Source organism: Streptomyces sp. NRRL F-525, assembly GCF_000716605.1.
Taxonomy (GTDB): domain Bacteria; phylum Actinomycetota; class Actinomycetes; order Streptomycetales; family Streptomycetaceae; genus Streptomyces.
This window is the reverse complement of the sequence record NZ_JNXE01000001.1, coordinates 456,679-570,733: the sequence shown is the minus strand read 5'-3', so window position 1 is coordinate 570,733 and position 114,055 is coordinate 456,679. Positions and strand designations below refer to the sequence as shown.

Here is a 114,055-nt window from a genome sequence, read left to right as displayed (position 1 = left end):
TCAGGGAGAGGCTGGAGCCGTCCGGGGCGGCGATCGCGCCTCCGTCGGCGATCGACAGCTCGCTCACGCGGGTGGTCGCGGAGACCGTGTACGTCTCACCGGATGCGACCGAGATCCGCGTGCCCGAAGTCTTCGTGGCCTTCGGGGACTTGAGGGCCGTCGGCGCGGCGGTGGCGGAGACCGCCGGCACCAGTACGGCTCCGGCCGTGGCGGTACCGGCGATCAGGACCGAGCGTCGGGTGATCAGCGTCATTGCTTGCCTTCCCAGGGATCGATGCGCCGTCGCGCAGTGTGACCGGCCGGCCGTCGAACGCGGGATGCGGACGGCCCGGCGGAGGCACCGAAGGTGCGCACGAGGGAGTGAAGCAGCCACGAGAACCAGGGAATAGGCAGGCGGCACACACATATGAGAGCCCGATGCCTCGGATCAGGCGGACCATTTCATGGCGGTCACACAGAGTCGTCATAGCGGGTGTGTCCCCCTACGCACGACGGCGAGGCGGGCGGCTCGTCAGCCGTCCACCTCGCCGTTCTCCGCACCCCGTTCGGCTACGACGGGGCGATCATCCCGGCCGACAGGTCGATGTCGGCCCCGCACAGGCCGGGCATCGCGAGCATCGCCACGAGCGCCTGAGCGACTTCGTGTTCCTCGACGAGCCGGCCGAGGGCGGCCCGGGAGGCGAAGTCGCGCTCGGCCTCGGCGACCGTGCAGCCGGTCAGCTCGGCGGTGAGCCGGAAGTTGCGGTCCATGCGCGGGCCCCGAACCGGGCCAGGGGAAAGGGAGTTGACCGCGATCCCCTGCGGGCCGACCTCCCCTGCAAGGGTCCGGGTCAGGCCGAGCAGCGCCATCTTGGAGGCGGTGTACGGGGTCCGGTTGAGCAGCGGGCGCTTGCCGCTGACCGAGGCGACGTTGACGATGTCACCGCGCCCGGCCGCGAGCATCGGCGGCAGAAAGGCGCGGCACATCAGATAGACGCCCCGGACGTTGGCGGCGAACACGTCGTCCCACTCGTCCGGCTCGATGTCGACCAACGGCCGTACGGGACCGCCGACTCCGGCGTTGTTGACGAGCAACGACACGTCCTCGTCGGCGAGTTGGTCGGCCAGGGCACTGACCGCCCGCGGGTCGGAGACATCGCAGGAGGCCGTACGAGCCTCTCCGCCGTCCTTCTCCACCAGTGCGGCCGCCTCCGCGAGCGCCGTCTCGTTACGCCCGACCAGGATCACCCGGACACCGGCGTCCGCGAGGGCGAGCGCGAAGGCGCGGCCCAGCGGTCCCCCGCCCCCGGTGACGAGTGCCGTACGGCCGTCCAGGGTCACGCGGTGTTCCAGGGCAGCTCGTCGCCCGCGGCCTTCGCCGCCCGTACGTCACCGGAACGCGCATGCCCCTCGAACAACTCCACGCGTGCCGCCCGCCCGCACAACCGGCCGAGCAGCACCTGGGAGTCGGTGTCGGTGACCTCCTGGTAGGTGACCGTCTTGAGGTACTTCCCCACCCACAAGCCGCCGGTATAGCGCGCGGCACCACGTGTGGGCAGCACATGGTTCGTGCCGATGACCTTGTCGCCGAACGACACACAGGTGCCCTCGCCGAGGAACAGGGCGCCGTACTGGGTCATCCGCTCCAGTGCGAGGCGCGGTTCGGCGGTCAGTACCTCGACGTGCTCGAAGGCGAACTCGTCGGCGAGGGCGTACAGCTCGTCGAGGGTGTCGACGACATGGACCTGGCCGTGGTCGCGCCAGGCGGGCGCGGCGAAGTCGCGGGTGGGCATGCCGGGCAGGAGGCGTTCCACCTCGTCGATCGTCTTCTCGGCGACCTCGCGGGAGGTGGTGATGAGGACGGCCGGGGAGTCGGGCCCGTGCTCGGCCTGCGAGAGCAGGTCTACGGCGCACACGAACGGGTCGGCCTCGTCGTCGGCCAGGACCAGGATCTCGGTCGGCCCGGCGAACAGGTCGATCCCGATCTCCCCGAACAACTGCCGCTTGGCCTCGGCGACATAGGCGTTGCCGGGCCCGGCGATCAGGTTGACGGGCCGCATCGTGTCGGTGCCGACGGACATGGCGGCCACCGCCTGCACCCCGCCGAGCAGCCAGATCTCGTCGGCGCCGGCGAGATGCATCGCGGCGACGGTGGCGGCCGGGATCTCCCCATGGATGGGCGGCGTACAGGCGACGACCCGGGGGACGCCCGCGACCTTGGCGGTGACGATGGTCATGTGGGCCGAGGCGGTGAGCGGGTAACGCCCGCCGGGAATGTACGCGCCCGCCGCCTGCACCGGGATGTGCTTCTGCCCGAGCCGCACACCCGGCAGGGTCTCCACCTCGAACTCCCGCAAGGAGTCCAGCTGGTGACGGGCGAAGGTGCGCACCTGGTCCTGGACGAAGCGGATGTCGTCGATGACCTGCTGCGGCACCGACGCGACGATCTTCTCGACCTCCTCGTCCGTCAGCCGGAAGGAGTCGGGGCTCCACTTGTCGAACTTCTCGGAGTAGGCGCGCACCGCCTCGTCACCGCGCGCACGGATGTCCGCGATGACGCCGGTCACGGTCTCGCGCACCTGGGCGAGCGAGGCGGTCACCTCCGACTTGGGCACGGCGTGCTTCAGGATCGTTGCCACAACTGCGGCCTCTCTCATGCGGGTTGGGTGTTCTGCTCAGACCGGCGGTGCTTCGAAGAGCACGTCGGGGTCGTTGAACTGCTCCTTGGCGACCGTCTCGCTCATCGGGTCGGCGGTACCCCACTGGTCCTGGGTGATCGGGTCGTCGACGTCATGGCGGCCCGGGTGCCACAAGTCCTCTTCGAGTACGGCGAGTTCGGTCGTGTACTCGACGGTGTTGCCGTGCGGGTCGTGGAAGTAAGAGAAGGTGTTGTCACCGGCGAGATGCCGTCCGGGCCCCCAGGTGAGCCGGGTCCCGGCACGCAACGCCCGCCCGGTGCCGCGCATGTACTCCTCCACCCCGCGCATCTCGAACGAGGCGTGGTGCAGGGAGACATGGGGGCCGCGCGCGATCGCGAAGGAGTGGTGGAGCGGGCTGCACCGCAGGAAGTACATGAGGTCGCCCATGTGCGCCGAGTACAGCGTGTCGGTGAGCTGGAACCCGAGGTGCTGGACGTAGAAGTCCCGCAGCCCTTCCGGGTCCTGGGAGTTGACCACGCAGTGCGAGAGCCGGACCGGGATCGCCTCACGTTCCTCGATCTTCCGGTGGGCGCGGGTCTCGACGTCCGCTGAGACCTCGACGACCCGCCCGTCCGGGTCGAAGAACCGGAAGCCGTAGCCACCGCCGGGGGTGTCCAACACGCCGGGCTCACCGATGAGTTGGATGCCGGCCCGCCCCAGCCGTCCGTGCAACTCGTCGACGGCGGCCGGTGATTCGGCGCCAAAGGCAACAAGGTCCATCCGCTTCCGCTCGTCCTCGCGGATGCGGACGATGTACTGCTCGGGGCTGCCCTCGGCGGCGAAGAAGGCGACACCGCTGTCGTTGGCCACCTCGGTCAGGCCCCACGTCGTGCCGTAGAAGGCGCGCTGGCGGGCGAAGTCCGGTACGGCCAGGTCGACATGGCGCAGATGGGTGATGGGCTGGAAGCTCATGCGTGGCTCCTGACGGTGTTGCGCTGGTGGCCCAGGCCGGTGATCTCGGACTCGACGACGTCGCCGGGCTTCAGGAAGACGCCCCAGTGCGCGCCGTTGCCGGCCGGGGAACCGGTGAGCAGCAGGTCGCCGGGGCGCAGGGTGGTGGTCGTGGAGATGTACGCGATGAGCCGGGGGATGTCGAAGATCATGTCCTTCGTCGACTCGTCCTGGCGGACAACTCCGTTGTGGCGCAGGGTGATCCGCAGGTCACCGGGGTCTCCGACGAAGGCGGCCGGTACCAGGAAGGGCCCGGTCGGCAGGAAGGTGTCCGCGTTCTTGGCGGTGAACCAGTCGGTACCGATCGCCTTGAGGTCGGGCCGGTAGAGCCGGTCGCGGGTGGTGAGGTCATTCGAGATCGTGTACCCGGCGACGTACTCCATCGCGTCCTCGGCCGCAATGTTCTTGCCCGACTTCCCGATGACCAGAGCGAGTTCGAGTTCCCAGTCGTGCTGTTCGCCGAGCGCGGGGAGCACGATGTCGTCGTAGGGACCGGAGAGGGCGCGCGGGGAGCCGAGGAAGACGTACGGCACTCCGTTGCGGGCGCGCTCGTCCATCATCGACTCGGCGTCGGCACGGGCCTCTTCGGGGGTGGCGCCGTGGACGCTCTCCTTCTCGGCGGCGACCAGATCGACCACGTGCTTGCGGTAGTTGGCGCCACTCTGGAGGATCTGGCCGGGCTCGATCGGGGTCAGGACGCGCAGCGCGGCCAGTTCGTGCCAGGTCCCCTCGGTGGACCGGGCCAGTTCGCCGAGCCGGGGCAGCCAGCTGTCCCACTCCTCGACGAGCGCCCGTATCGACGGCACGAGGTCGGAGAGGTCGCGCACGCGGTCGCCGGTGACCAGGCCGGGGAAGTCCGCCGCACCGGAGGCGAACGTGCCGAGCGCGAACGGTCCGGCGTGGGTGGGCAGTTGATCGGGCACGGCGCTCTCCTCGTACGGGTGGGGGCTCGCCGTCGACGCTAGGCAGCCTCGGGGCGCGGCGGAAATGGCGATCCGCGATGCCTGCCATCACCGGCCCGCCGGGCACGCGACCGCTCGTCCACCGGCGGCCCGCCGGACGGCTGAACTGCTGGTCCATCGCCGTACGGGATGCATGACGTCCCCCTTGCCGATGCCTCGATCCGTTGACCCCCGCGTCGGGCGCCACGCAGGCTCGGAGCACCCCACCACCCGAGGAGCGCACCGTGGTCGTCGAGCATGCCGAGCTGACCGTAGAGGCGGGCCGCGAGCGGGAGTTCGCGGAGGTGTTCGACAAGGCCCGCGAGGTGCTCGCCGAGGCCGACGGCTTCCGCTGGGCCGAGCTGCTGCGCGGTGCGGAGCGCCCGACGACCTTCCTGCTGCTGGTCGGCTGGGAGTCGGTCGAGGCGCACACGGTCGGCTTCCGGGAGTCCGAGGCCTTCGGGCGCTGGCGGGCGCTGGTCGGGCCGTTCTTCGCCGGGCCGCCGGCCGTCGAGCACTTCCACGAACTCGGCGCCCGCTTCCCGGGATGACCCCCACTCCTCTGTCTACGTTCGCAAGGATCGCCCATGCCCGTACAAAAGGTGCTCGTCGTCGGCGGCGGCATCACCGGAAGCGTGCTGTGTCTCGCGCTCGCCCAGCGGGGCGCCGAGGTGGAGCTCGCCGAGATCTCTCCGCAGTGGTTCGGTGTGGGCCATGGCATCACCCTTCAGGGCAACGCGCTCAAGGCGCTGCGTTCCGTGGGTGTCCTGGACCGGGTGCTGGCCCGGGCGGTGCCGTTCGACATCATGCGGCTGCGCCGCGCCGACGGCGGGCTGATCATCGAGTTGGACACCCCGCACACCGGCGGTCCCGAACTGCCGTCCACAGCAGGCGCGTTGCGCTCGGATCTGCAGGACGCCCTGTGCGACGCGGTCCGCGCGCACGGGGTGCGGGTCCGCCTCGGGCTGAGCGTGGACCGGCTCGACCAGACACCCGACCACGTGGACGTCACCTTCACGGACGGTACGACCGGCCGCTACGACCTCGTCGTGGGCGCCGACGGCATCAACTCGGCGATGCGCGCGCTGATCGGCATCGACGCCAAGCCCCGCCCCGTAGGTATGTCGATCTTCCGGGTCGTCGCCGACCGCCCGGCCGAGATGGACTGCGCCGAGGTGTACTACGGCGGCCCGCGCTTCAAGGCCGGCTACAGCCCGATCTCCCCCGACCAGTGCTACGCCTACCTCCTCGACGAGAACCTCGACACCACCCTGATCGGCCCCCGCGCGCCCCTCGCCCTGCTGCGCGAACGCGGCGCCGGGTACGGGGGCACCTGGGGCGGGATCCTCGCCTCGCTGCCCGACGACACGGCGGTCGACTACCGCTGGATCGAGGCGATCCTCGTCGACGAACCCTGGCACCGGGGCCGCGCACTGGTCATCGGCGACGCGGCGCACGCCTGTCCGCCGCTGATCGCGCAGGGCGCCGCGATGTGCATGGAAGACGCCGTGCTGCTCGCCGAGTTGGTGACGGGCGATGAGCCGACCGAGAAGGCCCTGGAGCAGTTCATGGCCCGGCGCCTCCCCCGCGTCCGGATGGTCCTGGAGAACTCCCTCCAGCTCGCCGACTGGGAGATCCACCCGGACACCCCCGGCGCCGACCCGGCCCGCATCATGTCGGAGACCCTGGGCAACCTGACGGCGGCGGCGTGACCGGCTCACCCGTCGTCGACTTCCACGGCCACCTCGCCGTCCCCGCCGCCGACGCCCTGGTCGCGGGCACCCCGGGTCTCGCCGCCGAACTCGCGGCCGAGCAGCGCGCCCACTCCCCCGCGTCCCTGGCCGCCAACCGCGCCCAACTCCAGCGCCTGGGGCCCAAGTTGACGGACGTCAGCACGCGCCTCGCGGACCTCGACGCGATGGGCGTCGACATCCAGGTGGTCGGCCCGATGCCGATGCACCACTACTGGGCGGACCCCGACCTCGCGATCCATCTCGCCCGCACGGTCAACGCGGCCGTGGCCGCCCACTGCGCGACCGCACCCGACCGCCTGTACGGCCTGGGCACCGTCCCGCTCCAACACCCGGACCTCGCGGTCGCGTTGCTCGACCAGGCGGTCAACGACCATGGCCTGTACGGCATCAGCGTGTCCACGACGGTCGACGGCCGCGAACTGGCCGACCATGCGCACGACGTGGTGTGGCAGCGGGCGGAGGAGCTGGGCGCGGTCGTCTTCGTGCACCCCTGGGGCTGCTCCCTCGGTGCACGCCTGGCCACCAACTACCTGGGAAACACGGTCGGTCAGCCGGTGGAGACGACGGTCGCGCTCTCGCATCTCATCTTCACCGGTGTCCTCGACCGCTTCACCCGCCTCAAGTTGGTGGCGGCGCACGGCGGCGGCTATCTGCCGACGTACATCGGCCGCTCCGACCACGCCTGGCAAGTGCGGGAAGACGCGCGCGGTTGCTTGGAGCCGCCGAGCGCCTATCTGCGCCGGATGTGGTTCGACGCCCTCGTCTACACCCCGGGAGCGCTGCGTCACCTCGTCGAGGCGGTGGGTGCGGACCGGGTCGTCCTCGGTACGGACCACCCCTTCGACATGGGCGTCGACGACCCGGTGGCCCGCCTGGACGCGGCCGGGCTCGCTCCGGCCGACCGGGCCGCCGTCGCCGGGGGCAACGCCCTCGACCTGCTGCTGAAAGGACGTACGCGATGACCGCCGGTGCCCTCGGTCCGATCGAGGAAGAACTCGCCAAGGCCCGTGCCGCCTACCGCAATTGGGGCCGCTGGGGTGAGGACGACGTGCTCGGCACGCTGAACTTCATCGACGACGCGATCCGCGCCCACGCGGTGGGCCTGGTGCGTCGCGGGCGGTCCTTCTCGCTCGCCCAGGAGTTCAACGAGTCGGGCCCGCAGCGCGGTTTCCGCGGCCGGATCAACCCGCTCCACTACATGCGGGACACCGGCTCAGACGCGGCGGCCGGCACCCAGGGTTTCCCGCACGGTTTCGGCGGCGCCGACGACCACGTCCTGATGCCTTTGCAGGCCTCCACGCAGTGGGACGGCCTGGGCCACATCTACGACAACAAGCAGGCGTGGAACGGCCGTCCGTGCACCATCGTCAACGGCGACGGCGACTCGGTCACCGGCATCGAGCACATGAAGGAGGCCTTCACCAGCCGTGGGGTCCTCCTGGACGTGGGCCGTGCGGTCGGCGACGAGCACGGTGAACTCCCGGACGGATTCCCCATCTTGGAGGAGCATCTGCGGTCCACGGTCGAGGCACAGGGCGCGACCAGTTCCGTACGGCGCGGAGACCTGGTCCTGATCCGCACCGGCCAACTCGGCCGCGTACGGCGGCTCGGCGCCTGGGGCGGTTACGCCGCCGGTGACGCGCCCGGCCTCTCCTTCACCACCCTCGGCTGGCTGCACCGTACGGAGATCGCGGCGATCGCCTCCGACACCTGGGGACTTGAGGTACGGCCCTACGAGTTCCCGCAGCCCGCGATGTCCCCGCTGCACCAGATAGCGATCCCCAACATGGGCCTCCCGCTGGGCGAGATGTGGGACCTGGAGGCACTGGCCGAGGACTGCGCGGCCGACGGCGTCTTCGAGTTCCTGCTGGTCGCCGCGCCGCTGCCGGTGACCGGCGCGGTGGGTGCCCCCGTCAACCCGATCGCGATCAAGTGAGCCCGCCTGTGAACCTGAACCGCTTCTCCGGCACCCTCCACCTCCCCGACGACGAGGACTTCGAGACGGCGTGCTTCGGCCGGGTCTTCAACGCCCGCCGTCCGACCGACCGTTCACCAGCCGCCGTGCTGATGGCCGAGTCCGAACAGGACGTGGTGGAGGGAGTACGGCTCGCCCTCGAACGCGGCTGGCAGGTCGCCGTCCGTTCCGGCGGGCACAGTTGGGCCGCCTGGTCGGTGCGTCAGGACGCGCTGCTGATCGACCTCGGGGGCTTCCGCGAGATGGCGTACGACCCGGGGACCGGGATCGTGACGGCGACCCCCAGCGTGAAGGGCGGCGACGAACTCAACCCGTATCTCGGCGAGTTCGGGCGCTTCTTCAACGGCGGACACTGCCCCTCCGTAGGCATCGGCGGGTTTCTGCTCCAGGGCGGGCAGGGCTGGAACGCGCGCGGCTGGGGCTGGGCGGCGGAGAACATCGTGGCGATCGATGTCGTCACCGCCGAGGGCGAGTTGGTGCGGGCCGACGAGACCCGGCACAGCGATCTGTTCTGGGCGGCACGCGGCGCGGGCCCGGGTTTCTTCGGCATCGTCACCCGCTTCCATCTGCGCACGCGCCCACTGCCGACATACCTGGGCCACACCGTGCACGCCTACCCACTCGCCCTGTTCGACGAGGTCATGACCTGGCTGCACGGCATGCACCACACCGTCTCCGACCTGGTGGAGATCGTCGCGCTCACCCAGACCCCGCCCGACCTGGACGAACCGGTGCTGCTGGTCACAGGCGTGTCGATGACCAACACCGCGGACGAAGCCGTCGAGGCGCTGGCACCGCTGCACGCCAACCCGTACGCGGACCGGGCACTGTTCCGCGTGGAGGCCCAACAGACCACGTTCGCCGAGCAGTTGGCGGGTCAGCGCATCGCCAACCCCGAGGGCCACCGCTACCTGGTCGACAACGCCTGGCTGACCGGCCCCGCCGACGAGGTCGTCCCGGCGATCCGCAAGGCCTTCACCGAGCAGCCCACCCGGCAGACCTTCACCATCTGGTTCTCCATGGCCCCGCTGCGCCAACTCCCCGACATGGCCTTCTCGTTGCAGTCGGAGATCTACTGCGCCACGTACGTCATCCACGACGATCCGGCACGGGACGCGGAGTTGCGGACCTGGCTGGACGGGGCGATGGCGGACATGGAGCCGGTGACCGTCGGCCAGTACCTCGGCGACTCCGACTTCACCGTGCGGCAGTTGAGGTTCATGGGCGACGAACAGTGGCGGCGGCTGCGGGAGATCCGGGCCGCGTACGACCCCAAGGGTCTCTTCGCCGGCCACCTCAGCACGGGGACCGTCACCAACACCAACCACTGGGAGCAGTGAGCGATGCGTTTCGCGACATACGAGTACGAGGGCGGGGAGCGCGCCGGGGTCGTCCGGGACGGGTCGATCCATCCGCTGCCCGAGGGGATCACCGTACTGACCCTGCTGGAACAGGACGTGCTGCACGCGGCCGGTACCGAAGCACTGCGCACACCAAGCGACTTGACGGTGGATCAGGTGCGGCTGCTGCCTCCCCTCAAGCCGCCGTCCATCCGGGACTTCGTCGGGTTCGAGGCGCACATCGAGGGGGTCTCGAAGTCCCTCGACGGGCTGGAGCACGTGCCCGAGGAGTGGTACCGGGCGCCCAACTTCTACTTCACCAACCCCCATGCGGCGTACGGCGCGCACGACGACGTGCCGGTCCCGGCGGGGTGTTCGGTGCTGGACTTCGAGTTGGAGGTCGGTGTCGTCATCGGCCGCAGCGGGCGTGACCTCACGCCGGAGCAGGCGCGCGAGCACATCGTCGGCTATCTGGTCTTCAACGACTGGTCGGCGCGCGATCTGCAGAAGCCGGAGAAGAACCTCGGGCTCGGCTTCTCCAAGGGCAAGGACTTCGCGAACACACTCGGCCCCTGCCTGGTCACCGCCGACGAGGTCGAGGACCGACGCGACCCGGACGGCTTCCTGGACCTGGAGATGACGGCCACCCTCAACGGTGAGCTGATCGGCCGCGACACCCTCGCCAACGTGTCCTGGACCTTCGAGGAGATGATCGCCTACGCCTCCCGGGACGCCTGGGTGCGCCCCGGGGACATCCTCGGCTCGGGCACCTGCGGCTGGGGCGCGCTGGCGGAGTTCTGGGGCCGGGTCGGCGAGCGCACCCCGCCGCCGCTCCGGCCCGGGGACGAGGTGACACTCTCCGTGGAGCGCCTCGGCACCCTCTCCAACCGTGTCGTGCCCGGCCGTACGGACGTGTACCTGCCGCGCGCCCGCAAGCGCGGCCGGACCCCACGGCCGTAGAAGCGCCGGAAAACCCCACGACCTGCAGACATCCAGGGATCCGATGGCAGCTATCGGATCCCTGTGACTTGTCCCCCGGCCCCTTCCTCGGCGGGAGACCGCTCGTTACGCTCCGGTTCCACCGAGCTTCAACGACGCGGCCGGAAGGACACACGCATGGGTCTGGGAGCAATCGACCTGAATCTTCTGGTGGCGCTGGAAGCCCTCCTGGAGGAGAAGAACGTCACCCACGCGGGGGTGCGGCTGTCCACCAGCCAGTCCGCGATGAGCGGCTCCCTGGCCCGGTTGCGGCGGCACTTCAACGACGAGTTGCTGGTGCGGGTGGGCCGCGAGTACGAACTGACCCCGCTCGCGGAGCGGCTGCTTCCGGTCGTCCAGTCCTCGCTGCACAAGGCGGAGGAGGCGCTGTCGCTGACCAGGCACTTCGATCCGTCGCGCAGTCGGCAGCGGTTCTCGGTCGTGATGTCGGACTACGTCATGACGGTGTTCATGGAACCGCTGCTGCGGGCCCTGGCGCAGGAGGCCCCGGGCATCCGGATCGACTTCCACCCCATCGTCATCGGGCAGTTGGAGACGGAGACGCATCTCCGCTGCCACGACCTGATGATCGTGCCGCTCGGCTATCAGCTGCCGGGCGTCAGCGAGACCGTGATGCACGACCGGTTCGTGTGCATCGTCGACCCGGACAACCCTCGGCTGGTGGACGGGCGGCTCTCGCTGCGCGACCTCGCGGAGATGCCCCACGCGGCGTGCGTCATCGGCAAACTCACGCCCGCCGACCGGCAGTTGGAGACCCTCGGCATCACACCCCGGGTGCAGGTCAGCACGCCCGGCTTCAACGTGCTGCCGTTCCTGGTGGGCGGCACCGACCTGGTCGCCGTGGTCCCCGAGCGGCTCGCCCGGCGCTACGAGGGCTTCGCGCGCTGTGCCGTCGTACCGACGCCCTTCCCGGACGTACCGCTGGTGGAGGCCATGTACTGGCACCACAACCGGCACGCGGACCCGGCGCACCGATGGCTGCGGGAGACGGTCCGCGAGGTGGCCGCGTCGCTGGACGACCCGGTCGTGCGCGAGATCGCCGGCGTGGATGCCACCCATGCCGATCGTGCGTTTCCGGAGCTGACCCCGGCTTCCTAGCGTGGACGGGACACAGCCCGCACCCCCTGGAGGAACCGTGAGCCGCACGCGTCTGGCCGGTCGTACCGTCGTCGTCACCGGGGCCGCGCAGGGCCAGGGAGCCGCCGAGGTCGCGGCCACCGCCCGGGAGGGCGCGACGGTGATCGCGACCGACGTCCTGGACGAGGCGGGCGAGAAGCTCGCCGCGTCCCTGCGCGCAGACGGCCTGGACGTGCGCTACCGGCACCTGGACGTGTCGTCTCCGGACGACTGGGCGGGGCTGGCGGCTTCACTCACCGAGGTGCACGGGCTCGTCAACAACGCCGGCATCGCCGTGCGTGCCCGCCTCGGATCGGTCGAACTCGCCGACTGGAACCGGGCGTTCGCGGTCAACACGACCGGCGCGCTGCTCGGCATCCAAACCCTCACCCCGCTCATGTCTGCCGGTTCGTCCATCGTGAACGTCGGCTCGGTCGCGGGCCTCACCGCGCATCACGCGGTCGCGTACACGGCCAGCAAGTGGGCGCTGCGCGGGCTGTCGAAGGTGGCCGCGCTGGAGCTGGCGCCGCGCGGCATCCGCACGAACGTGATCCACCCCGGCTACATCGAGACCCCGCTGATGGCCTCCGCCAACCCGGTCTTCGTCCAGGCCCATCTCTCGCTGACCCCGCAGGGCCGGGCGGGCACGGTCGACGAGGTGGCGCCGCTGGTCGTCTATCTGCTGTCCGACGAGGCGTCGTACGTCAACGGCGCGGAGATCACCGTCGACGGCGGGTACGCGGCGCACGGCGGGGTGAAGGCGATCACGAACGCCCTCGACGCCACGTGACGGCCGGCGCCCTGGGCGGCACCGGCCGTCGTGGGTGAGGAGCGAGGGGCTACTGATCGGTGCGGTCGGTGCGAAAGTTGGCGGTCAGCCGGTTGATGCTCTTGACCGCGAGTTCGGCGAAGTTCGAGCGGGCGACGATGGCGGTCGTCTCGCCGTGCCGTCGGACGCTGCGCAGGTCGCGCTGGACCTGGCGCGAGAGCTGGTGGAGTTCGCGCTGGGCGGTGGCGAGCCGCTGCTCGGCGGCGCTCCGGGCCTGCCGGTGCTCCCGTCGGGTGCGGGGAGTGCCGGTGCTGTCGGAGGAAGTCTCTGTGGGCATGTCGGTGCTCGCTTCCGTGGTGGGGGGTCGCGTCGCCGCGAGGGGGCGGACGCCGACGGTGTCCAAATAGGCTTCTACGGCGGGGAGTTCGGCGGTGTCGACCACGGCCGCGACGTATCCGTCCGGGCGGACGAGCACCCACTGCTCGGCGGACAGTCCGTAGGCGTTCTGGACGCGGTCGCCGCTGTCGATGATGTCGCCCCGGGTGCCGATGGTGTGGATGTGCAGGCCGGGGCGCGGTGTTGGGGCCGAGGCCTCGTCGACGTCGTGGCCGAGGAGGGTCCAGTGCGGCCCTTGGAACAGGCTGAACAGGCGGGTGGGGAGGCCGCCCGCGCCGGTCACGGGCGAGTCGGGCGCGCGGTCGCCGGCCAGTACGCCCTTGTCGCGCGCCGAAGTGTGCAGCGACAGGGGCGAGTTCAGGTAGCCGAGGTCGAGCTGGCTGACCTCGCGGCCCCGGTGGATGTCACGGTTCTTGGCCGCTTCGAGCAGCTTCTCGGACAGACCGAGGACGGCTTCGGCGATGGGCCGGCGTTCCTGCTCGTACGTCTCCAGCAAGGAATCCGGGGCGCCGCCGAGCACGGCGGCGAGCTTCCAGCCCAGGTTGTAGGCGTCCTGGACACTGGTGTTGAGGCCCTGTCCACCGGTCGGCGGGTGGCAGTGCGCCGCGTCCCCGGTCAGGAACACGCGCCCCTGCCGGTAGGTGTCGGCGAGCCGGGCGTTCATCTGGAACGCGGACGCCCAGGACACGGAGCGGATCACGACGTCGTCGCGGCCGGTGCGTTCACGGAAGAATGCGGTGAGCCCCTCGGCCGAGAGGTCCAGGTCGACGTCGAAGGGTACGGGGGCCTGGAGTTGGAACATGTCGGTGCCGTACAGCGGGCACATCGACACCTGTCCGGCGGTGTCCTCGCCCCAGCGGTGCCAGGCGTCCGTCGAGACGCCGTCCACGTACACGTCGGCCACGATCGCCCGCACGCCGAGGGTCTTGCCGGGGAAGCCGATCCCGAGCGCCTTGCGGACGAAGCTCGATCCGCCGTCGGCACCGATCAAGTACCTTGCGCGTACGGCCTGTTCGCCGTCCGGGGTGGCGATGCGCGCGGTCACGCCGTCGCCGTCCTGGTCGAAGCCGACGAGTTCGTGGCCGTAGTGCGGGGCGTGACCCAGCTCGGCGAGGCGTTCGCGCAGCCGGCGCTCGGTGAGGAACTGCGGGACGAGCAGGGGTATTTGGTACGGCTCCTCGGGCGTCGGCTCCGACATCTCCACGCCGACCTGGTCGATGGGCCCGTCGGCGGTGTAGACGCGCTGGACGGGATACTCACCGCCGGAGGCGACGATCCGGTCGATCACCCCAAGGTCCTCGAACACCTCTTGGCTGCGGGGCTGGATGCCCTTGCCGCGCGAACCGACGAACGACTGCGGCGCCTTGTCGATCAGCAGGAAGGCGATGTTCCTGCGGGCGAGGTCGAGGGCGAGGGTCAGACCGGCGGCGCCGGTGCCGCAGATGATGACGTCGGTGTCTGTGGTGGGGGACATGGATTCGAGCTCCTTGGATAATTCCCGGACGAACTGCACGACGGTCGGGGCGAGTTCAGGACACGAGGACGGTGCGTACGCCCGGGACCTCGGGCGCGTTCCAGGCGCCCTCGACCTCGGAGAGGGGTACCGCCTGCGCGGTGACCGCGATGCCGCCGCTCTCGATCTCCTCGACCAGGGACGGGAGTTCCTCCAGGTACGTCCTGGTCGAGACGGCACCCTGGCCGTTGCCCTGGAGGCGGAAGTTCGCCGAACGCAGTGCCACTGACGGGAGTTCGATGGTCGGGCCCGCCATGGCGCCGATCTGGATCCAGTTCAGGGCGCGGCTCCGGTCGGCGCGGGCCCGCAGCAGCGCCATGATCGCGTCACCGGCCGGCTTGCCCCACAAGTAGTCGATGACCAGGTCGACTTCGGCGGCCTCCTTGGCCAGCTCTGTCGCGGTGGCCTCGGCGTCGTCGGTGAGCGCGACGGTCGCGTCCGCGCCGAGCCCCGCGAGGGTGGCCAGCCGGGCCTGGTCGCGTCCGGCACCGACGACCCGCCCGGCGCCGAGCCGCTTGGCGACCTGCACGGCCATCTGTCCGGCGTTGCCGGTGGCGCCGAGGATCAGCACCGACTGCCCGGCCTCGATGGGGACGCGGCGGCGCAGCGCGACCCAGGACGACATGGCCGGGTTCATCGCGGCGGCGATCTTCACGACGTCCGCGCCGTCGGGGAGCGGGATGCTGTGCCGGCTGTCGATGACGGTGCGGGTGGCCATCGGGCCGACCAGTTCGTCGTCGGCGACGAAGTACACCAGGCGCCCGTCCGCACGGCGGCCGACCCCGTCGACGCCTGGGACCAGCGGCAGCTTGCCGGTGCTGGTGTAGTGGTTGCCCGACGCGCCGGTGCGGACTCGGGGGTGCAGGCCCACGGCGAGGACGTCGACGATCTCCTGGTCCTCGTCGGTCGGCGCGGGCAGGTCGAAGGGCTCGTAGCGGGGCGGGGTGCCGAACGAGCTGACGACGGCGGCGTTGATGTCCATGAAAGGACTCCTCGGATCGGATCCAGGGCACAGGGCGCGAGGGGATTAGTGGGCGCCACGAACGTTTTAGTACGTGACACCAATCAAATTAGTAGGTGCCACGTACCTTTGCAAGTAGAATCCGGGACATGACCTCAGCGCACGACACCCCGCCCCCGCCGATCGAGGACCTCGGCCTGGTCGACGCCCTCGCCCAGTTGTCGTTCCTGGTGCAGAACGCGCTGGCCGAACTCGCCGGGGAGCACGACCTCTCGGTCACCCAGACTCGGCTGCTCGGGATACTGCGGGACCGCGAACCGACGATGAACGAACTCGGCCGCCACCTCGGCCTCGACAAGTCCTCGATCACCGGCCTCGTCGACCGCGCCCAGCGCCGGGGCCTGGTCACCCGTACGCCCAGCACCGTCGACCGGCGTTCGTTCCAGGTGTCGATCACCGACACCGGGCGGCAGCTCGTGGAGCAGGTCGCCGCTCAGTTCGCCGAGCGGATCGAGCGGTGTGTCGAGCCGCTTCCCGGAACCGACCGGAAGCGGCTGTCGCGCATGGCGACGCGGATCGTGACCGCCGACGCCCACGTCCGGGGCATCGACCTGCGCACCGATCCCCGCTGACCGGACTCCGTCAGGCGGAGCCGCGCGGCACGGTCACCACGTGCTTGCCCACGACGCCGCCGCGCTCGAACGCCTGGTGCGCCGCGGCGATGTCCGCGAGCGGGTAGACACTGTCGATCACCGGGCGCAGCGCGCCCGAGGTGACACGGTCGGCCACATCGCGCAGCACGGGGGTCTCGGGGTTGGCGCTGAAGGTGCGGATGCGGCGGGAGCCGTGCACGCTCGACGCGGCGATCGCGGCGATGGCGGACGGGGACAGTCCGACGGTGACCATCCGGCCGCCCTTGGCCAACCGGCCGCGGTAGCAGTGCAGTTCGGTGCCGACGGTGTCGACGATGACGTCGAACGGCCCGATCTGGTCCGACGTGGTGGAGCCGTAGTCCAGCACCTCGTCGGCACCGAGGTCGGTGAGGATCTTGGCGTGGCGGTCGCGGGCCAGCGCGGTCACATGGCCGCCCATCGCGTGCGCCAACTGCACGGCGGCCGTGCCGACTCCGCCGGCCGCGCCCCGGACCAGGACCTTCTCGCCGCTCACCAGGCGCACGCTGTCGCGCAGCGCGATCAGCGCCGTGGACCCCGCGACGACCAGGGCGGCCGCCTCGACCGAGGAGAGGTCGGCAGGGGCGTGCGAGATCCGCTCCGCGGAGACCACGACATACTCGGCCGCCCCGGCGACGGAGTGCTTCTGCCGGGGATGGACCATGCCCCACACCCGGTCCCCGACCCGGTAACCCTCGACGCCGGCGCCGGTCGCGGCGACGACGCCGGCGAAGTCCAGCCCCACGCCGATCGGGAAGCGGCGCCCCGACACCATCTTCAACTCCCCCGACCGGACGATCACATCGTGCCCGTTCACGCTGGAGGCCTCGACCGACACCAGCACCTCACCCGAGCCAGGAGCGGGACGATCCACTTCATTGACCCGCAGAACGTCCGCAGTACCGAAACTCGTGATCTGAACGGCCTTCATGGCGCTGTCCTTCCGTGGCCCGCTGTGTGATTGATCCGATCGTGGACCCCGCACGCGACATCACGGTCGTTCTCCTTTTCCTGGGTCTGGCAGACCCACCCTCGCGCGCCGCACCGACGGCATACTGACGCCATGAGCGACGATGCCCGACGCGAACTCGCGGAGTTCCTGCGCACCCGCCGAACTCGGCTCCGACCAGAGGACGTCGGTCTGGAACCCGGCCCGCGGCGGCGCGTCGCGGGACTGCGGCGCGAGGAGCTGGCCCTGCTGGCGGGGGTGAGTTCGGACTACTACCAGCGCATGGAGCAGGGCCGCGACGTACGCCCCTCCGAACAGGTCCTGGACGCCCTCGCGCGCGCCCTCGACTTCTCCGCCGAGGAGACCCGCCACCTGCACAGCCTCGCCGCCGCCGCACGCAACCCGGTCCAGCCGCCGCGTTCGTACGAGCCGGAGGAGGTTCCGGACACCACGCTACGACTGCTGAACGGCATGACCGCGCCCGCGCTAGTCGTCGGCCGTTTCCTGGACGTGCTGGCCTGGAACCCGCTCGGCGGCGCCCTGCTGGGCGACTTCACCCGCCAGCCCCAGAAGGAACGGAACCTGCTGGCACTGTTCCTGCACCCCCAGGCCGACCGGACCTGCCCGAACCGGGCGGCCACCGTCGCGGAGCTGATCGGGATGCTGCGGACCCAGGTCGCCGCCGACCCGGGGAACCCGCGCGCCGTCGAGCTGGTCGGTGAACTCGCCGTCCGCAGCGACGAGTTCGCGGCCCTGTGGGCCCTCCACGACGTGGAGGAACCGACCCGCGGGCAGATGCGCCTCGACCACCCCCGGGTCGGCGAACTGAACCTGGACTGGGACGCCTACCCGATACCGGGCAACCCCGGCCCCGCGCTCATGGTCTGCACCGCGGCCGAGGGCAGCCTCGACGCCGAGCGACTCCAACTCCTCGCGGGTCTGCTCGACGTCCGCTGAGGCCGGCCTCCCTCAACCACGAACCCGGAGCGCCGCGAGCCAGGGCTCAGGCGTCCCGGGTTCCGGTTCCTCGGCCGCGAGCCGGGCCAGGAACTGCCGTACGCGGCGCAGGAGTACAAGGACGGTCATCGGAACCTCCGGTGCGGTGGGCTGTGTTCACCCCACCGACGAACGGCCCCTACACGGATCGACACTCCGCGAGCCGCCGCTCCAGAAATCTGCGCTCGGCCGCGTTCTCCACCCATTCCAGGGCCAGTTCGTACGCGGCGGCCGCCTCCGCCGTACGTCCGCTGCGGCGCAGCAGATCGGCTCGGGTCGCGGGCAGCAGGTGGTAGTCGGCGAGTTCACCCGACCGCTCCAACTCGGCCACCAACTCCAGCCCCGCGTCGGGGTGTTGGGCCATACCCACGGCCACCGCCCGGTTCAGGCGCACCACCGCCGACGGCACCAGGCGCTCCAACTCGCCGTACAGGCCCGCGATATCGGCCCAGTCGGTGTCCTCGGCGGTAGGCGCGGTGGTGTGGCAGGCGGCGATGGCGGCCTGGATCTGGTACGGCCCGGGGCGGCCCCGGCGCAGCGCGGTCTCCAACAAGGCGGCGCCCTCGTCGACTTCGGCCCGGTCCCACGCCGTACGGTCCTGGTCCTCCAGGGTCACCAACTCCCCCGCCGCGTCCACGCGCGTGCCGCGGCGGGCGTCGTGCAGCAGCAACAGGGCCAGCAGGCCGAGGACTTCGGGCTCGTCCGGCATCAGGCGGGCCAGCACCCGGGCCAGGCGGATCGCCTCGGCGCACAGGTTCGTCCGCACCAACTCGGCGCCGGACGTGGCCGCGTAGCCCTCGTTGAAGAGGAGATAGACGACCCCCAGGACGCCCGTCGTCCGCTCGGGCAGCAGATGCGCGGGCGGCACCCGGTACGGGATACCGGCGTTGCGGATCTTCTTCTTGGCGCGCACGAGCCGTTGCGCCATGGTCGCCTCGGGGACGAGGAAGGCACGGGCGATCTCGGCTGTGGTCAGGCCCGCGAGGGTACGCAGGGTCAGGGCGACCCGGGCCTCGATCGGCAGCGCCGGGTGGCAGCAGGTGAAGACCAGCCGCAGCCGGTCGTCCTCGACGCCGCTGTCGTCACCGTCGTACTCCGGGTCGTACGGTCCCTCGTCCCGCCCCAGCACCGCGACCTCCCGCAGTTTCGCCGCCCCGACCGCCTCCCGGCGCAGGACGTCGAGGGCGCGGTTGCGGGCGGTGGTGGTCAGCCAGGCTCCGGGGCGGCGCGGGATGCCGTCGCGCCGCCACCGGTCGAGCGCCTGGGCGAAGGCGTCCTGCGCGCACTCCTCCGCGAGGTCCCAGTCGCCGGTCACCCGGATCAGGGTGGCGACGACCTGGCCCCACTCCTCGCGGAAGGCGGCGGCGACCGCGCCCTCGACGTCCGGCACGTTCACTCCCAGACCGGCCGCACCTCGACCGAGCCGCCGCCGAGCGCGGCGGGATGCCGGGAGGCCAGCGAGATCGCCTCGTCGAGGTCGGCGACCTCGATGATGTCGATACCGGCGACGTACTCCTTGGACTCGACGAACGGCCCGTCGCTGAGCAGGACTTCATCGCCCTGGACACGCACGGTGGTGGCGTCCGTGGGCGGCCGCAGCCTCGCCCCGCCGCGCATGAGGCCACGGCCGCGGACCTCCTCGATGTACGAGGTGAAGCGGGGATCGTCGGCGATCTCCTCGGGGCTGAGTTCCTCGCCGCCGACGGGGGTGCAGATGAGCAGGGCGTACTTCATGACCCCTCCTCGTTCTTCACGGCCGCGACCGAGACGTGTTCGTGGACGATCTGCCAGCGCAGGCCGGCGTTGCGGTAGCCGGTGGTCACGCGCAGGGCGTCGTCCAGCGGCTCGCCGCCGGCAAGGGTGCCGCGCAGCCGGACGAGGGCGTTACCGAAGGCGATGGACTCGTCGACGCGGACGCGGAACTCCAGGACCTCGCGGATCACCGGTCCGGTGACGCTGGCGAACACGCCGTCCATGGCCTTGCGGAAGGCGTCGATGCCGTGCGCTTCCAGGCCGGTGGTGAAGTGGAAGGCCTCCACGTCCGGGGCGTAGCAGGCGACGACGCGGTCGACGTCCCGTGCGCGGGCGGCGTCGGTCAGTTCGGCGTCGAGCGCGCGGATCTCGGGCTCGCCCTCCTCCTCGCCGTCCATCGGCCAGAAGGGGCGGACTTCCATCGCGCCGATGGTGGCCACGGGGTGTTTGGCGGCGGCCTCGACGGCCTCCTCCAGGGTGTCGCACTCCAGGATGTCGAACCCGGCGACGTACTCCTTGGTCTCCGCGAACGGCCCGTCGGTACGCAGCACCTCGCCGCCGCGCACCCGCACGGTGACGGCGTCGGCGGGCTTCGCGAGCCGGTGCCCGTGCAGCCGTACGTTCCGGTCGCCGAGCTCCTCCACCCAGGGTTCCACGGGTGCCATCCCCGAGCCGTCGGCAGTGTCGTCGCCGCACACGAGCAGCATGTATTTCATGGGTCCTCCCGGTCCTCGATGAGCTTCCTACACCCCACCGACGAACGCGACCGAACCGGATCGACACCCCGCGAAGAAAAAACACGCATCCAAAAAACACGGAGAGGCCGGGGCGTCGGCCCCAACCTCTCCGTCCCTAACTCGCCTGTCATGCGGTGGCAGCCTGCACCGACGGCTCCCCCGCCCCCACCACCGCGCGCTCGGTGTTCTTGCGCACCAGCAGCAGGGTGACCACCGCGCCCAGCAGCGAGGCGCAGCCGCAGATCACCACGCCAATGGCCATGCCGTGGCCGAGCGCGGTCTGCGCGGCGGCCTTGGCCTGGGCGCTGCCCGCGTTCACGACGGCGAGCGGACCGGCCGCCTTCTCCATGCCCGCGTCGGCCCCGCTGAGCTTGCCGACGAGGGCGGAGGACGCGAGGCTCATCGCGATCGTGGAGATCACGGCCGGGCCGAGCCCCTGCCCGAACTCGCGGACCAGGCTGGTCGCGCCGCTGGCCATGCCGGTCATGTTGATCGGTACGGCGTTCACGGCGGCGGAGGTCAGCGAGGACACCACACAGATGAAGCCGATGCCGAGCAGCAGCACCGGGCCGATGAAGGCCGCGAGGGAGGTGGTGGTGATGGGCAGTGCGGCGATCCAGAACTGTCCGGCGGCCATGGGCAGCAACCCGCCCATCAGCAGCCAGCGGGCGTCGATCTTCGTCAGCATCCGGCTGAGCACCGGCGCGAGCAGCAGCGGGATCAACTGCAGGATCACGAACGGCATTCCGGCCCGCAGCGCGCTCAGGTGCATGACCGCGCCGAGGCGGATCGAGACGCAGTAGGCGGTGCCGATGAAGCCGAACATGCCGGCCAGGGCGACGACTGCCGCCGCCGCGAAGGACGGGATCTTCAGCAGGTCGAGGTTGAACATCGGCGAGGCCGCGCGGGTCTCCGCGACGACGAACCCGGCGAGCGCGACGGCCGCCAGGGCCAGCGAGCCGACGATCGCCGCGCTGCCCCAGCCGCGGTCGCCGCCCTCGATGATGCCCCAGAGCAGGGCGGTCAGGCCGACGGCGATGGTGATCTGCCCCGGCCAGTCGAGTGCACGTCCCTCGGGCGCCTTCGAGTCGGTGACGAGCTTCCACGAGGTGACCGCGACAACGAGACCCAGGACGACCGGCGGTACGAACGCCCAGCGGAAGTCGGCGACCGTGGCGAGGATCCCGGAGGACAGCGGGCCGAGCGCGGAGGCGAGCGAGATCGACAGGGCCCAGGTGGAGACGGCTTTCGCCCGGTCCTTGCCGTCGGGTGTGGCCGCCGCGATGACCGCGAGGGAGCTGGGGAACAGGGCGGCGGCGCCGATGCCGGCCAGGGCCTGCCCGGTCCACATCATGGTGATGTTCTGCGAGGTGGAGTTGAGGAGTTCACCGAGCGCCAGGACGAGCCCGCCGAGCACCAACAACCGCTTGCGCCCGAAGAGATCGCCGACCACACCGAAATTCAGTTCCAGAATGGCGGTGGGGAGAATGAACGCGGAGGTGACCCAGGCGACCTGGGAACCCGACGCACCGAATGCGGCCTGAATTTCTCCGTTGATGGGCGAGGGAACCGTAATGCACAACTGTGCCGCCGCGACCGCGAGACAGCACGCTATGAGCGTTCCGGGGTCCAGTCTTTTCAAGGAGGTCGAATCCGTCATCGTGCGTGCCCTCACTCTGCGTTTTTCTCTATGAGTTCGATGAGATTTCCCTCGGGGTCACTGACCCAGGCCATCCGCACTCCGGGCTCGGGGGACGGCCCGGGTGCCATGACCTCGCCCGCTCCATGGGCCACCAACGCGCCGTGGACGGGGTCGAGTTCGGGGGTGGTGACCGCGAAGTGCCCGTATCCCTCGGTGAGGGCGGCGGTCAGCGGGTCCGGCGCGCGCAGGCCGGGGGCGGAACCGGGTCTGGCGAGCAACTCGATCCGCCAGCCCCGCGGATGCTCCAGGACGACACCGCGCAGACCGGGGCCTTCGAGGCGGAACTCGAAGACGGTCTTGAGCCCGAACGCGCCCTGGTACCAGGCGACTTGGGCCGCGAGATCCCGTACGTTGACGCCCACGTGGTCGAGTCGGGTGGTCACGGCGGCTCAGCCCGCCATCGCGCTGTCGCCGCCGTCGACCATGAGGTTGGCGCCGTTGACGAAGGCCGCCTCGTCGGAACAGAGGAACGCGGCGGCCCGCGCGATGTCCTCGGGCTGCCCCACCCGCCCGACCGGGATGCGCGCCTCCAACTGCGCCTTGGGACCGGCCGGATCGTCGAGGAAGGGCGCGGTGGCGGAGGTGCGGGTCATGCCGGGCGCGATGGTGTTGACCCGGATGCGATGCGGAGCGCCGGCCGCGCACAGGTGCAGGCTCATCGCCAACACCCCTCCTTTGGCGGCCCCGTGGGGCACCATCGGCATGAACGGCGCCCCGCGTACGGCGGCCACGGACGCCACGTTGAGCACGGCCCCGCCACCCCGCGCGATCAGGTGCGGCCAGGCCGCCTGCGTGCAGAAGTAGGGGATGTCCAGCTCGTTCTTGATGGTGAAGTACCAGTCCTCGGCAGGCATCGTCCCGAACGGCCCGTTCCGCAGCGCCGAGGCGTTGTTGTAGAGGACGTCGATCCCGCCGAAGGCCGCGATCCCGGCCTCGATCCACTCTTGGGCACCGTCCTGGGTGGACAGGTCAACTGGAGCCAGGGACCGCATGGTTCCGCCGGCCTTTTCGACGAGTTCCACGGTCTCGGCCGCACCGTCCTCGTCAATGTCACAACCGAAGACTTCAGCGCCCTCCGCCGCGAATACCAGCGCCGCGGCCCGCCCAATTCCCGCCCCCGTTCCACTGATGAAAGCGATTTTCCCGGCCAGTCGACCCATGATTGCCAAGTCCCTTGTCCCGTGCCGCCGTGGTGCGGTGGTGGCAGCGTAGGTACGGCCATTGGCGAGAACAAGAAATGGGTCGATGAAGGGCCATCGGGGGTTCGTATGGCTGGTATGAGGCGCGAAGCCCGGAACTCCTCACGGCCTCACGGCAGGATGTCCCCATGAGCACCGACGACCAGACCCGCCTGATGCGCGCCAACCAGGCGAACTGGGACGCCCGCACCCCCGTCCACCTCGCCAGCCGGTTCTACGGCCTCGACGGCGACCCGGACCCGGACCGCTGGTTCGCGTCCTTCGAGTGGGACGACCTCGGCGACCTGACGGACCGGGACGTCCTGCACCTCCAGTGCCACCTCGGCACCGAGACCCTCGCGTTCGCGCAGCGCGGGGCGCGGGCCACGGGCCTCGACTTCTCCGAGGCATCGGTGACGGCAGCGAACGCCATCGCGGCGAAGGCGGGCCTCGACGTCGACTACGTACAGGCGAACGTGTACGACGCCGTGGAGGCCCTGGGGCAACGGCAGTTCGACGTCGTTTACACCGGCAAGGGCGCCCTGTGCTACCTGCCCGACCTCCCGCGCTGGGCGGACACGGTCGCCCAACTCCTGCGCCCCGGCGGCCTGTTGTACATCGTCGAGTTCCATCCCCTGCTCAACTCACTCGGCCCGAAACCGGCTCAGGGCGAGGGACCGGAACTGCTCCTGCGCCACGACTACCTGGGCGGCGGGGGCCCGGTGCACCGGGACGCGACGTTCACGTACACCGACGGACCGGCCGTGGCCGGGGCGACCGACAGCTACGAGTGGATGCACGGAATAGACGAGGCAATCAACGCGTTAACGACAGCGGGACTGAACATCCGGCGCCTTCGCGAGAGCGACGAACTGCCGTGGCCTCGCTGGCCGCAGATGGTCCGGACCGAGACCGGCTGGTGGCGCCTGCCCGAGCCCCGGATCCCCCTCCTGTACGGCCTCCTGGCGAGTCGCTGAGCCCTACGTCACACCCAGAACCGCACCGGGTGTGCTACGGTGCGGTCAGCACTTGTGCACGCCCCGTCTTGGGCGCCGGTGCCAGAAACACTTCTCTCCCGCCGAACAGCCCGTCGATTCCGACCGGCACACCGGCTTCTCCACACCACTTCGTGATCGGCGTTTTTCCGCCGCACCCGAGGTGATGTTCCCCGCCGCCCCGAGGAGCGCTTGTCCGCCCTCCACCTGCGGCTTCTCCCCCCTTCCTTCCGCATGACCCATGCATCCCGTCCTTGAAAGGACCACCCATCATGACCACCACACTCGAACCCCCAGTACAGGAACAGCCCCGCGTCCAGACCGCCACCGGTGTCCTCGACATCGACGGCAACGGGAAGGGGCACCTGCGGGCGCTGAACTGCCAGCCCACGCCCACCGACCTCCAGGTCTCCCCCGCGCTGATCCGCCGACACGGCCTGCGCAAGGGCGACCTAGTGGAAGGCGTCCGCGGCGGCCAACGCGCCCTGACCGAGGTCGCGTTCGTCAACGGGCGCACGCCCGCCGAACTGCGCGGCCGACGCCACTTCCGTGACCTCACCCCGCTGCACCCGCGTGAGCGGCTGCACCTCGAACACCCGGCGGCCGGCCTGACCGGACGCATCGCCGACCTGATCGCCCCCGTCGGCAAGGGCCAGCGCGGCCTGATCGTGGCCCCGCCGAAGACCGGCAAAACCGTACTGCTCCAGCAGATCGCGGCAGCCGTCGCCGGAAACCACCCCGAGGCCCGCCTCATGGTTGTCCTGCTCGACGAGCGGCCCGAGGAGGTCACCGACATGCGGCGCTCCGTGCGCGGCGAGGTGTACGCCTCCACCTTCGACAAGGCCCCCAAGCAGCACATCGCGCTGGCCGAGCTCGTGATCGAGCGGGCGAAGCGGCTCGTCGAGGCGGGCGAGGACGTAGTGATCCTCCTCGACTCCCTGACCCGCCTCTGCCGGGCGCACAACAACGCGGCCGCGTCCGGTGGCCGTACCCTCAGCGGCGGTGTCGACACGACCGCGCTGATCGGCCCGAAGAAGTTCTTCGGCGCCGCCCGCCTGGCCGAGGAAGGCGGCTCCCTCACCATCCTCGCCACCGCACTGGTGGAGACCGGCTCCCTCGCCGACAACGTCTACTTCGAGGAACTCAAGAGCACCGGCAACATGGAACTCCGCCTCAGCCGCGACCTGGCCTCCCGCCGCATCTTCCCGGCCATCGAGATCACCCCGTCCGGCACCCGCCGAGAGGAACTCCTCCTCACTCCGGCCGAGTTGACAGCGGTACGAGGCCTCCGCCGAGTCCTCCAGAACAGGGACGCCCAGGCCGGCCTGGAAACCCTGCTGGAGCGCATGCGAGAAACCCCGGACAACGCAACGTTCCTACGCCAGATCCAACCCACGCTGCCTTCCAACTGACCCGAGCCGCATCCCCTAGGGGCGCGGGGAACTGCGCGACCAGCCCCCACCGGCCCGCAGACGAATCACTAGCGCATCCGGGTGCTGACGAACCCCGCACGGCCCCGCCAGCACCCCCGACGACATCTCCGTTCCTACGTTTGCGGTATGACAATCGGATTCCCACCCCGGATCACCGTGTCGGCCTGCACCCTCTGCCTCGCGGGCGTCCTCGCGTTCACCCCCATCGCGGCGACCGCCAACACCGGGACGGATCCCGGCACAGCAACACCCCCACCCGCACTCCTGAACCACCCCGAAACCCAGGTCAGACCACACCCTGGCGCCCCCACCGTCCCGGACATCTCCGCCCTGTCATGGCTCGTGGCCGACGCCCACACCGGCGAAGTCCTCGCCGCCCACGACTCACACCGCAAACTCCCACCCGCCAGCACCCTGAAGACCCTGTTCGCCCTGACCGTCCTCCCCGCACTCCCCGGAGGAATCCAACACCGAGTCAGCGAACAAGACCTGGCAGGCATCGGCGAAGGCAGCAGCCTCGTCGGCGTAGAGGAGGGCCACACCTACCGCGTCGCAGACCTGTGGCGCGGAGTCTTCCTCAACTCCGGCAACGACGCCGTACACGTCCTCGCCTCCCTCAACGGCGGCTGGGAAACCACGGCCACCCGCATGCAGGCCAAGGCCCGCACCCTCGGCGCCCTCGACACCCACGTCATCTCACCGGACGGCTACGACACCGACGGCCAGGTGTCCTCCGCCTACGACCTCGCGGTGTTCGGCCGAGCCGGACTGCGCAACGCGGACTTCGCCCGCTACTGCTCCACCGCCGAGGCCCAGTTCCCGGGCGAGGGATCGTCGTACGGCATCCAGAACACCAACCGGCTACTGACCGGCAACGACGGCGTCGAGCGGTATCCGGGGATCATCGGGGTGAAGAACGGCTACACCACGCACGCCGGCAACACCCTTGTCGCCGCGGCGCGTCGGGGCGGCCGGTCGCTCGTCGTCACGGTGATGAACCCTCAGGCGGGCGGCGGTTTCACCGTGTACGAGGAGGCACGCGAGCTGCTCGACTGGGGCTTCGCGGCGGCCGGGCGGGTCGATCCGGTGGGCTCGCTGGACGCCTTGCGGGCCAGGCCGAGGCCGGGTCCCTCGGCGGTGCCGGTGGCCGCAGCGGTCGTACCCGACGAAGGACCCGGCTGGGCGGAGACCGCGACGATCGTGGCCGCGGCCCTGCTCGGCGCGGGCGCGGTGGTGGCCGCGATCCGGCTCAGGATCAGGCGGCTCCCGCCGGTCTGACCCGTCGGCAGCCACAGCAGCAGGCCGAGCGTGATCCAGGTGTACGTGTTGCTGCCGAGGAAGCCGTCGATGCCCGAGGAGTCGTCGAACCACAGCCACACGACGCTCGTGCACATCAGCGCGTAGAGGGCGCCCGCGATCCGTGGGTGCCCGGCGCGGACCAGCACGGCGAAGGCCGGCAGCAGCCACACCAGGTGGTGCACCCAGGTGATCGGGCTGATCAGACACGCGGTCAGCCCGGTCAGGGCGAACGCGGCCGTCCAGTCCCCCACGACGATCGCATGGCGCGCCCGCACCGCCCACACGGCCAGTACGAGGACGACAGCCGCCGCCCACAACGGTCGGCCCGTCTCGCCGAGCCGGGCCAGGACGCCTTGCAGGGACTGGTTGGAGACGTAGTCGAGGCGGCCCACCCTCGTCGTGTCCCACAACGCGTCGGTCCAGTAGAACTTCGACGCGCCCGGGACCACGAGGAACGCGAGCCCCGTCGCCGCGAGCGCCACCGCCGTCGCCACCGCGGCGGCTTTCCAGCGTCTGGCCAGCAGCAACAGGGCGATGAACAGCGCCGGCGTGAGCTTGATCGCCGCCGCGAGGCCGATGCCGACGCCCGCCCAGCGGCCCCGGCCGGTGGAGAGCAGCCAGCCGTCGCCGAGGACGAGGGCCAGCAGCAGGAGGTTCACCTGCCCGAAGCTGAAGGTGTCGCGCAAGGGCTCGAACAGCGCCAGCCCGCAGGCCGCCAGCGCCCACCCGAACCAGCCGTAGCGCCGCCACCCGGGCCCGGCCAGGATGCGCAGCACGACGCCGAGAGCCGTGAGGTTGAGGACGAGTGCGGCGATGATCGCGGTGCCGAGGCCGAGGTAGCCCATCGGGGCCATGCTGACGGCGGCGAACGGGGGGTAGGTGAAGCCGTAGGTCGTGCCGGGCACCTGGTAGTCGTAGATCCGGCCGCCGTGGTGGAGCCAGGTGTGGACGGTGCCGTAGTAGACGCGCAGGTCGAACCAGTCGCGGAGCAGCGGGACGGTCGCGGTGAAGACGCTGACGACGGCGGCGAGGGCCAGCACCAGGAGGACGCGGCCGCGGTCGGTGGTGGGTGTTCTCATGCCGTACGTCCCAGGGCCGGGGCCTCCGCCGCCTGGCGGGCCTGCCAGAGGACGACGATCGCGAGGACGCCGCCGGAGACGGCCAGCACGAGTTGTCCGATGTCGGCGGGGCCGCCGCTGGGCAGGACGGCGAGGGCGAGGACGCCGGTCACGGCGGCCACCCGGTGGCGTACGGACGTGCTGGGCGCGGCGGCGGCGATGAGGAACAGGCCCCACAGGGCGTACCAGGGGCGGATCGCCGGACCGAAGGCGGCGACGACCGCGAGGCTCAGGCCGAGCGCGTAGACCGGGCTGGGGCGCAGCCGGAACCATATGGCGAGGATGGCCGCGCCGGTGACCGCGAGTCCGAGGGCGTGCCAGGCCGGGACCGCGAGGGGCGCGAGGTCGCTGCCGAGGTGTTTCAGCAGGGCGCCGGTGGCGCGGCCGAGGAGGCTGGTGAGGGCCCAGTTGTGCGCCGAGACGGGGGTGTCGAGGGCGCCGATCCAGCCGTAGCCCGTGCCCGCGAAGGCCGTGGCCGCGACCGTGGTGGCCGCGGACGCGACGACGGTCGTCGTGACGGCCTTGGCCGGCCGGTGGCCCGCGCGGATCTGGAGGAGCACGACCGCGGCGAGCCCGAGCGCGGCCGGTGCCTTGACCAGGGCGGCGAGCGTGACGAGTACGGCGCCCAGGACCGGCCAGCGGCCCAGGGCGGCGACCAGGCCGACGCCGAGCAGCCCGAGCATGATCGCGTCGTTGTGGGCGCCCGCGACGAGGTGGAGCAGGACGAGCGGGTTGAGGGCGCCGAGCCAGAGCGCGGCGGCCGGGTCGGCGCCGCTGTGCCGGGCGAGCCGGGGCAGCGCGGCGGCCATCAGGCCCACCCCGAGGAGCGCGACGAGCCGCATCCCGAAGAGTCCGGCGGGCAGCTCGCCGCGGGTCAGTCCGGACAGCCACGACGCCACGGCGAGGAACACCGGGCCGTACGGCGCGCCCGTGTGCTGCCACAGCGGGGCGACCTCGTCGGCGAGGGGCCCGCCGAGCGTGGCCGGGCCGTGCGCGTAGACGTCCATGTGGGCGTCGACCATGGCGCCCTGCGCGAGATAGCTGTAGACGTCCCGGCTGAACAGCGGCGGCGCGAGCAGCAGCGGGGACGCCCACACGGCGAGGACCAGGAACAGGGAACGCGGGGTCGGCGGTTCCGCGCTGCGGATCAGCTTCCCGAGCAGCAGCCAGGCCGCTATCAGCAGCACGACACCGAAGTAGACCCCGACCAGCCCGAGCGCGGCCTGCGCGGAGGCCGGGGAGAAGAGGTCCGCGGCCGGCAGCGCCCCGGCCGTCTCGCCGCCCAGGGCGAGGACGGCGGTACCGGCCAGACCGAGTACCTGGCAGCGGCGGAGATCGACGGGAAAAGCCATGGCCAACACTCGCCAAGCGTGTCAACGCCGGATGGCGGGAAAGCGACCTGCCGCTCTCCGTGCGGCGGACTGCGCGTGACCTCCGTGTGATCCGCCCTCGGCACCGATGATTTCTCTGTCCGCGACCGGTCTCCCCTCATGACCGACTTCCGCAGAACGGACGTGACGTGATGACCGTGCCGACCAGCTCCGCCCGCACCAAGGTGAACGGCCAGGAGATGTACTACGAGATCCATGGCACCGAACGCGAGGACCGGCGCCCGTTGGTGCTGCTGCACGGCGGTGTCCAGACCGTCGGGCTGGCCTTCGGGACGCTGCTGCCCGCGCTGTCGGCCGAGCGGTACGTGATCGCCCCCGAACTCCAGGGCCACGGCCACACCCCCGACACCGACCGGCCACTGACCATCCCGGACCTGGCCTCCGACGTGGTGGCGCTGCTCGACGAACTCGGCGTCCGCCAGGCCGACTTCATCGGGTTCAGCCTCGGCGGACTGGTCGCGCTGGAGATCGCGGTCCGGCACCCGGAGCGGGTCGGACGGCTCGTGCCGGCCGCCGTCGCGTACTCCCAGGACGGCTTCCACGACGAGGTCCGCGCCCCCGACTTCAACTCGCCCCGGCTGCCCAGCCAGGCCGACTTCCAGGAGATGGCCGACGCCTACGCGGCCGTCGCACCGCACCCCGAGCACTTCCAGGACTTCTTCGCCAAGTGCTCGGCGGCGGCGAACGCCCCGCTGCACTGGACCGCCGACGACCTGCGCACGCTCAGCGCGCCCACACTCCTTGTCATCGGCGACACGGACTTCTTCCACATCGAGCACCTAGCCGAGATGCACCGGCTGATCCCCGACGCACAGCTCGCCGTACTGCCCGGCACCACGCACATGGAACTCATGCGCCGGAAGGTGCTGCTGCCCCTGCTCACCGAGTTCCTGGGCTGACGACGCTCAGAACACGGACACACCCGTCAGAGTCGTGAAGCGGTCGAGGGCGGCGACCCCGGCCACGGAGTTCCCGCGTTCGTCAAGTCCCGGGCTCCACACGGCGAGGGTGCACCGCCCCGGGACGATCGCGATGATCCCGCCGCCCACCCCGCTCTTGCCGGGCAGCCCCACCCGGTAGGCGAACTCGCCCGCCGCGTCGTACGTCCCGCACGTCAGCATCACCGCGTTGACCTGCTTGGCCTGGGTGAGGGTCAGCAGCCGGGAGCCGTCGGCGCGGCTGCCGTGCCGGGCCAGGAACCCGGCGGCAAGCGCGAGATCGGCGCAGGACGCCTCGATCGAGCACTGCCGGAAGTACTGGTCCAGGAGGACGGGCACCTCGTTGTCGATGTTGCCGTAGGACTTCATGAAGTGGGCGAGGGCCGCGTTGCGGTCGCCGTTCGCGGACTCGGAGGCGGCGACCTCCTTGTCGAAACCGAGCGAGGGGTTCCCGCTCTCCGCGCGCAGGAAGGCGAGCAGCTCCCCGGCCGCGTCTCCGGTACGGGTCTGGAGCCGGTCGGTGACGACGAGCGCGCCCGCGTTGATGAACGGGTTGCGCGGGATGCCGCTCTCGTACTCCAGCTGGACAAGGGAGTTGAAGGGGTTGCCGGAGGGCTCGCGGCCCACGTGCTCCCAGAGTTCGTCGCCCTCGCGGGCCAGGTCGAGGGCGAGGGTGAAGACCTTGGTGATGGACTGCGTGGAGAACGGCTGCCGCCAGTCCCCCACGCCGTACACCGTGCCGTCCAGCTCCGCGACGGCCATGCCGAAGCGGCGCGGGTCGCAGGCCGCGAGCGCCGGGATGTAGTCGGCGGGCCGGCCGCGGCCGGGGGTCCGCTCGATCTCACTGGCGATGCGCTCCAGGACCGGCTGGAAGGCCATCGATGGGGACATGATCACCATTGTGCCTCCGGGCGGGTCCTGGTGCGCGTGGGCATATCGGACGGCGGGGATCAGACGGCTACGGGCCCGCTGCCGGCCAGGACCTCGGGCCGCAGCAGTGCGGCGAGCGTCTCGGCGGGCAACAGCCCCTTCTCCAGGACGAGTTCGGCCACGCCCCGGCCGGTGGCGAGGGCCTCCTTGGCGATATCGGTGGCGGCCGTGTACCCGATGTGCGGGTTCAGAGCGGTGACCAGCCCGATGGAGTTCTCCACGCTCGCGCGCAGCGCCTCGGTGTTGGCGGTGATGCCGTCCACGCACCGCTCGGCGAGCGTGACGCAGGCGGCACTCAGATGCGTGATGGACTCCGACAGCGAGTGCAGGATGATCGGCTCGAACGCGTTGAGCTGAAGCTGTCCGGCCTCGGCGGCCATCGTGATGGTGACGTCGTTGCCGATCACCTCGAAGGCGACCTGGTTGACGACCTCGGGGATCACCGGGTTGACCTTGCCCGGCATGATGCTCGAACCGGCCTGCACCGGCGGCAGGTTGATCTCCCCCAGCCCCGCACGCGGCCCCGACGACAACAGCCGCAGATCGTTGCAGCTCTTGGAGAGCTTGACCGCGACGCGCTTCAGCACCCCCGACATCTGCACGAACGCCCCGCAGTCCTGCGTGGCTTCGACCAGGTTGGCCGCCGTCACCAGCGGCAGCCCGGTGATCTCCGAAAGATGCCGCCGAGCCGACTCCGCATAGCCGGCAGGCGCATTGAGCCCGGTCCCAATAGCCGTAGCGCCCAGGTTGATCTCATGGATCAACTGCACAGCCTCGTCAAGACGTTGACGGTCCTCGTCAATCATGACCGCATACGCGGAGAACTCTTGACCGAGCGTCATCGGCACAGCGTCCTGCAACTGTGTACGGCCCATCTTGAGCACATCACGGAACTCAACAGCCTTACGGGCAAAGGCGTCCTGCAGTACAGCCATCGACGTGAGCAGTCCATGCACGGCAAAGACGGTCGCTACCTTGACCGCGGTCGGATACACGTCATTGGTGGACTGCCCAAGGTTGACATCCTCGTTCGGGTGCAGGAACTGATACTCACCCTTGCCGTGTCCCAGCAACTCCAACGCCCGGTTAGCGACAACCTCGTTGGCGTTCATGTTGGTCGAGGTACCGGCCCCACCCTGCACCACGTCCACCACGAACTGGTCATGCAGCTTCCCGCCCCGGATCTCCCGACAGGCGCCGACAATGGCCCCCGTCTTCTCCGGCGAGAGCAGCCCCAACTCCTCATTGGCCAGAGCAGCGGCCTCCTTGACGGCAGCGAGCGCATTGATCAAGTGCGGATAGACGGAGATCGGCGTCCCGGTGATAGGGAAGTTCTCCGTGGCCCGCAGAGTGTGAACACCCCAATAGGCATCACCGGGTACATCCCGATCCCCGAGCAGATCATGTTCGCGACGAACAGCAACGGTCATGAGGGTCACCTTCCAAAGAGGTCAAGGGCCAACGCCCTGCTTTTCAGGGGCGCGGGGAACTGCGCGACCAGCCCCCACCGGGCCCGCAGATCCCCACAACCGATCTAGGCACACGCAGACAATGGCGGCACAGGGTCCAAGGCACGCACAGGCCGAACACAACCAACCGGCTCCCCACCACCAAGCAACGGCTCCCCCGCAAACTCGGCAAGCAGCCCCTCCTCAACCCCGGCCCGCACAAGCGCAGCCGCAGCAACAGGAACCCGCGCCCGATTAGCCCCGTCCGAGACCTTCACGGCAACAGCCCGCCCATCAGGCAACGCGGCGACCTGAACTCCCTCGAACCCGTCCTTGGCCAGAAGCCCCGGCACGGCCCGCATCAACGCAGCCACATCCCGCCCCGCCCCGGACGCCATCTCCGCAAACTCCCGCATCGCATCAGCAACCCGAGCCTCAGGCGTCCCCGGCGCAGCAGTAGTAATCCGAGCAACAGCACGGGCAAGCCCATGCAGGGAGATGGAGAACAAAGGAGCCCCACACCCGTCAACGGTCACCCGAGCGATCCGCTGCCCGGTGAGATCCTCGACGATCTCGGCGATCGCCTGCTGCAACGGATGCGCGGGATCGAGATAGTCATCGAGCGACCACCCATTGAGCTTCGACACGTACAACATCGCCGCATGCTTCCCGGAACAGTTCTGGGCAAGCCGCGACGGCGCCCGCCCCTCCCGCACCCAGACATCCCGCACAGCCGGATCGAACGGGAGATCAGGAACGTTGCGCAGATCGGACTCCGTGAGCCCGGCAAGCTCAAGGATCCGCCGCGCCCCGGCGAGGTGACGTTCCTCGCCGGAGTGACTCGCCGCGGCGAGCGAGAGCAGCTCACCGTCGAGCGGCAACCCCGCCCGCACCATGGCCACGGCCTGCACGGGTTTGATCGCCGAGCGCGGATAGAACGCCGCCTCGATGTCACCGATCTGAAGCTGGACCTGGCCATCCGCATCGAGGACGACGACGGAGCCGTAGTGGATGCCCTCGATCAGTCCGCCGCGGATCAGGTGGGCGACGGGTGCGTGGAGGGGTTCACGGATGAGGGGTGGGTCCGCGAGGGAACTGCTGAACATCACTGCCTGTCAGGGTCAGGACGACGTGGGTCTCACGCGTCGGGTGCGGTGGAGGACGTGCTGGCCACGCGGCGGCGGACGGCGAACCATCCGGCGACGAGCGCGGCGGCGATCAGCGGCAGGCACAGCACGGTGGTGCGTCCGGCGCCGCCGTCGGCGTACATGAGGACCAGGACGGAGGCGAGGAAGGCCAGCGTCACGAGTTCGGTCCAGGGGGAACCCGGCAACCGGTAGCCGGGGCGGGTCAGTTCGCCCTTCTCGGTCTTCCGCCAGAAGAGGAAGTGACAGAGCATGATCATGCCCCAGGTGGAGAGGATGCCGATCGCCGCGAAGTTGAGGACGATCTCGAACGCGTCCGCCGGGACCACGAAGTTGAGGCCGACACCGAGGACGCAGATGCCGCTGGTGAGCAGGATGCCGCCGTAGGGGACCTGGCTGCGGCTCATCACCGAGGTGAACTTGGGGGCCGAGCCGGACATCGCCATGGAGCGGAGGATGCGGCCGGTGGAGTACAGGCCGGAGTTGAGCGAGGACATGGCCGCCGTGAGGACGACGAGGTTCATGACGCCGCCCGCCGCCGGGATGCCGATGTTCGACAGCACGGTCACGAACGGGCTCTGGCCCGCGCTGTACTTGTTCCACGGCAGCAGCATCGAGAGCAGGACGACCGAGCCGACGTAGAAGAGGCCGACGCGCCACATGATCGAGTTGATCGCCTTCGGCATGATCTTCTCGGGGTTCTCGGTCTCACCGGCGGCCACGCCGACCAGTTCGACCGAGGCGTAGGCGAAGACGACGCCCTGGATGATCAGGAGCATGGGCAGCAGGCCGTTGGGGAAGACGCCGCCGTTGTCGGTGATCAGGGACGGGCCGGGGGTCGTGCCGTCGACCTGGTGCTGGGTGACCAGCAGGAAGATGCCGATCAGCATGAAGACGACGAGCGCGCTGACCTTGATGATCGCGAACCAGAACTCCAGCTCGCCGAACATCTTCACCGAGATCAGGTTCACGGTGAGGACCACGGCGAGCGCGATCAGGGCGATCACCCACTGGGGGATGTCGGAGAACATGCTCCAGTAGTGGGTGTAGACGGCCACGGCGGTGATGTCGGCGATGCCGGTGGTGGCCCAGTTCAGGAAGTACATCCAGCCCGCTACGTACGCGCCCTTCTCGCCGAGGAACTCCCGGGCGTACGACACGAAGGCGCCGGACGAGGGCCGGTACAGGACGAGTTCGCCGAGCGCGCGGACGACCAGGAAGGCGAAGAGTCCGCAGACCGCGTACGCGATGAAGAGCGAGGGGCCGGCGTCGGCGAGGCGTCCGCCGGCGCCGAGGAAGAGGCCGGTGCCGATCGCGCCGCCGATGGCGATCATGTTGACGTGCCGGGACTTCAGGGACTTGCTGTAACCGGCGTCTCCGGCGTCGACATGGCCGGATCGTTTCTGCACGCCGTCGCGCTGGGACTGTACGCCGTCGCGCCGGGACTGCTCGCTGCCGTGCAGGGACTGCTCGCTCACGCCTCGGGTCCGCCTTCCGTGGGGGTGTTCGTGCGCGCGGGGCGCACGATGTCGGTGAGGGTCGTCTCGACCCGGTCGAGGTGGTGGGACATGGCCTCGACGGCGTCCGGCTCGCTGCCGTCGATCAGCGCCTCGACGATCGCCCGGTGCTCGCGGTTGGACTGCTCGCGCCGGCCGCCGAGTTCGTTGAGGAACGCGGACTGGCGGGCCAGCGCGTCGCGGATCTCCTCGATGACCCGGCGGAACACCGGGTTCTGGGCGGCCTCCGCCACGGCGAGGTGGAAGAGCGTGTCCATCGCGACCCACGCGGTGGTGTCGGTCTCCTGTTCCATGCGGTCCAGGAGGTGGGCCAGGTGGTCCAGGTTCTCCGGGGTGCGGCGCAGCGCCGCGTACCCGGCGACCGGGATCTCGACGTGGCGGCGCACTTCCAGCAGGTCGCTGGCCGCGTAGTCGCCGAAGGTGGGGTCCTCCACGGCGTTGGCCACCACGAAGGTGCCCTTGCCGGTCTTGGAGACGGTCAGGCCCATGGTCTGCAGGGCCCGCAGGGCCTCGCGGAGCACGGGCCTGCTGATCTCCAGCGTGCGGCACAGCTCCGCCTCGGAGGGAAGCTTGTCGCCGATGGCGTAGTCGCCGCGCTCGATGGCGCCGCGGAGGTGGACAAGCACCGCTTCCATGGCGCTGACGCGCCGCGGCCCGACTCCACCTGTCTGGCTGTCTGACAGGTTCACGGACGTGATCCTGCGGGTGACGGGACAGTGCTGTCAAGCGATCGGAAAAGAAAAATTCAGCGGGCGTGAAGCCTGAAAATCCGGCTTCACGCCCGCTGTGATGATCGTCCGCCCGATGTCAGCGGCCGTCAGCTGTTGAGCACACCCGTGCCGAGCAGCCCGAACAGCAGCAGACCGATGATGATCCGGTAGATCACGAACGCGTTGAAGGAGTGCTTCGCGACGAACTTCAGCAGCCAGGCGATGGAGGCGTAGGCCACCACGAAGGACACGATCGTGCCGACGGCCAGCGGGGCGGCGCCCACGCCCGCACCGAGGGCGTCCTTCAGCTCGTAAATGCCGGCGCCGGTGAGGGCCGGGATGCCGAGGAAGAAGGAGAGCCGGGTCGCGGCGACGCGGTCCAGGTCGAGGATGAGACCGGTGGACATGGTGGCGCCGGAGCGCGAGAAGCCGGGGAAGAGCAGCGCCAGGATCTGTGAACTGCCCACCAGCATCGCGTCCTTGAAGGTGGTGTCGTCCTCACCGCGCTTGTGCCGGCCCATCTGGTCGGCGCACCACATGACACCACTGCCGACGATCAGCGAGGCGGCGACCACCCACAGCGAGCCGAGCGGCCCGTCGATGAGCGGCTTGGCGGCGAGCCCCACGATCACGATCGGGATCGTCGCGTAGATCACCCACCAGGCGAACTTGTAGTCGTGGTGATAGCGCTCCTCGCGATTGCGCAGGCCACGGCCCCACGCGGTCACGATCCGCACGATGTCCTTGAAGAAGTACAGGAGCACGGCGGCGATGGCGCCGACCTGGATGACGGCCGAGAACGCGACGACGGAATCGTCGTCCACGGGGATCTTCATCAGCCCCTCGACGATCTTCAGATGGCCGGTCGAGGAGACCGGAAGGAACTCGGTCACCCCCTCGACGACTCCGAGGACGGCGGCCTGACCGACGCTGATGACGCTCATGAGATCCAGTTCTTGGGAGTTGGTCGACAGTGCTGTAGACAATAGCGCCGGGAACGGTCCTGCCCGGGCACGGAAAGCGCCCGAACCCTTACGTCCACAGGGCCTCCGCGATCGACACCCCGACAAATGCCGCACCGAGGCCCGCCGTCACGCCGCCGACGACGTTGGCGGCAGCGTAGAGCCCCGCCCCCGTCTCGGTCAGCCGCAGTGTCTCGTACGAGAAGGTCGAGTACGTCGTCAGGGCCCCGCACAGGCCTGTCCCGACGAGGAGTTGGAGATGCGGACCCGCGGCGCCTGCGGACACCGCACCGGTCAGCACACCGAGAATCAGACAGCCGGTGACGTTCACCGCGAAGGTGCCCCAGGGGAACACCGTGTCGTGCCGGGTCTGCACCGCGCGGTCGGTGAGGTACCGGAGCGGAGCACCGACCATGGCTCCCGCGACGACCAACACCCAGTTCACAACGACTTCTTACCCTTCCGCTCCGATTCGCCGGAGCCGTCCGCGCGGCCCACGTACCGGATGACCTCGCAGTCGTCGAGGATGACGAGCCCCTCGCCGACGAGTTCGTCCAGCTCAGGCAGGAAGGCGCGTACGCGCTCTTCGGTGTCCACGATCACGATCGCCACCGGCAGGTCCTCGCTCAGCGACAGCAGCCGTGAGGTGTGGATCAGGGAGGACGCGCCGAAGCCCTCGATACCCCGGAAGACGCTGGCACCGGCGAGACCGGCCGCGTGCGCGCGGTGGACGACCTCCGAGTAGAGGGGCTTGTGGTGCCAGGTGTCGTTCTCGCCGATGAAGACGGTCACGCGCAGGGCGCTGCCGGTCAGCCTGGTCATCGCTGCCTCCACTTCAGGACGCGCCGGGCGGCCGTCACCCCGAGCCACACCGCCGCGAGGGCCGCGAGCAGGGTCGCGGCGAGATAGGCCAGCGCGGTGCGGGGATGGCCCCCGTCGACCAGTTTCTGGATGTCGACGGCGTACGTCGAGAAGGTCGTGAACCCGCCGAGCACCCCGGTGCCGAAGAACGGCCGTACCAGCCGGTGCGCGGCCCACACATCGGTGATGACCACCATGAACACGCCTATCACGGCACACCCGACGACATTGATCCCGAACGTCGTCCAGGGAAAGCCACCGCTCTCCGCAGGCCACCAGAGCGAAGCCGCGTACCGCGCCACGGCCCCGATCGCGCCGCCGAGCGCGACCACCGCGACGACGAGTCCCTGACCGCGCCAGACGGACGGTCGCGGGGCCACGGTCCGGGCACGCAGGCTCTCGGCTTCGGGAGCTGTCATGGCCGTACGTCTCCTACTCGTCGGGGGCTCCGGGCGCCTTCGCCCGAAAGCCGGAGGTTGCCCACTTCAGGCCGACGAGGAATCCGGTTTCCTGCGGAACGGTGCAGCGTCAGCCGGATCACCGCCGGGCGATCCGGCTTTTGCCGAGACGCCTGCGAGGCCGACCTCGATCAGATACAGGATCTCAGAGTTGATGGACCGCCGGTCCGCAGCCGCCTGAGCACGCACCCGGGCGTGGAGGTCGTCGGGGAACCGGACGTTGAAGTTGACCATGTAGCCACGATATAGCCATTATGTAGCCATGACGACATCACAGACAACTGGAGACGCCTGGCATGCCCGGTGGACCTTCCGGCTGCGCGTGTCGTCCACCGCCCGCACCGCACTTGAGTCCGAGTGGGCGCGATGCCGGTGGATCTGGAACGAGTGTGTGGCCAAGTCCAAGGCCGTATATGCACGCAACAAAGCGACTGGTGAAGAGGCAACCTGCGGTCCGGCCCAGCTCGACAAACTGCTGACCGCAGCCCGGAAGGCAACATCATGGCTTCGTGAAGGCAGCTCGGTGCCGCAGCAGCAAACCATCCGGGACTTCGGCAAATCCCGCGCGAAGGCGCAGAAAGACGTCAAGGACCGTGTGCCGCAGAGACGGCGGGCCGGGATGCCGAAGTACAAGAAGAAGCGAGAGTGCCTCCCGAGCCTGAATTACACCCGCCGCAGCTTTCGGTTGAAGGACGGGCGCCTGCACCTGGCGGGCGGGATCGTGCTGAGCGTGGTGTGGTCGCGGAAGCTTCCCGCTGCCCCGTCCTCGGTACGGATCTACCAGGACAGCCTCGGCCACTGGTATGCCTCCTTCGTCGTCGCTGCCCAAGCCGAACCGCTGCCCACCACTGGCGCGGTGATCGGCATCGACTGGGGCGTGAAGGAGACCGCGACCACCACGAGCGACGCCCACGACCTGCCTCTTGTCGAACACGGTAAGAAGGCCAGGGCAAAGCTGACCCGCTACGACCGGATGATGGCCCGCCGTAAGTCCGCCAAGGGGCAAGCGGCTTCGAAGGGATACCGCGAAGCGAAGAAGCTGCGGGCGAAGACACACAAGAAGGTGGCCAGGCAGCGGCAGGACATGGGTCGCAAGTGGGCCAAGCACGTCGTGACCGACCATGACGCGATCGCCGTGGAAGACTTCCGTCCCAAGTTCCTAGCCAGGACCAGCATGGCCCGCAAAGCGGCTGACGCGGCGATCGGTGCCACCAAAAAGGCCTTGCTGGAAATGGGCCGCAAGCACGCGCGGGACGTCCGTCTCGTGCACCCCGCACACACCACCATGGACTGCGCGCAGTGCGGAGCGAGAGCCAAGCACGCACTACCGCTGTCGGAACGTACCTACACCTGCACCACGTGCGGAGCCGTGTCCCCGAGGGACAAGAACTCCGCCCGCGTGATGCTGATCCGGGCTGGTCTCAACCCGGCTGGTGCCGAAGGCGCAAGACCTCCCGGAGCGCCGCTCCAGAAGGCAGCCTGAGCCAGGAATCCTCCGCCCTCACCTTCAGGCGGGAGAGGTTTCAAAAGTAGGGACCGTTGGCCGCGACCGGGGCCTGGGGTCGGTCCACGAAAGCCTCCACGGTACGGACAGGCGCGCGTACGCTTGCTGTTCTTCCCGGTCGTCACGTCGCCCGGCCACGTTTGCCGAGCGTATTGCTGGTGACCCGGATCCCGCTGCCGGTCGGCGAGAAGGGGGCCCTCATGTCACGGTCGGCCACCCGGCGTGCGGGGCGTCCGCGATGAGACGGGTGCGCGCGGTGTGGCAGGGGCTGGGGCTCGCCGAACTCAACCGGCGCGGGCGGGAGTTGGAGCTGCTGCACCGGGCGATGGGGTTCGCGACGCTCGCCCTGGTCACCCTCGCACCCCTGCTGATCGTGGTGGCCGCGGCCGATCCGCTCGGGCACGGCGGGTTCGCGCTGTGGCTGGTCGACGGCATGGACCTGTCCGGCCGCTCCGCCCGTGCGCTCACCGACGTCTTCACCCCGCCCCGCAAGGTCATCGGCGCCACGAGTGCGTGGAGCGTGGCGCTGCTCGCACTCTTCGGGCTGTCCTTCGCGTCGAGTGTGCAGAGCGGTTACGAACATGTGTGGCTCCCGACCGGCGCCCCCTGGAACCGCATCTGGCGTCAACTCATCTGGCTGGTCATGCTGATGGGCTACCTGTACGCGCAGGTGCAGACCCGCAACGTCCTGGAGGGCACGCCCCGCATCCTGCTCAGCATGGCGGCCGGTCTGCTGTTCTTCTGGTGGGGCCCGCACTTCCTGCTCAACCACCGGGTCCCCTGGCGCTATCTGCTCCCGGGCGCCCTCGCCACGATGGCGGGCCTGGTCGGCCTGCGCTGGTTCTCGTACCTGGTGTTCACCCCGCTCCTGGTCACCAACGCGGTCAGCTACGGCCCGGTCGGCACGGTCCTGGTCGTGGAGTCCTGGCTGGTCGGCGTGGGCTTCGTGCTCTACGGCGGCGCGCTGGTGGGCAGGCTGCTGTGCGAGCGGTTCGGGGACCCGGACGCGGAGTTCCGCACGGAACCGGAAGCACCGGACGCCCCGGTGTCCGCCGAGCCGGAGGAACCGCCGACGCGCTCCGAACAGGACAAGGTGTGAGCCCTGGGCTCGGCTACCAGCCCTTCTCGAACATCCGGGCCACCTCGGCGATACGGACCTCGTCGCGCCGGTAGTACGTCCGCAGCCGGATCCGCCGCACGCGCAACAGGCCCATGCCCGCGAGGAGTTCGAGGTGCGTGTCGGCGACCTGGCGGGACACGCCCAGCTTGGCCGCCACCGCCTCCGAGGTGACACCGGCCTCGGGGACGTACCGATGGTCCGGGAAGTGGGTGGCCGGATCTCTCAGCCACTCCAGGATGTCCAACCGTCGCTGACCTGTCGGAGTCCTCAGCATGGCGTGACCCTCCGTTCTGCGCGCCGCTTGCCGCGTCCTCCCACTCTCCCGCAGCACGGTCCGCCACGTCCCGGACTCGGTGACCCTTGTCCGGGACCGAACGGTCCTGTTCGAGAGGGCCGGTCGGCCCTGGGGCGTGGGACGACGGGCGGGGCGCGATCGCACCGCTGGGACGGAACACCGGCTCCCGGGAACGGTGTTGGCCGAACCACACCGCCGTAGCCGAACAGAACCGCACGCCCGGCAGCGGACAGGTCCCCTCCACCCGCGGCTCACGGCTCGCGCGGGCGGAGGGGAGTCGGCTCAGCCGTCGAGTCGTACGACCCGGACGGCTCCGGCGGGGACCGCGAGGCCGCCCGCGGCGCGCTCACCGGTCAGCAGTTCGGTGCCGTCGGTGCCGAGCGGCACCTTGACGTCCGAGGCGCTGTGGTTGATCGCGAAGAGGAAGCTCCCCAACTCCCCTTCCCTACGCACGACTTCGACGTCGTACGGCAGCTCGGCGCGCGGCGCGATCCGGGCGTCCTCGGCCGCCCAGCCGAGCAGGGCGTCCAGGCCGTGGGCGTCGAGGCGGGTCGACACGTACCAGGCGGTGCCCTCGCCGAGGCGGTACCGGGTGACGGCCGGGTGGTCGGCGGTGAGGCCCTCGGCGTACGTCCACACGGTCTCGGCGCCGTCCGGAACGACGAACTCGGTCCAGACGTCGCCGGTGAGTTCGGAGCCGTCGGGTCCGGTGATGCGCACCCGCTGATCGGCCAGGAGCGGCGAGAACTCCTCGACCGTCAGGCCGAGTACGTCCCGCAGCGCACCCGGATAGGCGCCCTCGTGGACGGCGTCGTGCTCGTCGACGATGCCGGAGAAGTAGGAGACGACAAGGGTGCCGCCGTTCTCGACGTACCGCTTCAGATTGCGCCCGGCCGCCTCCGTCATCAGATACAACGCCGGTACGACGACAAGGGGATAGGCCGACAAGTCGGCTTCCGGGTGCGCGAAGTCGACGGTCAAGTGCCGGTCGTAGAGAGCCTCGTAGAACGCGTCGGCACGCTCGCGCGCGTCGTGGTCCTCGCTGGGGCGCCACGCCAGTTTCTGCGCCCACCACGAGTGCCAGTCCCATACGACGGCCACGTCGGCCCGCGTGCGCGTGCCGCGTATCTCGCCCAACTCCTCGACGGACGCGCCCAGTTCGACGACCTCGCGCCAGACGCGAGTCTCCGTGCCGCCATGCGGGACCATCGCGGAGTGGAACTTCTCGGCGCCGCGCCGGGACTGGCGCCACTGGAAGAACATCGCGCCATCCGAGCCGCGCGCCACGTGCGAGAGGGCGTTGCGGGCCATCTGGCCGGGGGCCTTGGCGGGGTTGCGGGGCTGCCAGTTGACGCCGGAGGTGGAGTGTTCGAGGAGCAGCCAGGGGGCGCCGCCCGCGACGGAGCGGGTGAGGTCGGCGGCCATCGCGAGGTTGACGTGGGTGCGGCGGCCGTCGGTGATCAGGTAGTGGTCGTTGGTGACGAGGTCGACCTCGCGGCCCCAGGCCCAGTAGTCGACGGACTCGCACTGGCTGAGGGCGGCCATGAAGTTGGTCGTCACCGGGATGCCGGGCGAGAGGCGGTGCAGGATGTCCCGTTCGGCGACGAAGTTCTCGCGCATCGTGGCGTCGGCGAACCGCGTGTAGTCCAGCGCCTGGGCCGGGTTGACGGCGGTCGGGGTGAGCCGTGGCGGGTTGATCTGGCCGAGGTCTCCATAGCGCTGGCCCCAAAAGGCCGTCCCCCAGGCCTCGTTGACCCCGTCCACCGTCTTGTACGTCGTGGTCAGCCAACGGCGGAAGTGGGCGGCGCAGGAGTCGCAGTAACAGGCGGAGACGGGGACGCCGTACTCGTTGAAGACGTGCCACAGCGCGAGGGCCGGGTGGTCGCCGTAGCGCTCGGCGAGTTGGGTGGTGATGTTCGCGGCGGCCGCGCGGTAGTCGGCGTTGCTGTGGCAGATGGCGCCGCGTGAGCCGAACTCGTAGCGGGTGCCGTCGGCGGTGACGGGCAGGGCCTCGGGGTGGGCGCGGTAGAACCAGGCGGGCGGGGAGACGGTGGGCGTGCCGAGGTCGACGCGGATGCCGTTCTCGTGCAGCAGGCCGATGATGCGGTCCAGCCAGCCGAAGTCGTACACACCCTGCTCGGGTTCCAGCAGTGCCCAGGAGAAGATCCCGACGCTCACCATGGTGACGCCGGCCTCTCGCATCAGCCGGACGTCCTCGTCCCAGACGCTCTCCGGCCACTGCTCGGGGTTGTAGTCCCCACCGAAGGCGAGCCTGGTGAGGCCCTTGGGGGTGGTCTCCGGCATGGATCTCTCCCGTAGTCGATCATTTGGGAACGTGCACACAGCACGCCCGAGGGCGCCGCCCCAACATAACCGCACGCCTGCGACCGCTGACAAGTGTCCCTGATGTTTCTCTGCTGTGAACGCTCCCAGCGCGGCGCTTCTGGCTGCGGGCCCGGGAGCCGTAGAGTCTGACCATGAGCAATACGGGGGGTCGGCGCAGACCACCGACGATCCATGACGTGGCGCGTGAGGCCGGTGTCTCGCGGGGCACGGTGTCGCGGGTCCTCAACGGCGGGCACTATGTGAGCCCGGCCGCGCAGGAGGCCGTCACCGCGGCCATCCGCAAGACGGGTTACGTGGTGAACCGGCACGCCCGTTCGCTGATCACGGGGCGCTCGGACTCGGTCGGTTTCCTGCTGACGGAACCGCAGGAGAAGTTCTTCGAGGACCCGAACTTCAACATCCTGCTGCGCGGTTGCACCCAGGCGCTTGCCGCGCACGACATCCCGCTGCTGCTGATGCTGGCCGGCACCGAGGACGAGCGGCGGCGCATCACGCGGTACATCACCTCCGGGCACGTCGACGGGGTGCTGCTGGTCTCCAGCCACTCCGGGAACCCGGTGGCGGAGGAGCTGAGCGAGGCGGGGGTACCGCTGGTCGCGTGCGGCAAGCCGATCGGGCTCGGCTCCAAGATCAGCTATGTCGCCGCCGACGACCGGGACGGCGCCCGTGACATGACCCGGCACCTGCTCTCCCTCGGCCGCCGCCGCATCGGCACGGTCACCGGCCCGCTGGACACGCCGGGCGGTGTCGAGCGCCTCGCCGGCTACAAGGAGGTGCTCGCGGAGTCGGGCATCGAGGTGGACGACAGCCTCGTCGTCTCCGGCGACTACAGCCGGCTCAGCGGCGAGCGCGGCGCCGAGCGACTGCTGGCCCAAGTCCCGGACCTGGACGCCGTGTTCGTCGCCTCCGACCTGATGGCACGGGGCGTGCTGACGACGCTGGAGCGGGCCGGGCGACGGGTACCGGAGGACGTGGCGGTCGGCGGTTTCGACGACTCCCCCGCCGCGCTGGCGTCCAGCCCCGAACTCACCACGATGCGGCAGCCGTTCGACCGGATCAGCGCGGAGATGGTGCGGGTGCTGCTGGCGCAGATCGGGGGCGAGGACACGGCGGCGGTGATACTGCCGACGGAGCTGGTGAAGCGGGAGTCGACGTGAACGGGCGGGCTTTCGGGGCGAGTTGAGGGGGCGGACTCCAGGCTCGCCCCCTCCTCGCCACGGTCAGGCGGACGGGTTGACGATCACCTCGGCCGTGTTGTTCTCGGTGTTCGCGTCGAAGGCGAGGGGCGTGCCGTCGTAGGCCCGGGTCGTGACGTGGCCCGTCGCGTCGGGGACGACCCGGTCGATGCGGAGCTGGAACGGGAAGCTGACGTCCAGGTCGGGCTTGGCCCACGTCGGCAGGGTGCAGGCGTAGTGGCCGATGGTCGGGTCCTCGCCGGAGGTCCAGGCGTTGTGGCAGGTCTTGGGCACGGACGTGGCGGTGGTGCCCTCCGGGAGGTGGAAGTCGATCGTGGTGATCGGATCGCCGGCGCTGACGTCGCCTGCCCAGGCGGGCCCGTGGTTGGCGAAGCGGAAGCCGGAGGTGACGGTGTCACCGGCCGCGCCGCTCACCGAGGTGCCGTAGACCGCGAAGTCGGCGGTGTTGTCCGCGTCGATGTGCCAGGAACGGCTGTTGTCGGAGCTGTCGAGGTCGGCGAGATCGCCGAGGGGCTCGACGTCGTAGTCGAACCGGTCGTACAACGCGCGCTCGGTGACGGCGAGTTGCAGCGGCTCCGGCAGTTCGACAGTGGCGCCGGGGGCGATGTCGGTGTCGAAGGAGCAGGTCACCTGCGTCATGCCGCTGCCGTCGACGTCCGGCCCTGTGTAGGTGCACTGCGGGTAGCGGGTGGTGACGTCGAGGCCGTACGTCGCCCACATGCTCAGGCTGAAGCCGTGGGCGGTCTCGTTGCCGGTGTTGGTGATCGCGTACGGCACGGTGAGGCTGGTGCCGGGCGCGACGCCGGTGGTGTCCTGCGGGGTGCTGATCCCGAGGTCGACGCCGGAGCCGACGGTGACGGTCGTCTCCGCGGAGCCCTCCTGGGCGACGAGTGTGCCGTCGGGTCCGCCGGTGGCCTCCGCGGAGTACGTGACCGTGCCCTGCGCTCCGACGGCGGCGCCGGCGACGGCCCGCGTCCTCAGCCGCACCTGCGGGCTGTAGCGGGTCGGCACGTCCCCGGTGTCGCACACGGCGACGGTGCCGGCGTCGTTCGGCGTGCAGTTGTCGGGCCAGGCCACCTCGGCGACCCCGGCGAGTCCGGAGGCGTCGACGGTCACCCGACCGTCGGTCACGGTGAAGCTGTCGTTGTAGTGGTAGATGCCGAGCGACAGCGGCCGGTACTGCGCCGCACCGCCGTCGGGGGCGACGGTGACCGTCTGGTCGCCCGGCGCGTGGATCCACAGGTAGTCGGTCTGCGGCGCGTCGTCGCCGAAGGCGGCTCCACTCCCGAGCCCCGCGACGACCAACGCCCCCACGGCTCCGGCACAGGCCCCGCGACGCAGCACACGTCCGACGGAGACAGGACTCATGAAATCCCCCAGCTGGGCAGAAGAAAGCCCGGCAAGTGACGTGCACCGGGCGGGAGTTGGACGGGGTGCCGGGGTGGAAGGTTGTAGGTGGGGGGCGTGGGGCGGGTGGTTCTTACCGTTTTCTTGATCGGCATCGCCGTGCCGGCAGCCACCTACAAGGGAGGCAGGCTGCGCTTCCCCACTCTCCGTCGGCGGCGGGGAACGACAGCCACGACGACGAAGAGGGCGACGGCGACCAGGCTCACCGCCTGCAGCAGGTGCGGCAACCAGGACCACCACGGATCGGGATCCAGCAGGGAAGCCACGATCGTGGCGACTCCGACGAGGAACACCGCCACCATGCAGGTCAGGAACAGCCACGGCGCACGACGGTCGGCCATGCTCCCCCCTCGTACGCCGCGAAGTCCGGTTCTCGTCAGCACAGAGTGCCACGGCCGCACCCGGCAGGAGCAGCCGGTCAGGATTGGAGAAGCCCCCGCGCCTCCCCCGCCCTAGCCTGAATTCACCGGCGAAATCCGTCGGACCACGCTTCACGGAGGAGCTCGTCATGACCGACGGACTGAACACGATCATCTACCCCGTCAAGGACCTGGACGCCGCGAAGGCCCTGTTCGGCGCCCTGCTGGGGGTCGAGCCGTACGCGGACGAGCCGTACTACGTCGGGTACAAGGCGGCGGGGCAGGACGTCGGTCTCGACCCGAACGGGCACTCCAGGGGGATGACCGGACCGGTGCCGTACTGGACCGTGGACGACATCCGGACACGGCTCGCGGCCATGGTGGAGGCGGGGGCGGAGCTGGTCCAGGACGTCCAGGACGTGGGCGGCGGCAAGCTCATCGCGTTCGTCAAGGACGCGGACGGGAACTTCGTCGGGCTCACCCAGAATCCGGCCGCCTGACGCACGCCGAGGACGGACGGCCCATACCCGCGCCACGACACCCCAGCTACTTGCGCGTGCACTAGTTGCGCACTCAATAACTGGCCGGATCGGTGTACCGTGCGGGTATGGCAGTGAAGTCGGCCGGTGCCCGGCAGCTAGAGGACCAGTGGCGGGACATCCTGTCCGTGCACGCGCGCACGATGTGCGAGATCGACCGCGTGCTGCACCCGCACGGCCTGGGCGCGAGCGACTTCGAGGTGCTCGACATGCTCGCGTCCGAGGCGCCCCAGGAGGGCGACCAGTGCCGGGTGCAGAACCTGGTCGGACGGGTCCATCTCAGCCAGAGCGCCCTCTCCCGTCTCATCGGACGACTGGAGAAGGACGGCCTCGTGGAACGCTCCGTGTGCATCGAGGACCGACGCGGGGTGTGGGTCGCGCTCACCCGCAAGGGGCGTGACCTCCACGCGGAGGTGCTCCCGCTCCAACGGAGCGTCCTGGCGCGGATGTTGGACGGCACCGAGGGCTGACAACGCCCCCCGCTCTCTGCACTCACCTCACCCCTCTCCACTTCCTCACACCACGAACTCCGCGCCGTCCATGAGTACTTGGACCCCCGCTCCGTTCACCTGCGCCCGCGCCGCCGAACTCGCGTCCAGCAATGGGTTCGTGTTGTTCAGGTGGGTGTAGATCCGGCGGACTCCGGGGTGACGGGCGAGGGCGGCGAGGCTTCCGCCGGGGCCCGAGACGGGCAGGTGTCCCAGGCGCGGCCGACCCGTACCGACACGGGCCGCCGTGCCCGCCTCCTCGGCCGTGAAGAACGTGCCGTCCAGCACCGCGCAGTCCGCCGTCGCCAGCATCTCGTCGAGGGTCTCGGACCAGGCCGCGACACCGGGTGCGTAGACGAGCGCCCCGCCGGTCGCCAGGTCCTCGATGCGGTACGCCGTCACCCAGCGGTCGTCCGCCGGGCGCGGCGGCAGGTACACCGGGGGCTTGGTGCCCATCGGGTGGGCTGTCACCACCAGGCCTCCGGCCAGTACGAACCCGCCCTCCGCGAGGCTGTCGGACCACTCCCAGGGCGCGTAACGATCGAGGACCGCCCGGGCCGGAGTCAGCGCCGCGAGGACAGGCCTCGGGGCGTACACCTTGAGGCCCGCCGCCCCGCGGAGTTCGGCCAGGCCCGTCACATGGTGGGGCTCGGCGTCGGTGAGGAGGACGCCGCGCACCGGGGTGTCGCGCGCGCCCGGTCCCGGCCAGAGCGCCGGGGTCGCGGTGAGCTGAGTGCGGATGTCGGGTGAGGCGTTGAGCAGCCACCAGTCGCGCGCGTTGCCGGTGACTGCCACGCACTCCTGCGTACGCGAGGGCAGTTTTCCGTCACGGGCGGCGGCGCACAGCGCGCAGGCGCAGTTCCACTGCGGGAAACCGCCACCGGCCGCGGTACCGAGCAGGACGACCCTCACGACGATCGCGCCCCCTTGCCGACTCACCCAACTCGCGGACCCACCGAATCTCCCCGAGGGATCTTTCCTCCAAAACGGGCCGGACTACCCCACCACAGGGGGCAGTTCAGGCCGATCTCCGACCGGCCCTCTCCCCCTCCCCCGGTCAACGCAACAGATCCCGTACGGCCGCGAAAGCCGCCTCCACCGTCGCCGGATCCGCCCCCGGCCGGGCCAGCGCGCTCATCGGGATCGGAGTGACGGAGGGCAGCCCGTCGTAGGGAGTCAGCCCGTCCGGAGCCGAACCGACCGCCGCGAGCAGCGCGACGCCCTGCCCCGTGCGGGCGATGTCGAGGACCCCCGCGAGATACCCCGCGTCGCCGACCACCGCGGCCGGTACCCCGTGCGCGGCGAGGGTCGAGATCGCGCGGCGACGGATCGCGCACGGGTCCTCGATCGCGACCAGCGGGACGGGCGCGGGCGCGGCCGGTCGCTGCCAGCCCGGCGTCGCGTGCCAGGTGAGCGGGAGGCCGCCGACCGGTGTGCCCTCGGTCGCGGCGGCCTCGGTGACGTACACCGCGACGTCGACGCTACCCCGTTCCACGGCCTCGACCAGACGGGCTGAGCGGTCGATGCGGAAGCGGACCCGGCAGCCGGGCCGCACCTCCTGGACGGCCGCGGTCAGCCGTGGCAGGAACTGGTCGGCCGCGTGTTCGGTGGAGCCGATCGTGACGGTGTCGCCGTCCACGTCGAGCAGCGTGCGTACGGCCTCGTCGTGCACGGCGAGGATGCGGCGGGCCTGCTCCAGGAGGAGCCGCCCCTCGGGCGTGAACCGGGTGCCCCGCCCCTCGCGCTCCACGATCGGGCGGCTCAGCGTCTTCTCCAGCCTGCGCACATGCTGGCTGACCGCGGACTGGCTCAGGGCGAGGGCCCGGGCCGCGCGGTGGAAGCCGCCGCAGTCGGCGATCGCGGTCAGGCTGCGCAGGGCCACGATGTCGAGGACAGGTTGGGGCATGCCGGTGACGGTAGCCGTTTCACGTATCGATCCGTATCGATCGCGATAACTGATCGATTTCGATGCGGAATCATCGTTGGACGCGATCGGTCGCCGCCGGTCATGATGGGCGCATGCTGCACACGACCGCTTTCGCTGCCCTTCTGACGCAGCGCCGAGTCATCGACTTCGGCGTGGCGTGCAGCGCGCGCTGTCGTTGATCCACCGCCTCTCCGCGGCACCCTTCCCGAGTCACAGCTGATCACGTCTGCCCTGCGCACTGACACGTGACGGCGGCTCCGGGCTGCTCGTTTCCTCCCCCTCTCCTCAATTCCCCTCCCCTTTCCCCTCGTTGGGAGCTGTCACCCCATGCCCTCTTCCTCCGTCTCGTCCTGGGACGAACCCGAAGGCCTCGCCGCGCGCGGCACGTTGATCGTGCTGGCCGGGCGGGGCGAACACGGCGGTGTCTACGAGCGGTTCGGCCGCCGGCTCGGCTTCGACGCCTACCGCGTCCGCGCCCTCGGCGACCCGACCGCCGACCCCGCCGTCCTGGAGCAGGCCGCCAAGCTGCTCGCCGACGAGTCGCTGCCCGGCCCGAAGGTACTCATCGGCTCCGACACGGGCGCGCTCTACGCCCTTCAGCTCGCCGCCGAGCAGACCGCGGGCGTCGACGCGCTGATCCTGGCCGGGCTGCCCACCGGCGCCTGGACAGCGGGCAGTTGGGAGGAGGAGGCCGCCGCCCGCACCGCCTGCCCGACCCACCAGGGACGCCTCACCAACGACCCCGACTTCCGGCGCGGCGCCATCGACGACGCCCCCGACCTGCCCGCACCCCGCCTGGACCTGGTGCGTGTCCCGGTCCTGGCCCTGCACGGCAAGGACGACCCGATCAGCCCGCTCGACCAAGCGCTGAGCGTCTACGACGGCCACCCGGGCGTCCAGACCGTGGTCTTCCACGGCGGCCGGCACGACGCCCTCAACGACGCGCTCCACCGCACCGCCGCCGCCACGGTCGTCCTGTTCCTCGAACGGCTCCGGCTGGCCCCCGAGGCTCCGGGGACCTCCGAAGTCCGCGAACTTCCCCTGATAGCCGAGGAGTTGACATGACCGGCCGCGTGACGACCACGGTCGCCGAGCTGACCGAACTCCTCGGCTCCGAGCAGCCGCCCGTCCTGCTCGACGTCCGCTGGGCCCTCGGCGATCCGCACGGCCGGGACCACTACGCGGAGGGCCACATCCCCGGCGCGGTCTACGTCGACCTGGACACGGAGTTGGCCGCACCGGCGAGCCCCGAGGGCGGACGCCACCCGCTCCCCGACTTCACCGAACTCCAGGAATCCGCCCGCCGTTGGGGCATCGGGACCGGCCGATCCGTCGTCGCCTACGACGACCTGGGCAACACGGCCGCCGCCCGCGCCTGGTGGCTGCTGCGGTACGCGGGTGTCACCGAAGTGACCCTGCTGGACGGGGCGTTGGGCGCCTGGCGGACCGCGGGGCTGCCACTGGAGTCCGGGATCCCCGCCGATCCGGCGCCGGGCGATGTCGTACTCCGCCCGGGTGCGCTGCCGACCACCGATGCCGACGGTGCCGCCGAACTCGCCGTATCAGGACTGCTGTTGGACGCCCGCGCCGGTGAGCGTTACCGGGGTGAGGTCGAGCCGGTGGACCCGCGTGCGGGGCACATCCCGGGAGCCGTGTCCGCGCCGACCGGCGAGAACCTGGCGGCGGACGGGACCTTCCTGGCACCGGAGTTGCTGCGCAAGCGGTTCGAGGAGCGGGGGGCCGGGGACGCGGCGCGCATCGGCGTCTACTGCGGGTCCGGGGTCACCGCTGCCCATCAGATCGCGGCGCTGGAGATCGCCGGGTTCGAGGCGACGCTGTTCCCCGGTTCCTGGTCCGCCTGGTCCGCCGACCCCGCGCGCCCGGCAGCGACGGGAGACCGGCCATGACGACGAAACCGCTGGACGCGGCCGTGCTGCCGCAGCAGAAGGAAGTCGCCACCGCACCGTCCACCCGGGTCACCATCCGCGGCACGGCGAAGACTTCGCGCCGCTTCACCGTGCCCCGTTCGGTGCGCCGGGCCGCCGGACCCGTCGGCCTCGTCCTGCTCTGGTTCCTGACCTCCGCCACCGGCGTCCTCCCCGAGTCCGTACTGGCCTCCCCCGTCGACGTCCTGCGTCAGGCGGTGGACCTCACGAAGAACGGCGAACTCCCCCACGCCATCGCCGCGTCGGGCCGCCGTGCCGCCATCGGCTTCCTGATCGGCGCGACCGTCGCGCTGGTCCTGTCGTTGCTGGCCGGGCTGTTCCGGCTCGGTGAGGACGTCATCGACTCCTCGATGGGCATGTTCCGGGCGATCCCCTGGGTGGGTCTGATCCCGCTGTTCATCGTCTGGTTCGGCATCGAGGAGACCCCGAAGATCGCGCTCGTCGCGCTCGGGGTGACGTATCCGCTGTACTTCAACATCTACGGCGGTATCCGCTCCACCGACGCCCAACTCGTCGAGGCCGCACGGATGATGGGGCTCGGCCGGTTCGGGCTGATCAAGTACGTGATCCTGCCGAGCGCGCTGCCCGGGGCACTCGTGGGCCTGCGGTACGCGCTGTCCACCGCGTGGCTGGCGCTGGTCTTCGCCGAGCAGGTCAACGCGGACGCGGGGCTCGGCTATCTGATGAGCAACGCCCAGCAGTACTTCCGTACGGACGTCATCGTGCTGTGCCTCGTCGTGTACGCGCTGCTCGGTCTCGCCTGCGACTTCGCCGTACGGATCCTGTCGCGCCGGCTGCTGACCTGGCGGGCCAACTTCGAGGGTGAGGCGTAGACATGGCCAACTCCGTTGAGATTCGGGGGCTTTCGCGGGCCTTCGACGGCAACACCGTCCTGCACGACCTCGATCTGGACATCCGCGAGGGCGAGTTCGTGGCCCTGCTCGGGCACAGCGGCTGCGGCAAGTCGACGCTGCTGCGGATTCTCGCGGGGCTCGACGACGAGATCGGCGGCGAAGTGACCGTGCCCGCGCGGCGCAGCGCGGCCTTCCAATCGCCGCGGCTGCTCCCGTGGTTGAAGGTGTGGCGCAACGTCGTGCTCGGGCTGCCGGGGCGTCCGGACCGGGCTCTCGCGCTCAAGGCGCTGGACGAGGTCGGCATCGCGGAGCGCGCGACCGTCTGGCCCAAGACACTCTCCGGCGGCCAGGCCCAGCGCGTCTCGCTCGCCCGTGCTCTCGTCCGCGAGCCCGAACTCCTGCTGCTCGACGAGCCGTTCGGCGCGCTGGACGCGCTGACCCGGGGCAAGGTGCAGGCGCTGGTCGCCGAGCTGTGGCGGCTGCACGGGTGCGCGATCCTCCTGGTCACCCATGACGTGGAGGAGGCGCTGCTGCTCGCCGACCGGGTCCTGGTGATGGACGAGGGCCGTATCGCCCACGAGGTGACCGTCGACCTGCCCCGCCCCCGTGATCTGACCGCCCCCGAGTTCGTGACCCTGCGCGCCCGCCTCCTGAACTGGCTCGGCGTGACCCGTACTTTGGAAGGAACCCCCTCGTGATCCGCAGAATCGCCGCCGCCACCCTGAGCATGACCGCCCTGCTGGCGCTGAGCGCCTGCGGTGCCGACTCCTCGGCGGACACCTCCGCCGGCGGGCAGGTCACCCTCACCATCGGCGACCAGGCCAAGACGCTCCAGACGATCATCGCCGCGTCGGACGCGCTCAAGGGCGCCAAGTACAAGGTGAAGTGGGCCGAGTTCCAGGGTGCGGCCCCGCTCTACCAGGCCGTGCAGGCGGACGCCGCCGACACCGGGTACTCCGCCGACCTGCCCGCGCTCCAGGCGCTCAGCGGCGGTGTCAAGATCAAGAACGTCGCCGCCCTCAAGAACGACGGCACGCATGTCGGGATCGTCGTCCGCAAGGACTCCGGCATCGACAGCGTGAAGGACCTCAAGGGCCAGAAGGTCGTGGTGTCCTCCGCGAAGGGCAGCATCTCGGAGTATCTGCTGGCCAATGTGCTGAAGCAGAACGGGCTCAGCTACAAGGACGTCAAGGTGCAGTACCTGCTGCCGACCGACGCGCAGGCCGCCTTCGCCTCCGGGAAGGTCAAGATCTGGGCGACGTTCGGTGTCTACCAGGCCGTCGGCCTGGAGCAGGGCGGCAAGCTCCTCGTCGACGGCGCGGACGGCCGGGTCAGCGGCTACGGCTTCATCAACGCCTCCGAGAACGCACTCGCCAACTCGGCGAAGAAGACGGCCCTTTCGGACTTCCTCCAGCGTCTGAGCACGGCGCTGAAGTGGACCAGCACCCACCAGAACGCGTACGCGAAGGCCATCGAGCAGCGCAACGGCGCCGACGCCACGGTCGCCAAGACCCTCGCCTCGGCCGCCTACAGCCAGGTGCTGCCGGTCACCTCGGACGTCGACACGACCGTCCAGCAGGTCGCCGACCTCATGAACAGCATCGGGGTCCTCGACCCGAACGTCGACGTGGCCAAGTCCGCCGACACCTCACTGCTCAAGTGACCTTTCCTTCCTAGGAGTTCGCTCATGCCTGTCGAGTTCATCAGCGCCGTCCACACCGACTCCGGGGCCTCGGGTCCCGCCGCCGCGAGCCGTACCGGCTTCGACGTCGACCATCTGCGCAAGTACGCCCGCGCGTTGGACGACGGCGGCTTCGACCACACCCTGGTCGCCTATCACTCGGCGTCACCCGACGCCTTCCAGGTCGCCCAGTTCGTCGCCACCCACACCGAGCGCGTCCGCCCGATCCTCGCGCACCGGCCCGGCGTCATCTTCCCCACGCACGCGGCCCGCGCCCTGGCCACGCTGGACCAGATCAGCAACGGCCGGCTGACGCTGCACATCATCTCCGGCGGCAGCGACGAGGAGCAGCGCAGGGAGGGCGACTACCTCAACAAGGCGGAGCGGTACGAGCGTTCGGACGAGTACATCCAGATCCTGCGGAAGGTGTGGCAGGCAGAGGGGCCGGTCTCGCACGAGGGCAAGCACTTCAAGTTCGAGGGCTACTACTCCGACGTGAAGCCGGTGAACGGCCTCGTCCCGATCTCGGTGGGCGGCTCCTCGCAGGACGCGTACCGGGTGGGCGGGCAGCAGGGCGACATCTTCGGACTGTGGGGCGAGCCGCTCAAGGAGACGGCCGAGCAGATCGCCTCCGTCAACGCGGTCGCCGATGCTGCCGGGCGCCCGCATCCCCGTATCTGGGTGTCGTTCCGCCCGATCATCGCGCCCACCGAGGAACTCGCCTGGGAGAAGGCCCACCGCACCCTCGGCGTCCTCAAGGACCAGGCGAGGAACACCGAGTTGCTCCGCCACTACCGCACCACGGGCCGCCCGGCGAACGTCGGTTCGCAGCGCCTCCTCGACATCGCCGAGCGCGGCGAGGTCCAGGACCGCTGCCTGTGGACGGCGCCCGCCGTCGCCACCAACGCCGCCGGTGCGTCAACTGCCCTTGTGGGTACGCCCGAGACGGTCGCGCAGGCGCTGCTCGACTACGTCGACATCGGCTGCGACCTGCTGTCGATCCGCGGCTACGACCCGCTCAACGACGCGATCGACTACGCCCGTCACGTGCTCCCGCTGGTCCGCCAGGAACTCGCCCACCGCGCGACGACCTCACAAGCCGCCTGACCTGTCCCCCTCCCTGATTGCGAACTCCCCTATGGAGACCCCGTGTTGTTCCGCCGTTCCCTGCGCGCGTCCGCCGCCGCCGTCGCCCTGCTGCTCCCCTTCGCCGCCGCCTGCGGAGGCAGCGCGAAGGCCGAGTCCTCGTCCGACGTCTCCTCCGTCACCCTCCGGGTCGGCGACACCGGCTGGAAGGTCGGCGAGGCCGTCCTCAAGTACGCCCACCTCGACGACACGCCGTACAAGGTGAAGTGGAGCCTGTTCCAGGGCGGCGACCAGCAGCTCCAGGCCGTCCGCGCCGGAGCACTGGACCTCGCCTCCTCCAGCGAGATCCCGCCCCTCTTCTCGGCGGCCGACGGCAACCCCAACTTCAAGGTCGTGGCCGTCCAGCGCGGCACCACCCTCAACCAGGAAGTCATCGTCCCCAAGGGCTCCAAGGTCACCGACATCGCCGGCCTGAAGGGCAAGAAGGTCGGCTACGTCCAGAACACCACCGCCCACTACTTCCTCTACGAGCTGCTGAAGCGGGCCGGGTTGAAGTGGTCCGACATCGACGCCAAGCCGCTGCTCCCCAACGACGGCCTCGCGGCCCTGAACGGCGGCTCCATCGACGCCTTCGCCTCCTACGGCACGTCGATCATCACCGCCCACCAGCAGGGCGCGACCACGGTCGGCTCCGGCGCGGACATCCTCTCCGGCAACTTCCTCTGGTCCGCCCGCGACAGCGTCCTCAAGAGCCCCGCCCAACGGGCCGCCGCCGCGGACCTGATCGCCCGGATCTCCAAGGCGTACGCCTACGTCCGCGACGGCCACGAGGACGGCTTCGCGAAGGTCACCGCCGACGCCACCCACCAGCCCGTGGCGCAGGCCAAGTCGGACCTGGTCGCCGCGCAGAAGCAACGCCCCACCCAGGCAAGGACGGTGGGCGCCGACACCATCGCCTCCCAGCAGAAGGTGGCCGACGCCTTCACCGAACTCGGCGCGCTCAAGAAGCACTTGGACGTGAAGTCCTTCTGGACCACCGCACTCAACTCCGACCTGAAGAAGGCCCTGTGACCGCCCGCATCGCCGAACTGGCCGCCGGCTACGACCAGTCGGGCGCCTTCCCCGCCGACTCCCTCCGCATCGCCCACGAGGCCGGACTCCTCACCGCGACCATCGGCGAGTCCTACGGCGGCCGGGGCGCCCGGGTCGAGGAGAGCGCGCGCATCCTCCACCGGATCGGGCAGGGCGACCCGTCGGTGGCCCTGATCGCGGCGATGACCCTCAACACGCACGCCCGGCAGGCCGTACAGCCGCACTGGCCCGAGGAGTTGTACGCGCGGGTGGTCAAGGAGTCGTTCGAGCGGCCGGTGCTCGTCAACCACGCACGCGTGGAACCCGAGTTGGGCTCCCCCGCACGCGGCGGGCTCCCCTCGACGCTCGCCCGGTGCACCCCGGACGGCTGGTCGCTGAGCGGCACCAAACGCTTCGTGACCGGCGCGGAGGGCCTGGACTGGTTCCTGGTGTGGGCCACGACCGACGAACCGGAACCGCGTGTCGGGACCTTCCTCGTTCCCGGCGGCTCCCCCGGCATCGACATCGCGGGCCGGTGGGACCAGTTGGGCCTGCGGGCCAGCGGCAGCCACGACGTGACGTTCCGGGACGTGGAGATCCCGTACGAGCACGTCATCGGCATCGGCCCGTACGGCGCGTCCGCCGAACAGGACAACCGGGCGGGCGCCTCTCTCCATCTCCCCCTCGCCGCCCTCTACTTGGGGGTGGCACGGGCCGCGCAGTCCTTCTTCCACACGTTCGCCCACGCGCGCGTGCCCGCCAACCTCGGTCATCCGGTGGCCCGTACGGAACGCTTCCGCAGGACCGCCGGGGAGATCGAGGTGCTGCTCGCCGGTGCCGAGCAGTTGGTGTTCGGCGGGGCCGCCCGGGTGGATGCCGGCGACTCCACCTACGCCCCCGAACAGGCCCTGGGGGCACGGGTGTTGGCCGACCGGAACGGAGTACGGGCCGTGGAACTCGCCGTGCGACTCCTCGGCAATCCCGGGCTCGCGCGGGGCAATCCGCTGGAGCGGCACTTCCGGGACATCCAGTGCGCCCCCGTGCACGCACCACAGGAGGACATCTCCCTGCTCGCGATCGGAACGAAGGCGTTGAATCCGTGAAGGCACGCACAGTGAAGGTACGGAACCGGTGACCACAGCTCCCCCCACCACCCCCACCGCCGCCGCCCGGCTCCTCGGTCTGCTCGCCCGGGATCTGCCGCCCGACCAACTGGCCACGGACCCGCGCACGTTGGGCGGGTACACCACGGACCGTTCGGGCACCCGCCCGGACGGTGTCCCGCTCGCCGTGGTGCACGCGCGGCGCACCGAGGACGTGACCGTCACGCTCCGGCACGCGCACGCGCTCCGCGTGCCGGTGGTGCCGCGCGGTGCGGGCACCGGTCTGTCGGGCGGGGCGTCGGCCGGTGAGGGGGTGCTCGTGCTGGACCTGTCCGGGATGAACCGCATCCTCGAACTGTCGGCCGACGACCAGCTCGCGGTGGTCGAACCGGGCGTGATCACCGCCGAGTTGGACCGGGCGGCGTGTGAGCACGGCCTACGGTACGCGCCCGATCCGGCGAGTGCGGCGATCTCGACGATCGGCGGGAACATCGCGACCAACGCGGGCGGGCTGCGGTGCGCGAAGTACGGGGTCACGCGGGACAGCGTGCTCGGTCTGGAGGCCGTGCTCGCCGACGGGACGGTGGTCACGACCGGCCGCCGTACCGTGAAGGGGGTCACCGGGTACGACCTCACCGCGCTGCTGACCGGCTCCGAGGGCACCCTCGCCGTCATCACCTCGGCGACGCTGCGGCTGCGTCCGGTGCCGGTGGCGACCGCGACGCTGGCCGCCTACTTCGACTCGTTCGAGGCGGCGGCCGAGGCGTCGTACGCGATCGGGCGAGCGGGGGTCGTACCGGCGCTCGCGGAGCTGCTCGACGGGCCGGTGCTGCGGGCCGTCGATCCGGCACTGGGCGAGCGCGGGTCGGCGCTGCTGCTGGTGCAGTGCGACGGGGCGGGGGCGGCGATCGAGGCGGAGCAGGTCGCGCGGGTGCTGGCGCCGCTGGCCACGTCGGTGGAGACCACGGCGGACCCGGTCGAGGCGGAGGCCCTGCTCGCGGCCCGACGGCTCGCCCTGCCCGCGCTGGAGCGGCTGGGACGGCCGCTGATCGAGGACATCGCCGTCCCGCGCTCGCGGCTCGCGGAGGCGGTCCGCGAGATCCGCGCCATCTCGGCCCGGCACGACGTGCCGGTCTACACGCTCGCGCACGCGGCGGACGGCAACCTCCATCCGATCATCGTGGTCGATCCGACCCTGGACCGGCTGCCGGACGCGGCCTGGGAGGCGGCCGGCGAGATCTTCGCGCTGGCACTGCGGCTCGGCGGGACGCTGACCGGTGAACATGGGGTGGGCGTGCTCAAGCGGCAGTGGGTGGCGGACGAACTCGGGCCCACCGCCCACGCGTTGCAGCGACGGCTCAAGGAGGCGTTCGACCCCAGGGGCATCCTCAACCCCGGAAAGACCCTCTGAGCACGCCGGATCGGATACCGCCGAACGGGTGAGGGCGAGTGATCCGAGGGTGGTGCGGGAGCACGTGCGAATGGCATGTGCCTCGACCGCCGTCCGAAGTCATCACTCGTCGTGACCGGCAACGGGTAGCTCTACGCACGGAATGTGACGGACGCGGTCGTCCCGTCAACGGACACAACCGCCCCGTCACCCGTGCGACAGGAGAGAAGGCACCATGTGGGTCGACACCGGTACCGCGCCCGAGGCGGGCGCCGAGGAGCGGGAACAGCAGAGCCTCGGTACCGCCGCGGCACGCACTCTGGCGACCACGACCAAGTCCGAACCCCAGATGCAGGGCATCAGTTCACGCTGGCTGACCCGCATGCTGCCCTGGGTGAACGTGCCCGGCGGAACCTACCGCGTCAACCGCCGGCTGTCCTACACGCGGGGCGACGGACGGGTGACGTTCGTCCAGACCGGCGCACAAGTGCGGGTGGTCCCGGCCGAGTTGAGCGAACTCCCGCTGCTGCGCGGCTTCACGGACACCGACGCGCTCGGCGCGCTGGCCGAGCGGTTCGAGCAACGGGAGTTCACACCGGGCCAGTTGATCGTGGAGGCGGGCCGCCCCGCCGACCAGGTGTACCTGATCGCGCACGGCAAGGTGGAGCAGCTCGGCGAGGGTCCCTACGGCGACGAGGCGGTCGCCGGCCTGCTGGCCGACGGGGACACCTTCGGCGGCCAGGTGCTCGCCGACCCCGACAGCACCTGGAAGTTCACGGCCCGCGCGGCTACGGCCACCACCGTGCTGGCGCTGCCGCACTCGGCGTACCAGGCGGTCGCGGAACGGCACCCGGAGCTGAGCGCGCACGTCGAGTCGGTCGGCGCGGACGAGCACGGCCCGGTCAACCCGTTCGGCGAGGCGGCGATCGCGCTCAGCGCCGGACATGTCGGCGAGCCGGACCTCCCGGGCACGTTCGTCGACTACGACCTCGCCCCGCGCGAGTACGAACTCAGCGTCGCCCAGACCGTGTTGAAGGTGCACAGCCGCGTCACCGACCTCTACAACCAGCCGATGAACCAGACCCAGCAGCAACTCCGGCTCACCGTCGAGGCCTTGCGCGAGCGGCAGGAGAACGAGCTGGTCAACAACCGGGACTTCGGCCTCCTGCACAACGCCGACTACGACCAGCGGATCTCCACCCACTCCGGCCCGCCGACCCCCGACGACCTCGACGAACTCCTCAGCATGCGGCGCGACACCCGCTACCTGTTCGCCCATCCGCGAGCGATCGCCGCGTTCGGCCGCGAGTGCAACAAGCGGGGTGTCTACTTCAGCGGCATCGACGTCGGCGGCCACCACCTTCCCGCCTGGCGCGGCGTACCGCTGCTGCCGTGCGGCAAGATCCCGGTCAACGAGTCCCGTACGTCGTCGATCATCGCCATGCGCACCGGCGAGGACGACCAGGGCGTGATCGGCCTCTACCAGACGGGCATCCCGGACGAGCTCGAACCGGGCCTCAACGTACGGTTCATGGGCATCAACGAGCAGGCGATCATCTCCTACCTGGTGAGCACCTACTTCTCGGCGGCGGTCCTGGTGCCGGACGCGATCGGCATCCTGGAGAACGTCGAGGTCTCCCGCCGGGACGGCAACTGACCGTGAGACAGGGCTAGTTCAGGAACGCGTCCAGTCGTGCCGCGTCCGGCGCCGTAGCCGGTCCCGACACGGTGACGGCCAGGGCGGCGCCCGCGTTGGCCCGGTGAGCGGCGGCCACCGGGTCGACACCCCGAGCCAGGGCGGCCATGAACACCCCGGTGTGAGCGTCGCCGGCGCCGTTGAGATCGACGGCGTCGACGGCGAACCCGGGGACGGCGACAAGCCGTCCGCCGTGGTGCAGGAGACACCCCTCGGGCCCGGTACGGACGAGCACCGAGCCGCGCCCCAGCCGGGATTGGAGCGCGCGGGCGGCCCCGGCCGGATCATCGAGACCCGTAAGCAGCGCGGCCTCGCGGGCGTTGCAGCTCCACCAGTCCGAACGGGCGAGCAGCAACTCCACGGCCTCAGCGGGGATTTCGCGGACGAGCGGTCCCGGGTCGGTGACCAGCGTGGCCACCGGGTCGAGTCGGGGCAGGAAGTCGAGCAGGGCGGTGCGGTTGCTGTCGTAGAGCAGGCTGTATCCGGTGACGTAGACCAAGTCGCCCGCGCCCGGCCGGAGTTCGGCCAGGTCGGCGCTGGTCAGGGTGGCCTCGGCGCCGGGGCTGGTGACGAAGGTACGCTCGCCGTCCGCGTCGACCAGGCAGACCACGAAGCCGGTGTCCGGTTGCGGGCGCGGTGCGAGCAGGACGTCGATGCCTTCGGCGTGCAGTGCGGCGCGGGCCCGGTCGCCGAGGGGGCCGGTGCCGTGCGCTCCGGCGTAGGTCACCGCGAGTCCCTGGCGGGCGGCGGCTGCCATGACGTTGAAGCCGCCACCGGGGGTGTGCTCGGTGCGGGTGGCGAGGACGTCGCCGCCGCGCTCGGGAAGGGCGGGGACGTCGAGGACCAGGTCGACGACGACGTTGCCGAGGTGCCACAGCCTGGTGCTCACGTCCGGGTCCGAAGTTCGAGCAACGCGGCGGCTGTGGCGTCCAGTTGGAGCTTCGGGTTGACGCGTACGAGCGTCTCCCGCGCGTCGGCCGGGAAGGCGTCCACCCCGTGGCAGGCGCCGCCGACGGCACCCGCGATCGCGGCGATGGTGTCGCAGTCACCGCCGACGGACGCGGCCAGCAGCGCGGCCCGCCAGGGGTCGTCGGGGCAGGCGGCGAGGACGGCGAAGGCGGCGGGCACGGACTCCTGCGTGGCGAGACTCGTCCCGACCAACGCGTAGACGCGCTCGCAGACTTGGGCCTCGGTGAGACCGCGCACCAGCCCGGTCGCCCAGACGATCCGCTCGGCGACATCGGCGGCGGCCACCCAGTGTCCGCGCCCCGCCGCCAACCGGGCCGCCGACACGGCCACTTCGACCGCCTCCGGAACCGACGCCCCGTCAACTCCCGCGCTCACAGCGGCGGCCACGGCCGCGGCACCGGCGAGCGCGACCCCCGTGTTGTGGGTGAGGCTGCTCGCCTCGACCACCCGGTCCACCAACTCGGCCGGGGCGGCGACCGACACGGCGATACCCACCGGCGCGATCCGCATCGCCGCGCCATTGGTGGTGCCGTAGCGCCCCACCTCGTCGACCGGGGTGCCCGCGAGGACGAGTTCCACCGCGCGCTTGGTGGACGGTCCGAGGAGGTCGAGCGAGCCCCGGGCCCGCATGTCGTCCTCCCAGGCGACCAGGCGCCGGGCGAGTTCCGCCGGGTCGACGCGGCCCTTGCCGTCGAGGAGCAACTCGGCCAGCAGCAGGGCCTGTTCGGTGTCGTCGGTGACGGCTCCGGCCGGCATCCCGGCGGCGAGAGGGTGGTCGGGGTCGGCCGGTTGGAAGCCGGTGAGGAACGGGCCGTAGCGCGCGGTGATCTGTGGGCGAGAGAGCATCTGGGTGGGCATGCCGAGGGCGTCGCCGAGGGCGAGTCCGTGAAGGGCTCCGGTGGCGCGGCTCTGGAGGGTCATGTGCACTTTCCTTGGCCGAGGCGTGGGTCAGCCGAATTCGAGGGTCAGTTGGAAGTGGTCGGGGTCCAGGAGGCTCACGACATGTTCGACGAAGGAACCGTCGGCCGCCCGGCTGGTGCGCCGCGTGTCGAGGAACCAGTCACCCGGTTCGCGGCGCAGCAGCTCCGCCTCCCGCCCGTCGATCCGCCGCCCGCTCACCCGCTGCTCTCCGTGGTCGGCGCGCAGCCCGGCCCGCAGCATCACGTCGGTCAGCGACTCCTGCCCGAGCCCCCGGGAGGGCAGGTCCCGCACCCCGGGCACGGGTGGCAGGAAGCTGCGTTCGTACGACACGACGACCGCGTCAGCGGCCAGTTCCCGTATCCGCTCCACGCACACGAACTCGGTGGTGTTCAGGGTGAGTTGACGGGCGAGTCGCTCGTCCCTCCGGGCATCCACCGCGAGGGTCCGCACCCGGGTGTCGATGCCCTGGGTGGCCAGCGCGTGGGCCCAGCCGAGGCGGTCGTCGAGGGGGCGGCCGTCGAAGAGGACGTAGGAGCCCTTGCCGGTGCGGGTGGCGATCAGGCCGGCTTCGGAGAGTTCGGCGAGGGCCGCGCGGACGGTCGTACGGCTGACGCCGAAGCGTTGGGCCAGGGCGTGTTCGCCGGGGAGTTGTTCGCCGGCGGGGCGGTGGCCGCTGCGGATCTCCTTGGCGAGGACCTCGGTGATGCGCTGGTGTTTGAGCCGGACGGCGGTCATGACCTCTCCCCGACCGCCTCGGCGACGGTGACCACCCGGATCAGGGGTTGGTAGAGATCCATGACGTGCAACGCCTTGGCGTGGGAGTCGTCGTCCACGCCCGCGCAGGCGTCGGCGACGACCAGTACCTCGGCTCCGGCGTCGGCGGCGGCGAGTGCCGTGGACAGGACACAGCAGTCGGTGCTGACACCGGCGAGGACGAGGCGGCCGGTGGGGGCGACGCGTTCGGCGAGTTCCGGGGTCCACTTGCCGAAGGTGGGCGCGTCCACCAAGTGCCCTGCCTGGGCGGCGAATTCGTCGGTCAGTCGCCAGAGCGGGGCGTCCGGCGGCTGGAGGGCGAAGGGCCACTGGTCGTAGTAGGCGCGCCAGGCGCCCTCGGGTTTCTCGGGGGCCAGGAAGCGGGTGAAGGTGACGTGTTCGGCGAACGTAGGCAGCAGTCGTCGTACGCCTGCCGCCGCTTCGGCGAAGCGGGGGGTGGCCCAGGGGCTGTCGGGTTCGGCGAAGACGCGCTGCATGTCGATGACGGCGAGGTGGCCGGTCGTGGTGGTCATACGGCGGGCACCGCCTCCTGGCTCGGGGCCTCCGCTTCCTGCCGCTGGACGCGGGCGCGGCCCAGCGCGAGGGTGCCGAGGAAGCCGAGGGCGAGGGCGATCAGGACGCCGAGGTTGGCGTAGGCCCAGGAGCCGGACTTGCCGCCGAGGCCGAGCGGGTCGAGGAGATAGCCCTGCCAACTCAGCCAGCTGGCGGCCGTGTTGGTGACCAGGCCCCAGCCGATCGCGGTGGCGGCGAGGGTGAGGAGGAGGGGCGTGGGCTGGACGTCGCCGTAGCGGCCGTTCGGGCGGAAGAGGTCGCCCTCGTCGTAGTCGCGGCGGCGGAGGAGGAGGTCGGCGAGCATGATGCCGGACCAGGCGGCGATGGGGACGCCGAGGGTGGTGAGGAAGCCCATGAACTGGCCGAGGAAGTCGTCGGCGAAGAACACGATGTAGACGGAGCCCGCGATCATCAGGACGCCGTCGACGAGGGCGGCGAGGTAGCGCGGGATCCGGAGTCCGGCCGACAGCAGGGCCAGGCCGGAGGAGTAGATGTCGAGGACCGCGCCGCCGACCAGGCCCAGGACCGCGACCACGGCGAACGGGACCAGGAACCAGGTCGGCAGGATCGTCGTCAGCGCGCCGATCGGGTCGGCGGCGACCGCCTTGTTGAGCGTGCTGGAGGAACCGGCGAGCAGCAGGCCGAAGACCAGCAGGAGCAGCGGGGCCACGGAGGCGCCGAACGTCGTCCAGCCGATCACGCCTCTGCTGGAAGAACTCCGGGGCAGGTAACGGGAGTAGTCGGCGGCCGCGTTGACCCAGCCGAGGCCGAAGCCGGTCATCATGAACACCAGCGCGCCGATGAACTCCTGCGCGGAGCCCGCCGGTACGGCGCTGACCGTGCTCCAGTGGATGTGGTCGGCGACGAGCGCGATGTAGACGATCGTGAGCACGCCGGTGACGACGGTGATGACCGTCTGGAGCCGCATGATCAGGTCGAAGCCCATGACTCCGCCGACGACGGTGAGCGCGCCGACCAGGATCAGCGCGACCACCTTGGTCTCGGTGCCGCCGCCCCAGCCGAGTCTGCTGAAGACGGTCGCGGTGGCCATCGTCGCGAGGGCGGTGAGCACGGTCTCCCAGCCGACGGTGAGGACCCAGGAGATCACCGACGGCAGCCGGTTGCCGCGCACGCCGTAGGCGGCGCGGCTCAGCACCATCGTCGGCGCGGAGCCGCGTTTGCCGGCGACCGCGATGAATCCGCAGAGCAGGAAGGAGAAGACGATCCCGATGACGCCGGCGACGAGCGCCTGCCAGAAGGAGATCCCGAAGCCGAGCGCGAAGGCGCCGTAGCTCAGTCCGAGGATGGAGACATTCGCTCCAAACCACGGCCAGAACAAGGTACTTGGGGTGCCTTTGCGCTCGGCGTCGCCGATCACGTCGAGGCCGTGCGTCTCGACCTGGAGCTGCCGGGACTGGGATGTCTGGGAGGAGTCCGCCATCGTCGACCTACCTGTCTAGACGTGTTCAGTCGAGGCTAGGTGGGGTGACGAGGGGCGTCAAGAGCGGACCGCTCCGCGTCAGTGGCAGTCGCCGTGGCGGCCCAGGGATTCCACGGGGGTCACGCCGGGGCGGGTCCACTGCGGGACGGGACGGCTGGTCCCGCCCCAGGTGGCGTTCCCGTCGGCGTCCGAGCGCCAGTACCAGCAGGCGTCACGGCCGGGCGGGTAGCCCTCGGGGTTGTCCTGCCAGGCCTCGCCGCGGCCGTACGGCGTCATGTCGAGCAGGGCGAGGGAGCTGTTGACGGGCTCGTTGCCGCGGCCCGTGGTGGAGTAGGTGAGGAACACGCGGTCGCCGTCGCGCAGGAAGGCGAGGATGTGCCCCATCCCGCCGCCGATGGGCGCGTCCAGGCCGCGTACCGAGTACCAGGGCTCGGTGTACCCCATGAACTCGACGTAGGGAGCGACCTCGTCCCACGCACCCGTGGTCAGGACGGCGTACGAGACGCCCCGGGCGTTGAGATAGACCGCGTCCTTCATGTGCCAGGCCGTGGTGGTGCAGCCCTCGCACTGGCCCTGGTGGGGTGCGTGGTCGTGCCACATGTGCTGGTACACCACGAGTTCGTCGCGCCCCTGGAACAGGTCGAGGAACGGGACCGGTCCGTCGGCGCCGACGACCTCCACCTTCCCGTCGAGCTCGACCATCGGCAGGCGCCGCCGGGCCGCGGCGATCGCGTCTCCCTCCCGGGTGTGCGCCTTCTCCCGGAGCAGCAGTTCGTCTCGCGCCGCGTTCCAGGTGGCGATGTCTACGACGGGCGGCTTGCCGGGGAGGTCGCTGCTGCTACCGGTGCCGGGTGTGGTCGTCATGGGTCCTCCGTGGTGAGTCGGGTCGGGCGGCGGCGTAGGGCGTACTTCGTAGGGCGTACTACGGCGCTCACCGGATCAGACTCCGGGCGGGGCCGAAACTCATCGGGGTGGGCAGGGCGTCGGCCACGGTTTCCCACATGTGGCGGCACCACACATGGCGGCACCACATGTGGGTGCACCCCGCTGTTCCGCTCACCGGCACAGCACGCGACACGTCGGCGAACCGTCCGCAGGCTGTTCCCATCGGTCGGGGCGTGCCACGTACCGCACCACGGGTGCCGCGCTTCCGCGATCTCGAAGGAGGCCGCCATGGAGTCGTCCGGGACGCGTCAGGGGTACGGCGAGACCGCCCGCACTCCCCGCAAGAGCCGCGCCCGCGACACGCTGTCCTTGCTGAGCGCGGAGTTCGACGGGACGCACGACGTGTGGCGTTCGGCCATGGGCACGATGTGCGTGGCCGACCCGGAGTCCGCCCGGGCGGTGCTCGGCAACCGGGACGCGGCCGTCGTCGAGGCGTCCGACTTCTACAAGACCCGCCACGGCGACTTCGGACCCCGTGCGGCGCAGATCCGGATCGGGCGTGCGGCCCGCGCCCTGATACGCCGTCATCTGGACGCCCGGCGAGCGGAGTTGCCGGGCCTGGTCTCCGAACTCCTCGCCCCCAGCGCCGTCTGGCCCGACGCCGGCAACCTGCTCGTCCTGCGCCATCTGCGGGACGTCCTGCTGCACCGGGACGCGCCGCCCCAACTGCACGCCACCGTCGGGCAGATCGTCCGCCGGGCGGTGCTGGCGGGCGCCCGGCACCGCCACTCGCCGCCGTCCCGACTGCTCTTCCGGCGCCGCGCGCTGAACTTCCTGCACACCGAAATACGCGACCGGCAGGGGCAGTTGGATCCCACCCGCGATCCACGCGACCTGCTCGACGTCGTCGTGGACGAGAGCGAGCCCGGGGCGGACCCGAAGGATCTCGCCGAGGTGTATCTCTCGTTCCTGTTCGCCACCGTCGGCTCGGTCGGCTTCGCGCTCGGATGGTCCGTCCACCTGCTCGGCACGCACCCCGACTGCCAGGCGGCGGAGCCGAGTTGGACGGTGCGGGAGGCGCTGCGGCTCTGGCCGGTGGCGTGGTTGTTCGCACGGACCCCGAGCCATGTGCAGACGCTCGGCGGGGCGGAGGTCACCCCGCGTGACCTCCTCGCCGTCTGCACCTATCTGGTGCACCGGCATCCCGGGTACTGGGAGCGCCCGGACGAGTTTGTGCCGGAGCGCTGGGCGGGGGCGGTGCCGGACGCGGCGTATCTGCCGTTCGGGTACGGGCCGCACACCTGCGCCGGGGCGACCGTCACCATGCGGCTCCTCGAAGACCTCGTCGAACTGATCACCCGTGACTGGCGGTTGTCGGTCACCCATGACGGCGCCGGCCCCCAGGTGGGCCCGGCGCTCGCTCCACCGCGTTTCACCGCGGTGCTGAGCGCCCGCCCCGACCGTCCCGGAAGGAGGTGAACGCACATGCACGCCCTGTATCTCAAGGCGAAGTCCGTCCTCAACATCCGAGGCTCGTACGGACAGTTCTGGTACCTGTACCACCACATCTGACCGGCCCGGCGCGGGGAACCACCGAGCGGCCGGCTCCCCGCGCCCCACGAGGGGACGCTCATCATGACCACCCCGCAGCACCCCGAGGACTTCCTGCACTCCATCCGCACGCGCAGCGCCGCCGAGGACGGGATCTTCTGGGTCGACGACACCCGGCTCGGTGTGTTCGAGCCGGAGGCGGCGCGCCATGTCAGTGCCACGAACTGGCGCCGGTTCGTCCTGCACGACCGGCTGATCGACATGCTGCTGCGGCGGCGCAGCCCCGAGGTGCGGTGGAGCCGGATCCGTTCCGCGTGGCTGACCCAACTGCACACGCTGGCCACGCCGGAGCAGCACGGCGCTCTGATCGACCGTATGGAGGGGATCATCGACGAACGGCTCGGCGAGGACGTCGACCTGGTCATGCTCACCCAGGACGTGGCGCTGCGGTCGATGTTGCCGGTCGCGCTGTCCGGGCTCACCACCAGCGAGGCCGAACTGGTCCTCCGTGACCTGGAGATGAAGCTGCTGCGGCTCGTCTCGCCCGAGCCGGCCGGGCTCTGGCACCACCTGCGGTTCATCGTCGTACAGCTGCGGTCCGGGCTCGTGGTGCGCCGGGTGCTCCGGCAGCGGGCGCACGGGAAACGGAAGCGCGAACTGGATCTCGCCGATCCGTTCGTCGACCTGCTGCCCCGACTCGGCATGGACCGCGCCCTGGACGTCGTCACCACGGTCCTCACCGCGATCGGCGGGCCGCCGGGCACCGCCGCCGCGAGTCTGCTGTACGAGTTCGTCCGCAACCCCGAGTGGCAGCGACGGCTCACCGAGGAACTGTCGACCGTGGACCCGGTGGAGTTCCGTGCCGCTCCGACGCACGCGGCGCCGGTGACGCACCGGTTCGTGAAGGAGGTGCTGCGGCTGTGGAGCCCGCCGCTGCTGCTGGTGCGGCGCAACCAGTTCCCCTTCGACTTCGGCAAGACCCGGCTGGAGCCCGGTGATTGGTATCTGCTGAGCCCGCACCTGATCCACCGTGACGAGCGGGTCTGGAAGCAGCCGGACGTCTTCGACCCGGACCGTTTCCTGCCGGGCGCGCCGCACGGCCCGGCGGACCGCACCTGCTACGTGCCGTTCGGCTGGGCGCCCAAGAAATGCGTGGGCGCCAACATCGGGACCGTCCAACTGATGGGCCTGTGCCACCTGTTGTGCACCCGGTACCGGCTGACCGTCGACCACCCCGAGAAGCTCACGATGGCGCTCCGCTTCGCGCCGGTGCCGGAGGACTTCCGCGGGCGTCTCGCGCCGCGATAGCGAAACCTCTGCGGTGTCCGCTCGTTGAGCCTGCGTCTCGGAACTCCCGCGAAACTGTCCGTGATCCGTAACAGGCGGATCCTCCCCCGCCTTTACGCCGTCCTGACGAGTGCACGGAGTCGATCAAACAGGACAAGGGCAGGCTGACATGGCACGGCACGGTGGGCGGGGTTGGTACGGGCGGGTACTCGCGGCGGCGGTCGGGGTGACCGCGGTGGCGGCGGCGACCTCGGTGTGGACCGCGCAGGCCGGTGTCGTCGACGCGCCGGGCGCCGGGGGCAACGCGCGCCCCTCCGCGGCCAGTTCGGCCCCCGCCCGGGCCACCGTGTCGGAGGAGATCGTGCACGCCTCCGACCAGGGCGCCCACGGCGTCAACATCACCATCGACGACGGACCGGACCCGACCTGGACCCCGCAGGTGCTCCAACTCCTCAAGCAGTACGGGGTGAAGGCCACCTTCTGCATGATCGGCCCCGAGGCCGAGGCCCACCCCGACCTGGTCAAGGCGGTCGTCGCGGCCGGGCACCGGCTGTGCGACCACACGGTGTCGCACGACACGACGATGGACAAGAAGTCCGAGGCCTATCAGTCGCAGGAGATCCTGGACGCCGCGCGCATGATCACCAAGGCGTCCGGCGGTGTCCGCCCCCTGTACTACCGTGCGCCGGGCGGCGCCTTCACGCCGTACAGCCGGCACCTCGCCGCCTCGCAGGGGATGCGTCCGCTGGGCTGGAACGTCGACTCCAAGGACTTCGAACTCCCGGGCACGGACGCCATCATCGCCACCGTCAAGAGCGAACTCCCCAACGGGCCGACGATCCTGTTCCACGACGCCGGCGGCGACCGCTCGGAGACCGTGGCCGCGCTGCGCGAGATCCTGCCGTGGCTGAAGCAGCAGGGTTATTCCTTCGGATTCCCGGTGCGCTGAACGGTGGGGTGCCGAACAGCGCACTGAATTGGCGTCAGCCGTATTTCGGGTGACGAATATGTGTGGGAAATGTGTAACGGCCCGCGAGGTGGCGGTATTTAACCGTGTCAGTGCCGATTCGCGCTGTCGGCGGCGGACAGCGAAGGCTTGCGGCGATTTCAGGCGTGCAGTAACTACGTGACACATGAACCTGTTCAACCGCGCTGCGCCCCTCCGCCGCTCGGCACCCCCCGCCGTCCCGAAACGCCCGGCCGCCCCACCGGCCTCCACCCCCTCCGGCCTGCCCGATCCCGCCCTGGCCGCGCTGACCGGAGAGTGGATGATCGACCCCGCGCACAGCCGGATCGGCTTCTCCGTCCGGCACGCGATGGTGACGACCGTGCGCGGGTCTTTCGCCGAATACAAAAGCCGCCTCTACTTCGACGGCCGCAACCCCGCCCGTTCGCAGGCCGAGATCGTGGTGTCCACCGGCACAGTCGACACCGGAGTGGAACAACGCGACGCCCACTTGGTCGGCCGTGACTTCCTGGACACCGCCACCTTCCCGCGGATGCGGTTCGCGAGTACCGCGGTGCAAATGGCCGGCAACGATGTCTACCGCATGCTCGGCGACCTCACCATCAAGGACGTCACCCGGCCCGTCGTCCTCGAACTCACCTATATCGGCCATGTCACCGACCCGTTCGGCGTCGAGCGCGTCGGCTTCGACGGCACCACCACCATCGACCGTTCCGAGTGGGGTCTGACCTACAACTCCCGGCTGGCCGAGGGTGGTGCGATGGTGAGCGAGAAGGTGCGGCTCCAGTTCGACATCGCGGCGATCCGTACGATGCCGGCCGTCTGACGGAACGTTTGCTCGCCCGGACGCCGTGTCGCTGCGTGCCGGGCGAGTCAAGTGTTTCCCGGTGTTTCCGGTGTTTCCGCTTGTTTCCAGTCGCGCGGGCTCCCTACCGGGTGACGAGGCGGCCGCCGACGATCGTGTGGACGGGGTTCAGGTCGCGCAGGGCATCGCTCGGGCAGTCGGCGGGGTCCTGGTCCCAAACGGTGAGGTCGGCGAGGCGACCCGGTGCGAGCGTGCCGCGCAGATCCTGATCGCCGCACAGGCGGGCCGCGTTGACCGTGTGCAGGGTGAGCGCCTCGTCGTAGGTGATGGCGTGTTCCGGACCCTTGACGCCGATGACCGTCTGGCGGGTGGTCATGCCGTAGACCGAGCGCATCGCGCCGAACTGGCCGACGGGGAAGTCCGATCCGGCGCTGACCTCGGCGCCGAGGTCGATCCAACCGCGGGCGGGGAAGAGTCGGGCGACGCGTTCCGGGCCCCAGAAGCCCTCCTCCACCTCGGCGGTGTCGTGCAGCAGGGGCTGCTGGATGGTGACGGGGATGCCCAACTCGACGGCGCGGGCGCGCTGTTCGGGACCGGCGAGGCCGCCGTGCTCCATCACCAGCGTGCCGGCGGGCAGGCCGGGGTTGCGGACGAGGACGCGCTCGTAGACGTCGAGGAGGGTGCGGACCGCGCGGTCGCCGTAGGCGTGCGTGCCGACGCGCCAGCCGCGCCGGACCACCGCCTCGACGGCCTCGACCAGCGCGTCGGGCTCCCAGATCAGGGTTCCGGAGAAGGCGTGGTCACAGGCGTACGGCTCCTCGGTGGCACCGGCTTCGAGGCCGCCGTCGAGCCCGAACTTCACACCCCACACCCGCAGCCACGGGTCGGAGCCGTCACGCCAGTCCTCCATGACGTCGAGCAGGTCCTCCACCTGGGCCGCGCTGGTCATGCCGAGCGCTGAAATCAGGGCGCGGACACGGGTGTTGAGGGCGCCGGCCTCGCGGGCGGCGAGGAGGACGGCGTAGTCCTCGGGGGTGACGGCGCAGTCGCGGACGGTGCCGATGCCGGTGGCCGCGTACTGGGCGGACGCCAGGCGCAGTCCGTCGATCCGCTGGGCCCGGTCCGGGGCCGGGAGCAGACGCTCCACCAGGCCCAGCGCGTTGTCGATCAACCGCCCGTTGAGCCGGCCGTCGGCGTCGCGGCCGATGACACCGCCCGGCGGCACGGGAGTGTCCTCGGTGATGCCCGCCAGGCGCAGCGCGTAGGTGTTGACGATGTCGTTGTGGCCGCCGCGCTTGACCAGGACGGGGTGCCGGTCGGTGGCCCGGTCGAGTTCGGCGGCGGTGGGCATGCGGCGCTCGGCGAGGTTGAGTTCCTGCCAGTTGGTGGTCGTGCGGATCCACTCGCCCTCGGGGGTCACCTTCGCCCGTTGCCGGATCAGGTCGAGGAACTCGGGGATGTCGTGGGCCTGGTGCACGGGCACGTCGTGCGCGCCGAGTGCCGCGTAGATCAGGTGCGTGTGGGTGTCGTCGAACGCGGGCAGCACGGTGGCGCCGGGGAGGTCGTGGACCGTCGTGCGCTCGCTCACGAGGTGGTCGAGTCCGTTCGGGTCGGGCGAGAGGGCCGCGACGCGGTCGCCCCGCACGGCCAGCGCCCGCTGCGGCGCCTGGCCGGGCACCAGTGTGTGGATCGCGTTCGCCCGGATCACCAGGTCGGCTCCGTGATCGGTCATCGTTCTCTCCCACTTCCTCGCGACATCCGCTGACCTGGCTTTTGTACGGCTGGACAGCGGGTTCACACACATTTGGCGGTCTCAGAAGCAGGAAACACGCCAGAGAGGAGAGCTGTGATCGAGATCATGAGTCAAATGGTCGACGAGACGGACCGCCGGATCGTGGTCGCGGCCCGTTCGCCGACCGGCGACACACCGACCGTCATTGACAAGCCGATTCCGCACCGGTTGTCATGAACACATGCCGAAATATCCGGGGCTCCGCCACACCCGCCACACCTGCCTCACTCGCCGATCCGGCTGCCCCGCCCTCGGCTCCGGCTGCGTTCCGTCCCTGGACTCACCCTGGAAGTACGGTCATTGACCGGGCGCCGCGAGCTGCTCGACACGGCCCGGGCCGAGTTGACGAACCGTCATGGAGTACTCCTCTACGGCCCCGCGGGCATCGGCAAGTCCGTACTGGTCGCTGCCCTCGTGGCGACCTCGGCAGCTCAAGTCCAGCCTGCCGGAACGGTGTTGCACTGCTCCCCCGCCGAGGAGGATGCCCGGCTCCCCTTCGCCGGTCTCGTCGACCTGTTCGCACGGGTCCCGGAGAGCTGCCTGGCGGCCTTGGCCCCCGAACCCCAAGTGGCGCTGCGGGCAGCCCTGTTGCGCGGCGAGACACCGGACAGCGACCGGGACCGGCTCGCGATCCGCGTCGCCGTTCTCGACGTGCTGCGCGCCCTCGCCGCCACCGGCCCCGTGCTGCTGGTACTCGACGGCCTCCAGTGGATCGACGAGCCGACCGCCGAGGTGCTCGCCTTCGTCGTGCGCCGTGTCGAGGGCCTCGACATACGGGTGGTGGCCGCCGAGCGGGTCACCGAGGACGAGCAGCCCGAACGGCCGCACTGCTGCCCGCCCGGCATCCTCGAACTGCCCGTGCCACCCCTGACGGACGACGAGGTGACGCACCTCCTCCCCGCCGACCTGCCACCGGCGGTGCTGCGGGCCGTCCAGGACACCGCCGCCGGAAACCCTTGGTACGCGCTGGAGTTGGGCCGGGCGGCCCCGCGCGACGGAGCGGCCGTCGGTCTCGGCCGGAGCCTGCCCGTACCCCGACGCCTGCGCACCCTGCTCCTGGAACAGGTGCGCGCACTGCCCGCATCCGCGCGTCGCACCCTCCTCGTCGCCAGCGCCGCCGCCCGCCCCACGCTCACGCTGCTGCGCGCCGCCGGACTCGATGACCCCGCCGCCGACCTCGCGGAGGCGGAGCGGCTCGGTGTCGCGACGGCCGACGCCGACGGGACCGTACGCTTCCGGCATCCGCTGGTCCGGGCCGCCGTCTACGCCGATGCCGCGGAGCACGAGCGCCGACAAGCGCACGCGTTGCTGGGCCGCGCGGTCACCGAACTCGTCGAGCAGGCGCGGCACTTGGCGCTCGCCCACCCCTACGAGGACGAGGCCACGGCCCGCACGCTGATGTCCGCGGCCGAGTCCGCGCGGCGCGACGGTGCGCCCGATGCCGCCTTCGACTTGGCCGGGCTCGCGGCCCGGCGCACACCCGACGACCGTCCTGTGGAGCGCGCCGACCGGTTGTTGGCGGCGGCCGAATACGCCTGTGACGCCGGGCAGTTGGAGGAGGCGGGGCAGGCGGCCGAGACCGTGCTCGCCGGGTCGGGATCCGCGCGGCAGCGGGTGCGGGCGCGGCTGGTGCTGCTGCGTAATGCCGGGCAGGCGTTGAAGGGTGCGCATGCCCTGATCGAGGAGGGGCTCCGGGACGCGGACGGCGATCCGGAGGCCGAGGCGTGGCTGCACCACTGGGCAGCCGTACGGGGCCTGTTGTGCGGGGAGTTGGAGGACGCGGCCCGGCATGCCCGGCGCGCCGCTCGGCAGGCGGCCGTGGCCGGTGACGCGGAGACCCGGATCGGCGCGCTCGCCACGCTCGCCCGGGTGCGTTCCCTGGGCGGTGAACCGGTTGCCGCCGACGCCGCGTTGGAGGAGGCCCTCGCCCTGGCCGGGGGCGCCGGCGCCGGGCCGGAGAGCTGGGGGCTGATCCGGATGCGGGCGATCCTCGCCCTGGACTCGGACAAGGTGACGGAGGCTCAGAAGCGGGTCACCGAACTCCTCGCGGAGATCGGGGAGTTCGCCGGTGTCGAAGAGGTCATGGCGACCCTGGTGGCCCTCACCCGGATCCAAGTGCGCGCCGGGCACTGCCGGGAGGCCATGGACACCGCCGCCCGCTGCACACGTGCCGTGGCCGAGACCGGCGTACAGGCCGCTCCGGCGCTGTACGCGGCGGCGCTCGCGGCGACCGCGGGCGGGACCGCCGACGAGGCGCGGCGGCTGGCCGAGCAGGCGGTGCGGGCGTCGGAGGCGGACGGTGACCGGCTGTTCCTGCTCCGCGCGTTGGCGGTGCTGGGGCAGGCCGAGTTGCTCGCGGGTGACCCGCGTGGGGCCGCCGCCGCGGTCGAGGCGCTGCAGCGCGTCAAGGAGCTCGGCGCGGCCATGTCCGCCGCCGATCCGCCGCTGCTGCACTGGTACAGCGACCTGGCCGAGGCCCTGGTCGTGCTGGGCGAGACGGACGCGGCCGGTGCCGTGCTCGACGAGGCGCGGAAGCGGGTGTCCGTCGACGCGCCCGGCAGCGTACTGGCCGCGCTGGAGCGGGCCGAGGGGCTGCGTGAGGCCGGGCTCGGCCGGGCGAAGGAGGGGGCGGTGCGGCTGCGGACCGCCGTCGACCGGTTGCGTCAACTCCCGTTGCCCGTCGACCTGATACGCACGCTCATCGCGCTCGGCGCGGTAGAACGCCGGGCCCGGCACCGAAACGCGGCACGCACCGCTCTCGGCGAGGCATGGGAGACGGCGACGCGGATCGGCGCCGTTCCGCTGGCCGCCCGGGCCGGGGACGAACTGGCTCGGCTGGAGGCCGGCGACCGGGACGGTGAGGGGCGGCCCGAACTCACGCCCACGGAGGCGCGGGTGGCCGAGCTGGTCGGCGGCGGGGCCACCAACAGGGAGGTCGCGGCGGAGCTGTTCATCAGCGTGAAGACGGTCGAGGGCACGCTGTCGCGGGTCTACCGCAAGGTCGGGGTCCGCTCACGCACCGCGCTCGCCCACGCCATGGCGGTCGCCGTCATCGCGTCCGGCGCGGCGAGCGTGAGCGTCGGCGACGACGACCAACAGCAGCTCACCACACCGGCGGTGACGATCAGTCAGCCAGGCCGGGTCCGTAGTCAAAGGACGCTCGACAACCGCCGCTGACCTGTCATTCGCGGTTCACATGACATCCGCAGTTAACACGCGACGCAAGGGTTCCCCCGCTTATGCGGGTGGGGTCGATGTTCCTACGGTGAAGCCGTTCCGCTTCCGGGACAGCAACCCCCCACTCCTCGGAGGACCTCAGTGACGTCACGACTGAAACTGGTCGGTCTGGTCGCCGTACCGGCTCTGCTCGCCGCCGCCGTCCCCAGCGCCTACGCCGCCGCCCAGCCGCACACAACTCGCGCCGCCATCGCGGGAGATGTCCTCACGGGCCTGAACCACGACGCGGCCCGCACCGGCGCCGTCTCCGCCGCCAAGCGCATATCGGTGGCCATCAGCCTGACCCCGAGAAACAACAAGGGCCTCGACACCTTCATCGCCAACGTCAGTAATCCGCGGTCGAGTTCGTACGGCCACTATCTGACGAAGGCTCAGTTCGCGGCCCGGTTCGGCCGGACGGACGCCGAGGTGAAGCAGGTCAAGGACTTCCTGCGCGCCCAGGGTCTCACCGTCGGCAAGGTCCACTCGGGCAACCTGCTGGTCGATGCCAGTGGCACCGCCGCGCAGTTGGAGAAGGCGTTCGGCACCAAGCTGTCGACGTGGAAGGACGCCAAGTCGGGCCGCGCGTTCTACGCCAACGAGACCGCGCCGACCCTGCCGACCGGCATCGCCGGCCTGGTCAGCGACGTGACCGGCCTCAACAACCGCGCCCAGCTGCACCACCAGGCGACCAACACCGTCGCCCCGCGCAACGGTCCGGGCGGCGGCTACACCCCGGCGCAGCTCAAGGGCGGCTACAACGTCTCCGGTACGTACACCGGCAGCGGCCAGAAGATCGCGCTGCTGGAGTTCGACGGCTTCGCGCAGTCCAACATCACCAAGTACGACACCAACTACAGCCTGGGCTCGCCCACTCCGACCGTGTCGAAGGTGGACGGCGGCTCGGGTGCGCTCGGTGACGGTCAGGTCGAGGTCGAGCTGGACATCGAGGTCCTGCACGCGATCGCTCCCAAGGCGAACGTCACCGTCTTCGAGGGCCCCAACTCCGACGCGGGCGAGGTCGACACCTACCAGGCCATCGTCGACAGCGGCATCCCGACCACCTCGATCAGCTGGGGCGCCTCCGAGAGCCAGCGCACCACCTCCAACATCAACGCCGTCGACGCCGTGTTCAAGGCGGGCGCGGCCGAGGGCCTCGGCTTCTACGCGGCCTCGGGCGACGACGGTTCGGACGACGCGGGCGACGGTACGACCACGGTCGACTACCCGGCCTCCGACCCGTACGTCACGGGCGTCGGCGGCACCAAGCTGACCGTCACCTCCGCCAACGCGTTCAGCAAGGAGGTGGCCTGGTCCGGCGGTGGCGGCGGCAAGTCCTCCGTCTTCAAGATCCCGAGCTGGCAGACCGCCGTCCAGAAGACCGCCGGTGGCGGCTACCGCCAGGTCCCGGACGTCTCGGCGCACGCCAACCCGAGCCCCGGCGTCTCGATCTACTCGCAGGGCACCTGGACCTCGGTCGGCGGCACCAGCGCCGCCGCACCCGAGTGGGCCGCGTTCGGCGCGCTCTACAACCAGCAGGCCGCGGCGGCCGGCAAGGCCAACCTCGGCTTCGCCAACCCCGCGCTCTACACGGCGAGCGGCACCGGTTTCCACGACATCACCAGTGGCAGCAACGGCGCCTACTCCGCCGCCACCGGCTGGGACTTCACCACCGGCTGGGGCTCGTACAACGCCGCGACCCTGGCGACCAAGCTGCTCGGCTGACCGCCGGTAGCTGAACATCGCTGAACGAAGCGCGGGCCGGGAATCACTCCCGGCCCGCGCTTCACGTCGCCTGAATCACCCGAATCACCTGAACTTGGCTTTGCCGGGGCCCTCTTCGACGAAGCTGCGCATCCCCCGCTCACGGTCTTCCGTGGCGAACAGGCCCGCGAACCAGGTGCGTTCGACGGCGAGCCCGGTCTCGATGTCCGTCTCCAACCCGGTGTCGATCGCTTCCTTCGCCGCACGGAGCGCAATCGCCGGTCCCTGCGCGAGCTTGGCCGCCCACGCGTGCGCTTCGGTGAACACCTCGGCGGCGGGAGCGAGTCGGTCCACCAGCCCCAGCGCCAAAGCCTCATCGGCTTTGACCATCCGACCCGTGAAGATCAGATCCTTCGCCTTCGACGGACCGATCAGCCGCGCCAGCCGCTGCGTGCCGCCCGCCCCCGGAATCAACCCCAGCAGGATCTCCGGCTGACCGAGCTTCGCGTTGTCGGCGGCAATACGGAAGTCCGCACACAACGCCAACTCACAACCCCCGCCCAGCGCATAGCCCGTGATCGCCGCAACGACCGGCTTCGGAATCCGGGCCACCGCCGTGAACGACTCCTGCAACGCCCGCGACCGCACGACCATCGCCGCATGATCCATCCGCTGCATCTCCTTGATGTCCGCACCCGCCGCGAACACCTTCTCCCCGCCGTAGATCACCACGGCCCGCACATCGTCACGCCGCGAGGCCTCCTCGGCGAGTGCGCGCAGGCCGTCCTGTGTCTCCGTGTCCAGGGCGTTCATCGGCGGCCGGTCGAGGCGGATCGTGCCGACGCCCTCGGTGACCTCGAAGTGAAGTGTCATCGCCGGCTCAGCTGTCGTAGTCGACGGCGAGAGTGTCGGACACGGGGAAGGTCTGGCAGGTCAGGACGTAACCGGCGTCGACCTCGGCGGGTTCGAGGGCGTAGTTGCGCCGCATGTCCGCGGTGCCGTCGGTGACCAGCGCACGGCAGGTGCCGCAGACGCCGCCCTTGCAGGCGAAGGGCAGGTCGGGGCGGGTCTTCTGGGCGCCGTCGAGGATCGAAGTGTCCCTGGGGAGCGCGGAGTTGGTGGTGCGACCGTCGAGGGTGACGGTGACCTGGCTGACGGGGCCGTCGTAGACCTTGTCGACGTGTTCGTTGGTCCGTACGGGCTCGTCGTCGGCGTAGAACAGCTCCTGGTGGACGCGTTCGACGGGGACGCCCAGTCCGGAGAGGACCTGTTGGGCGTCGCGGACCATGCCGTGCGGGCCGCACAGCCACCAGTGGTCGGCGGTGTCCACGTCGACGAGGGCGTCCACGAGCGCGCTGAGCCGGTCGGCGTCGAGGCGGCCGGAGAGGATCTCGGCCTCGCGCGGCTCGCGGGACAGGATGTGCGCCAACTGGAAACGGCCGGGGTACAGGTCCTTCAGGTCGGCCAGGTCGTCGGCGAACATCACGGTGGCGCTGCGCCGGTTGCCGTAGAAGAGCGTGACGCGGGAGCGGGTGTCGGCGGCGAGGACTGATTCCGCGATGGACAGCATCGGGGTGATGCCGGACCCGGCGGCGATCAGGACGTGGTGGCCGGGGCTCGTCAGGTCGGGGGTGAAGGCGCCGGTGGGGGCCATCACCTCGACGGTGTCTCCGGGTCGTACGTCATTGACGAGCCAGGAGGAGAACAGGCCGCCGGGGACGACCCGTACGCCGATGCGGGGGCGAGCGCCCGCCGGAGAGCAGATGGAGTACGAGCGACGCTCGTCGCGTCCCTCCACCGCACGGCGGAGCGTGAGCGACTGACCGGGCCGGTACGCGAACTCCTCCGCGAGGTGCTCGGGAATGTCGAAGCTGATGGCGGCGGCGTCCTCGCACAGCGACTCGACGGCGGCGACCCGCAGCGCGTGGAAGGCCGGCCGGCGACGCGCCGGGCGGGCGGGGGTGGTGGGGGCCGGGGCGGTCACTGGTCCACCGTCCTTTCCGCGAGCGGGAGTTGGGGGCTCACCAGAGGTGGGAGCTGGGGGCTCGCCATCAGATCTCCTTGACGTACTCGAACGGCTCGCGGCAGGCGCGGCATCGCCACAGGGCCTTGCAGGAGGTCGCCGCGAAGTGCGAGGTCTCCTCGGTGTCCGCCGAGCCGCAGCGTGGGCAGGCAACCGTATGGCGGGTCGGCGACAGCGTGAGCTTGATCGGGCCGCGGGGTGCCGCGCCGGGCGGGGCGATGCCGTGCTCGGCGAGGCTGCGGCGGCCTTCGGGGGTGATCCAGTCGGTGGTCCACGGAGGGTCGAGGACCGTACGGATCTCCACCTTCGCGAACCCCGCCTCCCGCAGCCGTGCCGCCACTTCGGCGCGCATCTCGGCCATGGCGGGGCAGCCGGAGTAGGTGGGTGTCAGGCTCGCGACGACGCCGCCGTCCGCGTCGATCTCGACCCCGCGCAGCACGCCGAGGTCGGCGAGGGTGAGCATGGGCATCTCGGGGTCCGGGACCTGCGCGGCGATGTTCCAGGCGCGCCGTGAGTCGATCAGGGTGGTCACCATGTCGCCTCCGGGTGGGCGCGGGCCACGCTCTGGAGTTCGGCCAGCAGCGGGGCGAGGTGGTCCGTGTGGTCGCCGTCGCGGCCGTGTCCGGGGACCGGTGCCGCCTCGGGGAGCACGAGCCCGGCCGCGTCGGTGACCTGGCGGAGCACGGCCAGGACCTCGGTCTTCAACTCGCCCTCCCCCGCGAAGAGTTCGTCCACGAACGGCGCGATGGCGGTCAGCGCGTCCCGCATCCGCCGCTGTGACTCTTCCGTGCCGTCGCCCAGTCGGACGGCCCACTCAGCCGCGTACTGGCGGTGGTACGCCAGCTCCTTGACGCCCTTGGCGGCGATGGCCGCGAGCACCGGGTCCGAGGTCGTCGTGGCGAGCCGCTCGAAGAGGGCCAGTCGCCAGGAGGACAGCACCAGCAGCCGGGTGATGGAGAACGCGAAGTCCCCGTTGGGGAGTTCCGCCAGCCGTACGTTGCGGAAGGCGTCGGCGTCGCGGAAGTAGGCGTACGCGTCCTCGTCGCGGCCCGTGCCGTCGACCTGGCCGGCACGCGCGTAGAGCAGGCGGGTCTGGCCGAGGAGGTCGAGCCCGATGTTGGCCAGGGCCACCTCCTCCTCCAACTCGGGGGCGGCGGTGCACCATTGGGCCAGCCGCTGCGCACTCACGAGCGCGTCGTCGCCAAGTGCCAGGCAGAACGCGGCCAGTTGAGCGGCGTCCGTCCCCTCCGGCACGGTCTGGTCGACGCCGTAGAGCGGGTCCTCGAAGCCGGTGCCGAATGCCCAGCGGGCGTCGCTGTCGTCGTGTCCCTCGGCCAGGGACAGATAGACGTGGTCGTCACTCATTCCCTGCTCCTAGATGTGGGGGACGTCTTCGGGGATGTCGTAGAAGGTCGGGTGGCGGTAGACCTTGTCGGCGCTCGGCGCGAAGAACGGGTCCTTCTCGTCGCGGGTCGAGGCGGCGATGTGCTCGGAGCGCACGACCCAGATGGACACGCCCTCGTTGCGCCGCGTGTAGAGGTCGCGGGCGTGGGTGAGCGCCATGGCGTCGTCGGCGGCGTGCAGCGAGCCGACGTGGACGTGATTCAGGCCGCGCTTGCCGCGGACGAACACCTCGTACAGGGGCCAGTCCTGCGTCATGCCGCCGCTCCTTCGGTTTTCTGTGTACGGGCGGTTGCCTGCGTACGGGCGGCCTGCTTGGCCGCGTGGGCGGTGGCCGCCTCCCGGACCCAGGCGCCCTCCTCGTGGGCGGCCCGGCGGCGGGAGACCCGCTCGGCGTTGCGCGGTCCGTCGCCGCTGATCACGCGCTGCAACTCGGACCAGTCCGGGGTGCCGAAGTCGTGGTGACCGCGCTCCTCGTTCCAGCTCAACTCCGGGTCGGGCAGGGTGACTCCGAGCTTCTCCGCCTGCGGGACGGTCATGTCGACGAAGCGCTGACGCAGTTCGTCGTTGCTGTGCCGCTTGATCTTCCAGGCCATGGAACGCGCCGAGTTGGGCGAGTCGTCGTCGGGCGGACCGAACATCATCAGCGACGGCCACCACCAACGGTCCACCGCGTCCTGCACCATGGCCCGCTGGCCGTCCGTGCCGCGCATCATCGTGAGCAGCAACTCGTAGCCCTGGCGCTGGTGGAAGGACTCCTCCTTGCACACCCGCACCATGGCCCGCGCGTACGGCCCGTACGAACAGCGGCACAGCGGCACCTGGTTGCAGATCGCCGCGCCGTCCACGAACCAGCCGATCACTCCGACGTCGGCGAAGGTCGGCGTCGGGTAGTTGAAGATCGACGAGTACTTCTGCCGGCCCTCGATCAGCGCCTCGGTCAGCTCCGCGCGGTCCGCGCCCAGGGTCTCGGCGGCCGAGTACAGATACAGTCCGTGTCCGGCCTCGTCCTGCACCTTCGCGAAGAGGATCGCCTTGCGGCGCAGGGAGGGCGCGCGGGTGATCCAGTCGCCCTCCGGCTGCATCCCGATGATCTCGGAGTGCGCGTGCTGCGCGATCTGCCGGATCAGGGTCTTGCGATAGCCGTCGGGCATCCAGTCGCGGGGCTCGATCCGCTGGTCCTTCGCGATCGTGGCGTCGAACTGCTCGCCGAGCCGCGCTTCGTCCCAGCCGGCGGCTGACGCCTCCGTGCCTGTGCTGGTCATCGACACACCAACTTCCCTACCGACCATTCGTTCGGTACCTAGTCTGATGGGTTTCCCCCGGCGAGGCAAGACCTGCCGGGTGAATGGCTGGTCACCGGCCCTCGAACGACGGCTCGACCCGCGCCAGAAACGCCTCTACGGCCGCCCGATGGTCCCGGGTCGCCCCCAGCCGCTCCTGCGCGGCAGCCTCCCGTTCCAGCACGGTGGCAAGGCTCGCGCCGGGCGCGTCCCGCAGCAGCGCCTTGACCTCCGAGTAGGCGGCGGTGGGCCCGGCGGCCAGGCGCTTCGCAAGGGCCAGCCCCTCCGCCGTAGCACCGCCATCCGGTACGACCCGGTGCACCAGTCCCCACCGCTCCGCGTCCTCCGCCCCGAACCGGTCCCCGAGCAGCATCAGCGCGGCGGCCCGTGACGGACCCACCACCTGGGCCAGCGCACCGCTCAGCCCGCTGTCGGCGGCCAGCCCGATCCCGGTGAACGCCGTAGCAAACCGTGCGCCCTCGCCCGCGACCCGCACATCCGCGCAGAGCGCCAGCCCGAGCCCGGCCCCGACACACGCGCCCTCGACGGCGACGACCACCGGCTGGGTCAGCGCGTGCAGCGCCTCCACGAGGGGGTTGTACTCGTCCCGCACGCAGGCGAAGGCGACAGCGGGTCCGTTCTCCAGCGCGCGGGCGTGCTCCTTGAGGTCCTGCCCCACGCAGAAGTGCTTGCCGTGCCCGGTGAGCAGCACGGCACGGACCGCGTCCCCGTCGTCGTGCACCTGCCGTACGGCGGCCAACAACCCACCCCTCAGGGCGACATCGAGCGCGGGCCTGCGCAACTCGATGATGGCGACACCGGCGTCCAGGCGATAGCCGACGCCGTCCGGGGATGCGCTCACTTCCACTCGTAGAACCCCTGTCCCGTCTTTCGGCCCAGCTCACCGCGTGCGACCTTGTCGCGCAACAGCTGCGGCGGGGCGAAGCGCTCGCCGAGGGTGGAGTGCAGGTACTCGGCGATGGCCAGGCGTACGTCGAGGCCGACCAAGTCGGTCAGGCGCAGTGGCCCCATGGGGTGCTTGTAGCCGAGGCTCATCGCGTCGTCGATGGCCTCCGGCTCGGCGACTCCCTCCTCGACCATCCGGATCGCCTCCAGGCCGAGCGCCAGTCCGAGGCGGCTGCTGGCGAAGCCGGGCGAGTCCTTGACGGTGACGTCCTTCTTGCCGAGGGCGTGCGTCCAGTCGAGGGCTGCGGTGACGACGGCGGGCTCGGTGTGCGGGGCTACGACGATCTCGACCAGCGCGGAGGCGGGCACCGGGTTGAAGAAGTGCATGCCGAGGAAACGGCCGGGGCGGGTAAGCGCGGCGGCCAATTCGGTGACCGAGAGGGAACTGGTGTTGGTGGCCAGCACGGTCGTCGCGCCCACCGCCTGCTCGGCCGCGGCCAGCACGCGGGCCTTGAGCCCGGCGTCCTCGGGGACGGCCTCGACCACCAGGTCGGCGTCGGCGGGCAGGCCGTCGACCGAGTCCGCCATGGTGACGCGGGCGAGGACCTGCTCGGCGGGTTCGCTGAGCAGCCCGCGCTCGGCGCCCCGCTTGAGGCCGGTGGCGACCCGGTCGTACGCGGCGGCCGAAGCGGCCTCGCCGCTCTCCACGACGGTCACGGAGGAACCGGCGACCGCGAAGGACTGCGCGATCCCGGCGCCCATCCGGCCGCCGCCGATCACACCGACAACTGCGGGTGCGGACTGGGGTGTTGGGCTCATCCTCGGCTGCTCCTCTTCTCCAAGAATCGTGTCATGCGGTCCCTCTTGTCCTGCCCCTCGAAGAGCACGGCCTGCGCGAGGTCGTCGGCGACCGGGTGGGCGCCGGGCGAGTCGACGACGAGCTTGGTGAGCCGAAGGGCCGTAGGGGACGAACGGGCCATGCGGTCGAGCAGCGCGTGCGCCTCGTCCAGCAGCTTCTCCGCCGGTACGACGTCGATGACCAGCCCGGCGGCCAGGGCGGCGGGCGCATCGAGGTTCCGGCCGGCGAGCAGCACCTGCTTGGCGATCGACTCGCCGACCAGCTCGGGCAGCCGCCAGCACGCACCGGCCGCCGCGAGGATGCCGAGGCCGGGTTCCGGGTTGCCGAAGACTGCGTCCGGTCCGGCGATCCGGAGGTCGCAGGCGTACGACAGTTCCGCGCCACCGCCGAGCGCCCAGCCGTCCACCGCGGCGAGGGTCGGCATCGGCAGTCGGCGTACCCGCTCGAAGAGACGACTGTTGATGCCTTGCAGGGCCTCGTCCCGCCCGCGTGCCAGCAGCTCCGCGATGTCGGCGCCGCCCGCGAAGACCCCGCCGTGTCCGGTGAGGAGGAGCAGCTTGGGGTTCTGCTCCAACTGGTCGCAGACGGCGTGCAGTTCGCGGATCATCCGGCCGCTGATGGCGTTGCGGGACTCGGGTCGGTGCAGGGTGACGACGACACGGTCCTCGCGCTCCTCGACGAGGAGGGTCTCGTAGGCGCCGGTGCTCATACCCGCTCCACGAGCATCGCCACGCCCTGCCCGACCCCGACGCACAGCGTGGCCAGACCCCGGCTGCCGTTCTCGCGCTCCAGGCGGCCGAGCAGGGTGAGGAGGATACGGGCGCCGGAGCACCCGAGCGGATGGCCGAGGGCGATCGCTCCGCCGTCGGCGTTGACCTTCTCCTCGTCCAGCTTGAGGCGGCGCGTGACCGCGAGGGCCTGGGCGGCGAAGGCCTCGTTGAGTTCTACGGCGTCCAGGTCACCGGTCTCCCAACCGGCGCGGTCGAGCGCCTTCTCGGTGGCGGGGACCGGACCGAGCCCCATGATGTGCGGCTGCACCCCGGCCGAGGCCGCGGTGACGATCCGGGCCCTCGGGGTGAGCCCGTGGCGTCGGACGGCCGCCCCGCTCGCGACCACCAGGGCGGCGGCGCCGTCGGACAGCGGTGAGGAGGAACCGGCGGTGACGATGCCGCCCTCGCGGAAGATGGTGCGCAGCGAGCCGAGCTTCTCCAGCGTGGTGCCGGGGCGCGGGCCCTCGTCGCGGGTCACCTCGCCGTCCTTCACCGGTACCGGCACGATCTCCCGGTCGAAATGGCCCAACTCCTGAGCGGATACGGCCCGTTGATGGCTGCGCAGCGCGAACGCGTCGGACTCGGCACGGGTGATGCCGTCGAGCGCGGCGACCTCCTCGGCCGTCTCCCCCATCGACAGGGTCTGCTGCGCGGCGAAGCGCGGATTGGTGAAGCGCCAGCCGAGCGAGGTGTCGTGCACCTCCCCCGGCTTGGCCCACGGGGTGCCGGGCTTGGCCATCACCCAGGGGGCGCGGGTCATGGACTCCACCCCGCCCGCGACGACCAGGTCCGCCTCGCCGGAGCGGATCGCCTGGGCGGCCGAGGCCACGGCGGTCAGGCCGGAGGCGCAGAGCCGGTTGACGGTGTAGCCGGGCACGGTGTGCGGCAGCCCCGCCAGCAGTACGGCCATCCGCGCCACGTCCCGGTTGTCCTCACCAGCCTGGTTGGCGGCGCCGAGGATCACCTCGTCGACCTCGTGAGCGGGTATGCCGGCGCGGCGGACCGCCTCGCCGACCACCAGGGCGGCGAGGTCGTCCGGCCGTACGGAGGCGAGGGCACCGCCGTAGCGGCCCTGCGGGGTGCGGGCCCCGTCGATCAGATAGACCTCGTCGGAGGACAGCTCAGGCATCGGGGGTCTCCTCGGCGGGTGCGGGCCGGCGCGACTGGAGGGTCGCGAACCGGCCGGTGACGAACGCGGGGTCGGACAGGGTGGCGCTGGCGGCCGGGTTGGCGGCGCTGCCGTGGAAGTCGCTGAACGCGGCGGACTGGTTGACGAAGACACCGCCGGTGAGGTTCTCGGAGAGGTGCACGCCCGCGTCGAGGGCGGCCAACTCGGCTGCGTCCAGCACCAGTTCACTCGTGGAGTGGACGGCGGCGGTCAGCGCACCGTGCGCCCGCACGGTCTCGCGCAGGATCCGCAGGCTGTGCTCGGTGGAGTCGGTGCCGATGACGAACGACACCGGCCCGAACCATTCCCGCGTGTACGTCTCCCGGTCGTCCTCGGCATCGAGGCGGGCGATCAGGGGCGTACGTACGACGGCCTTCGGGTGCTCGGGGTGGTCGACGGGCGCGGACGCACGCACCGTACGACCGACCGTCGCGGCCTGTTCCAGGCGGTCGCGCACGCCGTCGTTGACGATCGCGCCGAGGGTGCCGGCGGCGCGGGCGGGGTCGCCGAGCAGCTTGTCCAGCGCCGTGGCCAGGTCTGCCGCGAACTCGTCGGCGCTGCGCGGGCCTTGGTCGGTGGTGATGCCGTCGCGCGGGATCAGGAGGTTCTGCGGGGTGGTGCACATCTGGCCGCTGTAGAGGGCCAGCGAGAAGGCGAGGTTGCCGAGCAGGCCGCGGTAGTCGTCGGTGGAGTCGAGGACGACGGTGTTGAGGCCGGCCTTCTCCGTGCAGACGAGGGCCTGGCGGGCGTTGGTCTCCAGCCAGTCGCCGAACTCCGTGGAGCCGGTGAAGTCGATGATCCGGACGTCCGGGTGCAGCGCGAGGACGGCGGCGCTCCGACCCCCGGGCTCCTCGGCGGCGAGGATCACGAGGTTCGGGTCGAAGCCCCCCTCGGCCAGTACCTCGCGGGCGATCCGTACGGTGACCGCGAGGGGCAGGACGGCCCCCGGGTGCGGCTTGACCACGACCGGGTTGCCGGTGACCAGGCTGGCGAACAGGCCCGGGTAGCCGTTCCAGGTCGGGAAGGTGTTGCAGGCGATCAGCAGCGACACCCCGCGGCCGACCGGGGTGAACTTCTTGTCCAGGACCTGCGGGCCGCCCTTGCGCTGCGGCTTGCTCCAGCGGGCGGTGTCCGGGTGGCGCTTCTGCTCGGCCCAGGCGTACGCGACGGCCTCCAGACCACGGTCCTGGGCGTGCGGGCCGCCCGCCTGGAACGCCATGACGAAGGCCTGCCCGGTGGTGTGCTGCACGGCGTGCGCGATCTCGAAGCTCTCCGCGTTCAGCCGGGCCAGGATCTCGGCGGCGACTCCGGCGCGGGTGTCGGGGCCCGCGTCACGCCAGGGTCCGGTGGCCGCCAGCGCGGCGGACACCGCCTCGTCCGGCGTGATGCGGGGGTAGGAGATGCCCAGCTCGAAGCCGTACGGGGAGGTCTCGGCGGCCGACACGCGCCCGTCGCCGGGATGCCCGGCCAGCTCGAAGTGACCGCCGAGCCGCTCCTCGAAGGCGGCTTCGCCGAGCTTGGCCGCGTCCTCGCCGTAGACCGACTTGCTGGGCGACTCCGGATACGGCGTCCAGTGGTCGCGGGTGGCGGTCGCGGTGACCGCCTGTTCCAGCAGGGCGCGATGGCGGGAGAAGAAGTCGGGCAGCTCGGAGCTGGTCTGGGGCATGCGTTCCACCTCTTGACAGGCAGTGGTGTTGCTGGATTACTTGGCCGTGACGCACGCTAACCGAATGTTCGGTCGGTCCACAAGGTGGTGGAAAATGACGCAGGCCGCTGACACGGCCTCCGGTCCTACGGCGAGGATGTTCGCCGCGGACGAGGCGTCCCGGGCTCTCGGAATGGAGCTCGTCGAGCACGGCGCAGGGACCGCCGTGCTCCGTATGACCGTGACCCCGGCCATGGTCAACGGACACAAGATCGCCCACGGCGGTTATCTGTTCCTCCTCGCGGACTCCGCCTTCGCCTGTGCCTGCAACAGCCACGGCCCGGTGACCGTGGCCGCCGCGGCCGACATCGACTTCGTCGCCCCGGCCCACGAGGGCGACGTCCTGGTGGCCACGGCGACGGAGCGCACCCGGTTCGGCCGGAGCGGCATCTACGACGTGAGCGTGGTGCGCGGCGACCAGGTGATCGCGGAGTTCCGCGGCCGCAGCCGCATGATCAACAGCGCGAAGACGAAGGAGTCTCCATGAGCAGCGACCTGACAGCCCCGGCGGCCCCACCGGCTTCGCCGCCCGTGAGTCCGCGCCTCGGGGAGCCGCTCCCCGACGGGTTGCTGGACGCCGCCGAGCGCCTGAGCCGCGAGGAGCTGCGCGAGCACCAACTCGGCCTGCTCCAGGCCACGTTGAGGCACGCCTACGACAACGTGGAGCTGTACCGCAGGAAGTTCGACGAGGCCGGAGTCAAACCCGACGACTGCCGCACCCTGGAAGACCTGGCCCGCTTCCCGTTCACCACCAAGGCCGACCTGCGCGACACGTACCCCTTCGGTATGTTCGCCGTCCCCATGGACCAGGTCCGCCGCGTCCACGCGTCCAGCGGCACCACCGGACGCCCCACGGTCGTCGGCTACACGGAGAACGACCTTTCCATGTGGGCCGACGTGGTGGCGCGCTCGATCCGCGCGGCCGGTGGCCGACCCGGCCACAAGATCCATGTGTCGTACGGCTATGGGTTGTTCACCGGTGGTCTGGGCGCCCACTACGGCGCCGAGCGCGCGGGCTGCACGGTGATCCCCGCCTCCGGCGGCATGACCGCCCGCCAGGTGCAGATCATCCAGGACTTCAAGCCCGAGATCATCATGGTCACCCCGTCCTACATGCTCACCCTTCTCGACGAGTTCGAGCGGCAGGGCGTAGACCCGCGCACCAGCTCCCTCAAGGTGGGCATCTTCGGCGCAGAGCCGTGGACGGAGGAGATGCGCCGCGAGATCGAGGAGCGCATGGACATCCACGCGGTCGACATCTACGGCCTGTCGGAGGTCATCGGCCCGGGTGTCGCGCAGGAGTGCGTGGAGACCAAGGACGGCCTGCACGTGTGGGAGGACCACTTCTACCCGGAGATCGTCGACCCGATCTCCGACGGGGTGCTGCCCGACGGCGACAGCGGTGAGCTGGTCTTCACCTCCCTCACCAAGGAGGCGCTGCCGATCATCCGCTACCGCACCCGCGACCTGACCCGGCTCCTCCCCGGCACGGCCCGCCCGGCCTTCCGGCGCATCGAGAAGATCACCGGCCGCTGCGACGACATGATCATCCTGCGCGGGGTGAACGTCTTCCCCAGCCAGATCGAGGAGATCCTGCTGCGCACCCCCGCCGTCGCCCCGCACTTCACGATCCAGCTCAGCAGGCGCGGCCGCATGGACCACATGACGGTCCGCGCCGAGGCCCGCCCGGGTGCCACTCCCGAGCAGCGGGACGCCGCCGCGGCGGCGATCGGCAAGGGCGTCAAGGACGGCGTGGGCGTGACCGTCGCGGTGGAGATCGTCGATCCGGAGACCCTGGAGCGCTCGGTGGGCAAGATCCGCCGGGTCAAGGATCTGCGGGACCAGTGACCTCCGAGGCCGTTCCGCCCGGCCCGGTCGCCGACCGGGTCACAATGGCCCAGTGACCAGGACACCTGTGCAGAACCCGGCCGGCCGCCACGGCCGTCCCGCCTACGACCGCGACTCCCTGCTGGAGGTCGCCGTCGTGGTCTTCAACGAACGCGGCTACGACGGCACCGGCATGGAGGAACTGGCCAGGCGCCTGGGCCTCAGCAAGTCGAGCATCTACCACCATGTGTCCGGCAAGGAGGAGCTCCTCGAACTCGCGGTCAACCGCGCCCTGGACGCCCTCTTCGCCGTACTCGACGAGGAGGAGGCCGGGGACCGGCGGGGCAAGGCCTCCGGCACGACCGCGACGGCCGGGATGAAGCGCGTCATCCACCGCAGCGTCGAGGTGCTGGCCGCCGAACTGCCCTACGTCACCTTGCTGTTGCGGCTGCACGGCAACAGCGAGGTGGAGCAGCGGGCGCTGGCCCGGCGCCGTGAATTCGACCACCGGGTCGCGGAGTTGATGACGCGGGCGGCGGCCGAGGGCGGCATACGGGCGGACATCGACCCGCACCTCGCCAGCCGCCTGCTGTTCGGCACGGTCAACTCCCTCGTGGAGTGGTACCGCCCCGACCGCGACCTGACCGTGCAGACGCTGGCCGACGCCCTGACGACCATCCTCTTCGACGGCCTGCACGGACGTACGGCGGGTTGACGGGTACGGCCGCCCCAACTCCCCTCCCCCACAAGCCACATGAAGCACCCCGAGTACGATGATCGGAAGCTCGCCCCGCCCCTCTCGCCCACCCTTCCCACCTGCCGCGATGGAGTTGCCATGACGACCGGCCCCAAGCCGTCACCGCAGATCGACACCGGCAAGGCACACCCCGCGCGGGTCTACGACTGGCTGCTGGGCGGCAAGGACAACTACCCGGTCGACGAGGCCGTGGGCGAGAAGCTGCCGCCCGAGGCGAAGGACGCGGCGCGGCAGAACCGGGAGTTCATGCACCGCGCGGCAACCTGGCTCGCCGGGCAGGGCATCGACCAGTTCCTGGACATCGGCACGGGCATCCCCACCGCGCCCAACCTGCACCAGATCGTCCAGCGGACCGTGCCGACGGCGAAGGTCGTCTACACCGACTACGACCCGATCGTCCTGCGTCACGCCGAGGCGCTGCTGGTCAGTCACCCCGACGGGGTCACCGACTACATCCAGGCCGATGTGCGCGAGCCCGGGCTCATCGTCGAACACGCCCGCCACGTCCTGGACTTCAGCCGCCCGATCGCCCTGTCGCTGATCGCGCTGATGCACTTCATCCCGGACGAGCAGGACGCCCACGGCATCGTCCGCAACCTCGTCGCGACCCTGCCGTCCGGCAGCTACCTGGTCCTGTCGCACGCCGCGTCCGACCTGTACCCCGAGCTCGCCGCGCAGGTCACCGCCGAGTACGCCAAGGGCGGCATCAAGCTCGGCTTCCGCACCCGCCCCGAGGTGGCCCGCTTCTTCGACGACCTCGAACTGGTGCCGCCCGGCCTGGTGACGGCGACGGAGTGGAATCCGCCGACGCCGGAGGAGGCGCCCGAGGGCAGCGGGATCTACGCGGCAGTGGCGCGGGTCCGCTAGCTGCGGCTCGCGTCCTGGGCCTTCACCGGTACCTGGTCCGGCCACGTGAACGCGTAGCCCGGATCGCCGCCTCGGCCGAGCCGTACGAAGCGCAGGAGTTCACGGACGATGCCCGCGTTGCCCATCCCCCAGCCCGTGAACGGCTCCAAGTCACTTGGGGTGGCCCGGTGTTCGACGTTCGACCAGCGGGCGCCGTCGCCGTCGCGGGTGGCACGGGCTGCCAGGTCCGCGACGAGGACGCGTGCGAAGTCGTACGGGTCCTGCCGTTCCCGCTGGTCGCGTTGTTCCGCGAATCGGTCGCAGGCCAGGGCCAGCACGCCCGCGGTGCCGCAGCAGCGGCCGTTGTTGTCCCAGAAGCCGGGGTACAGCCGCTGGGGCAGGCCGGAGTGGGTGACCGTGTGCCAGCAGCGGTCGGCGAGGGCGGACCGGGCGGGGTCGGCCGTGAGGTCCCGCAGGAGCCGGAAGACCTGGGCGTCGCCCGCCGGGCCGTGGCACCAGCCGTAGCTGACGGGCGGGACCACGTCGGGGCGGTACTGCGGGGTGGAGTGCCGGACCAGGAAGCCTTCCGGGCCCGCCTCGTCGCGCGACACGACGTCCGCGGCACCGGCCGGCGCGAGGTCGACCAGGTCGGCGCGGCCGGTCGCCTCGCCGACCCGGGCGAGGCCCAGGACGATGCCGAGTGTGCCGTGCGAGATGTGGTGCAGACGGGATTCGATGCCCGTGCGGTGGGGCCAGTGGACGCCCGCCGGAGTCTTTTCCGCCGTCCGCAGGTAGGGCTCCACGGCCAGGACGGCCAGTTCGGGGTCGCCGGTCAGGAGGGCGCCGAGGCCGATCCCCGCGTTGCCGCCCATCAGCTCGAACAGCGCGCCCCAGCGGGTTCCGTCGAAGCGCGACCGCACGAGGTGCAGCGCGCGGTCGGCGGCGGCACCCGCGGCCGTGTCCCCGAGTTCTTCGTGCAGGGTCCGCAGGACGAGGGCCACTCCGGTGCGGCCGAAGTAGAGGGAGTCGTCCTCGATGCCGTCGACGAGTCCGCGAGACCGAGGCCCGCCCGCAGGGCCGCGTCGGCGTAGGAGTCGTCGCCGAAGTGCCGCCATGCCTCCAGGAGTGCGGGGACGTGGCCGGCCGTGCCGCTGTAGAGCATCGGGGTGAGTTCGCCGTCCGAGGGCTTTCCCGACCAGGCGAGGCCTCCTCCGGAGGTTTCCCGTGCCGCGCCGATCAGCCAGCGCAGCCCGTCCACCGCGAGTTCCTCGACCTCGTCGACGGCCACGAGCGTGGCCTCTGGTGCCGTCATGCGCCCACCCTCGCATGATCTTCCGGACCGGCCCAGGGGGCGGCGGCGGACCGTTGGATCTTCCGCCGCCACACCACCCCGGGCCCTCAACTCGCGGTGTTGGTCTGCCAGATGACCTCGGCGTCCGTCGCGATGACCATGTTGCCGTCCTCCAGCACCTTGAGCGTGGCGCCGGTGGCCTGCGTGTTGGTGGCCCATACCGACTGGTGCTGGGCGTTGTAGATCACGAGGTTGCCGTCCTCCTGGAACACGGCCGTGTTGCCCGCGCCCTGGGTCTGGCTCGCCCAGTGGGCCGTGCCGGCCGTGTCGTAGAGCACGAGGTTGCCGTCCGTCTGCATGATCAGTTTCGAGCGCACGGTCTGGATGAACTTCCCGACCTCGAACGTGAAGGGGGACTTCACCACCACGGCGTCGGGCAACTTGGTGTCATCTGCGCCTGAGGCAGAGGAAGTTGGAGACGCCGACACTCCGCTCGCGGACGGGGAGGCCGACACCTGGGCGGCCCGGCCGACACTGGCGGACGGTGTGACGTGTCCGGACGCCGAGTCCTTGGTCTCGCCGTCGCCCTTGTCGTCGAGGGTGTTGAACAGGAACAGCCCGGACCCAGCGACGACGACCAGCGCGGCCGTGCCGATGACGGCCCACAGTCCACGGCGTCCGCGCCCGCCGCGAGGGCCACCGCCCTCCGGGTGCGGAGCCGGACCGGTTCCCGCCGGATAGGGGCCGTAGACATCTGCCACGTGAGGCTGCGTGGGGGTGTCGAGGCCCGGGTGCGGCGCGAGGAGGGTGGCGGCGTGGGTTTCCCGCGCGCCGCCGTCCAACGCCGCCGCCGTCTGCGGGGCTACGGCCGTCATCGCGTTCGAGGAGACGACCGACCCGCCGCTCCCGTTGTCGGCGACGGTCGCGGCACGCTGACGATCCGTCAACGAGCCCACGGCGAGCGCCCTTTGGTAAGCGGGATGGTGGACCAGGTCGGCCTCGGCCTTACAGAGTTCGACGATCTGATGCGGAGTGGGGCGCAGCGCGGGGTCGCTCTGCGCGCACGCCGCGATCAGCTCGGCGACGCCGGGGTCCACACCCCGCAGGTCGATCTCGCCGTGCACCGAACGGTACGACACGGCCGCGAACGGCCCGTCCCCGTAAGGCGGTCGGCCGGTGACGGCGAACGCCAGCGTGGCGCCGAGGGCGAACACGTCCGCGCCGGGACCGGTCTCGCCACCCGTGATCGTCTCCGGCGCGATGAAGCCGGGGCTGCCCATCGCCCCGCCGACCTGCGTCAGGTTGGACGTGCCGGTGGTCCTGGCGATGCCGAAGTCGATGAGTTGCGGGCCGGTGGCGGAGAGGATGACGTTGTGCGGCTTGAGGTCCCGGTGCCACACACCGCGGACGTGGATGGCGTCCAGGCCCTCGGCCAGGGCGGCCAGCATGACCCGGGCCAGGTCGGCGGGGAGCGGTCCGTTGGCCACGATCGCGGCGTGCAGCGTGGGCCCCGGCACATACTCGGTGGCCAGCCAGTACGGCGGCGTGTCCAGCTCCGCGTCGATGAGCGAGGCCGTGTACGCGCTGCGGACCGTACCCAGGGTCTCCACCTCGCGGCGGAACCGGCTGAGGGCGTGTTCGTCATGGCGCAGGTGGTCGTTGATCACCTTCACGGCGGCGGGACGGCCGCCCGGCGAACGCGCGAGGTACACCCTCCCCATCCCGCCCTCGCCGAGTCTGCCGACCAGACGGTAACGGCCTATGTGCGATGGGTCGGAACCATCGAGCGAAAGCACGGGACATGTCCTCCTTGGGTGGAACCGACAGTCACCGGATCCACCGTGAGGTCAACTCGGCTGGGCTCCAACCCCGTTGCCCAGCGGGGGTGCGGGGATGCGACACCAGTCCTCGGACGACACGCCCGGACCGGACCCCGACATAGTAGAGGGAACAGACCCCCGCGCCTCACCCGTCACCCCATTCACTGGATGTCCTCGTGCAGATGCACGACGAGCCACCGCGCTTCGGGGTGCGCACGTCGCAGCACCGCGGTGTTGCGGGCCGACTCCGGCGGGGCCGCACGGAAGTCGACCCGCAGCCAGTAGCGGGCCACGGCCAAGTCCCCGAAGACGTCCACGACTTGGCCGTACGCCGTGAGGCCGGTCTCGGCGGGACCGTCGTCCGGCGTGGGGCGGGCGTCCCGGACGCGGTTCAACTCCGCCCTGCCACAGATGAGTTCGGGGGTCGCCGAGTCCCAGATGGTGGCCTCGGGATCGAGGAAGGCGTCGATGCGGTCGCGGTCACCGGCCGTATAGCCCTCGTACATGCCCGTGATCACCGTCCACACGTCGGCCAGATCGGCGGGCTCGCCACCCGGGCGGGCACCGCGGTCGGCGGCGGGACGGGCGGAAGGGGGCGGTGGAGCGGGCATGGCGGATCCTCGGGTGAGTGACTGGCGGGAGCGGGTTCAGGGGAGGACGACCAGGTCACGGGGTGTGCGGTTGAGGCGCTCGCCGCCCTCCTCCGTGCAGATCACGATGTCCTCGATCCGGGCTCCGTACCGGCCGGGCAGGTAGATGCCGGGTTCGACGGAGAAGGCCATGCCCGGGGCGAGCGGGAGCGGATTGCCCGTGACGATGTAGGGCTCCTCGTGGCTCTCCAGGCCGATGCCGTGTCCGGTGCGGTGGATGAAGTGCGGGCCGTATCCGGCGTCGGTGATGATGTCCCGTCCCACGGCGTCGAGTTGACCGGCCGTGATGCCCGGTCGCACGGCGTCGGTCTGGGCACGTTGGGCGCCCAGCAGCACGTCGTGGACGCGGCGGAACTCGGCGGGCGGCTCGCCCACCGCGTACACCCGGGTGGAGTCGGAGCAGTAACCGTCCAGGGTCGTACCGCCGATGTCGACCACCACCGGGTCGCCGTCGAAGATCGTCCGGTCGGACAGTTCGTGGTGCGGGCTGGCGCTGTTCGGGCCGGAGCCGACGATGACGAAGTCGACCCGGATGTGCCCCTCGGCGATGATCGCGTCCGCGATGTCCCGGCCGACCTCGCGTTCGGTACGCCCGGCCCGCAGCCACTCCCCCATGCGGGCGTGCACCCGGTCGATGGCCGCACCGGCGCGACGCAGAGCGGCTTCCTCCTGCGGGGTCTTGTGCATCCGCAACTCGTTCAGCACGGCTCCGGCCAACTCCTGGCTGGCGCCCGGAAGTTGCGCACGGAAGGCGATGGTCTTCTCCGCCCACATACGGTTGTCGACACCGACACGGGCCGTCCCGGCGGGCAGCCGGGCCGCGACGAGGGCATAGGGGTCGTCGGTCTCGCCCCAGCCGGTGATCTCGATGCCCAGGTCACCGGCCGGGGACGCCTTGGCGGCGAGTTCCTCCAGGGCCGGTACGAGGAGGAAGGGGTCACCGTCGGCGGGCAGCACCAGGCAGGTCAGCCGTTCCAACGGCTTGGCGTCGTAGCCGGTCAGATAGCGGAGGTCCGCGCCGGGCGAGATCAACAGGGCGTCCAGACCGGCTCGGGCGGTGGCCTGTTGGGCACGGTGAAGGCGGTCGGCCGGGTAGAGGTTCGCGGGCGGTTCGGCGGGGTGGTTCAGGTGGTCGTCGGCGGGCATCGGGTCTCCGTGAGGTTCGGTGTGTGCTGGAGTGTGGGGCGCCGGTGAGGCGGCGGCTACGGGCACGCGGATGGCGGGCGGGGCGCCGCATTCGCGTCCCGGTGGAGTGGCCGACTCCCTGCGGAGTGGCGCCTCTTGGCAGAGCAGCGGTCTCCTCGTGGGCGACCGTCAGGGGGCAGCGCTGCGATCAAGCGATGCCCGCGTTGTGGGCGTTGCCGGGGCGGATCGGTGCCGGGTGAAAGTCGTCGCTACGGGCGCGGCGCGGTGCCACGTGCGAGCCCGCTCCAACCCGACCGGCACCAGCACCAGCACCAGCACCAGCACCAGCCCGGATCACCGCCCGCGCCGCCACCCCACCCCCGCTCACGCCGCGTACAACCGGCACGCGACACCCCCCGCGATCAACTGCGGCTCCTCCCGGTCGCAGCCGTCGAAGGCCTGCGGGCAGCGCGGGTGGAAGCGGCAGCCGCTCGGCGGGTCGGCGGGGTCGGGGACATCGCCGGGGAGTTCGGCCGGCAGCACGCCCGCCCCGTCCGGTTTCGGTACGGCGGCCAGCAGTGCCCGGGTGTAGGGGTGGCGCGGGTCCGCCCAGACCTCGGCGGTGGGGCCGGTCTCCACGATCCGGCCGAGGTACATCACGGCGATCCGGTCCGCGATCAGCCGTACGACGGACAGGTCGTGGCTGATGAACAGCAGCCCGGCACCCGACTCGACGGCCAACGACCGCATCAGTGTGGCCACTTGGAGCTGAGCGGAGGCGTCCAGCGCGGAGATCGGTTCGTCGCCGACCAGCAGCCGGGGTCGGGCGGCGAGTGCGCGGGCGATGGCGATGCGCTGGCGTTGGCCGCCGGAGAACTCCTGGGGGTAGCGATCGGCGGCGCTCGCCGGCAGGCCGACCCGGGTCAACAGGTCCTCCGGGGTGGCGAGTTCGGCCGCCGACTCGCCCCGCCCGGCCGCCGTACGGATACCGTCGGCGATCTGCGAGCCCACCCGGCGCCGGGGGTTGAGGGAGCCGTACGGGTCCTGGAAGACCATCTGGATCCCGGTCAGGGCCAGTTCACGGCGGCGCACCCGCAGCGGGCGTACCGGGGTGCCGTCGTAGGTGATCCGGCCTTCCGCGGGTGCGGTGAGGCCGCAGACCGCGCGGGCCAGTGTCGACTTGCCGCAGCCCGACTCCCCTACCAGGCCCACGACTTCACCCGCCCGCACCTGAAGGCTGACCCCGGCGACGGCCCGGGTGGGGGGTGCGCCCGGCCGGTGGTACTGGACCACGAGGTCGTCCACCGAGAGGAGAGGGGTCGTCGGGTCGGGGGTCATACGGTGCTCCTTCCGGGGAGCGCGTCCAGGAGCTGACGGGTGTACTCGTGCTGCGGCTCGGTGAGGACGCGGCCCCGTGGACCCGTCTCGACGACCAGGCCGTGGCGCATCACGCTCACCTCGTCGGCGATCGCGGACATCACGCCGAGGTCGTGGGTGACCAGCAGGACGGCGAGGCCGAGGTCGTCGCAGAGGCCGCGCAGCAGTCTCAACACACCTGCCTGCACGGTCACATCGAGCGCGGTGGTCGGCTCGTCGGCGATCAGGACCTTCGGTTCACAGGCCAGCGCGATGGCGATGGCGATCCGCTGGCGCATCCCGCCGGAGAACTGGTGCGGGTAACGGCCCAGCGCCTCACGGGGGTTGGGGATGCGGACCTGTGTCAGCAGGTCCGCGGCCCGTTCCCTCGCCGCCTTCCGGTTGAGCTTCAGGTGGTGGCGCAGGTGGTCCGTGAGCTGGTGGCCGATGCTGAGCATCGGGTGCAGGCTGGTGGACGGGTCCTGGAACACCATGCTCACCGACTGACCGCGCAGCGCGGCCAGTTGGCGGGCCGGCAGGGTCAGCAGGTCGGTGCCCTCGAACTCGATCCGCCCGCCGGTCCGCGCACCCGGCGGCAGCAGACCGAGCACGGCAAGACCGGTCATGGTCTTGCCCGAACCGCTCTCCCCCGCGAGCCCGTGGATACGCCCGGGTTGGAGTGCGAGGTCGACACCGCCAAGGATGCGAGCGCCGCCCAGGTCGAGGGTCAGACCGCTGATCTTCAGTACGTCGACCGTGTCGCCGTCGGTCATGCCACACGCTCCTTCTCCGCGCCGATCGTGCGGGCGGTACCCGGGTCGAGGGCATCCCGGAGTGTGTCGCCGAGGAAGTTGAAGGCGAGGACGACGGTGAGGATGGCCAGGCCAGGGAAGACCCCGATCCACCACTTGTCGAACTGCTGCGTGCCGTCCGCCACCATCGCGCCCCACTCGGCGGTCGGCGGCTTCGCGCCGAGCCCGAGGAAGGACAGCCCGGAGAGCAGCAGCGTCGCGGTGCCGATGTCCAGGGTGGCCAGGACGAGCAGCGGCCCGAGCACGTTGGGCAGGATGTCCACGCGCAGGGACCGCCAGGCCGAGAAGCCCAACAGCCGTCCGCTGAGCACGAATTCACGGTTCCGCAGGCCCATCACCAGACCCCGGGTGACGCGGGCGTACGACGGCCAGGAGACGACCAGGACGGCCAGTACCGCGTTCTGGAGGCTGGCGCCGAGCGCGGCGGCGACCACCATAGCCAGGATGACGGTGGGGAAGGCGAACACCAGGTCCGCGATCCGCATCACGGTCTCGTCCACCCACCGCCCGAAGAACCCGGCACAGGCCCCGAGCACCCCGCCGACCAGCAGCGACATGGCCACCAGCAGCAGGGCGAGCGGGATGGAGACCCGGGCGCCGTACAGCACCCGGCTCAGCACGTCCCGGCCCAACTCGTCCGTGCCGAACCAGTGTCCGGCGCCGGGGGCAGCCAGCCGGGGCAGGTTCTGCGCGAGGGGGTCGTGCGGGGCGAGCAGCGGGGCGGCGACCACGATCAGCAGCCAGAACACCGCGACCAGACCGCCCGTCACCGCGAGCGGGCGACGCCAGGCGGGCGGCAGCCGTCGTAGGAGACCGCGTTTCACCACGCCGTCGGGACTCCGGTCAGGACTGCGTTTCACTGGACCCTCACCCTCGGGTCGATCACGCCGTACAGGACGTCCACGGCGAGGTTGACGGTCAGGTACACCAGGCCGACGACCAGGCCGACGCCCATCACGGCGGGGAGGTCGAGGGTGGTGGCGCTGCGGTAGGCGTAGGCGCCGAGGCCCGGCCAGGCGAAGATCGACTCGACCAGGACGGTGCCGGAGAGGAGGGCGCCGAAGGCCAGTCCGGCGACCGTGATGACGGGGACGAGGGCCGCGCGGAGGATGTACTGGAAGAGGACCGTGCGGGCGGGGAGCCCCTTGGCGCGGGCGGCACGGACGTAGTCCTGGTTGAGGACCTCCAGGACGGCGGAGCGGGTGAAGCGGGTCAGGAGGCCGACGGTGTAGGCCGTCAACACCAGTGCGGGCAGGGCGAGATGGCTCACCGCGCTCCAGAACACCGGCCACTGGCCCGCGAGTGCCGCGTCGATCGTATAGAGGCCCGTGACGTGGGGTGGGGCTGTCATGCCGGGGTCGAGGCGGCCGCTGCCGGGAGCCCAGCCGAGGCGGTAGAAGAAGATGTAGAAGGCGAGCAGGGCCAGCCAGAAGGTCGGGACCGAGACGCCCAACAGGCTGACCACGCGCAGGAGTTGGTCGGTCAAGCGGTCTCGGCGCAGGGCCGCCACGACACCGAAGGCCACGCCCAGGATCAGGGAGACGACGATCGCGGCGCCGGCGAGTTCGAGGGTGGCGGGGACGGCCGTCGACAGGTCGGTGAGGACGGACTGGTGGCTCTGCTGGGACTCGCCGAGGTCGCCGTGGAGGAGGTTGCCGAGGTAGGTGACGTACTGGACCGGCAGTGGCTTGTCGAGGCCGTAGTGGTGGCGGAACTGGGCGACGATCGCCGGGTCGCCGATGGCCCGCTGGCCGAGGTTGGCCGCCGCCGGGTCGCCCGGGACCAGGTTGGTGAGGATGAACGTCACCAGGGTCACGCCGAGGGCGAGCAGGACGGCGGTGGCGGTACGGCGGAGGAGGAAACGGGCGAGGGGGTGACGGGCGAGGAGACGGCGGCGGCCGGGGAGGGGACGGCCTCCGCTCTCAACTCCCGTACTCTTCCCGCCCGTTCCCTTACTTGGCGCCCAGCGCGGCGACATCGATCGTCCACACGGGGTTGTAGGCGACGCCGGTCACGGACGCGGCGGAGACGGTGTTGCGGCTCGGCTGCATCAGCGGAATGAAGGGGCCGGAGGCGTTCATGCGGGTCTGGATCTGCTCGTACAGGGTCTTGCGGGTGTCGTCGCCGATCGTCGTCGCCGCCTTGTCGCCGAGCGCGGTGAGGGTGGGGTCGGCGCCGGCCTTCCAGCCCGCACGGAGGCCGACGAGGTCGCCGGGGAGGAAGGTCAGGTAGTCGCTGGGGTCCGGGTAGTCCGGGCCCCAGTACCAGAGGCCCAACTGCTCTTTTCCGTTGCGGTAGTTGTCGAGTTCCGTGGTGGTCGGCGCGGGGGCGAGCGTGACCGTGATGCCGACCTCCTTCAGCTGCGCCTGGACCCGTTCGGCGAGGGTCTGGAGGGACAGTCCGTCGACGGTCAGGTCACTGGCGTAGCCGAGGGTCACGGAGGGCTTGGCGATACCGCTCGCCTTGAGCGCCGCCTTCGCCCCGGCGAGGTCGCGGCCCGCGGCCTCGGAGGCGGGCAGCGCGCCGAGGAAGGTCGACGGGATGATCCCGGCGGGCTGGACGGAACCGGTACCGGCCAGCGAGAGCAGGCTCTTGTAGTCGATGCCCTTGCGCACCGCCTCCGCGAACTTCGCGTTGGCCGTCGTACTGCTGACCTTGGTGTTCCGGTTGAGCAGCAGGAAGATCACGTCCGAGGACGCCCCGCTGTCCACCTTGAGTCCGCCGCCGAGCCCGCTGACCTGGTCGGAGGTGAGGTCGAGGGCGATCTGGCTGTCGCCGCGCTGGACGTTGAGCTTCTGGGTGGGGGCCTGGACGTTGCGCAGCACGATCTTGTCGTAGGTCGGCTTGTCGGAGCCCGTGTACTTGGGGTTCTTGGTCAGGACGACCTGGGTGTTCGTGTTGAACGAGGTGAGCGTGTACGGGCCCGAGCCCGCCGACGTCGTGTTGAGGTACTTCTCCGCCGCGTCCGTCGCGGTCGCCGAGCCGCCGTGGGCCTGGACCGTCTTCGCGCTGAGGATGCCGAGCGCGGGGTTGGGGAGGATGAAGGGCAGCGCCGGGTTCGGCTTCTTCGACACCAGGGTGACGGTGGAGGCGTCGGTCTTGGTGACCGTGACGCCGTCGAGCAGGAACGACGGGTTGCCCTTGAGCGCGATCACCCGGTTCAGCGAGAAGACGACATCGTCGGCGGTGACCGCGCTGCCGTCCGCGAACTTCGCGCCCGCACGCAGGTGCAGGGTGAGCGTCCTGCCGTCCGCCGACTGCTCGTACGAGGACGCGAGGCCCGGCACCGGCTTGGTGACGTCGGAGCCCTTGAAGGACAGCAGCGTCTCGTACAGCGCCTTGTCCACGATCTGCCCGGTCGGCTCGAACTCACGGCCCGGGTCGGCGGTCTTCAGGTTGAACGACGTGTCGACGACCAGGGTCTTGCCGGCCGAGGAACCGGAGGCGCTCGTACCGCCGGAGCAGGCGCTCAGGGCGAGCGCCGCGACCGCGACGAGCGGGAGTGCCACCGGGTACGACCCGGCACTGAATCTGGGCATGCGTGCCTCCGTGGGCAAGACAGAGCGTGGCGGAGCGGAAGAAGGCCGTGCGGGACCGGGCGTGCGGGCGGATGCCGGGAGGGGACCTGGACGATTCGCCGTTAGGGTTGGCTGAAACTAACCAGGACTCTCGGCGGACGGGACCAGCGCGAGACGAAATGCAAGGGAGAGGCGCGAACATGGACGATCTGTCGACCCCGGAGACCCCGGGCTCGCGCCGCTCTGGACGGATCGGCATCGGTCTTGCCCTGGATTCGGTGCATTTCAAGATCCTCGACGTGCTCCGCACCCAGGGCCGCATCTCCGTCGCCGCCCTCGCGGAACGCGTCGGCGTCTCCCGCGCGAACGCCTACACCCGCCTCGAAGCGCTCCGCGCCGACGGCGTGATCAACGGCTTCAGCGCCCGCGTCGACCACAACCGGGTCGGGCTGGAGATCTGCGCGCTGATCTTCGTCACGGTCCGCCAGGAACTGTGGAACCAGTTCCGTACCGCGCTCGCCCAGATGCCGGAGGTGGAGTACTGCGCCGTCACCACCGGCCAGCACGACGCCATGATCCAGATCCGGGTGGCCGACGTGACCGCCGTCCACCGCCTGGTCACCGACCGCCTCTCCACCATCCCCGCGGTCCGCGCGACCGAGACCGTGATCATCCTCGACGAGGTGCTCCGCCGCCCGTACGTCCTCCCGACCACGCCCCGCTCCACCGAATCGGCGACCGGAACCCTCCAAGAGGCCCCCGGAACAAGCCAGTTCGGCATGACCCGCTTCATCCGGGCGGCCGAGGGCCGGGCCGATCTGCAACGCACGTCCGAGCCTGAGGACTGACGGGGCGGCGACCGATTCCGGCGCGGGGATGCGGGCGGCGGGGGGGGTGCGCAGGCGAGTGCCGGGGGGCACGGGTGGGCGCGGGCGAGTGCGGGCAGCGGGGGCACGGGTGGGTGCGGGCGGCCGAGGTGAGCGGGTGGGCGCGATCGCCGAGGCCGGAACCCGCCCCGCCCACCGAAGCCCCCGCCCCACCGGACACCGACGCCCGCTCTACGACCGGACAGCACAGAGCCCTATTGACATGCCCATGCCCTACTGGTGGACTAGACCAACTCTGCCGGACGGCCTGATCCCGGGCGCCGCCATCGCACCACCACCAGCCCCACCGACACCACCACCGGCACCCCATCCGATCAGGCCCTGCCCAGAGCGCTCCTGACCAGAACGCTCGAAACAGGACCGCCGGACCGCCGAGCGCGGTCCCGCGGAGGGGAGACCGCATGCGCGCAGGCGCACATCGCTACCGCTTAACCAGCATCCTGACCGTCACCCTACTCAGCGCGGCCATGTCCGTCGCCGGTTCACCGGCACACGCGGATCAGCACACCGCACGGAACCGACCCGACCGGATCGCCCAACAGATCACCGACGGGCTCCAGTTGGCACACCAGGGCGCGGCCAGCCCGGGCGGGCTGAACTTCGATCCGTCGCTGGCCCTGCTGCCGGCCGAGGCCCGGGGCAAGGTCAACTTCCTTCAGGCCGACGTGGATCGGGGAGCCCGCGGCAAACTCCGGGCCGCACGGCGGGACTTGGCCGGGCTCGCGGCCGCGACGCCGTACACCGAGAAGGAACCCGCGGGCACGCTCGGCGCCAACGACAGGGTGCCGACCGCCGAGCGCATCACGGGTTTCGGCACCGGCACCCGTCAGAACTCGGCAGTCGCCATCACCGGTGACCTCGCCGAGGACCCCAACATCGTTACCCTGCCTGCCGGTTCGGAGGACAACGGGTCCATCCCGCTGGCCATCGACACCGGTGTGGCGGGTGCGCGGCAGGCCGTCAAGACCTCCGGCGTCATCGGTGACGGGCCGCACGGCAGCGCCGGTGACGGTCACGGTGACTTCGACTTCTACAAGATCTCCGGAGTACCGAGCGGCGTGGTTCTCACGGTGGACGTGGGCGCCCAGGGCGACCTCAACGCGATCGCGCGGCTCTACGACGCGAACGGCGGCACGGTGTTCTGGGCCGACGACCCGTCGAGTGGAAACGTTTCCGTGAGCCTGGCGCTGCCCACCACCGGGGACTACTACCTGATGGTGGCGGGGTCCGGCCCGAACATCGGCTCGCCCACCAACCCGAACGACCCCGCCAGCGGCGCCGGTTCGGGCTCCGAGGGCGCGTACAGCCTGAAGCTCTCCACCGAGCAGGGCGGGGACCAGGACGTCTACGGCGTCGACCTGAAGGCGGGAGACGTCGTCGGGGCCACGGTCACCGGTAGCGGACACCATCTGTCCTTCTACGACGCCGCCGGCACCGAGCTGATGGGCTCGGCCCTCGACGCCAGCGGGAGTTACGCCCCGGCATCGCCGCTGCCCGGCGGTGGCAACGCCACCGTCGACCTCGTGGCGCCGCGCGCGGGCCGGTACTTCCTCGCCGTGAGCAACGGAGTCGGCGCCTATCAGGCCGAGTTGGAGGCATACCGGCCGGGAACCGAGGTGGAGCGCAAGGGCACGGTCCAGACGCTCTTCCTCAACTTCGACGGCGCTCGTGTCAACACGTCGATCTTCGGTTCCGGCGGTGCGCAGCACGACCTGTCACCGCTGTCCGCGTTCCTGCCCGGCTGGGGGCTCAGCCCAGCCGACGAGAACAAGGTGATCGACGCCGTCGTGGCCTCGGTGAAGGAGAACATCGCGACCGATCTCGCCAAGAAGGGCACCGACCCGCACTTCGCCGTCCGGGTCCTCAACAGCCGTGACAATCCTGACCCGTTCGGGCAGCCCGACGTCAGCCGGGTCGTCGTCGGCGGCTCCATCGCCGAGTCCGGGATCCCGACCATCGGCATCTCGTCCTCGATCGACCCCGGCAACTACGGCCACGAGGACACCGCGCTCGTCCTGCTCGACCTGCTGAGCGCGGCGGCGCCGAACCCGAACTCGCTCAACACCTATCTGGGGCCGCGGAGCGACAAGATCGGCTTCATCGGCCGGGGACTCGGCAACATCATCACGCACGAGATCGGGCACTACTCGGGCAATTGGCACACCGACCAGTTCGACGACACCGCGAACCTGATGGACCAGGGCGGCAACATCGCCCAGATGCTGGGCGTCGGGGCGGACGGCATCGGCGGTACGGCGGACGACGTGGACGTCGACTTCACCACCGACTCCTACACCCCGCAGGAGCCGTTCACCGGTTCCGAGGACACCCTGAACACGACCGCCTGGGCGTACAGCCGCGGGCTCGGCTGAGCACCCGCACGAAGGCCTCCCCGCCCGCCCTCCCGGGGGCGGGCGGGGAGGCCGCGCCGCGTCGGGCCAGGGGCATTGTCAGTGGTGGCAGGCAGGATGAGAGTCATGACAACTCCTGCAGCTGTGATCGTGGATGCCGCCGCCTACGCGCAGGCGGTCGAGGACGCGGTGAAGGCGTCGGCCGCCTATTACGCCGGTGGCACCTCCGCGCTGGACGACGACTCCTACGACCGGCTGGTGCGCGGCATCGCCGCGTGGGAGGCCGAGAATCCCGAGCAGGTGCTGCCCGACTCCCCCACCGGGAAGGTGGCCGGTGGCGCGGTCGAGGGCGATGTCCCGCACACGGTGGCGATGCTGAGCCTGGACAACGTGTTCTCGGCGGAGGAGTTCACCACCTGGACGGCCTCGCTGGCGCGAAGAATCGACCACGAGGTCACGCGGTTCAGCGTGGAGCCGAAGCTGGACGGCCTCGCGATCGCGGCCCGGTACACGCGCGGCCGCCTCACCCGGCTCATCACCCGCGGCGACGGCACGGCCGGGGAGGACGTCTCCCACGCGATCGGCACCATCGAGGGCCTGCCGCAGGAGCTGGCCGAGCCGGTCACTGTAGAGGTGCGGGGCGAAGTCCTCATGACCACCGCCCAGTTCGAGCACGGCAACGAGGTCCGCACCGCACACGGCGGCCAGCCCTTCGCCAACCCGCGCGGCGCCTCCGCGGGCACGCTGCGCGCCAAGGAGCGCGCCTATACGGTGCCGATGACGTTTTTCGGCTACGGCCTGCTGCCCCTCGCCGACACCGACGCCGACCTCGCGGCGCGGCTGGCCGAGCTCGCGCACAGCGACCTCATGACCCAGGCGGCGGCCTACGGGGTCAACACCACGGCCACCACCGACGTGCCCGGCGTCACCGCCGGCACGGTCGAGGAGGTGCTGGCCCGGGTCCAGGAGATCGCCGCGCTGCGGGCTCAACTGCCGTTCGGGATCGACGGGATCGTCATCAAGGCCGACCTAGCCGCCGACCAGCGGGCCGCAGGGTCGGGCACGCGGGCCCCGCGCTGGGCGATCGCCTACAAGCTGCCCGCCGTGGAGAAGATCACCCGGCTGCTGGAGGTCGAGTGGAACGTGGGCCGCACCGGCATCATCGCCCCGCGCGCGGTCCTGGAGCCGGTGGAGATCGACGGCGCGACCATCACCTACGCCACGCTCCACAACCCGGGCGACATCACCCGCCGCGACCTGCGCCTGGGCGACCACGTCATGGTCCATCGTGCCGGTGACGTGATCCCCCGCATCGAGGCCCCGGTCGCGCATCTGCGCACCGGTGAGGAACAGCCGATCGTGTTCCCCGAGGTGTGCCCGCGCTGCGGCTCCGCCATCGACACCAGCGAACTGCGCTGGCGCTGCGAACAGGGCCGCAACTGCCACCTGGTCGCCGCCCTCTCCTATGCCACGGGCCGCGACCAGCTCGACATCGAGGGACTGGGCCACACCCGCGTCGTCCAGCTCGTCGACGCCGGTCTGGTCGCCGATCTGGCCGACCTGTTCGCCCTCACGCGCGAGCAGCTCCTGGGCCTGGAGCGGATGGGCGAGACCAGCACCGACAACCTCCTCGCCGCGCTCACCGCGGCCAAGGGGCAGCCGCTGTCCCGGGTGCTGTGCGCGCTCGGGGTGCGCGGCACCGGCCGCTCCATGTCCCGCCGTATCGCGCGGTACTTCGCGACCATGGACGAGATCCGTGCCGCCGACGCGGAAGCGATGCAGCGGGTCGACGGCATCGGCACGGAGAAGGCCCCCTCGATCGTGGCCGAGCTGGCCGAACTCGCCCCGCTCATCGACAAACTGGTCGCCGCCGGTGTCAACATGACCGAGCCCGGCGCGACCCCGCCCGCGCCCATCACTGATGAAGCCGGCAGCGAAGAGACCACGGCCGACGACGGGCCGCTGTCCGGGATGACGGTGGTCGTCACCGGCGCGATGACCGGCCCCCTGGAGAAGCTCAGCCGCAACGAGATGAACGAACTCGTCGAGCGCGCCGGCGGCCGTTCCTCCTCCAGCGTCTCCAAGAAGACCACCCTGGTCGTGGCGGGCGAGAACGCGGGCTCGAAGCAGACCAAGGCCGAGACGCTCGGCATCCGCCTCGCCACGCCCGACGAGTTCGCGGCCCTGATCGCCGACTACCTCAACTGAGACCTGCCGCATGGGGTGTTCCGCAGCTCACAGTCGCCGACCGAACCTGAGCGGGAACAACTGAGGCAGGTGGCCCGTTCATCTATACGTGGCTGCGGAGGGGACAGTGTCCCCGGGCCTCACCTATAGCCCATGGGGACGATCGTCCGGCTGAAGCCCCATGGAGCCCCTCGCCGAGAGGCGACCGCCCTCCGCACGCCACCATGTACGGCCCCGGCTGGTCTCCCCCGTCCAGCCGGGGCCTTCTTTCACTCCGAGGAGCGACCTCGCGCACTCCGTGACCGGGGCAGAATGGACGCCACACAGCCGCTGCGGATGGGGAGTTCATGGACACGCGTACGTTCGACGCGCTGACGGAGTCGATGAAGAGCGCGTACGTCGCGGGTCTCAGCGAAGGCGCCGTGCCCCGCCCGGTCATCATGCCGCTGGTGCGCGGCGAGCTGGTCGGCCTGATCTGGCTGCGCCCGGTCAAGTCCGGCGAGGACGCGCTCACCGCGATCGCGTCGCTGTCGAACATCGCCGCGGCGGCGAACGCCGACGAGATCGTGCTCGCCTGGGAGACCCAGGACGTGGCCACCACCTGCGAACTCCCCGCCGACGGCCCGTCCCCCTGCCTCAACATGGTGCACGCCACGAAGGACGGCCACACGCTCCACCAGTTCCCGTACACCGAGGACCCGGCCTCCGCCGGACCCCAGTGGCAGCCGGCCCCGGCTCCCCAGCCCGACGCCAAACTGCTGCCTCCCGTGCAGGCAGCGGTCGGCTACGCCTTCACTCCCCTCGAACTGGACCATCCGTCCCCGTTCGGCGTCACGGTCGTCCTGATGGAAGAGGACGGCTACACCTTGCGCCTGACCGAGGCGTTCACCTTCTGAGCCACGCGCCACCCGGGACTCCAACACTCGGCTGATCACTGACTGCCGTGACAGACGCGACACACTTACCGGAACAGCGGCTCCCTACCGCCGCCCCGGGCCTACGCTGTGCCCGTGACCAGTGTTGACGTCGCCCCCGGACCCGCCGCCGAGAGCGGACCCGAGCCGCGCACCCAGTCCCTGATGCTGACCTTCTTCGGTGCTCATGTGCTGGGGCGGCCCGTCGCCGTGTCGTCGGGCAGTGTGATCGCCGCTCTCGGGAGGGTGGGGAGCACCGAGGAAGCGGTGCGGACCACCCTGAACCGGATGGTCAAGCGCGATCTGCTGGAGCGCCGCCGCCAGGGACGGAAGACGTACTTCGCGCTGACGCCGCACGCCGTGCAGGTGCTGACGGACGGCAGGGACCGCATCTGGCAGACCGGCGCGGTGAACCGCGACTGGGACGGCCGCTGGACGATGGTGGGCTTCTCGCTGCCCGAGGCGTGGAGCCGTGAACGGCACGATCTGCGCTCCCGGCTGATCTGGGCGGGCTTCGGCCCGCTGCAGAACGGCCTGTGGGTGGCCCCGGCGCCCGTCGACGTCCGCGAGATGGTGGCCGGGCTCGGCCTGGAACCGTATCTGCGTGTGTTCCGGGCCGAGGTGGAGTCCCCGACCGACGTCCGTGAGGTGCTGGAGCAGGCCTTCGACGTGCCGGCGATCGGCGCCCGGTACCGCGCGTTCCTGGACCGCTGGGACCGCACCGACCCCCTGCCCGCGGCGACCTCCGGCGACGACCTCGCCGGTCAACTCCTGCTGCACACCGACTGGTTGGATCTCGTACGACGGGATCCGCACCTGCCCGCCGAGCACCTTCCCGGAGACTGGCCCGCCGCGCAGGCGGAGACCGTCTTCCGCGGGCTGGCCAGCCGCTGGGAGCGACCGGCGGCGCGCGCGGCCGCACGTCTGCTGGACACCCTGACGCTCGACTGATCCGCGTACGGACCCCTCGCATCCACACCCGGCCCCCGTGCGCCCGCACGCGGATCCGGCCGCCTCATTATTGGTCACTCTATTGACGGCCATCAAAAAAGAGCCCTACATTCGCAGCGCTCTTCCAGTTCGTGCGACCGCCTCGCACGTCCAGCACGCTCCCCCTCGGTCCCCCCTGACTCGCGGAGCCGCCGTCATGCCCCGACCCCGTCTCTCGACCCTCGCCGCCGCCTGCGCGACCGCCCTCGCGACCGCCCTGATCGGCCCGGCGACCGGCGCCCACGCCGCGACCGCCGGTCACTACTCCGGCACGCTGGCCGACGGCGCCACCTGGATCGCGGACACGCCCGAGCAGTGGAACGGCACCCTGCTGCTGTTCAGCCACGGCTTCGGTCCGACCACCGCCGCCGACGCGCCCTCGCCCGCCGTGAGCCAGGCCCTGCTGGCCGCCGGTTACGCCCTCGCCGGGTCCTCCTACGACCCCAACGGCTCGATGTGGGCGCTCAGTTCGGCCGAGCGGGATCAGTTCGCCGCGCTCACCGCCTTCCGTACACAGGTCGGCACACCGACCCGCGTCATCTCCGTGGGCCAGTCCATGGGCGGACTCGTCAACGCCCAGATCGCCCGCGACGGCGCGGGCCGCGTCGACGGAGCGCTCGGTCTGTGCGGTCTGGTGGCGGGCGGTGTCGATCTGGACAACTACCAGCTGGACGCCGAGTACACCCTGGCCACGTTCTTCGACCCCGCCGACGCCGGTGCCCTGGTGAACCTAGACGGCCAGGCCGACGGCGCCGCCCTCGCCGCTCGGCTCACGACGGCCGTGGAGACGGCGCAGCAGACCCCGGCGGGCCGGGCCCGGATCGCTCTCGCCGCCGCCTATCTCAATCTGGCCGACTGGGCTCCCGGCCAACTGCCGCCCGCGCACGGCGACTTCGCGGGCCAGGAGCAGCAGCAGTACGCCTGGCTGGCCCAGGGCCTGCTCTCGTTCATCATCCCGGCGCGCTGGTCGGTGGAGCAGTCCGCCGGCGGCAACACCTCCTGGAACAAGGGCGTCGACTACGCCGGGCTGCTCCGCAAGTCCGCCCACGTCAAGCAGGTCGAGGCGCTCTACCGTGACGCGGGCCTCGACCTGCGCACCGACCTGAACCGGCTCACCCGCGGCGCGGACATCACCGCCGACCCGGCCGCGGTGGCCCACCTGAAACGGACCTCAACCGCCGGACAGGGACTGGCCGTTCCCCTGCTCGACCTCCACACCACCGCCGACCAACTGGTGCCCGTGGAACAGGAGTCGGCCTTCGCCGGGCGGGTGCGCGCGGCCGGAGACTCCCATCTCCTGCGACAGGCCTACGTGTCCCGCCAGAGCCACTGCAACTTCACCACCGCCGAAGTGGTCGCCGGTCTGCACGCCGTGGAACACCGGCTGGACACCCGGCACTGGGGCGACGCCACCACGGCCGCCCAACTCCAGCGCAGCGCCGACGAGTTGGGCCTCGACGGCGCCGCCTTCACCGACTACCGGCCGAGCGGCCTGACCGGTACCCGCTGATCCCAGAGCACCCCCTCCCCGATTCTCCCCGCGCGCCCCAGGAGCCCTCCGTGTCAATGACGACCGCACCCTCCACCAGGACCGCCGCCACCGGCCCCGGACTGACCACCGGCACCCTGGTCGCCGGTCTCCTCGCCGTCTGCCTCGCCCAGATCGGCCTGGCCATACCGGCCACGCTCAACGGGCTGTTCCAGTCCGACCTGCATCCGGTCGGCTCCCAACTCACCTGGATCTCCGACGCGTTCCTGCTCCCGGTCGCCGTACTGGAGCTGACCTTCGGCCTGTTGGGCGACCTCTTCGGCCGTAAGCGGCTGCTGGTCGGCGGCGCCGCCCTGCTGGCCGTGGGCGAGTTGACCAGTGCCACCGCATCCGGCGTCCACCAGCTCTGGGCCGGGCAGGCCCTCGCGGGCCTCGGCGCCGCCGCCCTGTTCCCGACCTCGCTGGCGATCCTGGCCGCCGGCACCACCTCGCCCGCACAGCGCGCCCGGGTCATCGCGATGTGGGCCGCCCTGCTCTCCACCGGCGGATTCCTCGCCCCGCTGCTCGGCGGCGTCACCGCGACCTACGGCTCCTGGCGCTGGTCGTTCGTCGTGGTCACCGCCATCGCCGCGGCGAGCGCCGCCGTCAGCGCCCTGTTCGTGGTCAACTCCAGTGCTCCGGAAGGCCGTTCACTCGACATAGCGGGCCAAGTCACCATCGGTCTGGGGCTGTTCGCTCTGCTCTACGCCATCATCCAGGGCCCGACGGACGGCTGGGCCTCGCCCTCGATCGTCATCGCCTTCGTCCTGGCGGCCGTCTTCCTCGCCGCCTTCGTCCTGGCCGAGAAGCGCGCCAAGTCCCCGCTCCTGCGCCTCGATCTGTTCAGCAACCGCGCCTTCGCGGTGGCCTCGGTCGTGGCCGTGGTGGGCATGTTCGCCTTCCTCGGCACCGCCTACTCCGTCAGCATCCGGCTCGGCCCGGTGCAGGACCAGGCCCCGATGCGGACGGGCCTGGCGTTCGTTCTGCTCAACGGCATCACGCTGGTGATGCTGCCGCTGACGGAACGGCTGCTGCGTACGGTCGCGCCGGGTCTACTCCTGGGCGCGGGGCTGCTGTTGATCGCGGCGGGCGACTACCTGGCGGCCACGCTGCCGATCACCGACACCGCCTTCACCTCGCTGATCGTGCCGCTGGGTCTGGTCGGCCTGGGCTTCTCGGTCACGGTCACCTCGATCACCGCGACGGCGGTCAACACCGTGCCGACCCATCTGGCAGGCATGGCGAGCGCCACCACCAACCTGCTCCGGGACTTCGGCTTCACCCTCGGCCCGGCCGTCATCGGCGCCGTCGCCCTCAGCCGCGCGGCCAGCAGTTTCTCCGCCTCCCTGCACGACTCCGCCCTGCCCTCGGCACTGAAGGGCGCGGGCACGGCCGTACTGGAGGAGGGCGGGCCGCTCGCGGTGAACGGTGCCTCGGCGGCCTCGCCGAAGCTGGCCGAGCTGCATCCGCTCGCCATGGACGCCCTCGGCCACGGCTACTCGATCGGCTTCGTGGTCTGCGGTACGGCCGCGCTGTGCTCGGCGCTGCTGGCTCTGGTCACGCTCCGGGGCCGTGCCACTTCGGATGGCGACGCGGCTTCACATGACGCCGCCGTACAGCCGGAGTAGTCCCGAGAGAGCCAACTCCCCACGGGTCAGCGGCTCTTGCGGACCCTCGCCGCCGCGCGGGCCTCCGCCGCCTTGCGGGCCTCGGCGGTCTTCCGGGTCTCCTTGCCGGCCCGGCCCGGGCGGGTGCCCATGCCGCGGAAGGGGGCGTTGCCGGTGCTGGTCTTCGTCTCGGTCGGCGGGCGCTTGGCGCCGGTGATGGCGGTCAACTTCTCCTCGCCGGAGCGGACCTGGGTGACGATCGGGCGGATACCGGCGTCGGACATCATCCGGTTCACGTCGCGCCGCTGGTTGGGGGTGACCAGGGTGACCACACGTCCGGACTCGCCCGCACGCGCCGTACGCCCGCTGCGGTGCAGGTAGTCCTTGGCGTCGGCGGGCGGGTCGACGTTGACGACGAGGTCGAGGGCGTCGATGTGGATGCCCCGGGCGGCGACGTTGGTGGCGACCAGCACGGTGATCTCGCCGTCCTTGAACTGGCCGAGCGTGTGCGTGCGTTGGGGCTGCGACTTGCCGCTGTGCAGGGCGGACGCGCGGACGCCGCTGGCCCGCAGATGGCGGGTGAACTGGTCCACGGTGGCCTTGGTGTCGAGGAACATCAGCACCCGGCCGTCCCGGGCGGCGATCTCGGTCGCCGTCGCGTACTTGTCGGCGGCGTGGATGTTCAGGACGTGGTGTTCCATCGTCGTGACCGAGCCCGACGCCCGGTCGACCGACGCGTGCACCGGGTCGTGGAGGTGGTCCTTGACCAGCTGGTCGACGTCACGGTCGAGCGTGGCCGAGAACAGCAGCCGCTGCCCGTCGGCCGGGATCTGCGCCAGGAGGTCCGAGACCTGCGGCAGGAACCCCAGGTCGCACATCTGGTCCGCCTCGTCCAGCACGGTGATCCGCACATGGTTCAGGAGGCAGTCCCGGCGCGACACCAGGTCGGTCAGCCGCCCCGGCGTCGCGACGACCACCTCGACGCCGGTGCGCAGCAGCGCCTGCTGCCGGTTGATCGACAGCCCGCCGACCACCGTCGCGAGCCGTACCCCCATCGTCTTCGCGTACGGCTCCAGCGCGTCGCTGACCTGCTGCGCGAGCTCCCGGGTCGGCACCAGGACCACGGCGAGCGGCCGCTTCGACTCCGCCCGCCGGCCCGCGAGCCGTACGAGCAGCGCGAGACCGAAGGCCAGTGTCTTGCCGGAACCGGTCCGCGCCCGGCCGAGCACATCGCGCCCGGCCAGCGCGTCGGGCAGGGTCGCCGCCTGGATCGGGAACGGCTCCGTCACCCCGAGGCCGGTCATCGTCCCGACCAGCTCGGGCGGCAGTCCGAGCGCGCCGAAGGAAACGGCCGGCGGCTTCGCGTTCATGGGGAACCTTCCTCAGTCCTGTGCCCGCAACGGCACCGGGGCCCGTACCCCTCGGTACGGGCCCCGGCGGCGTCGAAGCGTGCCCCCATTTTACCAGCGCGCCTCCGGCCCGCCCGCCGCCGCGAGGCATGTGCGGGATCGCGGTCGGTGACCGCCTGTCCGCCAGTAGGCTGTGACAGCTGCGCCACCCCACCAACACCCCTTCCCTCAAAGGGACATGGCCCGCAGCAGTCGAGTCGTTCCACTGCGTGAGGATGAAGCAACAGGTGCTGATAGCGGGCCGGTACCGGCTGAACACCACCATCGGACGCGGCGCGATGGGCGAGGTCTGGCAGGCGTACGACGAGATGAACGGCCGACCGGTGGCCGTCAAGCTCCTGCACTCCCAGAACTCCGAGCCCACCGCCACCGCCCGCTTCCGCCTGGAGGCCCAGACCGCGGGCCGGCTCAGCCACCCCCATGTGGTCGGCGTCCTCGACTTCGGCGAGCAGGAGGGCCGGCTCTACCTGGTGATGGAGCTGGTCGAGGGGGACAGCCTCTCCCACGTGCTCGCCCAGGCGGGTTCCCTGCCGGCCGAGCACGTGGCCCACATCGCCGCCCAGTCGGCCGCGGGGCTCAGCGCGGCGCACGACCAGGGCATCGTGCACCG

108 protein-coding genes and 1 pseudogene (2 of these 109 running past the window's edge) are annotated in these 114,055 nt (G+C 70.9%); 48 read left to right on the top strand and 61 right to left on the bottom strand.

Going from position 1 to position 114,055, the window contains the following annotated elements:
• The 5 genes from OO69_RS02555 to OO69_RS02535 form a co-directional block, all read right to left on the bottom strand.
• Positions 1–253 carry the 5' portion of a hypothetical protein gene (locus OO69_RS02555; RefSeq protein WP_033278642.1) on the bottom strand. Its footprint begins 1,676 nt before the window's first position, so 253 of the gene's 1,929 nt are visible here — the first part of the coding sequence; its start codon is at positions 251–253; its stop codon lies beyond the left edge, outside the window.
• A gap of 296 nt (positions 254–549) precedes the next feature.
• Positions 550–1,320: an SDR family NAD(P)-dependent oxidoreductase gene (locus OO69_RS02550; RefSeq protein ID WP_033278641.1), complete on the bottom strand. Its 771-nt coding sequence runs from the start codon at positions 1,318–1,320 to the stop codon at positions 550–552.
• A complete protein-coding gene (hisD, locus tag OO69_RS02545; RefSeq protein ID WP_234444311.1) occupies positions 1,317–2,636 on the bottom strand; it encodes a histidinol dehydrogenase in 1,320 nt (439 codons plus the stop codon). Before hisD ends, OO69_RS02550 begins: the two co-directional genes overlap by 4 nt.
• Before the next feature lie 18 nt (positions 2,637–2,654).
• Complete coding sequence (locus OO69_RS02540; protein WP_033278639.1) at positions 2,655–3,590, bottom strand: VOC family protein; 936 nt, start codon at positions 3,588–3,590, stop codon at positions 2,655–2,657.
• On the bottom strand, positions 3,587–4,552 hold the full coding sequence (locus OO69_RS02535; RefSeq protein WP_033278638.1) for a fumarylacetoacetate hydrolase family protein: 966 nt from the start codon (positions 4,550–4,552) through the stop codon (positions 3,587–3,589). The genes OO69_RS02540 and OO69_RS02535 overlap by 4 nt, the downstream gene beginning before the upstream one ends.
• Positions 4,553–4,815: 263 nt before the next feature.
• On the opposite strand from OO69_RS02535, the gene OO69_RS02530 reads away from it, so the two are divergent.
• The 8 genes from OO69_RS02530 to OO69_RS02495 all read left to right on the top strand — a co-directional run bounded on the left by OO69_RS02530 (position 4,816) and on the right by OO69_RS02495 (position 12,544).
• Complete coding sequence (locus OO69_RS02530) at positions 4,816–5,121, top strand: antibiotic biosynthesis monooxygenase family protein (RefSeq protein WP_033278637.1); 306 nt, start codon at positions 4,816–4,818, stop codon at positions 5,119–5,121.
• 36 nt (positions 5,122–5,157) lie between these two features.
• On the top strand, positions 5,158–6,282 hold the full coding sequence (locus tag OO69_RS02525; RefSeq protein WP_033278636.1) for an FAD-dependent monooxygenase: 1,125 nt from the start codon (positions 5,158–5,160) through the stop codon (positions 6,280–6,282).
• Positions 6,279–7,286, top strand: coding sequence for an amidohydrolase family protein (locus OO69_RS02520; RefSeq protein ID WP_033278635.1), 1,008 nt, complete (start codon positions 6,279–6,281; stop codon positions 7,284–7,286). Before OO69_RS02525 ends, OO69_RS02520 begins: the two co-directional genes overlap by 4 nt.
• A complete protein-coding gene (locus tag OO69_RS02515; protein WP_033278634.1) occupies positions 7,283–8,260 on the top strand; it encodes a cyclase family protein in 978 nt (325 codons plus the stop codon). The genes OO69_RS02520 and OO69_RS02515 overlap by 4 nt, the downstream gene beginning before the upstream one ends.
• Before the next feature lie 8 nt (positions 8,261–8,268).
• Positions 8,269–9,639, top strand: a complete 1,371-nt coding sequence (locus OO69_RS02510; protein ID WP_033278633.1) for an FAD-binding oxidoreductase — start codon at positions 8,269–8,271, stop codon at positions 9,637–9,639.
• Positions 9,640–9,642: 3 nt separating this feature from the next.
• Positions 9,643–10,599: a fumarylacetoacetate hydrolase family protein gene (locus OO69_RS02505; protein ID WP_033278632.1), complete on the top strand. Its 957-nt coding sequence runs from the start codon at positions 9,643–9,645 to the stop codon at positions 10,597–10,599.
• Positions 10,600–10,755: 156 nt separating this feature from the next.
• Positions 10,756–11,736: a LysR family transcriptional regulator gene (locus tag OO69_RS02500; protein WP_033278631.1), complete on the top strand. Its 981-nt coding sequence runs from the start codon at positions 10,756–10,758 to the stop codon at positions 11,734–11,736.
• Positions 11,737–11,773: 37 nt separating this feature from the next.
• Complete coding sequence (locus OO69_RS02495; protein WP_033278630.1) at positions 11,774–12,544, top strand: SDR family NAD(P)-dependent oxidoreductase; 771 nt, start codon at positions 11,774–11,776, stop codon at positions 12,542–12,544.
• 49 nt (positions 12,545–12,593) lie between these two features.
• Here OO69_RS02495 and OO69_RS02490 read toward each other — a convergent pair whose 3' ends face one another.
• Together OO69_RS02490 and OO69_RS02485 are read right to left on the bottom strand one after the other, a co-directional pair.
• The gene (locus OO69_RS02490; RefSeq protein WP_033278629.1) at positions 12,594–14,393 is read right to left on the bottom strand and encodes an FAD-dependent oxidoreductase; all 1,800 of its coding nucleotides are present in this window, start codon (positions 14,391–14,393) and stop codon (positions 12,594–12,596) included.
• Positions 14,394–14,448: 55 nt separating this feature from the next.
• Positions 14,449–15,414, bottom strand: a complete 966-nt coding sequence (locus tag OO69_RS02485; protein ID WP_078652263.1) for a quinone oxidoreductase family protein — start codon at positions 15,412–15,414, stop codon at positions 14,449–14,451.
• 128 nt (positions 15,415–15,542) lie between these two features.
• Between OO69_RS02485 and OO69_RS02480 the strand changes: the two genes are divergently transcribed.
• Complete coding sequence (locus OO69_RS02480; RefSeq protein WP_033278628.1) at positions 15,543–16,025, top strand: MarR family winged helix-turn-helix transcriptional regulator; 483 nt, start codon at positions 15,543–15,545, stop codon at positions 16,023–16,025.
• Positions 16,026–16,035: 10 nt separating this feature from the next.
• On the opposite strand, the gene OO69_RS02475 is transcribed toward OO69_RS02480, so the two are convergent.
• Positions 16,036–16,995 carry an NADP-dependent oxidoreductase gene (locus tag OO69_RS02475; RefSeq protein WP_033278627.1) on the bottom strand — a complete coding sequence of 320 codons (960 nt, stop codon included), beginning with the start codon at positions 16,993–16,995 and terminating at the stop codon, positions 16,036–16,038.
• 132 nt (positions 16,996–17,127) lie between these two features.
• Here OO69_RS02475 and OO69_RS02470 point away from each other — a divergent pair, with 132 nt between their 5' ends.
• Positions 17,128–17,970: a helix-turn-helix transcriptional regulator gene (locus OO69_RS02470; protein WP_033278626.1), complete on the top strand. Its 843-nt coding sequence runs from the start codon at positions 17,128–17,130 to the stop codon at positions 17,968–17,970.
• Positions 17,971–18,148: 178 nt separating this feature from the next.
• Here the strand turns inward: OO69_RS02470 and OO69_RS02465 are convergent, their stop codons facing one another.
• From OO69_RS02465 to OO69_RS02440, 6 genes are all read right to left on the bottom strand, one after another.
• Positions 18,149–19,405 (bottom strand): RNA polymerase sigma factor, encoded by a 1,257-nt coding sequence (locus tag OO69_RS02465; RefSeq protein WP_199810864.1) that lies wholly within the window; start codon positions 19,403–19,405, stop codon positions 18,149–18,151.
• The gene (locus tag OO69_RS02460) at positions 19,402–19,743 is read right to left on the bottom strand and encodes a YciI family protein (protein ID WP_033278625.1); all 342 of its coding nucleotides are present in this window, start codon (positions 19,741–19,743) and stop codon (positions 19,402–19,404) included. Before OO69_RS02460 ends, OO69_RS02465 begins: the two co-directional genes overlap by 4 nt.
• On the bottom strand, positions 19,740–20,477 hold the full coding sequence (locus tag OO69_RS02455; protein WP_033278624.1) for a nuclear transport factor 2 family protein: 738 nt from the start codon (positions 20,475–20,477) through the stop codon (positions 19,740–19,742). Before OO69_RS02455 ends, OO69_RS02460 begins: the two co-directional genes overlap by 4 nt.
• Before the next feature lie 148 nt (positions 20,478–20,625).
• The gene (locus tag OO69_RS02450) at positions 20,626–22,158 is read right to left on the bottom strand and encodes an MFS transporter (protein WP_033278623.1); all 1,533 of its coding nucleotides are present in this window, start codon (positions 22,156–22,158) and stop codon (positions 20,626–20,628) included.
• 11 nt (positions 22,159–22,169) lie between these two features.
• Positions 22,170–22,583, bottom strand: a complete 414-nt coding sequence (locus OO69_RS02445; protein ID WP_033278622.1) for a VOC family protein — start codon at positions 22,581–22,583, stop codon at positions 22,170–22,172.
• Between the two features lie 6 nt (positions 22,584–22,589).
• Positions 22,590–23,360 carry an SDR family NAD(P)-dependent oxidoreductase gene (locus OO69_RS02440; RefSeq protein WP_078652262.1) on the bottom strand — a complete coding sequence of 257 codons (771 nt, stop codon included), beginning with the start codon at positions 23,358–23,360 and terminating at the stop codon, positions 22,590–22,592.
• Positions 23,361–23,527: 167 nt separating this feature from the next.
• Here OO69_RS02440 and OO69_RS02435 point away from each other — a divergent pair, with 167 nt between their 5' ends.
• From OO69_RS02435 to OO69_RS49890, 3 genes and pseudogenes are all read left to right on the top strand, one after another.
• On the top strand, positions 23,528–24,355 hold the full coding sequence (locus OO69_RS02435; protein ID WP_033278621.1) for a class I SAM-dependent methyltransferase: 828 nt from the start codon (positions 23,528–23,530) through the stop codon (positions 24,353–24,355).
• Positions 24,356–24,645: 290 nt separating this feature from the next.
• Positions 24,646–25,785, top strand: coding sequence for a transcription termination factor Rho (gene rho / locus OO69_RS02430; RefSeq protein WP_033278620.1), 1,140 nt, complete (start codon positions 24,646–24,648; stop codon positions 25,783–25,785).
• Between the two features lie 147 nt (positions 25,786–25,932).
• A pseudogene (locus tag OO69_RS49890) lies at positions 25,933–26,748 on the top strand (D-alanyl-D-alanine carboxypeptidase family protein); the annotation flags it as partial.
• A 59-nt stretch (positions 26,749–26,807) separates the two neighbouring features.
• On the opposite strand, the gene OO69_RS53685 reads toward OO69_RS49890, so the two are convergent.
• Both OO69_RS53685 and mptB read right to left on the bottom strand, forming a co-directional pair.
• Positions 26,808–28,184: a glycosyltransferase 87 family protein gene (locus tag OO69_RS53685; RefSeq protein WP_033278618.1), complete on the bottom strand. Its 1,377-nt coding sequence runs from the start codon at positions 28,182–28,184 to the stop codon at positions 26,808–26,810.
• Positions 28,181–29,575, bottom strand: a complete 1,395-nt coding sequence (mptB, locus tag OO69_RS02415; RefSeq protein ID WP_033278617.1) for a polyprenol phosphomannose-dependent alpha 1,6 mannosyltransferase MptB — start codon at positions 29,573–29,575, stop codon at positions 28,181–28,183. Before mptB ends, OO69_RS53685 begins: the two co-directional genes overlap by 4 nt.
• A gap of 170 nt (positions 29,576–29,745) precedes the next feature.
• Here mptB and OO69_RS02410 point away from each other — a divergent pair, with 170 nt between their 5' ends.
• Entirely contained in the window at positions 29,746–30,513 is a 768-nt protein-coding gene (locus OO69_RS02410; protein ID WP_033278616.1) for an alpha/beta fold hydrolase, read from the top strand.
• 6 nt (positions 30,514–30,519) lie between these two features.
• Here OO69_RS02410 and OO69_RS02405 read toward each other — a convergent pair whose 3' ends face one another.
• The 10 genes from OO69_RS02405 to OO69_RS53680 all read right to left on the bottom strand — a co-directional run bounded on the left by OO69_RS02405 (position 30,520) and on the right by OO69_RS53680 (position 38,817).
• Positions 30,520–31,452: a glutaminase gene (locus OO69_RS02405; RefSeq protein ID WP_033278615.1), complete on the bottom strand. Its 933-nt coding sequence runs from the start codon at positions 31,450–31,452 to the stop codon at positions 30,520–30,522.
• Positions 31,453–31,502: 50 nt separating this feature from the next.
• Positions 31,503–32,912: an aspartate ammonia-lyase gene (gene aspA / locus OO69_RS02400; protein ID WP_033278614.1), complete on the bottom strand. Its 1,410-nt coding sequence runs from the start codon at positions 32,910–32,912 to the stop codon at positions 31,503–31,505.
• 104 nt (positions 32,913–33,016) lie between these two features.
• Positions 33,017–34,036, bottom strand: a complete 1,020-nt coding sequence (locus OO69_RS02395; RefSeq protein WP_033278613.1) for an asparaginase — start codon at positions 34,034–34,036, stop codon at positions 33,017–33,019.
• Between the two features lie 32 nt (positions 34,037–34,068).
• A complete protein-coding gene (locus OO69_RS02390) occupies positions 34,069–35,553 on the bottom strand; it encodes an amino acid permease (protein ID WP_420707844.1) in 1,485 nt (494 codons plus the stop codon).
• A complete protein-coding gene (locus OO69_RS02385) occupies positions 35,550–36,227 on the bottom strand; it encodes a FadR/GntR family transcriptional regulator (protein WP_033278612.1) in 678 nt (225 codons plus the stop codon). The genes OO69_RS02390 and OO69_RS02385 overlap by 4 nt, the downstream gene beginning before the upstream one ends.
• Before the next feature lie 182 nt (positions 36,228–36,409).
• Complete coding sequence (locus OO69_RS02380) at positions 36,410–37,246, bottom strand: undecaprenyl-diphosphate phosphatase (RefSeq protein ID WP_033278611.1); 837 nt, start codon at positions 37,244–37,246, stop codon at positions 36,410–36,412.
• 88 nt (positions 37,247–37,334) lie between these two features.
• Positions 37,335–37,709, bottom strand: coding sequence for a fluoride efflux transporter CrcB (gene crcB / locus OO69_RS02375; RefSeq protein ID WP_033278610.1), 375 nt, complete (start codon positions 37,707–37,709; stop codon positions 37,335–37,337).
• Positions 37,706–38,086 carry a DUF190 domain-containing protein gene (locus tag OO69_RS02370; protein WP_033278609.1) on the bottom strand — a complete coding sequence of 127 codons (381 nt, stop codon included), beginning with the start codon at positions 38,084–38,086 and terminating at the stop codon, positions 37,706–37,708. The genes crcB (OO69_RS02375) and OO69_RS02370 overlap by 4 nt, the downstream gene beginning before the upstream one ends.
• Positions 38,083–38,544: a fluoride efflux transporter CrcB gene (gene crcB, locus OO69_RS02365; RefSeq protein WP_033278608.1), complete on the bottom strand. Its 462-nt coding sequence runs from the start codon at positions 38,542–38,544 to the stop codon at positions 38,083–38,085. Before crcB (OO69_RS02365) ends, OO69_RS02370 begins: the two co-directional genes overlap by 4 nt.
• A 66-nt stretch (positions 38,545–38,610) precedes the next feature.
• Positions 38,611–38,817, bottom strand: coding sequence for a TA system antitoxin ParD family protein (locus OO69_RS53680; RefSeq protein WP_078652260.1), 207 nt, complete (start codon positions 38,815–38,817; stop codon positions 38,611–38,613).
• Positions 38,818–38,845: 28 nt separating this feature from the next.
• On the opposite strand from OO69_RS53680, the gene OO69_RS02355 reads away from it, so the two are divergent.
• Positions 38,846–40,066, top strand: a complete 1,221-nt coding sequence (locus OO69_RS02355) for an RNA-guided endonuclease InsQ/TnpB family protein (protein WP_033278607.1) — start codon at positions 38,846–38,848, stop codon at positions 40,064–40,066.
• Positions 40,067–40,325: 259 nt separating this feature from the next.
• Positions 40,326–41,186 carry a ribonuclease BN gene (locus OO69_RS02350; RefSeq protein ID WP_051800721.1) on the top strand — a complete coding sequence of 287 codons (861 nt, stop codon included), beginning with the start codon at positions 40,326–40,328 and terminating at the stop codon, positions 41,184–41,186.
• A 13-nt stretch (positions 41,187–41,199) separates the two neighbouring features.
• On the opposite strand, the gene OO69_RS02345 is transcribed toward OO69_RS02350, so the two are convergent.
• Together OO69_RS02345 and OO69_RS02340 are read right to left on the bottom strand one after the other, a co-directional pair.
• Complete coding sequence (locus OO69_RS02345) at positions 41,200–41,481, bottom strand: helix-turn-helix domain-containing protein (RefSeq protein WP_033278606.1); 282 nt, start codon at positions 41,479–41,481, stop codon at positions 41,200–41,202.
• 303 nt (positions 41,482–41,784) lie between these two features.
• Positions 41,785–43,806: a beta-galactosidase gene (locus OO69_RS02340; protein WP_033278605.1), complete on the bottom strand. Its 2,022-nt coding sequence runs from the start codon at positions 43,804–43,806 to the stop codon at positions 41,785–41,787.
• A 167-nt stretch (positions 43,807–43,973) separates the two neighbouring features.
• Here OO69_RS02340 and OO69_RS02335 point away from each other — a divergent pair, with 167 nt between their 5' ends.
• Entirely contained in the window at positions 43,974–45,005 is a 1,032-nt protein-coding gene (locus tag OO69_RS02335; RefSeq protein WP_033278604.1) for a LacI family DNA-binding transcriptional regulator, read from the top strand.
• Positions 45,006–45,068: 63 nt separating this feature from the next.
• Here OO69_RS02335 and OO69_RS02330 read toward each other — a convergent pair whose 3' ends face one another.
• Positions 45,069–46,412: a hypothetical protein gene (locus tag OO69_RS02330; RefSeq protein WP_199810863.1), complete on the bottom strand. Its 1,344-nt coding sequence runs from the start codon at positions 46,410–46,412 to the stop codon at positions 45,069–45,071.
• A 152-nt stretch (positions 46,413–46,564) separates the two neighbouring features.
• A complete protein-coding gene (locus OO69_RS02325) occupies positions 46,565–46,792 on the bottom strand; it encodes a hypothetical protein (protein ID WP_033278602.1) in 228 nt (75 codons plus the stop codon).
• A gap of 167 nt (positions 46,793–46,959) precedes the next feature.
• On the opposite strand from OO69_RS02325, the gene OO69_RS02320 reads away from it, so the two are divergent.
• Complete coding sequence (locus OO69_RS02320) at positions 46,960–47,310, top strand: VOC family protein (protein ID WP_033278601.1); 351 nt, start codon at positions 46,960–46,962, stop codon at positions 47,308–47,310.
• Positions 47,311–47,417: 107 nt separating this feature from the next.
• Positions 47,418–47,819 carry a MarR family winged helix-turn-helix transcriptional regulator gene (locus OO69_RS02315; RefSeq protein WP_033278600.1) on the top strand — a complete coding sequence of 134 codons (402 nt, stop codon included), beginning with the start codon at positions 47,418–47,420 and terminating at the stop codon, positions 47,817–47,819.
• A 45-nt stretch (positions 47,820–47,864) separates the two neighbouring features.
• Here the strand turns inward: OO69_RS02315 and pqqB are convergent, their stop codons facing one another.
• Both pqqB and OO69_RS02305 read right to left on the bottom strand, forming a co-directional pair.
• The gene (gene pqqB, locus OO69_RS02310) at positions 47,865–48,749 is read right to left on the bottom strand and encodes a pyrroloquinoline quinone biosynthesis protein PqqB (protein WP_033278599.1); all 885 of its coding nucleotides are present in this window, start codon (positions 48,747–48,749) and stop codon (positions 47,865–47,867) included.
• Positions 48,750–48,894: 145 nt separating this feature from the next.
• Entirely contained in the window at positions 48,895–49,743 is an 849-nt protein-coding gene (locus tag OO69_RS02305) for a LysR family transcriptional regulator (RefSeq protein WP_033278598.1), read from the bottom strand.
• Positions 49,744–50,091: 348 nt separating this feature from the next.
• Between OO69_RS02305 and OO69_RS02300 the strand changes: the two genes are divergently transcribed.
• The 10 genes from OO69_RS02300 (at position 50,092) to OO69_RS02255 (ending at position 60,552) form a co-directional block, all read left to right on the top strand.
• Positions 50,092–50,829 (top strand): alpha/beta hydrolase, encoded by a 738-nt coding sequence (locus OO69_RS02300; protein WP_033278597.1) that lies wholly within the window; start codon positions 50,092–50,094, stop codon positions 50,827–50,829.
• Positions 50,826–51,671 (top strand): sulfurtransferase, encoded by an 846-nt coding sequence (locus OO69_RS02295; protein WP_033278596.1) that lies wholly within the window; start codon positions 50,826–50,828, stop codon positions 51,669–51,671. The genes OO69_RS02300 and OO69_RS02295 overlap by 4 nt, the downstream gene beginning before the upstream one ends.
• Complete coding sequence (locus tag OO69_RS02290; RefSeq protein WP_078652259.1) at positions 51,668–52,543, top strand: ABC transporter permease; 876 nt, start codon at positions 51,668–51,670, stop codon at positions 52,541–52,543. The genes OO69_RS02295 and OO69_RS02290 overlap by 4 nt, the downstream gene beginning before the upstream one ends.
• Before the next feature lie 2 nt (positions 52,544–52,545).
• Complete coding sequence (locus OO69_RS02285; RefSeq protein WP_033278595.1) at positions 52,546–53,262, top strand: ABC transporter ATP-binding protein; 717 nt, start codon at positions 52,546–52,548, stop codon at positions 53,260–53,262.
• Entirely contained in the window at positions 53,259–54,227 is a 969-nt protein-coding gene (locus tag OO69_RS02280) for an ABC transporter substrate-binding protein (protein WP_033278594.1), read from the top strand. Before OO69_RS02285 ends, OO69_RS02280 begins: the two co-directional genes overlap by 4 nt.
• Positions 54,228–54,251: 24 nt before the next feature.
• The gene (locus tag OO69_RS02275; RefSeq protein ID WP_033278593.1) at positions 54,252–55,352 is read left to right on the top strand and encodes an LLM class flavin-dependent oxidoreductase; all 1,101 of its coding nucleotides are present in this window, start codon (positions 54,252–54,254) and stop codon (positions 55,350–55,352) included.
• 42 nt (positions 55,353–55,394) lie between these two features.
• Entirely contained in the window at positions 55,395–56,402 is a 1,008-nt protein-coding gene (locus OO69_RS02270; protein ID WP_033278592.1) for an ABC transporter substrate-binding protein, read from the top strand.
• On the top strand, positions 56,399–57,505 hold the full coding sequence (locus tag OO69_RS02265; RefSeq protein ID WP_033278591.1) for an acyl-CoA dehydrogenase family protein: 1,107 nt from the start codon (positions 56,399–56,401) through the stop codon (positions 57,503–57,505). The genes OO69_RS02270 and OO69_RS02265 overlap by 4 nt, the downstream gene beginning before the upstream one ends.
• 28 nt (positions 57,506–57,533) lie before the next feature.
• The gene (locus OO69_RS02260) at positions 57,534–58,916 is read left to right on the top strand and encodes an FAD-binding oxidoreductase (RefSeq protein WP_033278590.1); all 1,383 of its coding nucleotides are present in this window, start codon (positions 57,534–57,536) and stop codon (positions 58,914–58,916) included.
• A 214-nt stretch (positions 58,917–59,130) separates the two neighbouring features.
• Positions 59,131–60,552, top strand: coding sequence for a family 2B encapsulin nanocompartment shell protein (locus OO69_RS02255; protein ID WP_033278589.1), 1,422 nt, complete (start codon positions 59,131–59,133; stop codon positions 60,550–60,552).
• Positions 60,553–60,565: 13 nt separating this feature from the next.
• On the opposite strand, the gene OO69_RS02250 is transcribed toward OO69_RS02255, so the two are convergent.
• The 6 genes from OO69_RS02250 to OO69_RS02225 form a co-directional block, all read right to left on the bottom strand.
• Positions 60,566–61,480, bottom strand: coding sequence for a PfkB family carbohydrate kinase (locus OO69_RS02250; protein ID WP_033278588.1), 915 nt, complete (start codon positions 61,478–61,480; stop codon positions 60,566–60,568).
• Complete coding sequence (locus OO69_RS02245) at positions 61,477–62,481, bottom strand: ADP-ribosylglycohydrolase family protein (protein ID WP_033278587.1); 1,005 nt, start codon at positions 62,479–62,481, stop codon at positions 61,477–61,479. Before OO69_RS02245 ends, OO69_RS02250 begins: the two co-directional genes overlap by 4 nt.
• Positions 62,482–62,508: 27 nt before the next feature.
• On the bottom strand, positions 62,509–63,216 hold the full coding sequence (locus tag OO69_RS02240; protein ID WP_033278586.1) for a GntR family transcriptional regulator: 708 nt from the start codon (positions 63,214–63,216) through the stop codon (positions 62,509–62,511).
• Positions 63,213–63,767 (bottom strand): cysteine hydrolase family protein, encoded by a 555-nt coding sequence (locus tag OO69_RS02235; protein ID WP_033278585.1) that lies wholly within the window; start codon positions 63,765–63,767, stop codon positions 63,213–63,215. The genes OO69_RS02240 and OO69_RS02235 overlap by 4 nt, the downstream gene beginning before the upstream one ends.
• Entirely contained in the window at positions 63,764–65,248 is a 1,485-nt protein-coding gene (locus tag OO69_RS02230) for a purine-cytosine permease family protein (RefSeq protein WP_033278584.1), read from the bottom strand. The genes OO69_RS02235 and OO69_RS02230 overlap by 4 nt, the downstream gene beginning before the upstream one ends.
• A gap of 78 nt (positions 65,249–65,326) precedes the next feature.
• Positions 65,327–66,112: a DUF899 family protein gene (locus OO69_RS02225; protein WP_033278583.1), complete on the bottom strand. Its 786-nt coding sequence runs from the start codon at positions 66,110–66,112 to the stop codon at positions 65,327–65,329.
• A gap of 309 nt (positions 66,113–66,421) precedes the next feature.
• Between OO69_RS02225 and OO69_RS02220 the strand changes: the two genes are divergently transcribed.
• The 4 genes from OO69_RS02220 (at position 66,422) to OO69_RS02205 (ending at position 70,764) form a co-directional block, all read left to right on the top strand.
• Positions 66,422–67,612: a cytochrome P450 gene (locus tag OO69_RS02220; protein ID WP_051800720.1), complete on the top strand. Its 1,191-nt coding sequence runs from the start codon at positions 66,422–66,424 to the stop codon at positions 67,610–67,612.
• Between the two features lie 156 nt (positions 67,613–67,768).
• Complete coding sequence (locus tag OO69_RS02215; protein WP_033278582.1) at positions 67,769–68,992, top strand: cytochrome P450; 1,224 nt, start codon at positions 67,769–67,771, stop codon at positions 68,990–68,992.
• A 148-nt stretch (positions 68,993–69,140) separates the two neighbouring features.
• On the top strand, positions 69,141–69,920 hold the full coding sequence (locus tag OO69_RS02210; RefSeq protein ID WP_033278581.1) for a polysaccharide deacetylase family protein: 780 nt from the start codon (positions 69,141–69,143) through the stop codon (positions 69,918–69,920).
• Between the two features lie 184 nt (positions 69,921–70,104).
• Positions 70,105–70,764, top strand: a complete 660-nt coding sequence (locus OO69_RS02205; RefSeq protein ID WP_033278580.1) for a YceI family protein — start codon at positions 70,105–70,107, stop codon at positions 70,762–70,764.
• Positions 70,765–70,867: 103 nt separating this feature from the next.
• Here the strand turns inward: OO69_RS02205 and OO69_RS02200 are convergent, their stop codons facing one another.
• Positions 70,868–72,475 (bottom strand): amidohydrolase, encoded by a 1,608-nt coding sequence (locus OO69_RS02200; protein ID WP_033278579.1) that lies wholly within the window; start codon positions 72,473–72,475, stop codon positions 70,868–70,870.
• Between the two features lie 114 nt (positions 72,476–72,589).
• Between OO69_RS02200 and OO69_RS53470 the strand changes: the two genes are divergently transcribed.
• From OO69_RS53470 to OO69_RS02190, 3 genes are all read left to right on the top strand, one after another.
• Complete coding sequence (locus OO69_RS53470) at positions 72,590–72,712, top strand: hypothetical protein (protein WP_267885189.1); 123 nt, start codon at positions 72,590–72,592, stop codon at positions 72,710–72,712.
• A 123-nt stretch (positions 72,713–72,835) separates the two neighbouring features.
• Positions 72,836–75,712, top strand: coding sequence for a helix-turn-helix transcriptional regulator (locus OO69_RS02195; RefSeq protein WP_033278578.1), 2,877 nt, complete (start codon positions 72,836–72,838; stop codon positions 75,710–75,712).
• Between the two features lie 141 nt (positions 75,713–75,853).
• Positions 75,854–77,476 carry a S53 family peptidase gene (locus OO69_RS02190; protein ID WP_033278577.1) on the top strand — a complete coding sequence of 541 codons (1,623 nt, stop codon included), beginning with the start codon at positions 75,854–75,856 and terminating at the stop codon, positions 77,474–77,476.
• An 84-nt stretch (positions 77,477–77,560) separates the two neighbouring features.
• Here OO69_RS02190 and OO69_RS02185 read toward each other — a convergent pair whose 3' ends face one another.
• The 11 genes from OO69_RS02185 to paaN form a co-directional block, all read right to left on the bottom strand.
• Positions 77,561–78,328, bottom strand: a complete 768-nt coding sequence (locus OO69_RS02185) for an enoyl-CoA hydratase/isomerase family protein (protein WP_033278576.1) — start codon at positions 78,326–78,328, stop codon at positions 77,561–77,563.
• Positions 78,329–78,335: 7 nt separating this feature from the next.
• Entirely contained in the window at positions 78,336–79,439 is a 1,104-nt protein-coding gene (gene paaE / locus OO69_RS02180) for a 1,2-phenylacetyl-CoA epoxidase subunit PaaE (RefSeq protein WP_033278575.1), read from the bottom strand.
• A gap of 67 nt (positions 79,440–79,506) precedes the next feature.
• Entirely contained in the window at positions 79,507–80,013 is a 507-nt protein-coding gene (gene paaD, locus OO69_RS02175) for a 1,2-phenylacetyl-CoA epoxidase subunit PaaD (RefSeq protein ID WP_033278574.1), read from the bottom strand.
• Complete coding sequence (gene paaC, locus OO69_RS02170) at positions 80,007–80,843, bottom strand: 1,2-phenylacetyl-CoA epoxidase subunit PaaC (RefSeq protein WP_033278573.1); 837 nt, start codon at positions 80,841–80,843, stop codon at positions 80,007–80,009. Before paaC ends, paaD begins: the two co-directional genes overlap by 7 nt.
• A 9-nt stretch (positions 80,844–80,852) precedes the next feature.
• Positions 80,853–81,137, bottom strand: coding sequence for a 1,2-phenylacetyl-CoA epoxidase subunit PaaB (paaB, locus tag OO69_RS02165; RefSeq protein WP_033278572.1), 285 nt, complete (start codon positions 81,135–81,137; stop codon positions 80,853–80,855).
• Complete coding sequence (gene paaA, locus OO69_RS02160) at positions 81,134–82,144, bottom strand: 1,2-phenylacetyl-CoA epoxidase subunit PaaA (RefSeq protein WP_033278789.1); 1,011 nt, start codon at positions 82,142–82,144, stop codon at positions 81,134–81,136. The genes paaB and paaA overlap by 4 nt, the downstream gene beginning before the upstream one ends.
• Before the next feature lie 91 nt (positions 82,145–82,235).
• On the bottom strand, positions 82,236–83,024 hold the full coding sequence (locus OO69_RS02155; protein ID WP_033278571.1) for an enoyl-CoA hydratase/isomerase family protein: 789 nt from the start codon (positions 83,022–83,024) through the stop codon (positions 82,236–82,238).
• Positions 83,021–83,887 (bottom strand): 3-hydroxyacyl-CoA dehydrogenase family protein, encoded by an 867-nt coding sequence (locus OO69_RS02150; protein WP_078652258.1) that lies wholly within the window; start codon positions 83,885–83,887, stop codon positions 83,021–83,023. Before OO69_RS02150 ends, OO69_RS02155 begins: the two co-directional genes overlap by 4 nt.
• Complete coding sequence (locus OO69_RS02145) at positions 83,884–84,636, bottom strand: enoyl-CoA hydratase/isomerase family protein (protein WP_033278569.1); 753 nt, start codon at positions 84,634–84,636, stop codon at positions 83,884–83,886. Before OO69_RS02145 ends, OO69_RS02150 begins: the two co-directional genes overlap by 4 nt.
• Positions 84,633–85,826 (bottom strand): thiolase family protein, encoded by a 1,194-nt coding sequence (locus OO69_RS02140; protein ID WP_033278568.1) that lies wholly within the window; start codon positions 85,824–85,826, stop codon positions 84,633–84,635. Before OO69_RS02140 ends, OO69_RS02145 begins: the two co-directional genes overlap by 4 nt.
• Positions 85,819–87,531 (bottom strand): phenylacetic acid degradation protein PaaN, encoded by a 1,713-nt coding sequence (gene paaN / locus OO69_RS02135; protein WP_033278567.1) that lies wholly within the window; start codon positions 87,529–87,531, stop codon positions 85,819–85,821. The genes OO69_RS02140 and paaN overlap by 8 nt, the downstream gene beginning before the upstream one ends.
• Before the next feature lie 94 nt (positions 87,532–87,625).
• Here paaN and paaI point away from each other — a divergent pair, with 94 nt between their 5' ends.
• The 4 genes from paaI (at position 87,626) to OO69_RS02115 (ending at position 91,021) form a co-directional block, all read left to right on the top strand.
• On the top strand, positions 87,626–88,057 hold the full coding sequence (gene paaI, locus OO69_RS02130) for a hydroxyphenylacetyl-CoA thioesterase PaaI (protein WP_033278566.1): 432 nt from the start codon (positions 87,626–87,628) through the stop codon (positions 88,055–88,057).
• On the top strand, positions 88,054–89,418 hold the full coding sequence (gene paaK / locus OO69_RS02125; RefSeq protein WP_033278565.1) for a phenylacetate--CoA ligase PaaK: 1,365 nt from the start codon (positions 88,054–88,056) through the stop codon (positions 89,416–89,418). Before paaI ends, paaK begins: the two co-directional genes overlap by 4 nt.
• Positions 89,419–89,470: 52 nt before the next feature.
• A complete protein-coding gene (locus OO69_RS02120) occupies positions 89,471–90,112 on the top strand; it encodes a TetR/AcrR family transcriptional regulator (RefSeq protein ID WP_051800719.1) in 642 nt (213 codons plus the stop codon).
• Between the two features lie 120 nt (positions 90,113–90,232).
• Positions 90,233–91,021 carry an SAM-dependent methyltransferase gene (locus OO69_RS02115; protein WP_033278563.1) on the top strand — a complete coding sequence of 263 codons (789 nt, stop codon included), beginning with the start codon at positions 90,233–90,235 and terminating at the stop codon, positions 91,019–91,021.
• Here the strand turns inward: OO69_RS02115 and OO69_RS48735 are convergent.
• The 10 genes from OO69_RS48735 to OO69_RS02070 form a co-directional block, all read right to left on the bottom strand.
• Entirely contained in the window at positions 91,018–91,980 is a 963-nt protein-coding gene (locus OO69_RS48735; RefSeq protein ID WP_234444320.1) for a lanthionine synthetase LanC family protein, read from the bottom strand. The genes OO69_RS02115 and OO69_RS48735 overlap by 4 nt on opposite strands.
• A complete protein-coding gene (locus OO69_RS52835; protein ID WP_234444310.1) occupies positions 91,872–92,312 on the bottom strand; it encodes a hypothetical protein in 441 nt (146 codons plus the stop codon). The genes OO69_RS48735 and OO69_RS52835 overlap by 109 nt, the downstream gene beginning before the upstream one ends.
• Before the next feature lie 86 nt (positions 92,313–92,398).
• A complete protein-coding gene (locus OO69_RS49330) occupies positions 92,399–94,087 on the bottom strand; it encodes a protein kinase domain-containing protein (protein WP_063744401.1) in 1,689 nt (562 codons plus the stop codon).
• Between the two features lie 185 nt (positions 94,088–94,272).
• Positions 94,273–94,722 (bottom strand): DUF4440 domain-containing protein, encoded by a 450-nt coding sequence (locus OO69_RS02100; protein ID WP_033278562.1) that lies wholly within the window; start codon positions 94,720–94,722, stop codon positions 94,273–94,275.
• A 36-nt stretch (positions 94,723–94,758) separates the two neighbouring features.
• Positions 94,759–95,907, bottom strand: a complete 1,149-nt coding sequence (locus OO69_RS02095) for a M24 family metallopeptidase (protein WP_051800717.1) — start codon at positions 95,905–95,907, stop codon at positions 94,759–94,761.
• A gap of 363 nt (positions 95,908–96,270) precedes the next feature.
• Positions 96,271–97,224 carry an oligopeptide/dipeptide ABC transporter ATP-binding protein gene (locus OO69_RS02090; RefSeq protein ID WP_033278561.1) on the bottom strand — a complete coding sequence of 318 codons (954 nt, stop codon included), beginning with the start codon at positions 97,222–97,224 and terminating at the stop codon, positions 96,271–96,273.
• Entirely contained in the window at positions 97,221–98,015 is a 795-nt protein-coding gene (locus OO69_RS02085; RefSeq protein ID WP_033278560.1) for an ABC transporter ATP-binding protein, read from the bottom strand. Before OO69_RS02085 ends, OO69_RS02090 begins: the two co-directional genes overlap by 4 nt.
• Positions 98,012–98,914, bottom strand: coding sequence for an ABC transporter permease (locus OO69_RS02080; RefSeq protein WP_234444309.1), 903 nt, complete (start codon positions 98,912–98,914; stop codon positions 98,012–98,014). Before OO69_RS02080 ends, OO69_RS02085 begins: the two co-directional genes overlap by 4 nt.
• Positions 98,911–100,032: an ABC transporter permease gene (locus OO69_RS02075; RefSeq protein ID WP_033278558.1), complete on the bottom strand. Its 1,122-nt coding sequence runs from the start codon at positions 100,030–100,032 to the stop codon at positions 98,911–98,913. Before OO69_RS02075 ends, OO69_RS02080 begins: the two co-directional genes overlap by 4 nt.
• On the bottom strand, positions 100,007–101,593 hold the full coding sequence (locus OO69_RS02070) for an ABC transporter substrate-binding protein (protein WP_051800716.1): 1,587 nt from the start codon (positions 101,591–101,593) through the stop codon (positions 100,007–100,009). Before OO69_RS02070 ends, OO69_RS02075 begins: the two co-directional genes overlap by 26 nt.
• A 179-nt stretch (positions 101,594–101,772) precedes the next feature.
• Here OO69_RS02070 and OO69_RS02065 point away from each other — a divergent pair, with 179 nt between their 5' ends.
• The 7 genes from OO69_RS02065 to OO69_RS02035 all read left to right on the top strand — a co-directional run bounded on the left by OO69_RS02065 (position 101,773) and on the right by OO69_RS02035 (position 112,057).
• Entirely contained in the window at positions 101,773–102,420 is a 648-nt protein-coding gene (locus OO69_RS02065; protein ID WP_051800715.1) for an Lrp/AsnC family transcriptional regulator, read from the top strand.
• 440 nt (positions 102,421–102,860) lie between these two features.
• Positions 102,861–104,831, top strand: coding sequence for a PPC domain-containing protein (locus OO69_RS02060; RefSeq protein ID WP_033278557.1), 1,971 nt, complete (start codon positions 102,861–102,863; stop codon positions 104,829–104,831).
• A 96-nt stretch (positions 104,832–104,927) separates the two neighbouring features.
• Positions 104,928–107,018 (top strand): NAD-dependent DNA ligase LigA, encoded by a 2,091-nt coding sequence (ligA, locus tag OO69_RS02055; RefSeq protein WP_078652256.1) that lies wholly within the window; start codon positions 104,928–104,930, stop codon positions 107,016–107,018.
• A gap of 326 nt (positions 107,019–107,344) precedes the next feature.
• Positions 107,345–107,893 carry a hypothetical protein gene (locus OO69_RS02050; RefSeq protein WP_033278555.1) on the top strand — a complete coding sequence of 183 codons (549 nt, stop codon included), beginning with the start codon at positions 107,345–107,347 and terminating at the stop codon, positions 107,891–107,893.
• Between the two features lie 108 nt (positions 107,894–108,001).
• Positions 108,002–108,862: a PaaX family transcriptional regulator C-terminal domain-containing protein gene (locus tag OO69_RS02045; RefSeq protein WP_033278554.1), complete on the top strand. Its 861-nt coding sequence runs from the start codon at positions 108,002–108,004 to the stop codon at positions 108,860–108,862.
• A gap of 196 nt (positions 108,863–109,058) precedes the next feature.
• Complete coding sequence (locus OO69_RS02040) at positions 109,059–110,411, top strand: hypothetical protein (protein WP_033278553.1); 1,353 nt, start codon at positions 109,059–109,061, stop codon at positions 110,409–110,411.
• Between the two features lie 56 nt (positions 110,412–110,467).
• Complete coding sequence (locus tag OO69_RS02035) at positions 110,468–112,057, top strand: MFS transporter (RefSeq protein ID WP_033278552.1); 1,590 nt, start codon at positions 110,468–110,470, stop codon at positions 112,055–112,057.
• A gap of 26 nt (positions 112,058–112,083) precedes the next feature.
• Here OO69_RS02035 and OO69_RS02030 read toward each other — a convergent pair whose 3' ends face one another.
• Complete coding sequence (locus OO69_RS02030; RefSeq protein WP_033278551.1) at positions 112,084–113,406, bottom strand: DEAD/DEAH box helicase; 1,323 nt, start codon at positions 113,404–113,406, stop codon at positions 112,084–112,086.
• Between the two features lie 254 nt (positions 113,407–113,660).
• Between OO69_RS02030 and OO69_RS02025 the strand changes: the two genes are divergently transcribed.
• Positions 113,661–114,055 carry the start of a serine/threonine-protein kinase gene (locus OO69_RS02025; RefSeq protein ID WP_078652255.1) on the top strand. The gene runs 805 nt beyond the window's last position, so 395 of the gene's 1,200 nt are visible here — the first part of the coding sequence; it begins with the start codon at positions 113,661–113,663; its stop codon lies off the right edge, out of view.

Bases quoted from the DNA above. Each gene is read 5' to 3' on its own strand.
- OO69_RS02060 (WP_033278557.1), top strand. From the start codon at position 102,861: ATGCGCGCAGGCGCACATCGCTACCGCTTAACCAGCATCCTGACCGTC.
- OO69_RS02210 (WP_033278581.1), top strand. From the start codon at position 69,141: ATGGCACGGCACGGTGGGCGGGGTTGGTACGGGCGGGTACTCGCGGCG.
- OO69_RS02470 (WP_033278626.1), top strand. From the start codon at position 17,128: ATGAGCGACGATGCCCGACGCGAACTCGCGGAGTTCCTGCGCACCCGC.
- OO69_RS02340 (WP_033278605.1), bottom strand. From the start codon at position 43,806: ATGCCGGAGACCACCCCCAAGGGCCTCACCAGGCTCGCCTTCGGTGGG.
- OO69_RS02460 (WP_033278625.1), bottom strand. From the start codon at position 19,743: ATGAAGTACGCCCTGCTCATCTGCACCCCCGTCGGCGGCGAGGAACTC.
- OO69_RS02320 (WP_033278601.1), top strand. From the start codon at position 46,960: ATGACCGACGGACTGAACACGATCATCTACCCCGTCAAGGACCTGGAC.
- OO69_RS02220 (WP_051800720.1), top strand. From the start codon at position 66,422: ATGGAGTCGTCCGGGACGCGTCAGGGGTACGGCGAGACCGCCCGCACT.
- hisD (WP_234444311.1), bottom strand. From the start codon at position 2,636: ATGAGAGAGGCCGCAGTTGTGGCAACGATCCTGAAGCACGCCGTGCCC.
- OO69_RS02095 (WP_051800717.1), bottom strand. From the start codon at position 95,907: ATGCCCGCCGACGACCACCTGAACCACCCCGCCGAACCGCCCGCGAAC.
- OO69_RS02395 (WP_033278613.1), bottom strand. From the start codon at position 34,036: ATGTTCAGCAGTTCCCTCGCGGACCCACCCCTCATCCGTGAACCCCTC.
- OO69_RS02225 (WP_033278583.1), bottom strand. From the start codon at position 66,112: ATGACGACCACACCCGGCACCGGTAGCAGCAGCGACCTCCCCGGCAAG.
- OO69_RS02540 (WP_033278639.1), bottom strand. From the start codon at position 3,590: ATGAGCTTCCAGCCCATCACCCATCTGCGCCATGTCGACCTGGCCGTA.
- OO69_RS02515 (WP_033278634.1), top strand. From the start codon at position 7,283: ATGACCGCCGGTGCCCTCGGTCCGATCGAGGAAGAACTCGCCAAGGCC.
- paaA (WP_033278789.1), bottom strand. From the start codon at position 82,144: ATGACCAGCACAGGCACGGAGGCGTCAGCCGCCGGCTGGGACGAAGCG.
- OO69_RS02475 (WP_033278627.1), bottom strand. From the start codon at position 16,995: ATGAAGGCCGTTCAGATCACGAGTTTCGGTACTGCGGACGTTCTGCGG.
- OO69_RS02285 (WP_033278595.1), top strand. From the start codon at position 52,546: ATGGCCAACTCCGTTGAGATTCGGGGGCTTTCGCGGGCCTTCGACGGC.
- OO69_RS02085 (WP_033278560.1), bottom strand. From the start codon at position 98,015: ATGACCGACGGCGACACGGTCGACGTACTGAAGATCAGCGGTCTGACC.
- OO69_RS53685 (WP_033278618.1), bottom strand. From the start codon at position 28,184: ATGAGAACACCCACCACCGACCGCGGCCGCGTCCTCCTGGTGCTGGCC.
- OO69_RS02450 (WP_033278623.1), bottom strand. From the start codon at position 22,158: ATGACGGATTCGACCTCCTTGAAAAGACTGGACCCCGGAACGCTCATA.
- OO69_RS02295 (WP_033278596.1), top strand. From the start codon at position 50,826: ATGACCGGCCGCGTGACGACCACGGTCGCCGAGCTGACCGAACTCCTC.
- OO69_RS02090 (WP_033278561.1), bottom strand. From the start codon at position 97,224: ATGACCCCCGACCCGACGACCCCTCTCCTCTCGGTGGACGACCTCGTG.
- OO69_RS02255 (WP_033278589.1), top strand. From the start codon at position 59,131: ATGTGGGTCGACACCGGTACCGCGCCCGAGGCGGGCGCCGAGGAGCGG.
- OO69_RS02330 (WP_199810863.1), bottom strand. From the start codon at position 46,412: ATGAGTCCTGTCTCCGTCGGACGTGTGCTGCGTCGCGGGGCCTGTGCC.
- OO69_RS02050 (WP_033278555.1), top strand. From the start codon at position 107,345: ATGGACACGCGTACGTTCGACGCGCTGACGGAGTCGATGAAGAGCGCG.
- OO69_RS02490 (WP_033278629.1), bottom strand. From the start codon at position 14,393: ATGTCCCCCACCACAGACACCGACGTCATCATCTGCGGCACCGGCGCC.
- OO69_RS02145 (WP_033278569.1), bottom strand. From the start codon at position 84,636: ATGAGCACCGGCGCCTACGAGACCCTCCTCGTCGAGGAGCGCGAGGAC.
- OO69_RS02525 (WP_033278636.1), top strand. From the start codon at position 5,158: ATGCCCGTACAAAAGGTGCTCGTCGTCGGCGGCGGCATCACCGGAAGC.
- OO69_RS02455 (WP_033278624.1), bottom strand. From the start codon at position 20,477: ATGAAATACATGCTGCTCGTGTGCGGCGACGACACTGCCGACGGCTCG.
- OO69_RS52835 (WP_234444310.1), bottom strand. From the start codon at position 92,312: ATGACGGCACCAGAGGCCACGCTCGTGGCCGTCGACGAGGTCGAGGAA.
- OO69_RS02405 (WP_033278615.1), bottom strand. From the start codon at position 31,452: ATGGTGATCATGTCCCCATCGATGGCCTTCCAGCCGGTCCTGGAGCGC.
- paaK (WP_033278565.1), top strand. From the start codon at position 88,054: ATGAGCAGCGACCTGACAGCCCCGGCGGCCCCACCGGCTTCGCCGCCC.
- paaC (WP_033278573.1), bottom strand. From the start codon at position 80,843: ATGAGTGACGACCACGTCTATCTGTCCCTGGCCGAGGGACACGACGAC.
- OO69_RS02485 (WP_078652263.1), bottom strand. From the start codon at position 15,414: ATGGACATCAACGCCGCCGTCGTCAGCTCGTTCGGCACCCCGCCCCGC.
- OO69_RS02140 (WP_033278568.1), bottom strand. From the start codon at position 85,826: ATGCCTGAGCTGTCCTCCGACGAGGTCTATCTGATCGACGGGGCCCGC.
- OO69_RS02215 (WP_033278582.1), top strand. From the start codon at position 67,769: ATGACCACCCCGCAGCACCCCGAGGACTTCCTGCACTCCATCCGCACG.
- OO69_RS02370 (WP_033278609.1), bottom strand. From the start codon at position 38,086: ATGACCAGGCTGACCGGCAGCGCCCTGCGCGTGACCGTCTTCATCGGC.
- OO69_RS02505 (WP_033278632.1), top strand. From the start codon at position 9,643: ATGCGTTTCGCGACATACGAGTACGAGGGCGGGGAGCGCGCCGGGGTC.
- OO69_RS02440 (WP_078652262.1), bottom strand. From the start codon at position 23,360: ATGGGTCGACTGGCCGGGAAAATCGCTTTCATCAGTGGAACGGGGGCG.
- OO69_RS02185 (WP_033278576.1), bottom strand. From the start codon at position 78,328: ATGACACTTCACTTCGAGGTCACCGAGGGCGTCGGCACGATCCGCCTC.
- OO69_RS02290 (WP_078652259.1), top strand. From the start codon at position 51,668: ATGACGACGAAACCGCTGGACGCGGCCGTGCTGCCGCAGCAGAAGGAA.
- OO69_RS02205 (WP_033278580.1), top strand. From the start codon at position 70,105: ATGAACCTGTTCAACCGCGCTGCGCCCCTCCGCCGCTCGGCACCCCCC.
- OO69_RS02435 (WP_033278621.1), top strand. From the start codon at position 23,528: ATGAGCACCGACGACCAGACCCGCCTGATGCGCGCCAACCAGGCGAAC.
- OO69_RS02035 (WP_033278552.1), top strand. From the start codon at position 110,468: ATGACGACCGCACCCTCCACCAGGACCGCCGCCACCGGCCCCGGACTG.
- OO69_RS02480 (WP_033278628.1), top strand. From the start codon at position 15,543: ATGACCTCAGCGCACGACACCCCGCCCCCGCCGATCGAGGACCTCGGC.
- OO69_RS02040 (WP_033278553.1), top strand. From the start codon at position 109,059: ATGCCCCGACCCCGTCTCTCGACCCTCGCCGCCGCCTGCGCGACCGCC.
- OO69_RS02245 (WP_033278587.1), bottom strand. From the start codon at position 62,481: ATGACCCTCCAGAGCCGCGCCACCGGAGCCCTTCACGGACTCGCCCTC.
- OO69_RS02070 (WP_051800716.1), bottom strand. From the start codon at position 101,593: ATGCCCAGATTCAGTGCCGGGTCGTACCCGGTGGCACTCCCGCTCGTC.
- OO69_RS02230 (WP_033278584.1), bottom strand. From the start codon at position 65,248: ATGGCGGACTCCTCCCAGACATCCCAGTCCCGGCAGCTCCAGGTCGAG.
- OO69_RS53680 (WP_078652260.1), bottom strand. From the start codon at position 38,817: ATGGTCAACTTCAACGTCCGGTTCCCCGACGACCTCCACGCCCGGGTG.
- OO69_RS02305 (WP_033278598.1), bottom strand. From the start codon at position 49,743: ATGCCCCAACCTGTCCTCGACATCGTGGCCCTGCGCAGCCTGACCGCG.
- OO69_RS02350 (WP_051800721.1), top strand. From the start codon at position 40,326: ATGAGACGGGTGCGCGCGGTGTGGCAGGGGCTGGGGCTCGCCGAACTC.
- OO69_RS02065 (WP_051800715.1), top strand. From the start codon at position 101,773: ATGGACGATCTGTCGACCCCGGAGACCCCGGGCTCGCGCCGCTCTGGA.
- OO69_RS02275 (WP_033278593.1), top strand. From the start codon at position 54,252: ATGCCTGTCGAGTTCATCAGCGCCGTCCACACCGACTCCGGGGCCTCG.
- OO69_RS02200 (WP_033278579.1), bottom strand. From the start codon at position 72,475: ATGACCGATCACGGAGCCGACCTGGTGATCCGGGCGAACGCGATCCAC.
- OO69_RS02345 (WP_033278606.1), bottom strand. From the start codon at position 41,481: ATGCTGAGGACTCCGACAGGTCAGCGACGGTTGGACATCCTGGAGTGG.
- rho (WP_033278620.1), top strand. From the start codon at position 24,646: ATGACCACCACACTCGAACCCCCAGTACAGGAACAGCCCCGCGTCCAG.
- OO69_RS02240 (WP_033278586.1), bottom strand. From the start codon at position 63,216: ATGACCGCCGTCCGGCTCAAACACCAGCGCATCACCGAGGTCCTCGCC.
- OO69_RS02500 (WP_033278631.1), top strand. From the start codon at position 10,756: ATGGGTCTGGGAGCAATCGACCTGAATCTTCTGGTGGCGCTGGAAGCC.
- OO69_RS02100 (WP_033278562.1), bottom strand. From the start codon at position 94,722: ATGCCCGCTCCACCGCCCCCTTCCGCCCGTCCCGCCGCCGACCGCGGT.
- OO69_RS02355 (WP_033278607.1), top strand. From the start codon at position 38,846: ATGACGACATCACAGACAACTGGAGACGCCTGGCATGCCCGGTGGACC.
- OO69_RS02030 (WP_033278551.1), bottom strand. From the start codon at position 113,406: ATGAACGCGAAGCCGCCGGCCGTTTCCTTCGGCGCGCTCGGACTGCCG.
- paaB (WP_033278572.1), bottom strand. From the start codon at position 81,137: ATGACGCAGGACTGGCCCCTGTACGAGGTGTTCGTCCGCGGCAAGCGC.
- OO69_RS02075 (WP_033278558.1), bottom strand. From the start codon at position 100,032: ATGTCGCCGCGCTGGGCGCCAAGTAAGGGAACGGGCGGGAAGAGTACG.
- ligA (WP_078652256.1), top strand. From the start codon at position 104,928: ATGAGAGTCATGACAACTCCTGCAGCTGTGATCGTGGATGCCGCCGCC.
- OO69_RS02150 (WP_078652258.1), bottom strand. From the start codon at position 83,887: ATGAGCCCAACACCCCAGTCCGCACCCGCAGTTGTCGGTGTGATCGGC.
- OO69_RS02325 (WP_033278602.1), bottom strand. From the start codon at position 46,792: ATGGCCGACCGTCGTGCGCCGTGGCTGTTCCTGACCTGCATGGTGGCG.
- mptB (WP_033278617.1), bottom strand. From the start codon at position 29,575: ATGGCTTTTCCCGTCGATCTCCGCCGCTGCCAGGTACTCGGTCTGGCC.
- paaD (WP_033278574.1), bottom strand. From the start codon at position 80,013: ATGGTGACCACCCTGATCGACTCACGGCGCGCCTGGAACATCGCCGCG.
- crcB (WP_033278608.1), bottom strand. From the start codon at position 38,544: ATGACAGCTCCCGAAGCCGAGAGCCTGCGTGCCCGGACCGTGGCCCCG.
- OO69_RS02235 (WP_033278585.1), bottom strand. From the start codon at position 63,767: ATGACCACCACGACCGGCCACCTCGCCGTCATCGACATGCAGCGCGTC.
- OO69_RS02115 (WP_033278563.1), top strand. From the start codon at position 90,233: ATGACGACCGGCCCCAAGCCGTCACCGCAGATCGACACCGGCAAGGCA.
- OO69_RS02300 (WP_033278597.1), top strand. From the start codon at position 50,092: ATGCCCTCTTCCTCCGTCTCGTCCTGGGACGAACCCGAAGGCCTCGCC.
- paaN (WP_033278567.1), bottom strand. From the start codon at position 87,531: ATGCCCCAGACCAGCTCCGAGCTGCCCGACTTCTTCTCCCGCCATCGC.
- OO69_RS02315 (WP_033278600.1), top strand. From the start codon at position 47,418: ATGGCAGTGAAGTCGGCCGGTGCCCGGCAGCTAGAGGACCAGTGGCGG.
- paaI (WP_033278566.1), top strand. From the start codon at position 87,626: ATGACGCAGGCCGCTGACACGGCCTCCGGTCCTACGGCGAGGATGTTC.
- aspA (WP_033278614.1), bottom strand. From the start codon at position 32,912: ATGACCGTTGCTGTTCGTCGCGAACATGATCTGCTCGGGGATCGGGAT.
- OO69_RS02385 (WP_033278612.1), bottom strand. From the start codon at position 36,227: ATGGAAGCGGTGCTTGTCCACCTCCGCGGCGCCATCGAGCGCGGCGAC.
- OO69_RS02410 (WP_033278616.1), top strand. From the start codon at position 29,746: ATGACCGTGCCGACCAGCTCCGCCCGCACCAAGGTGAACGGCCAGGAG.
- OO69_RS02380 (WP_033278611.1), bottom strand. From the start codon at position 37,246: ATGAGCGTCATCAGCGTCGGTCAGGCCGCCGTCCTCGGAGTCGTCGAG.